75 protein-coding genes, 4 tRNA genes and 1 pseudogene are annotated in these 86,824 nt (G+C 66.0%); 39 read left to right on the forward strand and 41 right to left on the reverse strand.

Features of this window, described 5'->3' with window-relative positions:
* Positions 1 to 236 precede the first annotated feature (236 nt).
* Positions 237 to 752, forward strand: coding sequence for a sigma-70 family RNA polymerase sigma factor (locus ACEQZD_RS04910; protein ID WP_194855887.1), 516 nt, complete (start codon positions 237 to 239; stop codon positions 750 to 752).
* A gap of 10 nt (positions 753 to 762) precedes the next feature.
* Positions 763 to 1,584, forward strand: coding sequence for an anti-sigma factor (locus ACEQZD_RS04915; RefSeq protein WP_370184363.1), 822 nt, complete (start codon positions 763 to 765; stop codon positions 1,582 to 1,584).
* 189 nt (positions 1,585 to 1,773) lie between these two features.
* Here the strand turns inward: ACEQZD_RS04915 and thpR are convergent, their stop codons facing one another.
* On the reverse strand, positions 1,774 to 2,277 hold the full coding sequence (gene thpR / locus ACEQZD_RS04920; protein WP_142949858.1) for an RNA 2',3'-cyclic phosphodiesterase: 504 nt from the start codon (positions 2,275 to 2,277) through the stop codon (positions 1,774 to 1,776).
* 143 nt (positions 2,278 to 2,420) lie between these two features.
* Between thpR and ACEQZD_RS04925 the strand changes: the two genes are divergently transcribed.
* The 5 genes from ACEQZD_RS04925 to ACEQZD_RS04945 all read left to right on the forward strand — a co-directional run bounded on the left by ACEQZD_RS04925 (position 2,421) and on the right by ACEQZD_RS04945 (position 8,202).
* On the forward strand, positions 2,421 to 3,269 hold the full coding sequence (locus tag ACEQZD_RS04925; RefSeq protein ID WP_142949859.1) for a DMT family transporter: 849 nt from the start codon (positions 2,421 to 2,423) through the stop codon (positions 3,267 to 3,269).
* Between the two features lie 107 nt (positions 3,270 to 3,376).
* Positions 3,377 to 4,321 (forward strand): alpha/beta fold hydrolase, encoded by a 945-nt coding sequence (locus ACEQZD_RS04930; protein ID WP_142949860.1) that lies wholly within the window; start codon positions 3,377 to 3,379, stop codon positions 4,319 to 4,321.
* A gap of 82 nt (positions 4,322 to 4,403) precedes the next feature.
* Positions 4,404 to 5,066, forward strand: a complete 663-nt coding sequence (locus tag ACEQZD_RS04935; protein ID WP_142949861.1) for a methyltransferase — start codon at positions 4,404 to 4,406, stop codon at positions 5,064 to 5,066.
* Between the two features lie 63 nt (positions 5,067 to 5,129).
* A complete protein-coding gene (lon, locus tag ACEQZD_RS04940) occupies positions 5,130 to 7,508 on the forward strand; it encodes an endopeptidase La (RefSeq protein ID WP_142949862.1) in 2,379 nt (792 codons plus the stop codon).
* Positions 7,489 to 8,202, forward strand: coding sequence for an RluA family pseudouridine synthase (locus ACEQZD_RS04945; RefSeq protein WP_142949863.1), 714 nt, complete (start codon positions 7,489 to 7,491; stop codon positions 8,200 to 8,202). Before lon (ACEQZD_RS04940) ends, ACEQZD_RS04945 begins: the two co-directional genes overlap by 20 nt.
* Positions 8,203 to 8,214: 12 nt before the next feature.
* On the opposite strand, the gene ACEQZD_RS04950 is transcribed toward ACEQZD_RS04945, so the two are convergent.
* The gene (locus ACEQZD_RS04950) at positions 8,215 to 8,538 is read right to left on the reverse strand and encodes an SET domain-containing protein (RefSeq protein WP_142949864.1); all 324 of its coding nucleotides are present in this window, start codon (positions 8,536 to 8,538) and stop codon (positions 8,215 to 8,217) included.
* Positions 8,539 to 8,606: 68 nt separating this feature from the next.
* On the opposite strand from ACEQZD_RS04950, the gene ACEQZD_RS04955 reads away from it, so the two are divergent.
* Both ACEQZD_RS04955 and ACEQZD_RS04960 read left to right on the forward strand, forming a co-directional pair.
* Positions 8,607 to 10,010 (forward strand): haloalkane dehalogenase, encoded by a 1,404-nt coding sequence (locus tag ACEQZD_RS04955; protein ID WP_370184368.1) that lies wholly within the window; start codon positions 8,607 to 8,609, stop codon positions 10,008 to 10,010.
* A gap of 145 nt (positions 10,011 to 10,155) precedes the next feature.
* Entirely contained in the window at positions 10,156 to 10,938 is a 783-nt protein-coding gene (locus tag ACEQZD_RS04960) for a M48 family metallopeptidase (RefSeq protein WP_142949866.1), read from the forward strand.
* 63 nt (positions 10,939 to 11,001) lie between these two features.
* Here the strand turns inward: ACEQZD_RS04960 and nfuA are convergent, their stop codons facing one another.
* Positions 11,002 to 11,595, reverse strand: coding sequence for a Fe-S biogenesis protein NfuA (gene nfuA / locus ACEQZD_RS04965; protein ID WP_370184371.1), 594 nt, complete (start codon positions 11,593 to 11,595; stop codon positions 11,002 to 11,004).
* A 149-nt stretch (positions 11,596 to 11,744) separates the two neighbouring features.
* On the opposite strand from nfuA, the gene ACEQZD_RS04970 reads away from it, so the two are divergent.
* The 4 genes from ACEQZD_RS04970 to ACEQZD_RS04985 all read left to right on the forward strand — a co-directional run bounded on the left by ACEQZD_RS04970 (position 11,745) and on the right by ACEQZD_RS04985 (position 15,629).
* On the forward strand, positions 11,745 to 13,070 hold the full coding sequence (locus ACEQZD_RS04970) for an MATE family efflux transporter (protein ID WP_142949868.1): 1,326 nt from the start codon (positions 11,745 to 11,747) through the stop codon (positions 13,068 to 13,070).
* A 7-nt stretch (positions 13,071 to 13,077) separates the two neighbouring features.
* On the forward strand, positions 13,078 to 13,329 hold the full coding sequence (locus ACEQZD_RS04975; RefSeq protein WP_142949869.1) for a DUF2970 domain-containing protein: 252 nt from the start codon (positions 13,078 to 13,080) through the stop codon (positions 13,327 to 13,329).
* Between the two features lie 133 nt (positions 13,330 to 13,462).
* Positions 13,463 to 15,112, forward strand: coding sequence for a nitrite/sulfite reductase (locus ACEQZD_RS04980; protein ID WP_142949870.1), 1,650 nt, complete (start codon positions 13,463 to 13,465; stop codon positions 15,110 to 15,112).
* A complete protein-coding gene (locus ACEQZD_RS04985; RefSeq protein WP_142949871.1) occupies positions 15,105 to 15,629 on the forward strand; it encodes a DUF934 domain-containing protein in 525 nt (174 codons plus the stop codon). The genes ACEQZD_RS04980 and ACEQZD_RS04985 overlap by 8 nt, the downstream gene beginning before the upstream one ends.
* Positions 15,630 to 15,642: 13 nt before the next feature.
* Here the strand turns inward: ACEQZD_RS04985 and ACEQZD_RS04990 are convergent, their stop codons facing one another.
* From ACEQZD_RS04990 to ACEQZD_RS05015, 6 genes are read right to left on the reverse strand one after another with little or no spacing between them, the layout of a single operon-like run.
* Entirely contained in the window at positions 15,643 to 16,605 is a 963-nt protein-coding gene (locus ACEQZD_RS04990; RefSeq protein ID WP_142949872.1) for a zinc transporter ZntB, read from the reverse strand.
* 17 nt (positions 16,606 to 16,622) lie between these two features.
* On the reverse strand, positions 16,623 to 17,615 hold the full coding sequence (locus ACEQZD_RS04995) for a YhdH/YhfP family quinone oxidoreductase (RefSeq protein WP_142949873.1): 993 nt from the start codon (positions 17,613 to 17,615) through the stop codon (positions 16,623 to 16,625).
* Between the two features lie 41 nt (positions 17,616 to 17,656).
* Positions 17,657 to 18,709: a protease SohB gene (gene sohB / locus ACEQZD_RS05000; RefSeq protein ID WP_221929778.1), complete on the reverse strand. Its 1,053-nt coding sequence runs from the start codon at positions 18,707 to 18,709 to the stop codon at positions 17,657 to 17,659.
* 40 nt (positions 18,710 to 18,749) lie between these two features.
* A complete protein-coding gene (locus tag ACEQZD_RS05005; RefSeq protein ID WP_142949874.1) occupies positions 18,750 to 19,400 on the reverse strand; it encodes a hypothetical protein in 651 nt (216 codons plus the stop codon).
* 14 nt (positions 19,401 to 19,414) lie between these two features.
* Positions 19,415 to 20,254: an NAD(+) diphosphatase gene (gene nudC / locus ACEQZD_RS05010; RefSeq protein ID WP_370184375.1), complete on the reverse strand. Its 840-nt coding sequence runs from the start codon at positions 20,252 to 20,254 to the stop codon at positions 19,415 to 19,417.
* Complete coding sequence (locus tag ACEQZD_RS05015) at positions 20,247 to 21,929, reverse strand: hypothetical protein (RefSeq protein WP_142949876.1); 1,683 nt, start codon at positions 21,927 to 21,929, stop codon at positions 20,247 to 20,249. Before ACEQZD_RS05015 ends, nudC begins: the two co-directional genes overlap by 8 nt.
* A gap of 251 nt (positions 21,930 to 22,180) precedes the next feature.
* Here ACEQZD_RS05015 and nhaB point away from each other — a divergent pair, with 251 nt between their 5' ends.
* A complete protein-coding gene (gene nhaB / locus ACEQZD_RS05020; RefSeq protein WP_142949877.1) occupies positions 22,181 to 23,773 on the forward strand; it encodes a sodium/proton antiporter NhaB in 1,593 nt (530 codons plus the stop codon).
* A 25-nt stretch (positions 23,774 to 23,798) separates the two neighbouring features.
* Here nhaB and dnaQ read toward each other — a convergent pair whose 3' ends face one another.
* The 3 genes from dnaQ to ACEQZD_RS05035 are packed head-to-tail and all read right to left on the reverse strand — an operon-like array spanning position 23,799 to position 25,771.
* The gene (gene dnaQ, locus ACEQZD_RS05025) at positions 23,799 to 24,518 is read right to left on the reverse strand and encodes a DNA polymerase III subunit epsilon (protein ID WP_142949878.1); all 720 of its coding nucleotides are present in this window, start codon (positions 24,516 to 24,518) and stop codon (positions 23,799 to 23,801) included.
* Entirely contained in the window at positions 24,515 to 24,958 is a 444-nt protein-coding gene (gene rnhA, locus ACEQZD_RS05030; RefSeq protein ID WP_142949879.1) for a ribonuclease HI, read from the reverse strand. Before rnhA ends, dnaQ begins: the two co-directional genes overlap by 4 nt.
* A gap of 6 nt (positions 24,959 to 24,964) precedes the next feature.
* Positions 24,965 to 25,771, reverse strand: coding sequence for a class I SAM-dependent methyltransferase (locus tag ACEQZD_RS05035; protein WP_142949880.1), 807 nt, complete (start codon positions 25,769 to 25,771; stop codon positions 24,965 to 24,967).
* A 65-nt stretch (positions 25,772 to 25,836) separates the two neighbouring features.
* On the opposite strand from ACEQZD_RS05035, the gene gloB reads away from it, so the two are divergent.
* The 7 genes from gloB (at position 25,837) to ACEQZD_RS05070 (ending at position 34,864) form a co-directional block, all read left to right on the forward strand.
* On the forward strand, positions 25,837 to 26,610 hold the full coding sequence (gloB, locus tag ACEQZD_RS05040) for a hydroxyacylglutathione hydrolase (RefSeq protein ID WP_142949881.1): 774 nt from the start codon (positions 25,837 to 25,839) through the stop codon (positions 26,608 to 26,610).
* A gap of 157 nt (positions 26,611 to 26,767) precedes the next feature.
* Entirely contained in the window at positions 26,768 to 28,294 is a 1,527-nt protein-coding gene (locus ACEQZD_RS05045; protein WP_255442626.1) for a LysM peptidoglycan-binding domain-containing protein, read from the forward strand.
* 150 nt (positions 28,295 to 28,444) lie between these two features.
* Positions 28,445 to 30,241, forward strand: coding sequence for an extracellular solute-binding protein (locus ACEQZD_RS05050; RefSeq protein ID WP_255442628.1), 1,797 nt, complete (start codon positions 28,445 to 28,447; stop codon positions 30,239 to 30,241).
* Complete coding sequence (locus ACEQZD_RS05055; RefSeq protein WP_142949884.1) at positions 30,241 to 31,323, forward strand: microcin C ABC transporter permease YejB; 1,083 nt, start codon at positions 30,241 to 30,243, stop codon at positions 31,321 to 31,323. The genes ACEQZD_RS05050 and ACEQZD_RS05055 overlap by 1 nt, the downstream gene beginning before the upstream one ends.
* Positions 31,323 to 32,360: an ABC transporter permease gene (locus ACEQZD_RS05060; RefSeq protein ID WP_142949885.1), complete on the forward strand. Its 1,038-nt coding sequence runs from the start codon at positions 31,323 to 31,325 to the stop codon at positions 32,358 to 32,360. The genes ACEQZD_RS05055 and ACEQZD_RS05060 overlap by 1 nt, the downstream gene beginning before the upstream one ends.
* Positions 32,344 to 33,981: an ABC transporter ATP-binding protein gene (locus ACEQZD_RS05065; protein WP_370184379.1), complete on the forward strand. Its 1,638-nt coding sequence runs from the start codon at positions 32,344 to 32,346 to the stop codon at positions 33,979 to 33,981. The genes ACEQZD_RS05060 and ACEQZD_RS05065 overlap by 17 nt, the downstream gene beginning before the upstream one ends.
* 76 nt (positions 33,982 to 34,057) lie before the next feature.
* Positions 34,058 to 34,864: an enoyl-ACP reductase gene (locus ACEQZD_RS05070; protein WP_142949887.1), complete on the forward strand. Its 807-nt coding sequence runs from the start codon at positions 34,058 to 34,060 to the stop codon at positions 34,862 to 34,864.
* Between the two features lie 559 nt (positions 34,865 to 35,423).
* Here the strand turns inward: ACEQZD_RS05070 and ACEQZD_RS05075 are convergent.
* The 10 genes from ACEQZD_RS05075 to ACEQZD_RS05120 form a co-directional block, all read right to left on the reverse strand.
* Entirely contained in the window at positions 35,424 to 37,379 is a 1,956-nt protein-coding gene (locus tag ACEQZD_RS05075; protein WP_370184382.1) for a SurA N-terminal domain-containing protein, read from the reverse strand.
* 82 nt (positions 37,380 to 37,461) lie between these two features.
* Positions 37,462 to 37,538, reverse strand: a tRNA-Asp gene (locus ACEQZD_RS05080).
* A gap of 10 nt (positions 37,539 to 37,548) precedes the next feature.
* Positions 37,549 to 37,821, reverse strand: coding sequence for an HU family DNA-binding protein (locus ACEQZD_RS05085; RefSeq protein WP_142950004.1), 273 nt, complete (start codon positions 37,819 to 37,821; stop codon positions 37,549 to 37,551).
* Between the two features lie 219 nt (positions 37,822 to 38,040).
* On the reverse strand, positions 38,041 to 40,437 hold the full coding sequence (lon, locus tag ACEQZD_RS05090; protein ID WP_142950003.1) for an endopeptidase La: 2,397 nt from the start codon (positions 40,435 to 40,437) through the stop codon (positions 38,041 to 38,043).
* Positions 40,438 to 40,482: 45 nt separating this feature from the next.
* Positions 40,483 to 41,763, reverse strand: a complete 1,281-nt coding sequence (clpX, locus tag ACEQZD_RS05095; protein ID WP_142950002.1) for an ATP-dependent Clp protease ATP-binding subunit ClpX — start codon at positions 41,761 to 41,763, stop codon at positions 40,483 to 40,485.
* Between the two features lie 118 nt (positions 41,764 to 41,881).
* Positions 41,882 to 42,532, reverse strand: coding sequence for an ATP-dependent Clp endopeptidase proteolytic subunit ClpP (clpP, locus tag ACEQZD_RS05100; protein WP_083209708.1), 651 nt, complete (start codon positions 42,530 to 42,532; stop codon positions 41,882 to 41,884).
* Positions 42,533 to 42,846: 314 nt separating this feature from the next.
* A complete protein-coding gene (tig, locus tag ACEQZD_RS05105) occupies positions 42,847 to 44,157 on the reverse strand; it encodes a trigger factor (protein WP_370184383.1) in 1,311 nt (436 codons plus the stop codon).
* A gap of 151 nt (positions 44,158 to 44,308) precedes the next feature.
* Positions 44,309 to 44,384, reverse strand: a tRNA-His gene (locus ACEQZD_RS05110).
* A gap of 43 nt (positions 44,385 to 44,427) precedes the next feature.
* Positions 44,428 to 44,504, reverse strand: a tRNA-Arg gene (locus ACEQZD_RS05115).
* 27 nt (positions 44,505 to 44,531) lie between these two features.
* Positions 44,532 to 44,608: transfer RNA gene (locus ACEQZD_RS05120), tRNA-Pro, on the reverse strand.
* 189 nt (positions 44,609 to 44,797) lie between these two features.
* Between ACEQZD_RS05120 and folD the strand changes: the two genes are divergently transcribed.
* The gene (folD, locus tag ACEQZD_RS05125; RefSeq protein ID WP_370184384.1) at positions 44,798 to 45,646 is read left to right on the forward strand and encodes a bifunctional methylenetetrahydrofolate dehydrogenase/methenyltetrahydrofolate cyclohydrolase FolD; all 849 of its coding nucleotides are present in this window, start codon (positions 44,798 to 44,800) and stop codon (positions 45,644 to 45,646) included.
* Here folD and ACEQZD_RS05130 read toward each other — a convergent pair.
* From ACEQZD_RS05130 to ACEQZD_RS05145, 4 genes are read right to left on the reverse strand one after another with little or no spacing between them, the layout of a single operon-like run.
* Positions 45,643 to 46,533: an efflux RND transporter periplasmic adaptor subunit gene (locus ACEQZD_RS05130; RefSeq protein ID WP_370184386.1), complete on the reverse strand. Its 891-nt coding sequence runs from the start codon at positions 46,531 to 46,533 to the stop codon at positions 45,643 to 45,645. The genes folD and ACEQZD_RS05130 overlap by 4 nt on opposite strands.
* Entirely contained in the window at positions 46,533 to 46,745 is a 213-nt protein-coding gene (locus ACEQZD_RS05135; RefSeq protein WP_142949998.1) for a DUF1656 domain-containing protein, read from the reverse strand. The genes ACEQZD_RS05130 and ACEQZD_RS05135 overlap by 1 nt, the downstream gene beginning before the upstream one ends.
* Complete coding sequence (locus ACEQZD_RS05140; protein ID WP_370184388.1) at positions 46,735 to 48,843, reverse strand: FUSC family protein; 2,109 nt, start codon at positions 48,841 to 48,843, stop codon at positions 46,735 to 46,737. The genes ACEQZD_RS05135 and ACEQZD_RS05140 overlap by 11 nt, the downstream gene beginning before the upstream one ends.
* Before the next feature lie 6 nt (positions 48,844 to 48,849).
* A complete protein-coding gene (locus ACEQZD_RS05145) occupies positions 48,850 to 50,532 on the reverse strand; it encodes a glutamine--tRNA ligase/YqeY domain fusion protein (protein WP_370184391.1) in 1,683 nt (560 codons plus the stop codon).
* A gap of 85 nt (positions 50,533 to 50,617) precedes the next feature.
* Between ACEQZD_RS05145 and ACEQZD_RS05150 the strand changes: the two genes are divergently transcribed.
* From ACEQZD_RS05150 to ACEQZD_RS05160, 3 genes are read left to right on the forward strand one after another with little or no spacing between them, the layout of a single operon-like run.
* Positions 50,618 to 51,115, forward strand: a complete 498-nt coding sequence (locus tag ACEQZD_RS05150) for a peptidylprolyl isomerase (RefSeq protein WP_142949995.1) — start codon at positions 50,618 to 50,620, stop codon at positions 51,113 to 51,115.
* Positions 51,116 to 51,117: 2 nt separating this feature from the next.
* Positions 51,118 to 51,705 carry a peptidylprolyl isomerase gene (locus tag ACEQZD_RS05155; protein WP_370184392.1) on the forward strand — a complete coding sequence of 196 codons (588 nt, stop codon included), beginning with the start codon at positions 51,118 to 51,120 and terminating at the stop codon, positions 51,703 to 51,705.
* Between the two features lie 4 nt (positions 51,706 to 51,709).
* Positions 51,710 to 52,438 (forward strand): UDP-2,3-diacylglucosamine diphosphatase, encoded by a 729-nt coding sequence (locus tag ACEQZD_RS05160; RefSeq protein WP_370184394.1) that lies wholly within the window; start codon positions 51,710 to 51,712, stop codon positions 52,436 to 52,438.
* A 154-nt stretch (positions 52,439 to 52,592) separates the two neighbouring features.
* Here the strand turns inward: ACEQZD_RS05160 and ACEQZD_RS05165 are convergent, their stop codons facing one another.
* A complete protein-coding gene (locus tag ACEQZD_RS05165) occupies positions 52,593 to 53,207 on the reverse strand; it encodes a tRNA-(ms[2]io[6]A)-hydroxylase (protein ID WP_370184396.1) in 615 nt (204 codons plus the stop codon).
* A gap of 75 nt (positions 53,208 to 53,282) precedes the next feature.
* Between ACEQZD_RS05165 and ACEQZD_RS05170 the strand changes: the two genes are divergently transcribed.
* The 4 genes from ACEQZD_RS05170 (at position 53,283) to thpD (ending at position 59,247) form a co-directional block, all read left to right on the forward strand.
* Positions 53,283 to 54,185, forward strand: a complete 903-nt coding sequence (locus tag ACEQZD_RS05170) for a lysophospholipid acyltransferase family protein (protein ID WP_142949991.1) — start codon at positions 53,283 to 53,285, stop codon at positions 54,183 to 54,185.
* A 698-nt stretch (positions 54,186 to 54,883) separates the two neighbouring features.
* Positions 54,884 to 57,478, forward strand: a complete 2,595-nt coding sequence (gene acnB / locus ACEQZD_RS05175; RefSeq protein ID WP_142949990.1) for a bifunctional aconitate hydratase 2/2-methylisocitrate dehydratase — start codon at positions 54,884 to 54,886, stop codon at positions 57,476 to 57,478.
* A 163-nt stretch (positions 57,479 to 57,641) separates the two neighbouring features.
* Entirely contained in the window at positions 57,642 to 58,166 is a 525-nt protein-coding gene (locus tag ACEQZD_RS05180) for an isochorismatase family protein (protein ID WP_185956968.1), read from the forward strand.
* Between the two features lie 160 nt (positions 58,167 to 58,326).
* Positions 58,327 to 59,247, forward strand: coding sequence for an ectoine hydroxylase (thpD, locus tag ACEQZD_RS05185; protein WP_142949989.1), 921 nt, complete (start codon positions 58,327 to 58,329; stop codon positions 59,245 to 59,247).
* Here the strand turns inward: thpD and ACEQZD_RS05190 are convergent.
* Positions 59,244 to 60,188 (reverse strand): LysR family transcriptional regulator, encoded by a 945-nt coding sequence (locus tag ACEQZD_RS05190; RefSeq protein WP_142949988.1) that lies wholly within the window; start codon positions 60,186 to 60,188, stop codon positions 59,244 to 59,246. The genes thpD and ACEQZD_RS05190 overlap by 4 nt on opposite strands.
* A gap of 134 nt (positions 60,189 to 60,322) precedes the next feature.
* Here ACEQZD_RS05190 and ACEQZD_RS05195 point away from each other — a divergent pair, with 134 nt between their 5' ends.
* Positions 60,323 to 62,032 (forward strand): sulfatase-like hydrolase/transferase, encoded by a 1,710-nt coding sequence (locus ACEQZD_RS05195; RefSeq protein WP_370184399.1) that lies wholly within the window; start codon positions 60,323 to 60,325, stop codon positions 62,030 to 62,032.
* 84 nt (positions 62,033 to 62,116) lie between these two features.
* On the opposite strand, the gene ACEQZD_RS05200 is transcribed toward ACEQZD_RS05195, so the two are convergent.
* Genes ACEQZD_RS05200 through ACEQZD_RS05210 form a run of 3 tightly spaced genes read right to left on the reverse strand, consistent with a single transcriptional unit; the run spans position 62,117 to position 65,008 of the window.
* Positions 62,117 to 63,109, reverse strand: a complete 993-nt coding sequence (locus tag ACEQZD_RS05200; RefSeq protein WP_142949986.1) for a lysylphosphatidylglycerol synthase transmembrane domain-containing protein — start codon at positions 63,107 to 63,109, stop codon at positions 62,117 to 62,119.
* Positions 63,106 to 63,891 (reverse strand): DUF2334 domain-containing protein, encoded by a 786-nt coding sequence (locus ACEQZD_RS05205; protein WP_370184401.1) that lies wholly within the window; start codon positions 63,889 to 63,891, stop codon positions 63,106 to 63,108. The genes ACEQZD_RS05200 and ACEQZD_RS05205 overlap by 4 nt, the downstream gene beginning before the upstream one ends.
* Complete coding sequence (locus ACEQZD_RS05210; protein ID WP_370184403.1) at positions 63,875 to 65,008, reverse strand: glycosyltransferase family 4 protein; 1,134 nt, start codon at positions 65,006 to 65,008, stop codon at positions 63,875 to 63,877. The genes ACEQZD_RS05205 and ACEQZD_RS05210 overlap by 17 nt, the downstream gene beginning before the upstream one ends.
* Before the next feature lie 191 nt (positions 65,009 to 65,199).
* On the opposite strand from ACEQZD_RS05210, the gene ACEQZD_RS05215 reads away from it, so the two are divergent.
* Both ACEQZD_RS05215 and ACEQZD_RS05220 read left to right on the forward strand, forming a co-directional pair.
* The gene (locus ACEQZD_RS05215; RefSeq protein WP_370184406.1) at positions 65,200 to 66,114 is read left to right on the forward strand and encodes a DnaJ C-terminal domain-containing protein; all 915 of its coding nucleotides are present in this window, start codon (positions 65,200 to 65,202) and stop codon (positions 66,112 to 66,114) included.
* Positions 66,111 to 66,398 carry a chaperone modulator CbpM gene (locus tag ACEQZD_RS05220; protein WP_142949982.1) on the forward strand — a complete coding sequence of 96 codons (288 nt, stop codon included), beginning with the start codon at positions 66,111 to 66,113 and terminating at the stop codon, positions 66,396 to 66,398. Before ACEQZD_RS05215 ends, ACEQZD_RS05220 begins: the two co-directional genes overlap by 4 nt.
* 1 nt (position 66,399) lies before the next feature.
* Here ACEQZD_RS05220 and ACEQZD_RS05225 read toward each other — a convergent pair whose 3' ends face one another.
* The gene (locus ACEQZD_RS05225) at positions 66,400 to 67,155 is read right to left on the reverse strand and encodes a M90 family metallopeptidase (protein WP_194856308.1); all 756 of its coding nucleotides are present in this window, start codon (positions 67,153 to 67,155) and stop codon (positions 66,400 to 66,402) included.
* 122 nt (positions 67,156 to 67,277) lie between these two features.
* Here ACEQZD_RS05225 and ACEQZD_RS05230 point away from each other — a divergent pair, with 122 nt between their 5' ends.
* On the forward strand, positions 67,278 to 67,940 hold the full coding sequence (locus ACEQZD_RS05230) for a hypothetical protein (RefSeq protein WP_370184409.1): 663 nt from the start codon (positions 67,278 to 67,280) through the stop codon (positions 67,938 to 67,940).
* Between the two features lie 211 nt (positions 67,941 to 68,151).
* Here the strand turns inward: ACEQZD_RS05230 and ACEQZD_RS05235 are convergent, their stop codons facing one another.
* Positions 68,152 to 69,324, reverse strand: a complete 1,173-nt coding sequence (locus ACEQZD_RS05235; RefSeq protein ID WP_370184411.1) for a type III PLP-dependent enzyme — start codon at positions 69,322 to 69,324, stop codon at positions 68,152 to 68,154.
* 686 nt (positions 69,325 to 70,010) lie between these two features.
* On the opposite strand from ACEQZD_RS05235, the gene ACEQZD_RS05240 reads away from it, so the two are divergent.
* From ACEQZD_RS05240 to secD, 4 genes are all read left to right on the forward strand, one after another.
* Positions 70,011 to 70,478, forward strand: a complete 468-nt coding sequence (locus ACEQZD_RS05240; RefSeq protein WP_370184413.1) for a CopD family protein — start codon at positions 70,011 to 70,013, stop codon at positions 70,476 to 70,478.
* A gap of 2 nt (positions 70,479 to 70,480) precedes the next feature.
* Positions 70,481 to 71,431 (forward strand): DMT family transporter, encoded by a 951-nt coding sequence (locus ACEQZD_RS05245; RefSeq protein ID WP_323745401.1) that lies wholly within the window; start codon positions 70,481 to 70,483, stop codon positions 71,429 to 71,431.
* Between the two features lie 72 nt (positions 71,432 to 71,503).
* Positions 71,504 to 71,869: a hypothetical protein gene (locus ACEQZD_RS05250; RefSeq protein ID WP_370233280.1), complete on the forward strand. Its 366-nt coding sequence runs from the start codon at positions 71,504 to 71,506 to the stop codon at positions 71,867 to 71,869.
* A gap of 61 nt (positions 71,870 to 71,930) precedes the next feature.
* A complete protein-coding gene (gene secD / locus ACEQZD_RS05255) occupies positions 71,931 to 74,234 on the forward strand; it encodes a protein translocase subunit SecD (protein WP_370184418.1) in 2,304 nt (767 codons plus the stop codon).
* Here secD and ACEQZD_RS05260 read toward each other — a convergent pair.
* On the reverse strand, positions 74,225 to 74,488 hold the full coding sequence (locus ACEQZD_RS05260; RefSeq protein ID WP_194856894.1) for an acyl-CoA-binding protein: 264 nt from the start codon (positions 74,486 to 74,488) through the stop codon (positions 74,225 to 74,227). The genes secD and ACEQZD_RS05260 overlap by 10 nt on opposite strands.
* Before the next feature lie 142 nt (positions 74,489 to 74,630).
* Here ACEQZD_RS05260 and ACEQZD_RS05265 point away from each other — a divergent pair, with 142 nt between their 5' ends.
* Positions 74,631 to 75,857 (forward strand): GAF domain-containing protein, encoded by a 1,227-nt coding sequence (locus ACEQZD_RS05265; protein WP_370184420.1) that lies wholly within the window; start codon positions 74,631 to 74,633, stop codon positions 75,855 to 75,857.
* Positions 75,858 to 75,875: 18 nt separating this feature from the next.
* On the opposite strand, the gene ACEQZD_RS05270 is transcribed toward ACEQZD_RS05265, so the two are convergent.
* From ACEQZD_RS05270 to ppsA, 4 genes are all read right to left on the reverse strand, one after another.
* On the reverse strand, positions 75,876 to 76,508 hold the full coding sequence (locus tag ACEQZD_RS05270) for a 1-acyl-sn-glycerol-3-phosphate acyltransferase (protein ID WP_142949977.1): 633 nt from the start codon (positions 76,506 to 76,508) through the stop codon (positions 75,876 to 75,878).
* Positions 76,508 to 77,293 (reverse strand): thioesterase family protein, encoded by a 786-nt coding sequence (locus tag ACEQZD_RS05275; protein WP_194856891.1) that lies wholly within the window; start codon positions 77,291 to 77,293, stop codon positions 76,508 to 76,510. Before ACEQZD_RS05275 ends, ACEQZD_RS05270 begins: the two co-directional genes overlap by 1 nt.
* 66 nt (positions 77,294 to 77,359) lie before the next feature.
* Positions 77,360 to 79,795 carry an ATP-dependent helicase HrpB gene (gene hrpB, locus ACEQZD_RS05280; protein ID WP_370184423.1) on the reverse strand — a complete coding sequence of 812 codons (2,436 nt, stop codon included), beginning with the start codon at positions 79,793 to 79,795 and terminating at the stop codon, positions 77,360 to 77,362.
* A gap of 633 nt (positions 79,796 to 80,428) precedes the next feature.
* The gene (gene ppsA / locus ACEQZD_RS05285) at positions 80,429 to 82,801 is read right to left on the reverse strand and encodes a phosphoenolpyruvate synthase (RefSeq protein WP_142950129.1); all 2,373 of its coding nucleotides are present in this window, start codon (positions 82,799 to 82,801) and stop codon (positions 80,429 to 80,431) included.
* Between the two features lie 209 nt (positions 82,802 to 83,010).
* On the opposite strand from ppsA, the gene ACEQZD_RS05290 reads away from it, so the two are divergent.
* Positions 83,011 to 83,829, forward strand: a complete 819-nt coding sequence (locus ACEQZD_RS05290) for a pyruvate, water dikinase regulatory protein (RefSeq protein ID WP_142950130.1) — start codon at positions 83,011 to 83,013, stop codon at positions 83,827 to 83,829.
* 21 nt (positions 83,830 to 83,850) lie between these two features.
* Here ACEQZD_RS05290 and prpD read toward each other — a convergent pair whose 3' ends face one another.
* The 3 genes and pseudogenes from prpD to ACEQZD_RS05305 all read right to left on the reverse strand — a co-directional run.
* A complete protein-coding gene (gene prpD / locus ACEQZD_RS05295) occupies positions 83,851 to 85,335 on the reverse strand; it encodes a 2-methylcitrate dehydratase (RefSeq protein ID WP_335628875.1) in 1,485 nt (494 codons plus the stop codon).
* A gap of 16 nt (positions 85,336 to 85,351) precedes the next feature.
* Positions 85,352 to 86,530 (reverse strand): 2-methylaconitate cis-trans isomerase PrpF, encoded by a 1,179-nt coding sequence (gene prpF, locus ACEQZD_RS05300; RefSeq protein ID WP_335628876.1) that lies wholly within the window; start codon positions 86,528 to 86,530, stop codon positions 85,352 to 85,354.
* 22 nt (positions 86,531 to 86,552) lie between these two features.
* Positions 86,553 to 86,824, reverse strand: a pseudogene (locus tag ACEQZD_RS05305) (Fe/S-dependent 2-methylisocitrate dehydratase AcnD); the annotation flags it as partial.

An 86,824-nucleotide genomic window follows, 5' to 3' on the forward strand; every position in this document is an offset into this window, starting at 1 on the left:
GGCCGCGCCGCCGGCGACCAGAGACACCAGGCCGGTGGCCAGTAACAAGCCTTTGCGTACGTCCTCTACAGACATTCGATCCTCCTGTTTCGTACCGTTTCGAAAGTCAGCGGGCCTCGCCCGCTATCCCACCAACAGCCCGCGCTCCGGATTGGTTCCAAAAAAAATCCGGAACCAAACCGCCCTGTGTCTTGTTGGTACTGGTAACACCGCCGCTGACAGGGCCATTGAACAGGATGAGTTTCGAGCAGCAGATCTGCGACCAGATACCCCACCTGAGACGTTATGCCACGGCGCTGTGCGGCGATCCGGGCGCCGCCGACGACCTGGTCCAGGACTGCCTTGAGCGGGCGCTGCGCAAGCGCCACCTGTGGCGGCCGTCCGGCCGTCTGCGCTCCTGGCTGTTTCGAATGCTGTACCGGCTGTACATCAACCAGCGCACCTCGGCGCCGGTGCGCAAGGAGCAACCGCGCGCGGACGCCGGGCTGGATCAGACCGTGGCCGCCGACCAGGAGGATCACGTCGAGTGCCAGCAGGCACTGGAGGCGCTCGACCAGTTGCCCACCGAGCAACGCGCCGCCCTGCTGCTGGTGGCCCTTGAGAATCCGGGTTACCGTGAGGCGGCACGGATTCTCGGCGTCCGTGTCGGCACGCTGCGTTCACGCCTGTCACGGGCACGGGAAACGTTGCGCCAGGAACGGGACAGGCCCGCGGTCCGGCGACGGACAACGGCGTTGAAACGGGTCAAGTGAGGAGGGACCGATGATCTCGCTCGGCAATCGCAATGCGAAACATGCGGTCACCGATGAAGAGCTGAGCGCCTTCGCGGACGGCCAGCTGCCGCCGCACCGCGCCCGCCGGGTGGCCGCGGAAATCCGTGCCCACCCCCGGTTCGCCGACCGCATCTACGCCTACTGGCGCCGCGAAGCGGCCCTGTGGCGGGCGCTCGACCCGGTATTCCAGGAATCGGTCCCACAGATCGAGGCGCCCCGTGCCCGGCGCTGGCCCGCGGCGGCGGCGCTGATCGTGGCGGCGCTGCTGGTGACCGGCGGCGCCCTGCGCATGGCGGGCTCCGGCCCGGCGCCGGCGCGCTTCGCGGACATGGTGCTGCAAGCCTACATGCAGCCCGCCCGCGCCTCCGGCGAGGTGAGCGGGCCACGGCTGTTCAGCGGCCTGGGCCTGCAACCGCTCTCGCAGAAGCAGCTGCAGCTCGCCGGCCGGGAAATCACCGAGTATCGCTACCACGATGCCGGCTCCAACCGTCTGGCGCTGTATGAAATGGACCACCACACCGCCATCCAGGACGGCTGGTTTCATGTGATGTCCGATAAAAGCGTGCCGCTGGTGCGTTGGCAGCAAGGCGGCAAAAGCTATCTGCTGGTGGGCGATATGGAGCTTGCCGAGCTCACCCGGACCGCCATGGCCATGCAGCAGAAAATCAGCGGCCCGCGCGGCACTTCGGAACAAAGCGTGCCGGCCCCCACCGGCGCGCCCTCCTCCGCTCCCGCCAACGGCACCCCGGCGCCCCAGGACGCCGGCACCTCCCGGTCCAGCCGCCCGGCCGCGGCGGGTAATAATTTCTAGATGCGGCCTTGGTGGGAGCGGGCCCTGCCCGCGAAAGGCTGGCTTAAGCCAGCCGGCAGGATCCCAGAGACGCTGTTTGTGCCGCCGTTAGGCATGTCTCTGGCATCCTGCCGGGAGCTTCGCTCCCTTTCGCGGGCTGGGCCCGCTCGCACAAAAAGTGCTCCGTAGCGGCCGTGATCGCGAAGCCGGTTAATCCTTTAGTGGCCAGTTCTGGAGCACCCGGTAATAACCGTCCGGGGGACTCTCATAAAGCATGACGGAGTTTACCGGGAGGACCCAGGGCCCGGGCGTCGGCTCCGCCTGAAGCGGAGCGGCGGCGCGTGCCAGGGTTACGTGGGGCAGGAATTGCAGCGGTTCGGCTTCGATCCCGGCCTGGCTGAGTACACTCCAGACCTGTTGATGCAAATCCAGCAGCGCGACGTCCCGGCGCGCGTGGGCGGCCCAGATACGGCCGCCCGGTTCGGGAAACGCGTCCACGGTGCTCAAGGTCACGGTAAAGGCCGGGAACCGGGCTAGGGCGTTGTTCAGCGGCGGCAGCAACGGCTCCAGTTGCGATCGCGAGCGCTCGCCGAGAAACGCCAGGGTCAGATGCAGATTGGCCGCCGGCACCGGCCGCGCCGTCGGCGGGACCGGGTTGGCGGTGAGTGTCGCCGCCAGCGCCGGCGGCACCGGAATACCGATAAAACAACGCATGCGTCCTCCCTTCAAAAATGGCCAGGACGAGGCGCCGACGTTAGAATGCCGCCCCCACCCACGGCGTTGGACGCCCTCTATGATGACGCTCCCATGGCGATGATCAACGTTAGCCGCCGCCGCGCCTGTCGTGGTAGCCGGCGGTGAAGCCCGACCAGCCTTTTAAAGGCGCGCTTCTGCTGGTGCTGGGCGAAGGTCTGCTGGCGGTCATGGCGGCGATGATCAAGCATCTCGCCGACACTCTGCCGGTAGAAATGATCGTGTTCGGTCGTAATCTGATCGGCCTGGCGGTGCTGTTGCCGGTGCTGGTGGCCAGTGGCGGTATCCGCGATTTGCGCACCAGCCACCTGCGGCTGCACTTTATCCGCGGCTTCACCGGCGTCACCGCCATGTTCTGCTTCTTTTTCACCATCGCCCATATTCCGCTGGCGGAAGCGGTGCTGGTGAAGATGACGGTGCCCTTCTTTCTGCCGCTGGTGGCCTGGCTGTGGCTCAACGACCGTATCAGCGGGCATACCTGGGCGGCGATTGTACTCGGCTTTGTCGGCGTCGGCGTCATCCTGCGCGCCGATGAGGGCGTGGTGGATCCGGTGATGCTGGTGGCCCTGGCCGGCGCCGCGATCATGAGCGTGGCCAAGGTGAGCATCCGGCGCATGGCGGCCAGCGAACCCCCGCACCGGGTGGTGTTCTACTTCTCCCTGTTCGCCACCCTGCTGTCGGCGCTATTGCTGCTGCGCGTGCAGCAGATGCCCACCGGCACCGAAATGCTCTGGTTGCTGGCGATCGGCAGCGTGGCGATCGCCGGGCAGTTCGCCATGACCACCGCCTACCAGCTGGCCCGCCCCGGCCAGGTGGGCGTGTACAACTACTCCGCGGTGGTGTGGGCGGCGTTCCTGGGCTGGCTGTTCTGGGGCGAGACCCTGGTGCTGTCCACGGTGCTCGGCACCCTGTTGATCATCGGCGCCGGTATCTGGAATCTGAAGTCCCGATAGAGCGGGTTGCTACAAAATTTGACCTTCACGGTGGTGCCAAACGGAAACCGAGCAACTAAGCTGACTTTCCGTCTTGAACGGAACAATAACAACCCGGAGGAAACGGAATGGCCATCCGACTGTTAATGCTGGCGGCGACGCTGGTGCTGCTGGCCGGCTGCGAAAGCAGCCAGCGGTGGGTTTACCACCAGGGAATGGATTTTGAAAAATGGCGCGCCGGGCTCGAAGAGCACACCGTCTCCACCGACGACGGCCTGCGCTGGCGGGTGCTGCAATCCAGCGACGCCGACCAGGCCCCGGCGGTGCTGCTGATCCACGGCTTCGGCGCCGATTCGCGCAACTGGGTGCGCTTCGCCAACGAACTGGAAGGCGACTACCGTTTCGTGATTCCCGACCTGCCCGGCCACGGCAACACCGAGCCGCGCACCACCAACATGGATTACGGTATCAGTGAGCAGGCCGAGCGCCTGTTCCGCCTGCTCGACGCCCTGCAGGTGGAGCGCGCCCACGTGGCCGGCAACTCCATGGGCGGCGCCATCGCCATCGAGATGGCCCGGCGCCAGCCGGACCGGCTCCGCTCCCTGGGCCTGGTGGATGCCGCCGGCATCACCCTGCAGACACCGGAATTTCTCAATGTGCTGGAGCAGTCGGACAGCAACCCGCTGATTCCGCACAGCGCCGAGGATTTCCGCACCACCCTGGACTGGGCCAGCGAACGCTCCGTGGGCATTCCCGATTTCGCCATCACGCTGATGGGCGAGGAGAAAGCCGCCAACGCGGACGTGGCGGAAAAGGTGTGGCAGGACATCAATCTGGACCCGGCCATGCGCCTGCAGGGGCGCGGCGTGCTGCCGGAAATCAAAACCTCGACGCTGATTCTGTGGGGCCGCGAGGACGCCCTGCTGGGCGTCGACAATGTGGAGGTGTTCCAGCGCGAGCTGCCTAACAGCCGCGCGGTGATCCTCGAAGGCGTCGGCCATGTGCCGATGGCGGAAGCCCTGGAGGAGAGCGCCGAAGCGTTCCGCGCCTTCTGGCAGGACATCGACGGCTGAGCCGGAGGCGGCGCACCGGCCTTGAACCGCCGGCCGCGCCGCCGTAGTGTTTGCGCTTCCCCTTTCGGCGCCGGAAAACTCCATGCCCCTTGATACACCCCAGCCCCCGCGTATCAAACGCGGTGAAGCTCACACGGTTCACACCCGCGGCCTGACGTTGCTGCGCAGCGGCCACCGTGAAATCAGAAAGCTGAAACGCGCCAACCACGTGCCCACCATCCACGGCAATAAGGTGTGGAACTCCAGTTTTCTGATCATGGATCAACTGACACGGGAAAAAGGCCCGCTCCGGCTCACCGCCGACAGCCACCTGATGGACATCGGCTGTGGCTGGGGGCCGCTGGCGATTTTCGCCGCCAAGCGTTTCCGTTGCCGGGTCACCGCCGTGGACGCGGACGCCGACGTGTTCCCCTACCTGGATCTGCACGCCGCCATCAACCGTGTTCAGGTGGACACCCTGCGTTGCCGCTTCGAGCGCCTTACCAAGCAGCGCCTCGCCGACGTGGATATGATCACCGGCGCCGACATCTGTTTCTGGGATGAGCTCACGCCGGTGCTGTTCAATCTGATCCGGCGCGCCCTGGACCAGGACGTGAAGCGAATCATCATCGCCGACCCCGGGCGGTCGCCGTTCTATGATCTGGCCGAGCGCTGCCAGGCCCGTTTCAACGCCCGCGTGGTGGAGCGCCGCACGCAGACGCCGCGCGCGCTGAGCGCCGATCTTCTGATCGTCGACCGGGATTGAAAAGCGGCTCACTGGCGCCACCTTAGAGTCAGGTTGTTTTCAGCTTTGCAATGAGTCGAGCCCATGAGTCAGGAAGAACATCAAACCACGGTTGACGAAGGAACTCCGCAGGGCGCCCTGGCGCTGCCCGATCAGAATCTGCCGCAACGGGTGTATTTGATCCCGGTCCGGGACCGTCCGTTCATGCCCGGTCTGGTGCAGCCGCTGCTGCTGGACCAGGAGCAGTGGCGCGCCACCCTGGAGCGCGTCGGGCAGACCCCGCACCACGCGCTGGGCCTGATCTACATCGGCGACCGGGACCCGGACGACGTGAGCGTGGAGGATTTCCCCGAGTACGGCTGTCTGGTCAAGGTGCACGCGGTCAATCATGAAGACCAGCAGCTGCAGGTGGTGGCCCAGGGCCTGGCCCGTTTCCGGGTGCAGGGCTACCTGAGCCGCAAGCGCCCGTTCATGGCGGAAGTGACCTACCCCACTTCCCGCGATGAGCTGGACGACAGCCTGCGCGCCTACGGCATGGCGATCATCAACACCATCAAGGAACTGCTGCCCCTCAACCCCTTGTACAACGAAGGGCTCAAGCACTACCTGCAGAACTTTTCGCCCCGTGATCCCTCGCCGCTGACCGATTTCGCCGCCTCCCTGACCAGCGCCAGCGGCGACGAGTTGCAGGGCATTCTGGAAACCGTGTCCTTGAAAACACGCATGGAGCGCGTGCTGACACTGGTCAAGAAAGAAGTGGAAGTGGCGCGCCTGCAGAACCAGATTCGCGAGGAAGTGAACGAAAAGATCAGCAAGCACCAGCGCGAATTCTTCCTCAAGGAGCAGCTCAAGGTGATCCAGCGGGAGCTGGGCCTGGAGAAAGACGACCGCACCGCCGACGCCGACGAATTCCGCGAGCGGCTTGAGGCGTTGAACCCGCCCGAGGCGGTGACCCGGCGCTTCGAAGAGGAGCTGCGCAAGTTCAACGTGCTGGAATCCGGCTCGCCGGAATACGCGGTGACCCGCAATTATCTAGACTGGCTGACCAGCGTGCCCTGGGGCCAGTACTCCGAGGACAACCTCGACCTGGGCCACGCGCGCCGGACGCTGGAGGAGCACCACAGCGGCCTCAACGACGTGAAGGACCGCATTGTCGAGTTCCTGGCCGTGGGCGCCATGCGCGGCGAGGTGAAAGGCTCGATTCTGCTGCTGGTGGGGCCACCCGGCGTGGGCAAGACCAGCATCGGAAAGTCCATCGGTGAAGCCCTGGGGCGGGAGTTCTACCGTCTCAGCCTGGGCGGCATGCGCGACGAGGCGGAGATCAAAGGCCACCGCCGCACCTACATCGGCGCCATGCCGGGCAAGCTCACCCAGGCGCTCAAGGACGCCGGCACCAGCAACCCGGTGATCATGCTGGATGAGATCGACAAACTGGGCCAGTCCTTCCAGGGCGACCCGGCGTCGGCTCTGCTGGAAGTGCTGGACCCGGAACAGAACCAGGATTTCCTGGACCACTATCTGGACCAGCGGCTCGATCTCAGCCACTGCCTGTTCGTGTGCACCGCCAACACGCTGGATTCGATTCCCGGCCCGCTGCTGGACCGCATGGAAACCATCCGGCTGAGCGGCTACATCACCGAAGAGAAAGTGGAGATCGCCCGCGACCATCTGTGGCCGCGCGCCCTGGAGCGGGCCGGCGTGAAACCGTCGCAGCTGAAGATCAGCGACAGCGTGCTGCGCCAGATCGCCGACGGCTACGCCCGCGAGGCCGGCGTCCGCAACCTGGAAAAGCAGCTGAATAAAATCATCCGCAAGGCGGCGGTGCGTCTGCTCTCCGGCGAGAAGAAGATCAGCATCACCGGTAAGAATCTGGAGGATTTCCTCGGCCAGCCCTACTTCCAGAAAGAGAAAGCCCAGCGCGGCGTGGGCGTGGTCACCGGCCTGGCCTGGACCGCCATGGGCGGCGCCACCCTGTCGGTGGAAGCAAGCCGGGTGCACAGCCAACGGCGCGGCTTCAAGCAGACCGGCCAGCTCGGCGATGTGATGAAGGAATCCGCGGAGATCGCCTACAGCTATGTGGCCGGGCATCTCAAGACGTTCGGCGTGGACGAGGATTGGTTCGACGAGTCCTTCGTGCATCTGCACGTGCCCGAGGGCGCCACGCCCAAGGACGGCCCCAGCGCCGGCGTTACCATGGCCACCGCGCTGGTGTCCCTGGCCACCGGCAAGCGGCTGCCGCGCAAGCTGGCGATGACCGGCGAGCTGACGCTGACCGGCCAGGTTCTGGCGGTGGGCGGCATCCGCGAAAAGGTGATCGCCGCCCGGCGCGCCGGTATCCGCGAGCTGATTCTGCCCAAGGCCTGCGAACGGGATTACCAGGAGCTGCCCGACTACATCAAGGACGGCATGACGGTGCACTTCGCCCAGCGCTACCAGGATGTCCATGACGTGGTCTGGGGTTGAATCGGGCCGGCGGCGGCTGACCCGCGCGGAGCAGCCGCCGCGCTATCTGGTGCCCGAATGCCGGGAAGCGATCGGCGTGATCCACCGGGACGACGACATCCTGGTGATCAACAAGCCGGCGTTCCTGCTCAGCGTGCCCGGCCGCGCGCCGGAGAACAGCGACTGCGTCACCCGCCGTTTGAAGCAGGATTACCCGGATCTGCGTCTGGTGCACCGGCTCGACCTGGATACCTCCGGCCTGATGGTGCTGGCCCTGCACCGGCGGGCGCAAAGCAATCTCAGCCGCGCGTTTCAGAACCGTCAGGTGGAAAAGCAGTATCAGGCGGTGGTCGCCGGGCAGGTGGCCGAGGACAGCGGCGAGGTGGCGCTGCCGTTGATCGCCGACTGGCCCAACCGTCCGCTGCAAAAGGTGTGCTTCGACACCGGCAAGCCCGCCCTCACCCACTGGCGGGTGCTGGCCCGCTACCCGGACCGCGACGCCACCCGGCTGGCCCTGCGCCCGGTCACCGGCCGCACCCACCAGCTGCGCATTCATTGCTGCCAGATCGGCCATCCGATTCTCGGCTGCGACCTGTACGCGCCGTCGGAGATTCTCAATCGCAGCGACCGTTTATTACTGCACGCCGAACGTCTGGCGTTCAACCATCCGTGTACCGGTCTGTGGCGGGAGTTCTATTCCCCGGCGCCGTTCTAGTGTGAACCGGCGCTAGGCCCAGTCGTCGCCGTAGTCGTGCAGCAACTCCTGGCCGGCCTTGATGTTCTTCAGCGCCACCACGGTCAGGTCGTCGTAGTAAGCCACATTGGGTTTCTTGGCGTGGTTGATGAAACGCAGATCGCAAAGCACGCGGTAGCGTTCCTTGCCTTCGTCGTCGAGCCACAGCACGTAGGGGCCGTCGCCCTTGGCGGCTTGTGTCTTCAATACACCCAGCACCGTGTCGCGGGAAATCGGCGCCCGCGCGAACAGGCCGCGGCCGTGCACCGGGCTTTCCTTCACTTCCACCAGATCCTTGCGCACAAAGGGTTTATCCATACCGTTCACGCTTGCAGTAGTCATCGGGGCCGTGGCATCTTGCCAGAAAAGCCGCCCGGACGCATGGCATGGGATTCGCCGATTACCCCTTCACTTCGCGCTACCTGACCGTCGACGGTCACCGCCTTCACTACATCGACGAGGGCCGGGGCCCGACCCTGCTGTTCCTGCACGGCAACCCCACCAGCAGCTACCTGTGGCGCAACGTGATCAAGCCGCTGACCGCCCACTACCGTTGCGTGGCGCTGGACCTGATCGGTTTCGGCAAAAGCGACAAACCGGATCTCGACTACCGCTTTCTGACCCATTATCACTTCCTGCACGAATTCGTCGGCGCGCTCGAGCTCAGCGACATCACCCTGGTGCTGCACGACTGGGGCGGGCCGCTCGGCTTTCGTCTCGCCCAGCACCAGCCGGAGCGGGTCAGCGCACTCTGCTTCATGGAAACCTTCCCCTTCACCTTCGACTGGCACGAGTTTCCGCCGGCGGCGCGGCCGCTGTTCTTCGCGTTCCGGCAGCGGCGGCTGAGCTACTGGCTGCTGCAACGGCAGAACCTGTTCGTCGATGTGGTGCTGCGCTTCAGCACCCGGCGCCGGCTGCCGCGCAGTGTGCTGGCCGCCTACCGGGCGCCGTTTCCGGACGCGCGCAGCCGCTACCCGATCCGGGTGTTCCCCGGCGAGCTGCCGATCAACGACCGGCGCACCGAGACCTGGGCCGCCATCCAGGACATCGAGCAGCGCCTGGAGCGCATGCCGCAGCCCATGCTGCTGCTGCAGTTCCACCCCGGCGCGGTGCTCAGCCGCACCCGAGTGGCCTGGCTCAGCCAGCGCATCCCCCATCTGGACGTGGTCGATTGCGGTCGCGGCCTGCACTATGTGCAGGAAGACAACCCGGACGCCATCGCCAGCGCGCTGGCGGACTGGTGCCGCCAACGGACACCGTCGGCGGCCACCGGCGCGCCGGTGGTGGCGGTGGAGGACAAAACATTCAGCGGCACGCTGCACTGGGCCTTCGCCCGGGCCCGTCCGGCCGACCGCGACGAAGGCCTGGTGGCGGCCTGGTCCGACCGGGGCCTGGTGATGCTGAGCTTCGCCGACGACGCGGACGACGGACAACGCCAGGTGTCGGAACGCTTTCCCGCCTGCCGGCTGGAGCGCACCGACGACGCCCGCATCGCCGGCCTGTTCACGGCTTCCGGTCACACCCCGCTGCATTTGATCGGCACCGATTTCCAGCGCCGCGTGTGGCGCGCCCTGCTCGAGGTGCCCGCCGGCACCACCAGTGACTACGCCGCCCTCGCCGCCCGCGTGGGCAGCCAGGCGCGGGCGGTGGGCGGCGCCGTGGCCGCCAACCGGATCGCCGTGCTGGTGCCCTGCCACCGGGTGGTGCCGCGCGCCGGCGGCGCCGGCGCCTATCACTGGGGCCAGGACCGTAAACGGGCGCTGCTGGCCGCCGAAGGCGCGGCGCCATAACCGCGTGCCCGGGTCGGGAATCCTGATATTATTGGCTGGCGGCGCCCCTTACACGGGGTTACCCTGGGCCGCCCGGTGCCCCCGCATCAGTGGGCGAACGCCGTGAACGGATTTTCGAGCAGTTTTACTAAGGAGTAGCTCCAGCATGAAACGCTTGTCTCTGCCCGTGGTGGCGGCCCTGGTCCTCACCGCCTGCGCCACCTCCCCCCTGGGACGCCAGCAATTTCTGTTTTTGCCGGCCGCGGAAATGGATCAAATGGGCGCCACGGCCTACAACGAAATGAAAGAGCAGCAGCCCACGGTCACCGGCACCGCCGAATCCCGCTATGTGGAATGCGTGGCCGAAGCCATCGTCGCCGTGGTGGATTCCGACCAGCAGTGGGAAGTGACCGTATTCGAGGACGACAGCGCCAACGCCTTCGCCCTGCCCGGCGGCAAGATCGGCGTGCACACCGGCTTGCTGAAAGTGGCCGATAACCAGGACCAGCTCGCCGCCGTGATCGGCCACGAAGTGGGCCATGTGCTCGCCCAGCACTCCAACGAGCGCATGTCGATCCAGTACGCCACCCAGACCGGCACCCAGCTGGTGGCCGCCCTGGCCGGCGGCGACAGCGCCGAGAAGCAGACGCTGATGGGCCTGCTCGGTGTCGGCGCCCAGTACGGCGTGCAGTTGCCGTTCAGCCGCAAGCACGAAGCCGAGGCCGACGTGATCGGCCTGGATCTGATGGCGGAAGCGGGCTTCGACCCGCGCCAGAGCGTCAACCTGTGGCAGAACATGGCCGCCAACAGCGGCGGTTCACCGCCGGAGTTCCTGTCCACCCACCCCAGCAACCAGACCCGCATCGAGGGCCTGCAGGCGCGCATCCCCGAAGCCATGCCGCTGTACCAGCAGGCGCAGTCCGCCGGCCGCACGCCCAACTGCGGCTGACGCCGGTCTTACAGGCATAAAAAAAGGGCCCTTGAAGGGCCCTTTTTTTAGCCGCGCGAGCACTTACTGGTAGTAAGCGTTCTCGGTGACACTGGGGTCGGTCTTGTCGCGGATGACGGTGAGTTCCGGCAGCTGCTCCATGAGGGTGCGCTCGACGCCGTCCTTGAGGGTCACGTCGACCACCGAGCAGCCCTGGCAGCCGCCGCCGAATTCCAGCACCGCCACGTTGTCCTCGGTGAGCTCCAGCAGCTGCACGTTGCCGCCGTGGGCGGCCAGGTTCGGGTTGATCTCGGAATACAGCACATAGTTGATGCGCTCTTCCAGGGTGGCGTCCGCGCTGATGTCCGGCACCCGGGACTTGGGCGCCCGGAAGGTCAGCTGACCGCCCATGGAGTCTTTCTTGAAGTCGATCACCGCGTCTTCCAGGTAGCGCACGCTCTTGCCTTCCACGAAGGCGTGGAAGCCTTCGTATTGGTAGCGCTCGTCGCCCTCTTCCTGTTCGCCTTCGGGGCAGTAGGCCATGCAGCACTCCGCGTGGGGGGTGCCGGGGCGTTCCACGAAAATGCGTACGCCGATGTCTCCCTGGTCCTGCCGGGACAGCAGGTCGCGCAGGTACTCTTGAGCGGAATCTGTGATTCGGATCAGGGGTTCGGTCATGCCGATTCTCGGTTGCGAATTTCCTGACTATTTTAGTCAAGTATTCGCGCGTTGCAATGGCCGTGACGCAACTGGCGTGATCCGGCGCTGGGGTCGATTCCGGCTTTCTGCTAAGGTGCCCGCTTCCTCGACGTGGGGCAGTATCCAGCGTGCTTAACCTTTCCCGCAGCCGGCGCATTCTCGCCCTGGCGCTACCGATCATGGCCGCCATGGCCAGCCAGAGCCTGATGAACCTGGTGGACGCCGCCATGGTCGGCAGCCTGGGCGGCGAGGCGCTGGCCGGCGTGGGCCTGGGCGGCTACGCCAGTTTTATCGCCATCAGCATGGTGATCGGCCTGGGCGCCGGGGTCCAGGCCATGGTGGCGCGCCGCAAGGGTGAGCGCGACCGGGCCAACTACGCGGTGCCGCTGAACGCCGGCCTGGTGCTGGGGCTGGCGTTCGCGATTCCGATCTCAGTGATTTTCGCCCTGGCCAGCGCGCCGATGATGGCCTTTCTGGCGCCCACCTCCGGGGTCGCCGAGGTGGGCAGCGACTATTTCGACATGCGGCTGCTCAGTGTCTGGGCGGTGGCGATGAACTTCAGCTACCGGGGCTATTGGAACGGCATCAACCGCTCCGGCGTCTACATGCGCACCCTGGTGATCACCCATGTCGCCAACGTGATCTTCAGCTACGGCCTGATCTTCGGCGCCTGGGGCCTGCCGGCGCTGGGCGGCGCCGGCGCGGGCCTGGGCACCAGCCTGGCGCTTTACCTGGGCAGCGCGCTCTACCTGCTTCAGACCTGGCGAGCGGCCCGGGAACACGGCTTCCTGCGCGCCCGCCCCAGCCGCGCCACCCTGCGCAATATTCTGCGCATCAGCCTGCCCAACGGCGTGCAGCAGTTCTTTTTCGCCACCGGCCTGACCGTGCTGTTCTGGATTATCGGCCGGGTGGGCGCCGACGAGGTGGCGGTGGCGCACATCCTGATCACGCTGATCCTGTTCCTGATTCTGCCGGCCATCGGGCTGGGCCTGTCGGCGGCGTCGCTGGTGGGCCAGGCGCTGGGGCGGCGGGACGCCGACGACGCCTACCGCTGGGGCTGGGACGTGACCCGGCTGGCGGTGTCGCTGCTGTTCGTGCTGGCGCTGCCCATGTGGCTGGTGCCGGACCTGATTCTCGGCCTGTTCCTGAAACAGCCGGCGCTGGTGGAGCTGGGCCGCGCGCCGCTGATGATCACCGGCCTGGCGATCTGCCTGGACGGCGTGGCGATCATTTTCACCCAGGCGCTGCTGGGCGCCGGGGCGGCCCGCTCGGTGATGGTGGTGACCCTCGCCGTGCAGTGGTTTTTCTTTCTGCCGCTGGCCTATATCATCGGCCCCGTGCTGGGCTACGGGCTGCTCGGCATCTGGCTGGCCCAGGCGTTTCAGCGGCTGATTACATCTTTATTGCTGAGCGGCCTATGGATTAAGCGCGGCTGGGCCCATATAGAGCTATGAGGTGACCATGAGCGAGCAACACAAGCACGACCCGGATACCGACGACCGGCAGGACGACCACGAGCGCCCGGGCTTTTTCCAGGTGCTGCACAGCGTGCTGGCGGCGATTTTCGGCGTGCAGAGCAGCGGCAACCGCGAGCGCGACTTCAAGAAAGGCAGCGCCGGCGACTATATCGGCGTCTATGTGGTGATCGTGATCGCCATCGTGATCGCCATGTTCGTGGTGGTGAACATGGTCCTCAGCGCCGCTGGTTCATAGCCCCGGGAACTAGCGATATAGCAATATATTTCTTTTATGTATAAGCCCACTTTGCTACATTTCCCGCCAAATCATGGTGGTAAAGAGAAATATTCTTTACAAATCAACGAATTAAACACGGCGCAACGGCATCATGTACGTATATCAGGACTATGACCAACGGCTTCTGGAAGAGCGGGTAGCTCAGTACCGCGACCAGACCCGGCGCTATCTGGCCGGCCAGCTCAGCGAGGACGAGTTCCTGGTGCTGCGGCTGCAGAACGGCCTCTATATTCAGCGTTACGCGCCGATGTTGCGTATTTCGGTGCCCTACGGCCTGCTCTCCAGCGAACAGGTGCGCACCCTGGCCAAGGTGGTGCGCGAATACGATAAGGGCTTCTGCCACGTCAGCACCCGCCAGAACATCCAGCTGAACTGGCCGGAAGTGCAGGACGTGCCGGATATCCTGGCGGAACTGGCGAGCGTGCAGATGCACGCCATCCAGACCAGCGGTAACTGCATCCGCAACATCACCACCGACGAATACGCCGGCGTGAACCCCAAGGAAATCGAGGATCCGCGCCCCTGGTGCGAGATCATCCGTCAGTGGGCCACCTTCAACCCGGAATTCGCCTACCTGCCGCGCAAGTTCAAGATCGCGGTGAACGCGGTGCCGGACGCCGATCCGGCGTTGATCGGTGTGCACGACATCGGCGTTAAGGTGATCCACAACGACGCCGGCGAAACCGGTTTCCAGGTGTGGGCCGGCGGCGGCCTGGGCCGCACTCCGATGACCGGCCAGGTGATCGGCGAGTTCGTGCCCTGGCAGCATCTGCTCGCCTACCTGGAAGCGATCCTGCGGGTGTACAACAAGTACGGCAACCGCGACAACAAGTTCAAGGCGCGCATCAAGATTCTGGTCAAGGCACTGGGCGCGGAGAAGTACCGCGAGCTCACCGAAGCGGAATTCGCCGAGCTCAAGGACGGCCCGATGACGCTCACCGAAGAGGAAGTGGCGCGCATCCAGGGCTGCTTCACCGAGCCGGCCTACCGGGACGACGTGGACAACGGCGTGCTGGACAAGGCGCTGCAGGAAAACCGCGCCTTCAACCGTTGGTACCACACCAACACCCGCGCCCATAAGCGCGACGGCTACCGCAGCGTGACGCTGACGCTGAAGAAGACCGGCCGCATCCCCGGCGACGTGAGCGACGAGCAGCTGGAAGCGATCGCCGACCTGGCGGACCGTTACAGCTTCGGCGAACTGCGCAACACCCACCAGCAGAACATGGTGCTGTCCGACGTGGCCACCGATGACCTGTTCGAGCTGTGGGAAAAACTGGACGCGCTGGGCATGGCCACCCCCAATCTGGGCCTGCTCACCGACATCGTCGCCTGCCCCGGCGGCGACCTGTGCGCCCTGGCCAACGCCAAGTCGGTGCCGGTGGCGGAGGGCATCCAGCGCCGCTTCGACGACATGGACTATGTCCATGACCTGGGCCCGCTGGACATCAATATCTCCGGGTGCATGAACGCCTGCGGCCATCACCATATCGGCCACATCGGCATTCTCGGCGTGGACAAGAAGGGCAAGGAGTTCTACCAGATCACGCTCGGCGGTCGCGGCGACAAGCTGTCGCGCATCGGCGAGAAGATGGGCCCCTCCTTCGAGTCCTATGAAGTCACCGACGTGATCGAAAAGATCATCAATGTGTACGTGGACAAGCGGCTGGAAAACGAGCCGTTCATCGACACCTACGAGCGCATTGGTATGGAACCGTTCAAGGAACACGTCTATGGGTAAGATGATTCTCGACGGTGAAATCGTCGACAACGGCTGGCAGCGGTTCGAACCGGGCCAGCTGGAAGAAGACGGCCAGAGCCTGCCGGAGAACCAACCGGTGATCGTGCCCGTGGCCTACTGGCAGGCCCACCGCGACACCCTGCTGGAGCGCGAGGCGCCGGTGGGCGTGTGTCTCGAGCCGGGCGAGGAGCCCGCCGACCTGGCCGCCGACCTGCCCCACCTGCCGCTGGTGGCGATCCACTTCCCGGCCTTCAAGGACGGTCGCGGTTACTCCTACGCCCGCGAGCTGCGCACCCGCTACCGCTTCACCGGCGAGGTGCGCGCGGTGGGCGACGTGCTGCAGGACCAGCTGTTCTACATGCACCGCGTCGGCTTCAACGCCTTCGAAGTGCGTGCCGACCGGGACATCCATGAAGCGCTGGAAAACGGCCTGCGGCCGTTCTCGGTGACCTACCAGGGCGACGTGCACGACCCGCGCCCGATCTACCGCCGCCGTCAGGAACTCGAGCAGGCCTGATCCCCGGGCTTGTTCAGAACCAGCGCCGCCGGGCCATCCACACCAGGATGCCGGCGGCGATCACCACCAGGGACCCCGCGAACCACCAGAACGCCTCCGGGTTATCGACCCCGGGCAGCCCGCCCACATTGATCCCGAACAGACCGGTCAGAAAGCCCAGCGGCAGGAACAGCGCGCTGATAATGGCGAGCAGGTACATGCGGTCGTTGATCGCCTCGTTCTGCACCGAGAACACCTCTTCCTGCAGCAAGGTGGCGTGGTCCCGCGCCGCATCCAGATCTTCCAGGAGACGCTGCAGGCGCTCGCCGGCCTCGCGGATGATCTCGGCGTCATCGCGGTCGATACGGGCGTCGTTCTGCAGGCGCGCGATGGCCTCGCGCTGGGGCGCCAGATAGCGGCGCAGGGTCACCGCCCGGCGGCGCAGGCTGCTGATCTCGTGGGTGAGCGCCTTGTCCGGCCGGGTCTCCAGCAGATCGGCGCAGTCGCCGACCTGATCCTCGATGCGCTCGATGACGTCTTCCATGCGCCAGATGAGACCGTCCACCAGCCGCTTCACCAGGTCCGACGGGGTGCGGGCGCCCTCGCCCTGCTCCAGTTCCGTGACGATTTCCGACAGCGTCAGCAGCTGGCGTTTCTGGGTGCTGATGATCAGGCCGTTACGGATCCACAACCGCACCGCGATCATGTCTTCCGGGCGCGCGCCCGGCGCCAGATTGACGCCGCGCAGGTAGATCAGCAGGCCGCCGCCCACATCCGCCGCCCGTGGCCGGGTATCGGTGGCGAACAGCGCTTCGAGCACGGAAACGGGCACATCCGGCCGGTTTTGCAGCCACTCATAGGCCTCATCGACGGTGTAATCGAGATGGATCCAGAGCGGCCCGCCCTGGCTCGGCAGCGGCGCCGACAATGAAATGGGCGTGGCACCGCCGGCGCCGTTCAACTGCAGCGCCAGCTTGACCCAGGGAGCGTTGGCCATGATTCAGGGTGCCCGTCTCAGGGGTTGATCTTAACCACCACCCGGCCGCGCAGCTTGCCGGCCAGAATCTCGGTGAAGCAGTCCGGCAGTTGCTCGCGGGTGACTTCGCGGCTCTCCAGCTTGTCCAGCGCCGGGCGCCAGTCGCTGGCCAGCAATTGCCACATCTGCTGCTTCACTTCGCAGGGCAGCTCGACGCTGTCCACGCCGAGCAGATTGACGCCGCGCAGGATAAACGGGAACACGGTGGCGTTTTCCAGCTTGGGCGAGGCGGTCAGGCCGCAGCAGGCCGCGCTGCCGCCGTACTGCAGGCTTTTCAGCGCGTTGACCAGAATATCGCCGCCCACGCAATCGACCACCCCGGCCCAGCGCGGCTTGAGCACCGGCTTCTCGATGCCTTCCAGCAAGGCGTCACGGCCGATGATGTCGGCGGCGCCGAGATCACGCAGCCAGTCGTGGGCGTCCTGTTTGCCGGTGGCGGCCACCACCTTGAAGCCCAGATTGGAGAGGATCGACACCGCCACGCTGCCGACGCCGCCGGTGGCGCCGGTGACCAGCACCTCGCCCTGCTCCGGCTGCAGACCGGTGTCGATCAGCGCTTCCACGCAGAGCGCGGCGGTGAGGCCGGCGGTGCCCAGCACCATGGCGTCACGGGCGGACAGCCCGGCGGGCAGCGGCGCCAGCCATTCGGCGGGCACGCGGATGTAATCGCCGTAGCCGCCGGAGGTGTTCATGCCCAGGTCGTAACCGGTGCAGATCACCGCGTCGCCGACGCTGAAGGGGCCGTCGCCGGCCTCCTCCACCACGCCGGCGGCGTCGATGCCGGGGGTGTGCGGGAAGGAGCGGGTGACGCCCTTGTTGCCGCTGGCGGACAGCGCGTCCTTATAGTTCAGGGACGACCAGGCGACGCGTACCAGCACATCGCCTTCGGGCAGATCTTCCAGGTTCTTGTCCCCTACCCGGCTCTGGTAGCCGTCGTCGGTTTTCTCGGTGATCAGTGCCTTGAAAGTCATTGCCTCGCTCCGTTGAAAGCCCACCGGTGTCGCCACCGGGGTTAGTGAAACTGACGCTGGCTGCCCCGGTGCCAGAACCGGTCGATCAGACGCACCCCGGCGTTCTCCACGGACACGCCCAGACGCTCGGCCAGCTTGCGCTTGTATTCCCAGTTCAATTCGTACAGATCCAGGTGTTCCTTGCGGCCCTGCAGGTATTCATCGCTGGTCATGATGTCGTCCACCAGGCCCAGCTCCTTGGCGCGGGTGCCGAACCAGTGCTCGCCGGTGGCCACCGCGTCCATGTCCAGGGTGCGGCGGTGTTCGCGCACGAACCCCTTGAACAGCTGGTGGGTCTCTTCCAGCTCCTGCTGGAATTTTTCCCGGCCCTTGTCGGTGTTCTCGCCGAGCATGGTCAGGGTGCGCTTGTATTCGCCGGCGGTCATCAACTCCACGTCGATGTCGTTCTTCTTCAGCAGCCGGTGGAAATTGGGCACCTGGGCGACCACACCGATGGAGCCGATCACCGCGAACGGCGCCGCCAGAATACGGTCGGCGATGCACGCCATCATGTAGCCGCCGCTGGCCGCCACCTGGTCCACCGCCACCGTCAGTTTCACGCCACGGCCGCGCAGGCGCTTGAGCTGGGAGGCCGCCAGGCCGTAGCTGTGCACCAGACCGCCGGGGCTCTCCAGGCGCAGCAGCACTTCGTCGTCGCCGGTGGCCACTTCCAGCACCGCGGTGATCTCGCGGCGCAGCCGCGCCACGTCGCTGGCCTGAATGTCGCCGTTGAAATCGAGCACGAACATGCGCGGCTTGCTCTTCGCTTCGGCGCCGGCCTTTTTGCGCTGCTTGTTGCGGGCCTTCTCTTCCTTGCGCTTTTTCTTGTGCTCGGCCTTGCGCTCCGCCTCGGGCAGCACCTGGTCGACGATGCTTTCGCGCAGGTCGTCGAACTCTTCGTTGAGGTGCTTGACGCGCAGTTCGCCGTCGCGGCTGGTGCGGTGCCGGTTACGGGCCGCCGCCGAAACGATGCCGCCGATCACAACCAAAATCGCCACCACGAGGGTGACGACCTGGGCCAGAAACATGCCATATTGGTAAAGAAAATCGATCACCTTGTACGCTCACCTGTTCAGGGGCCGTCATGGCTCCAGGTTATTGCCAGCCCGCCACGGCCTGCTGAGCGCTGCCGTTAAGCGGTCGCCCGATCAAGCCCCCGGAGGGCGGCACGGTTACTTCGAAAATAGCCCCGTCCGCCATCGGCAGATAGGCCGCGCTACCATAGCGCGCATCCACCAGAAAACTCCACCCCTCCCTGGCCTGGCGCCAGATATCCATGCCCAGGGGGTCGCGGCTGAGGCTGTACAGGGTGCGTTCCTTGGAGCGCTCGTCCTCAAGGGCGAAGTAACGGCCCTGAATGCGGTCCAGCTGGTAACCGGGCTTCAGGCCCAGCAGGGAAAACGGCGTCTTCCATTTGACGATCCGCGCGTCCAGTTGCCACTGGTCGCCGTTCAGGCGGAAGTCCTCGGTGCTGCCGTCATTGCGGGTCACCGTGGCGATGTAGCTCTGCTCGCCGATGGCGCGGAAGCTCACCGTGGCCACCGGCGTTTCTTCGGTGAGCTCGTGGAAGCTGTACAGGTTCAGGGCCACCAGCACCAGGTAGACCGCCAGGCCCACCACCGCCAGGCCCAGGCTGCCCTTGATCCACTGCCACAGCCACTTCTGGCGCAGCAGGATCCAGGCGCCCACCAGAATCAGGACCAGGCTCACGGCCATGATCAGAAACGGAGCAACGCTGAAACTCATCGGGGTGTCTCCCTTCAGGAACCGGTGGCCGCCTGACAGGCGCCGCGCCAGTGATCGATCAGAGTCCGGGCGATGCTGCCCGGCGGTGGGATGTGCGGCAATTCAGTGTGGTGGAACCAGCGGGCGTCGGTGATCTCGTCATCGTCGATACGGATCTCGCCGCCGGCGAAGGCGGCGTGGAAGCCCAGCATCAGGGAGTGCGGGAACGGCCAGGACTGGCTGGAGAAATAACGCAGGTCCTTCACCCGGACGCCGGTCTCTTCCATGATTTCCCGGTGCACCGCCTGCTCGGCGGTTTCACCGGCCTCCATGAAGCCGGCCAGGCAGGAATAGAAGCCTTCCGGGAAACGGGCGGAGTGCCCCAGCAGAGCGTATTCACCGTCGGTGACCAGCGCGATGATGCACGGGGTGATGCGCGGGTACTGGCGGTAATCGCAGGCGCTGCACAGCATCGCCAGCTCGGTGGGATGGGGCCGGGTCTCGGCGCCGCAGCGGCTGCAGAAGCGATGGTTCTGGCGCCAGCTGATCACCTGCAGGGCGCGCGCCGCCATGGTGAACTGGGTCTCGTCCAGGTGCCCCATCAGTTCCCGCAGGGGCATCGGGTAAAGCGGCCGGTCCGCCAGCTCATGGTCCGCCTGGCGGCACACATAGCAGGGTTCGCCGTGCAGCAGGCCGATAAAGCGGTAATCCGGGTGGCCGCGCAGCAGAAACGACGGTGTGCGGGGAAGGCCCGGCGCCGGCGCCTGGTCGGTGTCCACGCACAGCTGCTGGTCGTGGATCACGAACAGCCAGGCCTCGTCGGCGTCGTGGGGCTCCGGCGCGGACAGGTCCATGGGAAAAAAGTCATTATCCATTCGTGCCTCGCTCCGCCAGCGGGTAGCCCAGCTCCGCCATCGCCTGCTCGGACACGTCCAGCACGCCCTCGCCGATCGGCTTCTGCTCTTCCATGCTTTCCAGATAGTAGTCGACCCCGGTGAGGGCGTCGGCCAGGGTCTCCATGGCCGGCTGGCCGGGCGGTTCGTCACCGCCGATCAGACGGGTTTCGATGTGGGTGCGGCAGGCGCGGATCACCGCGCATGCCCGCTCCAGCTCCAGGAACATCAGGCCGCCGGAGACACTGGCGAAGGTGCCGGGCAGATTGGTCAGGTGCATGGGGTCCCAGTTGTTCTCCATGTAGCTGGCCAGCGACCGTTTGGCAAGCGCCAGCCCGGCCCGGCACTCACCCACCACGGTCATGCGGGCGTCGTCGAGCTGGTAGAGGGAAATACGTGTGTTGGTGGCGTCCCGGCGCACATCGTCGGAGGGCGCCAGGCTGCGTTCCAGGCTGGCCACGGTGTTCTCGGCGGCCAGCAGGTCGTCCACCAGGGCGTGGAAATCCGGGCTGTCCGCGTCCACGTCCGAGGGCCAGTCGGCCACCTTGTCGGCGCGCTCGCGCAGCAGGTTGGCTTCGTGCTCCTTGCTGACCATTTCCAGGGTGCTGGCGATCCGGCGCAGACCGCCGGCGACGCCGGCGTAGTCGGTGTCCGCCACGCCCTGGGAGGCCAGATCCAGGGTTTCCTTCACCTGGTTGATTTCGTCCTTGAGCGCGCCCGCCACCGAGCGGATCACCGAACCCCGGGCGCCGGCCATCAACGCCAGCTCGCTCTGCAGCACGGTGTCGCTGACGCCGCGCTCCAGCCCGAACACGCCGCGCACCTCGGCGGCGGCGGTGCCGGTCCCGGAGCCGAGACTGGCCAGGTACAGGCTTTCCTTGATCAGCAGCAGCGGCGCTTCCTGGGCCAGGGCCCGCTCGCCGTCGTAGACCAGCTTCTTCAGTTGCCGGTCGTACTGCGCCAGCAGCGCCTTGCGCGCCGGCGTGATCACCATGCGGTCTTCGGCCAGGGATTCGGTGGCGGCCCGCGCCACCCACCAGAAGCGGCTGTTGGCGCAGCGGCCGCAGAGATTGTCGACCCGGGCCAGGGCCCGCGCCATCAGCCGCAGGTGCGCGTCGCGGTTATCGCCGCGCAGCAGCCCCAGCAGGCCGACCTGGTACATATGACGCAGGCGCCGCCCCTGTGACAGCAGCGCGGCGGGGTCGCCCTCCTCCGGCTCCGGGCTGCGCGCCCGCGACAGGTCGACGCTGAAGAAATGGCTTTCCTGGATCAGCGGCTTGCCGCCGGCGCGGCGCAGTTCGTTGATGCCGCCGATCAGCATTTCGGGCAGGGTGCGGTCCTTGAGCTGGACGTACTCGAAATAGCGACCCAGCAGTACGATGGCGTTGCCCAGGGCCTGCACCAGCGCCCGGCCGCCATGGCGCTTGAGGCCTTCCACGGCCAGTTCCATTTCCTCGCTCATCAGGGTGGCCGCCGACAGCTCCAGCATCTGCGAGATGCCGCGCAATTGGTGAAAGGCTTCACCGCAACGATCCAGCGAGGTTCCCTCGTCCCGCTCCTCGGCGAACGCCTCAAGGCTGGCTTCCGCCTCGCTCAACGTGGCGTCGATGGACTCCTTGAGAAACGTCAGGGAGGTGGTGTTGGTGATGGCGACCATGAACTCTCCGGAAACCCCTGCTGATTATTAAAAGCGTTTTGAACTTTCTCACGGCGTTCAACAATGCGTCAACTTTCAAACGTAAGCAACTGATTTGGCGGCATATTGTTAACGGGCACACAGGCCGGCGCCGGTTTCCGCCGTGGCGTGAAGACGTTCATCCCCCGGCTCGCCGACTGTACCCCGGCATCGGAAGTGCTTATGATTGCGCCGCCCATCCGTTCTCCTTACATTTAGCAGGAAGTAGTGCCATGTACGCCCAGTTCGGCCGCGCCTTCGGTCAGAATTTCCTGGGGCAAGCCCCCGCCTGGTACAAGTACACCATCGTGGTGTTTTTGCTGATCAACCCGCTGGTCGCCTGGACCCTGGGCGAAGCAACGGCAGGCTGGCTGTTGCTGGCGGAGTTTATCTTCACCCTGGCCATGGCGCTAAAGTGCTACCCGCTGCAGCCGGGCGGCCTGCTGGCGATCGAAGCCCTGCTGATCGGCCTCACCTCGCCGGATACGGTCCTGCATAAAGTCGAAGGCAACCTGGAAGTGCTGCTGCTGTTGATTTTCATGGTGGCGGGCATCTTCTTCCTGAAGGACCTTCTTCTATATACCTTTACCCGCATTCTGCTGGGCGTGAAATCGAAGATCCGCCTGAGCCTGCTGTTCGCCCTGGCGGCGGCCTTCCTGTCCGCGTTCCTGGACGCGCTGACCGTGACCGCGGTGGTGATCGCGGTGTGCACCGGCTTCTTCGGCATCTACCACAAGGTGGCGTCGGGCAAGACCTTCCAGCAAAAGCACGACCACGGCGACGACACCACGGTGGAGGATCTGCACCGGGAAGACCTGCGCCGTTTCCGCGCCTTCCTGCGCAGCCTGCTGATGCACGCCGCCGTGGGCACCGCCCTGGGCGGCGTCTGCACCCTGGTGGGCGAGCCCCAGAACCTGCTGATCGCCACCAAGGCGCAGTGGGAGTTCGGCGAGTTCTTCCTGCGCATGGCGCCGGTGAGCCTGCCGGTGCTGGCCATGGGCCTGCTCACCTGCCTGTTTCTGGAATGGAGCGGCAGCTTCGGCTACGGCGAGGAGATTCCCGAGAAGGTCGAGGGGATCATGCGCCAGTACGCCCGCGAGCAGGACGACCGCCGCACCACCCGGGACAAGGTCAATCTGGTGGTGCAGGGCTTCATCGCGCTGTGGCTGGTGGTGGGGCTCGCCACCCACGCCGCGTCCGTGGGTCTGGTGGGTCTGAGCGTGATTATTCTCGCCACCGCGTTCTGCGGCATCATCGAGGAGCACCGCCTGGGCCAGGCGTTCGAGGAGGCGCTGCCGTTCGCCGCCCTGCTCACCGTGTTCTTCGCGGTGGTGGCGGTGATCGCCGACCAGCAGCTGTTCACCCCGGTGATCGACTATGTGCTGAGCCTCGACCGCGGCGTCCAGGGCTCCGCCTTCTATATGGCCAACGGCGTGCTGTCGGCGGTGTCGGACAACGTGTTCGTGGCCTCGGTGTACGTGGACGAGGTGGCCAAGGCGCTGGTCAACGGGGAAATCGACCGGGACACCTTCGATCTGCTGGCGGTGGCGATCAACACCGGCACCAATATTCCTTCGGTGGCCACCCCCAACGGGCAGGCGGCGTTCCTGTTCCTGCTCACCTCCGCCCTGGCGCCGCTGGTGCGGCTGTCCTACGGCCGCATGGTGATCATGGCCCTGCCCTACACCATCGTCATGACGCTGACCGGTCTGATCATGACCGCCACGCTTCTCGAGCCCGCCACCGAGTATATGTACGAGCACGGCTGGATCACCCACCACGAGCCCAGCGATCTGAAAATGGACGCCGAGCCTTCCGCCCACTAAGGGCGCGGCTCGCCGCCGGCGGCGGTTACTGCTCCAGTTCCTGCCACAGGGTCATCTGACCCCGGCTCTCGGCCATCGCTTCCAGCTTCTTGCGGTGGCGCTCCAGGTCCGTGTCCGAGGCCCGCACCACCGCCAGACGCGGCCGGTCCGCCGTCAGGCGGCGAATCGCTTCGGCCTGCTCGCTGCCCTGCTCGCCGGCGTCCGCGCCGCCCAGGGACAGCTTGGTCTGGCCGCCGGTCATCGCCAGGTAGACGTCGGCGAGAATCTCCGCGTCCAGCAGCGCGCCGTGCAGCTCCCGGTGGGCGTTCTCCACATCGTAACGGCGGCATAGCGCGTCCAGGCTGTTCTTCTGGCCCGGGTGCAGATCCCGGGCCATTTTCAGGGTATCCAGAATCCGGCAGCGTTCGGCGACGGCGCCCCATTTGCCGCCCAGGCGCCGCAATTCGTGGTCGAGGAACCCGACGTCGAACGGCGCGTTGTGAATCACCAGCTCGGCGCCGTCCACGAAGGTCATGAACTCTTCGGCGATCTGCTCGAAGGTGGGCTTGTCGGCGAGGAACTCCCGGGTAATGCCGTGCACCTCCAGGGCGCCCTCATCGATATCCCGCTCCGGGTTGATGTACAGGTGCAGGTTGTTGCCGGTGAGCCGCCGGTTGCGCAGCTCCACGCAGCCGATTTCGATGATCCGGTGCCCGGACAGCGGGTCCAGGCCGGTGGTCTCGGTATCCAGAACGATCTGTCTCATGCGCCGATCTCCGCTTCGTCGATACCCCGGTTGGCGAGCCGGTCGGCGCGCTCATTCTCGCTGTGGCCGCTGTGGCCGCGCACCCAGTGCCATTTGACCCGGTGCCGTTCGGCGGCGGTCTCCAGGCGCTGCCAGAGGTCCTTGTTGACCACCGGCTTCTTGGCGGCGGTTTGCCAGTTGCGCTTTTTCCAGTTGGCCAGCCACTCGGTAATGCCCTTGCGGACATACTGGGAGTCGGTGGTCAGATTGACCTCGCAGGGGTCCTTGAGCGCTTCCAGGGCCTGGATCGCGGCCATCAGCTCCATGCGGTTGTTGGTGGTATGGGGCTCGCCGCCGAACAGTTCCTTTTCCTTGTCGCCGTAACGCAAGATCGCGCCCCATCCCCCGGGGCCCGGGTTACCACGGCAGGCGCCGTCGGTAAAAATATCCACCTGCTTCAAAAGCCGTTACTCCGTATTTCGTTGTTGTCGCCAGCGCGCCACCGGCACCGATACCACCGTGGGGCCCTGCTGGCGGCTGAAGCCGGCGGTCGCCGGCAAGGGACGCATCATGGCGGCGCGTTTGCGGGCCACCAGCAGATACACGCCGCCGTTGCGCCACCAGAAGCGCCGCCCCAGCCAGTCCAGCCAGCGCAAACGGGCGCGGCCCCGGTCGCCGACGGGCAGATTGTAGAACCCGCTGGCCACGCCCTCCACTTCAAAACCCAGCACGTTCAGCCAGTCGCTGACCCGGTAAGGACGGAAATAGCGGCCGTTCCAGCCGGGCCGCTGGCCGCCGCGCCGGAACCAGCGCGCCAGCCCCATAATGCTCAGGGGGTGGAAGCCGACCACCGCGAGCACGCCGCCCGGGGCCACGCAGCGGGCCGCCTCGCGCAGCACCTGATGGGGGGCGTCGTGGAATTCCAGACAATGGTGCAGCAGCACCACGTCGACGCTGTTCTTGGCGATCGGCAGCGACTGCGGGCAGGCTTCCAGGGCCACCCGGCTGGTGGCCTGGCGCCCGCCTTCCACCGGCATCGGTGTCACCGAACAGCGCCACGGCAGACGAATGTCGCGCAGCATGTCCTGGCAACGGCCGCCGCTGACTTCCACCGCGCGCTGGCCCACCAGCCGGGGGGTCCATTCGGCGACGATGGCGCGTTCCGCCTCCAGCACCGCCTGGCCGGCCTGGGTGTCCTGCCACTCATTGAACCGTTCCAGCATGTCCGCCGGCTGGCGGCGGAACGGTGATCTCGACAGCGGGGGTAACTGCATCGCTGACATTTCTCCCTTGGAACTGTAGGGTTACATCCAAGCATTCAAGCGAAGGGTAACACGTCATGCTGCAAGCCCCTACGGCCATCCCGGCCTTCAATGACAACTACATTTGGGCGATTCGCGACGGCGATCAATGCGTGATCGTGGACCCGGGCGACGCCGCCCCGGTGGAGGCCTGGCTGAGCGACCAGGGCCTGACCCTGAGCGCGCTGCTGATTACCCATCACCACCCGGATCACGTGGGCGGGGTTTCCGCCCTGTGCCGGGATCGGGATATTCCGGTGTACGGCCCGGCCCGGGAAACCATTCCGGAAATGGACCACCCGCTGGGCGACGGCGACCGCGTTCGTCTGGCCACGCCGGACCTGGAACTGGACGTAATGGAAGTGCCCGGCCACACCCTGGGGCACATTGCTTTCTACGCCCCCCGCCAGGGCTGGCTGTTCTGCGGCGACACCCTGTTCGCCGGCGGCTGCGGGCGGCTGTTCGAAGGCACCCCGGAGCAGATGCACCACTCCCTGACGCGGCTGGCCGGCCTGCCCGAGGACACCCAGGTGTTCTGCGCCCATGAGTACACCCTGGCCAACCTGCGCTTCGCGGCGACCGTATCCCCCGAGGACCCGGCGGTAAGCGACCGGCTCGCCCGGGTCAGCGCCCTGCGCGAGCAGGACCGCATCACGGTGCCCTCCACCATCGGCGAGGAGAAGCGCACCAACCCGTTTCTGCGCGCGGCGGACCCGCAACTGCGCCAGGCCTGCGAAGCCCGTTTCGGGGAAGCGCCGGAAACCAACGTGGACAGTTTCGCGGCCCTGCGCCGCTGGAAGGACTCCGCCTGAAGCGCGGTCCGGCGGCGATTTCTCCTTGCCGGGATCGCCGCCCCTGCCTAGAATCAACTTAAAATTCGAATCGTATATTATTGTTATGAATAAACTTCTTGGTTGTGCAGCCCTGGGGCTCGCGCTGATGGTAGGCGCTTGTGCCACGAAACCCGAGGTGGACGACCTGCCTCCCATGCCGCCGGCGGAGCCCTCCGTCAAAGACCCGGGGCTCGCCAACGGCATGCCGGAACCGGAACCGGTTGAGCCCGCCGCCGACCAGGAAGAAAGCACGCAGCAGGATCTGTGGGCGCGGATTCGCGACGGCTATGCGCTGGACCTGCATCAGGACCGGGAGCGCGTGCGCCTGCAGCGCAAGTGGTACGCCCGGCACCCGAGCTATTTCACCCGCGTCACGGAGCGCGCCGAGCGCTATCTGCACTTTATCGTCGAGGAAGCGGAGCGCCGCGACATGCCGCTGGAGCTGGTGATGCTGCCGGTGGTGGAAAGCGCCTTCGACCCGTTCGCCTACTCCCACGGCCGCGCCGCCGGCCCCTGGCAGTTCATTCCGTCCACCGGCAAGTATTTCGGGCTCGACCAGACCTGGTGGTACGACGGCCGGCGCGACATCACCCTGTCCACCCGCGCCGCCCTGGACTACCTGCAGCAGCTTTCCGAGCGCTTCGACGGCGACTGGCTGCTGGCCCTGGCGTCCTACAACGCCGGCGGCGGCACCGTCTCCCGAGCCCGGCGCCGCAACGAGGAAGCCGGCCGCCCCACCGATTTCTGGCACCTGGACCTGCCCCGCGAAACCACCGCCTATGTGCCCAAGCTGCTGGCGGTGGCGGAGATCGTCCGCGACCCGCGGCGCTACGGCGTCACCCTGCACCCGATGGCCGACCAGCCCTACTTCGAGGAGGTGGACGTGGGCGGCCAGATCGACCTGGCCCAGGCCGCCAGCCTGGCGGAGATCTCCACCGAAGAGCTCTACCTGCTGAATCCGGCGTTCAACCGCTGGGCGACCGCCCCGGAAGGCCCGCACACCCTGCTGGTGCCGGTGGGCAGCGCCGACGCCTTCCGCGAGCGGGTGGCGGACCTGCCGCAGGAAGAACGCATGCGCTGGCACCGCTACACCATTCGCAGCGGCGATTCGCTGAGCCGCATCGCCCGCGCCCACCGCACCACCCCGGCGGTGCTCCGCGACATCAACGATTTGTCCGGCAACACCATCATCGCCGGCCGCACCCTGTTGATTCCGGAACCCTCCCAGGATCAGTACAAACTGAGCGCCGACCAGCGGCTGGCGGACAACCAGGGCCGGCAGCGCGGCAAGCGCCAGCGCGTGGATCACCGGGTCGCGGCCGGGGACACGCTGTGGCAGATCGCGCGGGAGAACGACGTCAGCGTGCAGGCGCTGGCGAAATGGAACAATATGGCCCCCGGCGACCCGCTGCGCGTGGGCCAGACCCTGGCGGTGTGGCGCGAGGACGGCCCGGCGGCCACGGTGCGCGCCGAGGAGCGCGAGGAAATGATTCGCAAGGTGCGCTACTCCGTGCGTCGCGGGGATTCACTGCACGCTATCGCCAACCGCTTTAACGTGTCGGTGAATCAGATTCGCGACTGGAATGACCGCCTGGAGAAAAGCCGCTATCTGCAACCCGGCGACAATCTGACGCTGTATGTGGATGTGCGCAACGCGCCTTAAGCGGATCAGGCGCGACGGCCCGCTTCGCCGGTGAACCCGGCCGGCGAGCGCGGGTCACAGTAAGCAGTGCCATTTGGCGATCCCCATCGCCTGGGCTATGGTGACGCCAAAGACCCCACCAAGGAGTCCACAATAACGATGAAAGGCGCGATGCGTTGCTTAGTGTGCTGTTTGTTCTTTGTTGCCGCCCTGTTTAGCGGCCCGGCGCTGGCGGAGACCCAGCGCTCCCACGCCATCACCATGCACGGCGACCCCAAATACCCCGCCGGCTTCAAGCACTTCGACTATGTCCGGCCGGACGCCCCCAAGGGCGGCAGCCTGAGCCTGCACGTGGTGGGCGGCTTCGATAATTTTCAGCCGTGGCTGCCCAAGGGCCAGGCGGCGGCCGGCTCCCAGGGGCTGGTGTTCGACACCCTGACGGTGCGCAGCAAGGACGAACCCTTCACCGAATACGGGTTGCTGGCCGAATCCATGGAATGGCCCGAGGACCGCAGCTGGGTCACCTTCACCCTGCGCGAGCAGGCCCGCTTCGCCGACGGGCATCCGGTGCGCGCCGAGGACGTGGTGTGGAGCTTCAAGCAGCTGCGCGACAAAGGCGCGCCCTTCTACGCCTACTATTACGGTGACGTGGAAAAGGTCGAGGCGCTGTCCGAGCGCGAGGTGAAATTCAGCTTCAAGGCCGGCGACAACCGCGAGCTGGTGATGATCGTCGGCCAGCTGCCGGTGATGCCCAAGCATTACTGGGACGACAAACCCTTCGACGACGCCAATCTGGTGCCGCCGCCCGGTTCCGGACCCTATAAGGTGGACAGCTTCAAGGCCGGCAAGCGGGTCGTCTACCAGCGCCGCGACGACTACTGGGCCAAGGACCTGCCGGTGAACCGGGGGCACCATAATTTCGGCCGCATCATCTACGAATACTATCTGGACCAGACCGTGGCGCTGGAAGCGTTCAAGCGCGGCGACTACGACTGGCGCTCGGAAAACAATTCCAAGTACTGGGCCACCGCCTACACCGGCGAGGCGTTCCGCGACGGCGAGATCATCACCGAAGAGGTGACCCACCAGAACCCGGCCGGCATGCAGGGCTTTATTTTCAATACCCGCCGCCCGCTGTTCCAGGACCCGGTGCTGCGCGAGGCGATGACCTACGCCTTTGATTTTGAGTGGTCCAACAAGAATCTGTTCTACGGTCAGTACAAGCGGACCCGCAGCTACTTCCAGAATTCCGAGCTGGCCGCCACCGGCCTGCCCGACGAGAAAGAGCTGGCACTGCTGAAACCGCTGCGCGAAGACCTGCCGCCGCGGGTGTTCACCGAGGCCTACCAGCCGCCGGTGTCGGACGGCTCCGGCCGCCCCCGTGACAATCTGCGCCAGGCCCAGGCCCTGCTCAAGGACGCCGGCTACCAGGTCAAGGACGGCAAGCTGCACACCCCGGACGGCGAGCCGGTGAGCTTTGAATTCCTGCTCTACCAGCCGGCCTTCGAGCGCATCGTGCTGCCCTACGCGCGCAACCTGAAGACCCTGGGTATCGACGCGGACGTGGTGCGCGTGGACCAGTCGCAGTACGTGCAGCGGGTGCGTAATTTCAATTTCGACATGATGGTCGGCGGCTGGGGCCAGTCGCCCTCCCCCGGCAACGAGCAGCGCGGCTACTGGGGCTCCGCCGCCGCCGAGCGAGAAAGCAGCCAGAACTACGCCGGCGTCAGCAATCCGGCCATCGATGAGCTGGTCAGCAAGGTGATCGCCGCCAACACCCGGGAGCAGCTGGTCACCCGCACCCGCGCCCTGGACCGGGCGCTGCAGTGGGGCTTCTACGTGGTGCCCAACTGGTATCTGGATTACCACCGCTTCGCCTATCAGTCACGGCTCGCCCATCCGCCGCTGCCGCCCTATGTGGGCTTCGACGGCGCCACCGAACTCTGGTGGGATAAAAGCGCGCAATAATGCTGATCTATATTCTCAAGCGGCTGCTGCTGATCGTGCCCACCCTGCTGGGCATTCTGCTGCTTAACTTCGTGATCGTGCAGGCGGCCCCCGGCGGCCCGGTGGAGAAAGCCATCGCCCAGCTGCAGGGCATCGGCGGAGGCGGCGCCGGCGGCGGTTTCGCCGGCACCACCCAGGATCTGGTCAACAGCGGCGGCGGCGACTACCGGGGCTCACGGGGGATGCCGCCGGAGCTGCTCGAGCGTATCGAAAAGCTCTACGGCTTCGACAAGCCGGCGCCGGAACGTTTCTGGCTGATGATCAAACGCTATCTGACCTTCGACTTCGGCGAATCCTACTACCGCGACAAGGACGTCAGCACCCTGATCGCCGAACGCCTGCCGGTGTCCATCTCCCTGGGGCTGTGGAGCACGCTGATCACTTATCTGGTGGCGGTGCCGCTGGGCATCAAAAAGGCGGTGCGCGACGGCAGCCGCTTCGACGTGTGGAGCAGCACCGCGATCATCGTCGGCTATGCGATCCCCAGCTTTCTGATCGCCATTCTGCTGGTGGTGCTGTTCGCCGGCGGCTCCTACTGGGAGTGGTTTCCGCTGCGCGGGCTGACTTCGGACAATTTCGATCAACTGCCCTGGTGGCGCCAGGCGCTGGATTACCTGCACCACATCACGCTGCCCACCCTGGCCATCGTGATCGGCAACTTCGCCACCCTGACCATGCTCACCAAGAACTCCTTTCTTGACGAGATCAGCAAGCAATACGTGCAGACCGCCCGCGCCAAGGGATTGGATGAGAACGGCGTGCTCTACGGCCATGTGTTCCGTAACGCCATGCTGATCATCATCGCCGGCTTCCCGGCCGCCTTCGTCGGCATGTTCTTCACCGGCGTGCTGCTGATCGAGTACATCTTCTCGCTGGACGGGCTGGGCCTGCTCGGCTTCGAATCGGTGATCAACCGGGATTACCCGGTGGTGTTCGGCACCCTGTTCATCTTCACGCTGATCGGCATGCTGCTGAAGCTGATTTCGGACCTGACCTATATGTGGGTGGACCCGCGTATCGACTTTGAGCGGAGGGCACGCTGATGGGCAGCGGCAATCCGATCTGGCGGCGCCAGTGGCGCGCCTTCCGTCGCAACCGCCGTGGCTTCTGGTCGCTGGGCCTGTTCCTGGTGCTGTTCGTGGTCAGCCTGGGGGCGGAATTCGTCGCCAACGACAGGCCGATCATGGTGCAGTACCAGGGCGACCTCTATTTCCCGGTGTTCAAGACCTACCCGGAAACCACCTTCGGCGGCCTGTTCGAAACCGAAGCCAACTACCGCGACCCCTATGTGGCGGAGCTGATCGAGGACGACGGCTGGATGCTGTGGCCGCCGATCCGCTACAGCCACGACACCATCAACTACGAGCTCACCGTGCCGGCGCCGGCGCCCCCCTCGGCGGAAAACTGGCTGGGCACCGACGACCAGGGCCGGGACGTGCTGGCCCGCCTGATTTACGGCTTCCGCCTGTCGGTGCTGTTCGGCCTGATCCTGACCGTCACGTCCAGCCTGATCGGCATCGTGGTGGGCGCGGTGCAGGGTTACTACGGCGGCTGGCTGGACCTGGGCGGCCAGCGCTTCGTGGAAATCTGGTCGAGCATGCCGATTCTCTACCTGATCATCGTGATCTCCAGTTTCGTGGTGCCCGGATTCTGGGTCCTGCTGGCGATCATGCTGCTGTTCTCGTGGATGACCCTGGTGGATCTGGTGCGCGCCGAATTCCTGCGCTGCCGCAACCTGGAGTACGTGCGCGCCGCCCAGGCCATGGGGGTGCGCACCCCGGTGATTCTGTTCCGGCACATGCTGCCCAACGCCATGGTGGCCACCCTCACCTACCTGCCGTTCGTGCTCAACGCGTCGGTGATCCTGCTCACCTCGCTGGACTTCATCGGCTTCGGCCTGCCGCCGGGCTCGCCGTCGCTGGGGGAGCTGCTGGGTCAGGGCAAGGCCAACCTGCACGCCCCCTGGCTGGGCTTGAGCGCCTTCGTCACCCTGGCGGTGATGCTCTCGCTGCTGGTGTTCGCCGGCGAGGCGGTACGCGACGCTTTCGATCCGAGGAAATACAATGACGCCGCTGCCTAGACATCTGCTGCGCCTGGACGACCTGAGCGTCTGGTTCGACGACCCGGCCCGGCCGGCGGTGGACCGGGTGAGCCTGAGCGTGGACGCCGGGCGCACCCTGGCCCTGGTGGGCGAATCCGGTTCCGGCAAGTCGCTCACCGCCATGTCGGTGCTGGATCTGCTGCCGGGCGGCGCCGGGCGCCGTGCCGCCGCCATCGAGCTGGACGGCGACAACATCCTGGACTGGCCCGCCGATCGCCGCCGGGCGCTGCGCGGCGGCCGTATCGGCACCATCTTTCAGGAGCCGCTCACCGCGCTCAACCCACTGCACCGCGTGGAGCGGCAGATCGGCGAGGCGATGCGCATTCATCAGGGCCTGGGGCGCGCCGCCATCCGGCAGCGTTGCCTGAATCTGCTGGAACAGGTGGAGCTGCCCGCCACCGAGGACATGCTGCAGCGCTACCCGCATCAGCTCAGCGGCGGCCAGCGTCAGCGGGTGATGATCGCCATGGCGTTGGCCAACGACCCGGCCCTGCTGATCGCCGACGAGCCCACCACCGCCCTGGACGTGACCATCCAGGAAACCATCCTGGACCTGCTGCGGCGCCTGCAGCGCGAGCGCAATCTGGGCATTCTGCTGATCAGCCACGACCTGGGCCTGGTGGCCCGCTACGCCGACGACGTGGCGGTGATGCACCAGGGGCGCATCGTCGAAACCGGCGCCACCGCGCGGGTGCTGGAGCAGCCGGAACACGATTACACCCGCCACCTGCTGGCGGCGGAGCCCGCCGGCCACCCGGAGCCGCTGACCGACGAGGCCCCGGAGCTGCTCAACGCCCAGGGCCTGTCGGTGCACTTCAAAGGCCCGCGCCGGGGCTGGTTCGGCCGCGCCGCGCCGCTGGCGGCGGTGGACGACCTGTCTCTGACCCTGCGCCGGGGCGAAACCCTGGGCGTGGTGGGCGAATCCGGCTCCGGCAAATCGACCCTGGCGCTGGCCCGGCTGCGGCTGATCCCCGCCGCCGGCACGGTGAGGCTGCTGGATCAGCCGCTGGACCGCCTCAGCGGCGCCGCCCTGCGCCCCTGGCGCCGCCATATGCAGGTGGTGTTCCAGGACCCGTTCGGCAGCCTTAACCCGCGCCTCAGCGTGGGCCGCGCCGTGGACGAGGGCCTGCGCGTGCACCACAAAGACCTGAACGCCGCCCAGCGGGCGGAGCGCACCCACGCCCTGCTCGAGGAAGTGGGCCTGCCGGCGGACGCCGCCGAGCGCTATCCGCACGAATTCTCCGGCGGCCAGCGCCAGCGCATCGCCATCGCCCGGGCGCTGATCGTGGAGCCGGATTTGTTGATCCTCGACGAGCCCACCTCGGCGCTCGACCGCAGCGTGCAGGCCCAGGTGCTGGAGCTGCTGAAAACCCTGCAGCGCCGCCACGGCCTCAGCTACCTGTTCATCAGCCACGACCTCAAGGTGGTGCGCGCGATCAGCCACCGGCTGCTGGTCATGCGCCACGGCCAGGTGGTGGAGCACGGCGACACCGAGCGGGTGTTCCGTGAGCCCCAGCAGGCCTACACACGGCGCCTGATCGACGCCGCCTACAACCGCACCGTCAACGCCGGCGGCGAGAAACAAGCGGTTGCACATTGAATTCCGGGGCGTCTTTCACCCCCTTGCCATTTCCCTATACTAGGGCCACACCGAACCGTCGAATCGAGGACATATCATGGGTTTTCTCGCAGGTAAGCGATTTCTGATTGTCGGCGTCGCCAGTGACCGGTCGATCGCCACCGGTATCGCCGAAGCCATGCACCGCGAAGGTGCCGAGCTGGCCTTTACCTACCAGAACGACAAACTGAAAAGCCGGGTGCTGAAAGCCGCCGAGCGCTACGGCAGCAACGAGGCGCTGTGCTTTCCCTGCGACGTGGCCTCCGATGAGCAGATCCAGCAGGTATTCGAAGGGCTCGGCAAGCAGTGGGACGGCCTCGACGGCGTGGTCCACGCGGTGGGCTTCGCCCCGGGCAACGAGCTGGACGGCAACTTCGCCGACGTGGCCACCCGCGAAGGTTTCCGCATCGCCCACGAGATTTCCTCCTACAGCTTCGTGGCCCTGGCCCAGGCGGCCCGCCCGCTGATGAAGGGCCGCAACGGCGCCCTGCTCACCCTCACCTACCACGCCTCCCGGCAAACCGTGCCCAACTACAACGTGATGGGCCTGGCCAAGGCCAGCCTGGAGGCGTCGGTGCGCTATCTGGCGTCCAGCCTGGGCCCGGAAGGCACCCGCGTGAACGGCATTTCCGCCGGCCCGATTCGCACCCTGGCCGCGTCCGGGATCAAGAAATTCCGCAGCATGCTGGACTACAACGCCGCCAAGGCGCCGCTGCGCCGCAACGTGACCATCGAGGAGGTGGGCAACACCGCCGCCTTCCTGTGCTCGGACCTGGCCTCCGGCATCAGTTCCGAGATCACCTACGTGGACGGCGGCGCCGCCACGGTCTCCATGCCGTTCGAGGAGCCCGGCGAAGAGAGCTGATTTCCCCTCGCCAAGCCCCACCGAAAAGCCCGCCGAAATGGCGGGTTTTTTCGTTCAGCGGGAGGGGGTCTGGTAGGAGCGGGCCAAGCCCGCGAAAGGCAAGCGGAGCTTGCCGGCAGGATTCCAGAGACCTTTCTCTCCAGAAAGCCCACCCGATCCCGGCGCTCCTTGGAAATTTCCAAGCTTGCCCTCCCTGGAGGGTCCAGTGGTGTTATGACCCGTGGCGGTGCCGCTGCCAAGTGAGCGGGGCAATGGTGAGGCCGGGAGGGAGCTGTTTGGCCAGGGCTGGCCAAACTAACAGCGGCCAGGGATGGCTTGAGCGGGCCCGGAAGGCCTCACCATTGCCCCGCGTCTCCGATACGGAGCACCGGACATCGGAGAACCCAGGTCTCTGGTATCCTGCCGGCCGGCTTTGCCGGCCTTTCGCTTGCAAGCAAGCTCCCACAAGGCCCGCTCCCGCAATTCGGGCATCTTCAAGGGTGCGAACCTTTCTGGTCGCGCCACGCACCCATAAAAAAACCCGCCGGGGTGGCGGGTTTTTCGCTGGCCGGCGAGCCACTTAGAGCGGCGGGGCCGCCGGCTGGGGCTGGGGCTGCGGCTGTTCGCGGGGCTGGCTGAGGCGATCCGGATGCAGTTCCACGTCCAGGCTGTCGCGCAGGAACGCCATCACCTGGCGGAAGCCGCGCTCGCCTTCCACGCGCGCCAGCTCCTGCAGAGCCTGGCGCTGCTGCTCCGGCTCCAGGGCGTCCACGGAACCGTCTTCCACGGCGGTCAGCTGGAACGCCACCAGATCACCGTTGCGCAGGCTGGTGAAGCGGATCGGGCTGCTTTCGCCTTCGGCGGGCCGGGGCGTGGCGAACACGGCATCCACCACTTCCATGGCCGGCTCGGAGGCGCCGCGCTGCAGATCCGCTTCTTCCTGCACCTCGGCGTCGAGTTGCTCGGCCACGGCCGCCAGATCGGCGCCCTGCTCCACCGCTGCGCGGGCCTCTTCGGCCAGCGCCTCGGCGCGGGCGCGGGCCTTGCGCAGGCGCAGCTGGGCGCGGATGTCCTCGCTCACTTCCGCCAGCGGCAGCGGCTCGGCGTCCTTCACCTCTTCCAGGCGCAGGGCCAGGAAGCGGCCCGGGGCCACTTCCAGCAGGTCGCTGTTGCGGCCCTGCTCGCGCACGCTTTCGCTGTTGAGCGCTTCGCGGACGCGGGCGTTGTTGAGCGCCGTGGGCAGTTCCTGCATGGAGACCCAGTCGGTGGTCTGCAGTTCCAGGCCCAGCTGCTCGGCGGGCACCTGCAGGTCGCTGTGCTCGTAGACCAGCTCTTCGAGGGTCACCAGATCCTCGGCGAGCAGGGAATCGGACTGGGCGCTCTGCAGATCGGTGACGATCTCGTCGCGCATATCCTCCAGCGGCGGCATTTCGGCGCGCTCTTCCTCGATCACCTTGAGCAGGTGTACGCCGGCGTCGGAAATTACCGGTTCGGAGACGTCGCCCACGTCCATGTCGGCTAGCGCCTCGTCCAGGGAGTCCGGCAGGGAACCCTGACCGACCCGGCCCAGGTTACCGCCGCTGCGTGCGGTGGCGGCGTCGTCGGAATATTCCCGCGCCACCTCGGCGAAGCTGCTGCCCTGCTCCAGCGCCTGGCGCGCGTCGCGGGCCCGCTCCACGGCGGCGTTTTCGTCACGCTCGTCGTTGACGCTGATCAGCACGTGGGCCACTTCCCGGCGGGTGGCGGCGCTGTCACGCATCTGCTTGCGTGCTTCGTATTCGGCGCGGATCTGCTCGTCGGAGATCTCCACGCGATCCCGGTAGCGCTCCGGGGTCAACTCGATATAGCGCACGCGCAGCTGTTCGGGGCGCATGAACTCGGACGTGTTCTGGTCGTAGAAATCCGACACTTCCTGATCGGAAACCTGGGTATCGCCACGCAGGCTGTCCACGCTGAGGCGCACATAGCGAATGTCGCGGCGCTGTTCACCCAGGCGGCGTTGCTCGGCGAGCTCACCTTCCAGGGCGAAATCGGTGGCCGCGAACGCGTTGCGGTACTGCTGGCTGATGCGCTCCTGGCGCAGCGATTCCAGATAGCCCTGCGGGGTCATGCCCTGGGCGCGCACCATGCGCTCGAACTGGGTTTCCGAAAAGCGACCGTTCTCGTAGAACATGTCGTTATTGCGGATCAACACGGCCGCCTGGGCGTCGCTGAACGCCATGTCCGCGTTGCGCGCGGCGGCGATCATCAATTGCTCGTTCACGATTCCCTGCAGCACCATCTCAGGGCGAATAAACGAATCGAGCATTGATTCATTAATATCCGGGCTCTGCTGGCGCAGCATCTGACGCAGTTGCTGAGTGCGCGAACTGACGTACCCGCGGCTGATTTTGTTGCCTTCCACTTCGGCAACAGCGCTGTCACTACCCCCTCCGGTGAAATACCCGTAAAACCCGGAAATGATAAAGGGAAGAATGATCGCGGCGAGCAGAACCTTGCCCACGGGCCCGCGGACAAATCGTCTGAACTCCTGCATGGTTTACTCCAAGGAATCTCTAATCTTTTTATAGGGTACCGGAAAGCAAAAAAGCGCACCCAAGACGGATACGCTTATGCGCTGGCGGAGCGGACGGGACTCGAACCCGCGACCCCCGGCGTGACAGGCCGGTATTCTAACCAGCTGAACTACCGCTCCTGAAGCCAGATCAGTTCACGGCGTCTTTCAACGCCTTGCCCGCCTTGAAGCCCGGTACGTTGGCAGCGGCGATCTTGATGGTTTCGCCGGTCTGCGGATTGCGACCTTCGCGCGCAGCGCGCTGCTTCACGGAAAAAGTACCGAAGCCCACCAGAGAAACGCTGTCGCCTTTCTTCAGAGCGCCGGTCACGGCATCCAGAGTGGCGTCCAGCGCGCGGCCCGCATCGGCCTTGGAGATATCGGAAGCCGCGGCGATGGCGTCAATCAGTTCGGATTTATTCACAAAATTCCCCTTTTCTATTTCCCGGTTTTATGGTCGAGGCGCGATGCACTCTCCGTATGACGAAGCCGCCTTTATACCAATGGGCCTAGGGGGCGTCAAGGAAGGATAAGTGCAGTCACACCAGCTTGGATAAAAGTAAAAAACCTTTTTGATCAATCATTTAAAGACGAACAACAAAGTCACGGAAGAGCTCTTGAGACGGCCCGCCACCCATTTGGTTCAATGGGTGCTGGGCCGTTCCGAACCTTTCTGCGCTTTTTCTTCGGCCAGAGCGAGGTCTTCTTCCACTTCCGCCTCGCTCAGCGGCGTGGGAGTGTGCGTTAACGCCAACTCCAACACCTGGTCGATCCATTTTACCGGCCGGATATCCAGAGCCTCTTTGATCTTGTCCGGAATTTCCTTGAGGTCCCGCTCATTTTCCTGCGGAATCAGCACGGTTTTAATGCCGCCGCGATGGGCGGCGAGCAGTTTTTCCTTGAGACCACCGATGGCCAGCACCTGGCCGCGCAGGGTGATCTCACCGGTCATCGCCACGTCGGCGCGCACCGGAATGCCGGTCAGTACCGATACCATCGCGGTGCACATGCCGATGCCGGCACTGGGGCCGTCCTTCGGCGTGGCGCCCTCGGGCACGTGGATATGGACGTCATTGCGTTCCAGTTGCCGGCGGCGGATACCCAGGTTGCCGGAGCGGCTTTTCACCACCGTCCAGGCCGCCTGGATGGACTCCTGCATCACATCACCGAGCGAGCCGGTGGTGGTGACACGACCCTTGCCGGGGGTGGACACGCCTTCGATGGTGAGCAGTTCACCGCCCACCGAAGTCCACGCCAGGCCGGTGACCTGACCGATCTGATCCTTCTCTTCGGCGCGCCCGTAATCGTACTTGCGCACACCCAGATAATGATCAATGTTTTCCGGCGTCAGGGTAATGGTGCGGTTCTCTTTTTCCAGCAGATTTTCCTTCACCACCTTACGGCAGATCTTGCTGATTTCCCGCTCCAGGCCACGCACCCCGGATTCCCGGGTGTAATGACGCACGATGAACTGCAGCGCCTTTTCATCCAGCACCAGTTCGTTCTCGCGCAGACCGTTGGACTTGATCTGCTTGGGAATCAGGTACTGGGAGGCGATGTTGATCTTCTCGTCCTCGGTGTAACCGGGCAGACGAATCACTTCCATGCGGTCCAGCAACGGCGCCGGAATATTCATGGAATTGGAGGTGCAGATAAACAGGGTTTCGGACAGGTTGTAGTCCACTTCCAGGTAGTGATCGCTGAAGGTGTGGTTCTGTTCCGGATCCAGCACTTCCAGCAACGCCGACGCCGGGTCGCCACGCATGTCCATGCCCATCTTGTCGACTTCGTCGAGCAGGAACAGCGGGTTGCGCACGCCCACCTTGGACAGCTTCTGGATCACCTTGCCCGGCAGCGAGCCGATGTAGGTGCGCCGGTGGCCGCGAATCTCCGCCTCATCACGCACGCCGCCCAGGGCCATGCGCACGAACTTGCGGTTGGTGGCGCGCGCCACCGACTGCCCCAGGGAGGTTTTGCCCACCCCGGGCGGGCCCACCAGACACAGTACCGGACCCTTCACCTTGCCGACCCGGCTTTGCACAGCGAGAAATTCCAGAATGCGCTCTTTCACTTCTTCCAGGCCATAGTGATCCTGGTCGAGAATTTCCTTGGCGTGGGCCAGATCGTGACGCACCCGGCTGCGCTTCTTCCACGGCACCGAGGTCATCCAGTCCAGGTAACTGCGCACCACCGTCGCCTCGGCGGACATCGGCGACATCATGCGCAGCTTGTTCAATTCGTTCTTGGACTTTTCCTTGGCGTCCTTGGGCATGCCGGAGTTGTCGATCTTTTTTTCCAGATCCTCCAGCTCGTTGCCGCTGTCGTCCAGGTCGCCGAGTTCTTTCTGAATCGCCTTCATCTGCTCATTCAGATAGTACTCGCGCTGGCTCTTCTCCATCTGTTTCTTGACCCGGCCACGGATGCGCTTTTCCACTTTCAGCACATCCATGTCGGATTCCATCAGCGCCACCAGATGCTCGACACGCTCGCGCACGTCGACCATTTCCAGGACGTCCTGCTTCTCTTCAAGCTTGAGCTGGAGGTGGGCGGAGATGGTGTCGGCCAGGCGGCTGACCTCGTCGATGGAGGACACCGAATTCATGATCTCCGGCGCCACCTTCTTGGACAGCTTGACGTATTCCTCGAACTTGGCGAGCAACGAGCGGGACAAGGCGTCCTGCTCGCTTTCCGACGGCATCTGATTGTCCAGTTCGCGGACATCGGCGACGCCGCCCTCCTCGCCGAAGCGGGCCTTGCTGATGTGGCCGCGGGCGCCGCCCTCGACCAGCACTTTGACGGTGCCGTCGGGGAGCTTGAGCATCTGCAGGATGGTGGACACGGTGCCCACCCGGTAAATATCGCTTTCCGCGGGATCGTCATCGGACGCGTTGCGCTGCGCCACCAGCATGATCTGCTTGTCGCTGGCCATGGCGGCTTCCAGGGCCGCAATGGACTTCTCCCGGCCGACGAACAGCGGGATCACCATATGCGGGTAGACCACCACGTCACGCAGTGGCAGCAACGGAATATCTTTCAGCACGTATCGCCCCTTTGTTGGTTTACGACCATCAACCGGTCGCGCGGATCAATCCGGCGCGACCCTGGACGTTTGCTCGCTGTTCTCGTAAATCAGAAGCGGTTCGGACTCACCGTCGATGGTGGCACTGTCGATCACCACCTTGGCGACGCCATCCAGCGACGGCACCTGATACATGGTATCCAGCAGCACCGCCTCGAGGATCGAACGCAGGCCCCGGGCGCCGGATTTGCGCTCCATGGCCTTGCGCGCCACCGCTCGCAGGGCGTCGTCGCGGAAGTCGAGTTCCACGCCTTCCATCTCGAACAGGCGGACGTACTGTTTGGTCAGTGCGTTGCGCGGTTCGGTAAGAATCTGTACCAGCGCCTCCTCGGAGAGCTCCTCCAGGGTGGCGATCACCGGCAAGCGGCCGATGAATTCGGGAATCAGGCCGTACTTGACCAGATCCTCCGGCTCCACGCCGGCCAGGGTTTCGCCCATGGACAGCACGGTTTCCTTGCTCTTCACCTCGGCGGAGAAGCCGATGCCGCCCTTGTCGGAACGGTCGCGGATCACCTTGTCCAGACCGGCGAAGGCGCCGCCGCAGATGAACAGGATGTTGGAGGTGTCGACCTGCAGGAACTCCTGCTGCGGATGCTTGCGGCCGCCCTGGGGCGGCACCGAGGCCACGGTGCCCTCGATCAGCTTGAGCAGCGCCTGCTGCACACCCTCGCCGCTCACGTCGCGGGTGATCGACGGGTTGTCCGACTTGCGGGAAATCTTGTCGATTTCGTCGATGTAGACGATGCCGCGCTGGGCCTTGTCCACGTCGTAGTCACACTTCTGCAACAGCTTCTGGATTATGTTTTCCACGTCCTCGCCCACATAGCCCGCTTCGGTGAGCGTGGTGGCGTCGGCGATCGTGAACGGCACGTTGAGCAGGCGCGCCAGCGTTTCCGCGAGCAGCGTTTTACCACTGCCGGTGGGACCGATAAGCAAGATATTGCTCTTGCCCAGTTCCACTTCCTCGCGGCTGCGGCCCTGGCTGCCCAGGCGCTTGTAGTGGTTGTACACGGCCACGGAAAGCACCCGCTTGGCGCGCTCCTGACCGATCACGTAATCATCCAGCGTGGTCTTGATTTCCTGGGGCTTGGGCAGACGCTCGTCGCCGCTGTCACCGGTCTCTTCCTGGACCTCTTCGCGGATGATGTCGTTACAGAGATCCACACACTCGTCGCAGATAAAGACCGACGGGCCCGCGATCAGTTTGCGAACTTCGTGCTGGCTCTTGCCGCAGAACGAGCAGTACAGCAGTTTGCCGTCGTCGCCCTTTCCGGTGTTATCGGTCATCGAATCGCCTCTGAACCTGGTAGTCACTTTGAAGATGCAGGGAGAGCGCGGCTTTTTCAAGCCCGCTCAGGCCCCGGCGACCGCCATTCGGCCGCTTTCATACGCCGTTCCGGCGGGCTCAGCGGCGGCTGAGCACCTCGTCCACCAGACCGTATTCCTTGGCCTGGGTGGCGTCCATGAAGTTATCGCGATCGGTGTCGCGCTCCACCACTTCCAGCGGCTGGCCGGTGTGGTGGGAGAGCATGCGGTTGAGATCCTCTTTGATCTTGAGGATTTCGCGGGCATGGATCTCGATGTCGGAAGCCTGACCCTGGAAGCCGCCCAGCGGCTGGTGGATCATCACCCGGGCGTTGGGCAGCGCGTAGCGCTTGCCCTTCTCGCCGGCGGCGAGCAGGAAGGCGCCCATGCTGGCCGCCTGGCCGATGCACATGGTGGACACCGCGGGCTTCACGAACTGCATGGTGTCGTAGATCGACATGCCGGCGGTCACCGAACCGCCCGGGCTGTTGATGTACAGGTTGATGTCCTTGTCCGGGTTTTCCGACTCCAGGAACAACATCTGGGCGACGATCAGGTTGGCCATGTAGTCCTCAACCTGGCCGACCATGAAAATAACCCGCTCTTTCAGCAGACGGGAATAAATGTCGAAGGAACGCTCGCCCCGTGAGGTCTGCTCGATCACCACGGGCACCAGACCCACGTTGGTCGGGTCCTGCATCAAAGTCTTCATCTCCGGCGTTACGGAGGTGATCCGGCTCAGGTCTATCATCTAGCGCTTCCTATATCTGCGTGTCCCGCTCCGGCGTGTCCGCAACCTGCTGTTCCGGCGCCGCGGCCTGTGAACGGGTATTGGGGCGAACCGGCCCTGTTACAAGGTGTTCGCCCGATAGCGGTCACCTGATAGTAAGGTGGCCCCCGTGGGGCGTCTATAAAGGCGGGGCAATATGGCGTTCAACTGCGCAAAAGTTGCACAAAAGCGGCCTTTTAGAACAAAAAAAACCTCCGAAATACCGTTTTCCGGTACGTCGGAGGTCTTCCGCCCGGACCCTGTCGGCGGGTCCGGGGCAACGCCTGGCGTTGTGATCAGCCCTGCTGGTCGCGCGGCTTGACCGCGTCCTGGTAGGACATGCTCTTCTCTTCCACCTTGGCGGATTCCAGTACGAAGTCCACCACCTGGTCTTCCAGCACCGCGCCTTCGATCTGCTGCAGTTGCTGCGGGTTGCTGTACACCCAGTTAACCAGTTCCTCGGGCTGCTCGTACTGAGAGGCGATCTCTTCCACCCGCGCCTTGACGCGATCCGCGTCCGGCTTGATCTCGTGCTTCTCGAGGATCGCGCGCACCACCAGGCCGAGCCGCGCGGAGCGCTGCGCCTGCTCGCGGAACAGCTCTTCGGGCAGCATCGACGCGTCGAACTGCTGGCCGCCACCGAACTGCTGCATCATCTGCTGACGCATGCGGTCGATTTCCTGCTTCACCAGCGCTTCCGGCAGATCGAAGTCGTGGGCCTGGGCGAGACCGTCCATCACCTGTTCCTTCACCTTGCCGGACACCGCGTTCTTCAGCTCGCGCTCCATGTTCTTGCGCACTTCCGCCTTGAACTGCTCCAGGTCGCCGTCTTCGACGCCGAACGCCTTCATGAACTCGGCGTCCACTTCCGGCAGCTGCTTGGCTTCGACGCTGTTCACCTTGATCTGGAACACCACCGCCTGGCCTTTCAGCTCCTCGGACTGGTAGTCCTCCGGGAAGGTCACCTCGATGTCCTTCTCTTCACCGGGCTTCATCCCGACGATGCCGTCCTCGAAACCGGGGATCATCTGGCCGGAGCCCAGCTCCAGGTTCTGGCCTTCGGCGCTGCCGCCTTCAAAGGCTTCACCGTCCTTCAGGCCCTTGAAGTCGATGTTGACGCGGTCGCCGGTCTGCGCGGCGCGCTCCACGGCTTCGTACTCGGAGCGCTGCTCGCGCAGCGTCTCGATCATCTTCTCCACGTCGGCGTCGCTGATCTCGGCCACCGGCTTTTCCACTTCCACGCTGTCCAGCGGCGCCAGTTCCACGTCCGGGTACACCTCGAAGGTGGCGACGAACTCCAGATCCTGGCCGGCCTCGTTCTTGGTGGCCTCGAAACCGGGCATGCCGGCCGGCTGCAGGGATTCCTGCTCCACCGCCTCAATAAAGGATTCGCGCATCACGTCGGCGAGGACCTCGTTACGCACCGCATCACCGAAGCGACGTTTCACTTCCCGCATCGGCACCTTGCCCGGGCGGAAGCCGTTCAGGCGGACGCTTTTCTGGGCCTCGCGCAGCTTGGTGTCGACCGCCGAATCCACTTTTTCCGCGGGTACGCCCACGGTCAAACGCCGTTCCAGACCTGATGTCGTTTCTACGGAAACCTGCATAACATCCTCTTTATAAAGACTTTTTGGTCCACGGCCGACCGTGCCGGCCCGGACCGCATACTTTGAAGGGCGGCAATTATAGTCAATGCCCGCCGCCATGAACACCGATACGAAAAAAGCCCCCGGGGATTACCCCCGGAGGCTTCAATGTTGGGGTGGCTGATGGGATTTGAACCCACGACCACCGGAGTCACAATCCGGGGCTCTACCAACTGAGCTACAGCCACCAGCAAAACTGGTTTGGTACTTTGTGTGCCTGTCGGCGCGCTTTGGCGCGCCTGGCAGGGCTCGAACCTGCAACCTACGGCTTAGAAGGCCGTTGCTCTATCCAATTGAGCTACAGGCGCTGAACCGGTAAAACGTCTTCGCTTGACTGGTCGGGGTGGAGGGATTCGAACCCCCGACATCCTGCTCCCAAAGCAGGCGCGCTACCAGGCTGCGCTACACCCCGCCGAGCAGGTCGAGCGAGGCGGCATAATACTCGCCGCCCCCGGGAGCGTCAACGCCGCGCGCCCGGCGCCGGAACCGTTCGCTGGATTATTCGCCAGCCGCGCCGCGAACCGGTCCGCGCGCCCCTTTGCCCCACCGCGGCCGGCGTGCGAAAATCCGCGCCTCCCGATTCCCGACCAAGAGACACTCAATGAGCGCGCAGATTCTGGATGGCAAGGCACTGGCCCAGCATTTCGAAGAGGAAATGCGCCGTCGCGTGGACGCTCTCAAGGCGAAAGCCGACGGACGCACCCCCATTCTCGCCACGCTGCTGGTGGGCGCCGACCCGGCTTCCGCCACCTACGTAAAGATGAAGGGCAACGCCTGCCGCCGGGTGGGCATGGACTCCCGGGCCATCGAACTGCCCGAGGACACCACCACCGAGCAGTTGCTCGCGCAGATCGACGAGCTCAACAACAACCCGGACGTGCACGGCATTCTGCTGCAGCACCCGGTGCCGGAGCAGATCGACGAGCGCCGCTGCTTCGACGCCATCAGCCTGGAGAAGGACGTGGACGGCGTCACCTGCCTGGGCTTCGGCCGCATGGCCATGGGCGAGCCGGCCTACGGCTGCGCCACCCCCAAGGGCATCATGCGCATCCTGGAGCACTACCAGATCCCGCTGGAGGGCAAGCACGCCGTGGTGGTGGGCCGCAGCGCCATTCTCGGCAAACCCATGGCGCTGATGCTGCTGGGCGCCAACGCCACCGTCACCATCTGCCACAGCCGCACCCAAAACCTGCCGGAGCTGGTCAAGCAGGCGGACATCGTGGTGGGCGCCGTGGGCCGCCCGGAGTTCATCAAGGCAGACTGGATCAAGGACGGCGCCGTGGTGGTGGACGCCGGCTTCCACCCGGAAAAATGCGGCGACATCGAACTGGCGCCGCTGGCCGACCGGGTGGCCGCCTACACGCCGGTGCCCGGCGGCGTCGGGCCGATGACCATCAACACCCTGATCTTCCAGACCCTGGAAGCGGGCGAAAAGGCGTTCGGCGTCTAATCGCGGTCCAGTATCCTGACGCTGGCGGTCATGCCCGCCGCCAGCGTCAGCGACTCGGGCACCGCCCGCAGCTCGATCTGCACCGGAATCCGCTGGGCCAGCCGTACCCATTCAAAGGTCGGCGCCACCTCCGCCAGACCCTGATCGCCACCGGCCACCGCGTTAGCGTTGCCGATACCCCGGGCGATGCCGGCGACCCGCCCTTCCAGCGGCCGATCCACGCCCAGCAAGCGCACCCGCGCCGGGTCGCCCACCCGGATCCGGTGCACCTGGGTTTCCCGAAAATACGCCTCCACCCAGAACGAATCGCCGTCCACCAGGGTCAGCACCGGCTCGCCGGCGCGGGCGTAATCGCCGGCGTGGGCCAGCAGATGGGTCACATGGCCGTCGGCGGGCGCGCTCACCCGGGTGCGGGCCAGGTCCAGCTCGGCTTTTTGCAGCGCCGCCTGGGCGGCCTGCAGATCGGCCCGCGCCACGTCCGCCAGGCTGGTGGCCTCCTCGCGCTCCTCGGCGGACACCGCCCGCCCCAGGCGGTCGCGGCGGGCGGCTTCGTCGCTGCGCAGTTTCGACTCCAGCCGGCGGTGCTCCAGTTCGGCCCGGGCCTGGTGCAGGGCCAGCCGGTAGCGTTCCGGATCCACCACGAACAGCGGGTCGCCCTGCGCCACCCGGGCGTTGTTGCTCACGTTCAGCCCGGTAATCGGCCCGGACACATCCGGCGCCACCTGAATCACCGCCGCGCGCACCCGGGCGTCGCGGGTCCACAGGGTGTGCATGTACTGATGCCAGAAAAACCACACCGCCAGGGCCGCGCCGGCCACCAGCACCAGGGTGATTAAAAACGGGCGCCAGCGGCGGCGCCGGCCGTCGTCCGCGCGGGATTCAGCCATCACACTCTCCCTATAAGCATCAGCAGGCCCAGCGCCAGGGCCAGACTCATCACCAGCACACACAGGCCCGCCAGGGCCGGATGCCAGACAAACCGGTAGCCGTCGTAGCGGCTGATCAGCCCGTTCACGGGCCAGAATATCAGCAACCCCAGCACCACCACCGGAATCAGCGGCGGCAGCAGCACACCGGCCAGATTGATCTCATGCAGCACCGTTCGCCTCCAGTCCCCGCCAGGGGCCGTCGCCGGACCCGCTCAGGAAAAAGCCCGCGTTGCCACGGATAATATTGATCTGCATGCGCAGGCGCACCACCGCCCGTACCAGCCGGCGGCGCTCGCCGTCGCTGGCGGCGCTGTCGTAGGCGCGCTGGCACTGGCCGGCCACGGTGTCGGCGCGGGCCGCCAGGGCCAGCCAGCGGTCCTGGTCGCCGTCCCGCAGGGCGCGCTGGGTGTCGCGGATCAGGCGGGTCAGCGCCAGCCGCACCGAGGCCGGCACGCCGCGCCGACACAGCGCGTCCATATAAAGCAGCCCGAGCCCCAGGGTCACCGCCGCCAGCGCGCCCTGCAGCAGCTCGCCGTCGCGGGGGTGGTCCGGATCGAGCCTGGGCAGCGTACGGCTGATGCGGTCATAGAGCTGGCTTTCCATTTCATGGCGGGGGCGCCGCCGCCGGATCGGCCAGCGCCCCAGGGTCCGGCACAGATCCCGGCACAGCCGGCGCCGGGCCCGGGCGGCGTCGTCGCCGGGCCACAGCAACAGGAACGCGAGCACCGCGAAGCCCATGCCCAGCCCCAGACCGATCATATTGTTGAACAGCGGCGCGGCGGAAAAGTCCTGCACAGGGCGCAGGTCCAGCAACAGCGGGAAGAAGATGGTCAGCGCGGTGCCGGTGGCCACCGTGGCCGGCCGCGCCATCGCCAGCCCGGCCAGCAGATACAGCGGCGCCAGCCACAGCACCAGGGCCGGAAAGCCGTCGCTGGCGGGCAACAGCACCAGCCGGTAGAGCGTGGCCAGCACGGTGGCCAGCAAGGCGCCCTTGATAAAGCCTTTCACCGCCGCCAGCGGGTCGTCGCGGGTGGAAAACAGCGCGCAGATCACCCCCACCTGGATCGCCATGGCCGCCCCCTGGGGCGCCGCGCTCCAGAACCACAGCACCACCGTGGCGCCCAGCGCCAGCGCCGCCCGGGCGCCGTTGCGCCAGGCCTGCCCGTAATCCAGATGCAGCCGCGAGGTGCCGGCGCGCCAGCGCACCGGCGTGGCCTGATCGGTGAGCATGGCGTAGAGCGCCACGCTGGAGCGCAGCCGGTCGCACAATTCGGCGCTGTGCTCCAGCACCAGTTGCAGCGCGTAGAAGCGTTGCTCGTCATGGCTGAGCAGTTCGCCGCGCAGCGAGCGGGCCAGTTCCCGGGCGCGCTGGTAGAGCGCCGACAGGGTCTCCCGCAGGGCCGCCGGGGACGCCTCCGGATCCAGGCGCGCGATGTCGGCGAGCAGCCGCGCCACCTGGTCCTGGTGGTGGCGCTCCGCGTAGCGGTTCACATAGGTGTTCAGCGGCCCCACCGAGGAGATCAGCGCCAGCATCTCGTGGCCCAGCCGGCGGCAAAGACCGGCGTGGCGGCGCAGCCGGGCGGAATCGAACAGGGCGTGCTCGCGCTGGGCCTCCAGCGCCATACCGCTGGTGATCAGCGCCTGGCGGCGCCGCTGCAGCGCCGGCGCGTCGAGCCGGCCGCCGGCGCTGTCCGCCACCAGGCGGATCAGTCCCACCAGCTGTTCGCGGCTCTGTTGTAGGTAGCTGCGCCCGGCGGACCGGGGCCACACCAGCACGCTCATCAGGCCCACGCAGAGAATGCCCAGGCCGATCTCGGTGACCCGCGCCACCGCCATGGTGAACGCCTGGTCCGGCTGCAGCACCGCCGGCACGCCCACGATCAGGGCGCTGTAACCGGCCAGCACGAAGGCGTAGGAGCGGAAGTTACGCAGCAGGCTGGCGCACAGGGTGCAAAGCCCCAGCCACACCGCCAGGGCGACGAAAAACAGGGTATGCAACTGGGCCAGGGTGGCCACCAGCACCACCGCCATGGCGGCGCCGGCCAGGGTGCCGAGCAGCCGGTAGACGCCCTTGGCCAGCACCATGCCGCCCAGCGGCTGGGCGACGATATAGACCGTCATCAAGGCCCATTTGGGCTCGTCCAGGCCCAGGGCCAAAGCAATATAGAGCGCCAGCATGCCGGCGCTGAAGGTACGCAGGGTGAATTGCCACTCCCGCCGCCCGGCCTCGCGCAGGAACGCGGGGAGCCTGACGGCGGCGAAGACCATCCTGGCTCAGGCCTCGCGGGGCCAGGACTCGCGCAGACCCACCGTGCGGTTGAACACCAGCCGGCCGTCAACGCTGTCCCGGTCGACGCAGAAGTAGCCTTCGCGCTCGAACTGAAAGCGGCTTTCCGGCCCGGCGTCGCGCAGGCCCGGCTCGACCACGCAGCCTTGCAGCACGCGCAGCGACTCCGGGTTGATGTTGTCCAGGAAGCTCTCGTCCTCGGCCACTTTCGACGGGTTGGCGGTCTGGAACAGGCGGTCGTACAGGCGCACCTCGCAGGGCAGGCCCCGATCGGCGCTGACCCAGTGGATGACGCCGCGCATCTTGCCCTGCCCTTCCGCCGGCTCCGGGTTCTTGCCCAGGGTGTCCGGGTCGTAGCTGCAGCGCACTTCGACGATCTCGCCGTCGGCGTCGCGGACGATGTCCTCCGCCTGGATCACGTAGCCGTAGCGCAGCCGCACCCGGTCGCCGAGCACCAGCCGCTTGTACTTTTTGTTGGCCTCCTCGCGGAAGTCCTCCCGGTCGATGTACACCTCGCGGGTGAGCGGCATGCGGCGGGTGCCCATGTCTTCGTTCTGCGGGTGCAAGGGCGCGTCCAGCCACTCTTCCCGGTCTTCCGGCCAGTTCTCGATCACCAGCTTGAGCGGGTTGAGCACGCAGAAGGCGCGCGGCGCGTTGTGGTTAAGATCATCGCGCACCGAGGCTTCCAGGATGCTCATGTCGATCACCGAGTCGGCGCGGCTGACGCCCAGGTTCTCGCAGAAATGGCGGATCGCGGCGGGCGTGTAGCCGCGCCGGCGCAGGCCGCTCAGGGTGGGCAGGCGCGGATCGTCCCAGCCGTCCACATGGCCTTCGTCCACCAGCAGCTTGAGGCGGCGTTTGCTGGTCACGGTGAAATTCAGATTGAGGCGGGCGAACTCGTACTGGCGCGGCTCATCAGGGAGGTCCACGTTCTCCACCAGCCAGTCGTACAGCGGCCGGTGATCCTCGAACTCCAGGGTGCAGAGACTGTGGGTGATGCCTTCCAGCGCGTCCGAGAGCGGATGGGTGAAATCGTACATCGGGTAGATCACCCACTTGTCACCGGTCTGGTGATGCGCCTTTTTGCGTATCCGATAGAGCACCGGGTCGCGCATGTTCAGGTTGGGGCTCTGCATGTCGATGCGGGCGCGCAGCACCGCGGCGCCCTCGTCGAACTTGTTGTCGCGCATGTCGGCGAACAGCGCCAGGTTCTCTTCCACGGAGCGGTCCCGGTGCGGGCTGTTACGCCCCGGGGTGGTGAAGTTACCGCGCATCTCCGCGATCCGCTCCGGCGACTGGGTGTCCACATAGGCCAGGCCCTTGCGGATCAGGGCCACCGCCAGATCGTAAAGCTGGTCGAAATAGTCGCTGGCGAAGCGCACCGGGCCGGCCCACTGGAAGCCGAGCCATTCCACGTCCTTCTTGATGGAGTGGATGTACTCGTCCTCTTCCTTTTCCGGGTTGGTGTCGTCAAAGCGCAGATGACAGGCGCCGCCGTAGGATTCGGCGATGCCGAAATTCAGGCAAATCGACTTGGCGTGACCGATATGCAGGTAGCCGTTCGGCTCCGGCGGGAACCGGGTCACCACCCGGCCATTGTTTTTTCCTTCGGCCAGGTCACGATCGATGATCTGTCTGATAAAGTTACTGGGCGCTTTTGCTTCACTCATTGAGCCGCCTGCGGCTGAAATACGGGGTTGGCTAGTGTAAAGTGCGCCCCCCTAAAGTCAAAGACTCCCAGGACCCGGAGACCCCATGAAAGTGCTGTTGACCACCACCTATGGAAAGATCGTTCTGCAACTGGACACGGTGCGCGCCCCCGCCACCACCGAGAACTTCGTGCAATACGTCAGGGACGGGCATTATGACGGCACCATTTTTCACCGGGTGATCAGTAACTTCATGATCCAGGGTGGTGGTTTCACCCCGGACATGGAGCAGAAACCGACCCGCCCCCCGATCGAGAACGAAGCCGGCAACGGCCTCTCCAACGAGACCGGCACCGTGGCCATGGCCCGCACCTCGGACCCGCACTCCGCCAGTGCCCAGTTCTTCGTCAACGTGGCCGATAACCACTTCCTGGACCAGGCCCGCTCCCCGGACGGCTGGGGCTACGCGGTGTTCGGCAAGGTGGTGGAAGGCATGGAAACCGTGGAGCGCATCAAGGGCGTGCCCACCGGCAACAAGGGTTTCCACCAGGACGTGCCCCGTGAAGACGTGATGATCGAATCCGCCCAAGTGCTGGAGGAGTAAGGATGCGCTGGCTGCTTCCCCTGCTGGCGCTGTTGCCGGCGCTGGCGCTGGCCGAAGGGCCGCGCGTGACCCTGAACACCTCCCAGGGCGAGATCGTCATCGAGCTCAACCAGGAACAGGCGCCGGCCACCACCGCCAACTTCCTCGAGTACGTGGACGCCGGCTTTTATGACGGCACCGTGTTCCACCGGGTGATCCGCGGCTTCATGATCCAGGGCGGCTGTTTCACCCTGGACGGCGAACGGAACGGTCTACAACAGAAAAAGACCCGCGCCCCGATCCGCAACGAGGCGGACAACGGCCTGGAAAACCGGCGCGGCACCATCGCCATGGCCCGCACCGGCAACCCGCACTCCGCCACCGCCCAGTTCTTTATTAACCTGGTCGACAACCGCAACCTCAACCACAGCGGCAAAACCCCGCGCGGCTGGGGCTATACGGTGTTCGGCGAAGTGGTCGAGGGCATGGACACCGTGGACCGGATCGCCGGCGTCGCCACCGGCAGCCAGCGCCTGAACGGACAGCCCGCCCGGGACGTGCCCAAGGAACCGGTGGTGATCGAAAACGCCCGCCGTGCTGACAACCCCTAAGCCTATGACTTACAGCCTGCTTATTTCCGATCTGCATCTGGATCCGGCCCGCCCGGAACACCTGGCCGCGCTGGAAACCCTGCTCGACAACCACGCCGGCAAGGCCGACCGCCTCTATGTGTTGGGGGATCTGTTCGAAGCCTGGATCGGCGACGACGATGACAGCCCCTTCAACCGCCAGGCGATCGACGCCTTCCGACGCTTTTCCGACGCCGGGTCCGAACTGTTCTTCATGCACGGCAACCGGGACTTTCTGCTCGGCGACAAGTTCGCCGACGACTGCGGCGGCGTGCTGCTGGACGAAGGCACCGTGGCCGACCTGTACGGCACCCGCGCCCTGCTGATGCACGGCGACAGCCTGTGCACCGAAGACCACGCCTACCAGCAATTCCGCGCCATGGCCCGCGACCCCCAATGGCAGCAAGGCATGCTCACCAAACCCCTGGAAGAACGCCGCGCCCTCGCCCAGGGCATGCGCATGCAGAGCCAGGGCAACAACGCCAACAAGCCGGAAAACATCATGGACGTGACCCCGGCGGAAGTGGTGCGCGTCATGGAAGACGCCGGCGTCCGCCACCTGATCCACGGCCACACCCACCGCCCCGCCGTCCACGACGTGGCCCTCAAAGACGGCACAGGCACCCGCTGGGTGCTCGGCGATTGGGGGGCGCTCGGCTGGTGGATCGTGGCGGACAGCGATGGGCTCCGCCTCGAAAACTGGGAAATCAGTTAATAGTTAACAGTGAACAGTGAATAGCGAAACAAGGGCGTTTGCGGAAATGCAGGCACTTCGTTGCGATTTAGCAATAAGCGCGGGTGGCCACATTGACGATTCCACCAAGCCGTCCCCGCGCAACTGTTAACTATTCACTGTTAACTGTTAACTGTTAACTGTTAACTGCTTCCGGTGTTCCGGAGTGAAACCGGAATTCGCTGTCCGGTGACTCGATCAACGCCCTCTCCTTTTCCTTGAAGAACGCGATCCGCTCGTCGATGGGTGCCTCAGCGTAGCGCCGGGCGAGGTTCAGGTAGTCCTCGAAGTGGCGGGATTCGCTTTTCAGCAGGTAGCGGTAGTAGCGGCCCAGTTCGGCGTCGACGTGGGGCGCGAGCGCGGCGAAGCGTTCGCAGGAGCGGGCTTCGATCAGGGCGCCGACGATCAGGGTGTCCACCAGGCGCTGCGGTTCCGAGGTGCGGACCTCGGCGCGCAGGGCGCCGGCGTAGCGGGACGGCGATAAGTGGTCGTAGCGGATGCCGCGCTCGCGCATCAGGCCGACCACCTGTTCGAAGTGCAGCAGTTCTTCCCGGGCCAGCTGGCTGAGATTGTCGAGCAGTTCCGGGCGGTCCACGTAGCGGAACATCAGGTTGAGCGCGGTGGAGGCCGCTTTCTTCTCGCAGTGCGCGTGGTCGATCAGCAGCAGCGTCTCGTTGTCCAGCGCCCAGCCGATCCACGCTTGCGGCGTCCGGCAGGGTAAAAACTCGAGCAGCGGGGCAATGTCGGTCATGGGCACCTCGAAAATCGGGCGGCCATTATAGGCGACGGCTGGCGTTATACCCACACCCCCGTATAATCGCCGGCCATGGGTCGTCGAACCAATCCTTATATCCAAACGCTGAAAGGCCGCGCCGCCGTGGGCGCCCTGCGCCTGCTCGGCCTGCTGCCGTTCCGGCTGAACCGGGCGCTGGCCACCGCGCTGGGCGGCCTGCTGGCACGGCTGTCCACCGAAGCCCGTGAAGTGACGCGGATCAACCTGTCTCTGTGCCTGCCCGACCATCCGGACCGGGAAGCCCTGGTGCGCGAATCCCTGGTGGAGAGCGTCAAGAACACCTTCGAAATCGCCCGCTTCTGGAGCAAACCGGAAGACGGCCTGCGACGGGTGGTGTCCGAACAGGGCGATGGGCCGCTGCGCGAGGCGGTGGCCAACAAGGAACCGATCCTGATCCTGGCGCCGCACCTGGGCTGCTGGGAGGTGCTCAACTTCTGGCTGGCCCGCGAATTCGGCCTGCACGCCATGTTCGCGCCCTCCGGCCTGCCGGAACTGGACGCGCTGGTGAAGCAGGGCCGGGAACACTTCGGCACCACCATGTACCCGGCCACCGCCCGCGGCGTCGCCGGCCTGGTGCGCGCCATGCGCAAGGGCGCGCTCACCGCGATCCTGCCGGACCAGGTGGCGGACCGGCGCAGCGGCCGCTTCGCGCCCTTCTTCGGCCAGCCCGCCTACACCGGCACGCTGAGCTGCAAGCTGGTCAAGCAGACCAACGCCCGGGTGTTCATGGCCTGGGCGCGCCGGCTGCCCGGCGACGAAGGCTTCGAGATCCGCGTGCGGCCCGCCGACCCGGACATCCACGACGAGGATCTGGACCACGCCCTGAAAGCGATGAACCGCTCCATCGAAGCGCTGATCCTCGAGGACCCGAGCCAGTACCTCTGGAGCTACAAACGCTTTCGCCGCCAACCGCCCGGCGGCACCCTGCCCTATTAAAGGCGCATCTCGCTTTAGCCGAAACGGTCTCTCCAGCCGGGACGGGGGTTATAGATGGCGCTGAACCTGTCGATGAAGCTCGGATTGTGGGAGCTTGCCTTGCAAGCGAAAGGCCGGCAAAGCCGGCCGGCAGGATTCCAGAGACATTTCAAACGGCAGCACCAACAAGGTCTCTGGGATCCTGCCGGGTGGCTAAAGCCACCCTTTCGCGGGCATGGCCCGCTCCCACAATCCTCCAGGGACGGATTCACGGCGGGTCCTGGGCACCGAGACCGAACCTCCCGAAGGTGCCAGCTGCGCAGCAAAGCTCTGAAGAAAGGTTGGGCGTCAGCGATAACCCGGGGCATTGGAATCTACCCAGTGAGCGAGTCTGTGTTCTGCCCTTCCGGGACCCTGGAGAACAGGACGTTCGACAGGGAGCGTACAGGGACGTATCCACAGCGTTCCCGGAAGGGCAGAACACAGACTCGCGATCCGGCTGGAGAGACCGTTCCCGCTAAAGCGCTATGAACCTTGTTAAAGCCCGCGGTCTGCCGCCTTCGTTATTACGAACATTCATGTCATGAATGGCTCTGAGGCCTGTTTGATTTAACAGTGGATACCGTTTCCGCTATACTCCGCGCGCATTTCCACCCCCAGACATACCCCAAACAACTGATTTCCAAAAGAAATCAGTCAGACGAAACGAGGGATTCGCTGTGCTAGAAGCCTATCGCAAACACGTAGAAGAGCGCGCCGCCCAGGGCGTTCCGCCCAAGCCGCTGGACGAAGTGCAGACCGCCGAACTGGTGGAACTGCTGAAGAACCCGCCCGCTGGCGAAGAAGAATTCATTCAGGACCTGTTCGTGAACCGGGTCCCGCCGGGCGTGGACCAGGCCGCCTACGTGAAGGCCGCCTTCCTCACCGCCATCGTGAAAGGCGAAGCCAGCTCCCCTCTGATCGACCGCAAGCGTGCCACCGAACTGCTCGGCACCATGCAGGGCGGTTACAACGTGGCGCCGCTGATCGAGCTGCTCGACGATGAAGAGCTGGCCGACGTGGCCGCCCAGGAACTCAAGCACACCCTGCTGGTGTTCGATGCCTTCCACGACGTGGAAGACAAAATGAAAGCCGGCAACGCCAAGGCCAAGGAAGTGATCGAATCCTGGGCCGAGGGCGAGTGGTTCACCAACCGCAAGGACCTCTCCGAGAAGTTCACCGTGACCGTGTTCAAGGTGCCCGGCGAGACCAACACCGACGACCTGTCCCCGGCCCAGGACGCTTGGAGCCGCCCGGACATTCCGCTGCACGGCAACGCCATGCTGAAGAACGCCCGCGAAGGCATCGTGCCCGAGAAAGACGGCGAGATCGGCCCGCTTAAGCAGATGGAAGAGCTCAAGGCCAAAGGCCATCCGGTGGCCTACGTGGGCGACGTGGTCGGCACCGGCTCCAGCCGTAAGTCCGCCACCAACTCCGTGCTCTGGCACTTCGGCGAAGACATCCCCTACGTGCCCAACAAGCGCGCCGGCGGCGTCTGCATCGGCGGCAAGATCGCACCGATCTTCTTCAACACCATGGAAGACTCCGGCGCCCTGCCCTTCGAGTGCGACGTGGAAAAAATGAACACCGGTGATGTGATCGACATCTACCCGTTCGAAGGCCGCGTGGAAAAAGACGGCGAAGTGATCGCCGAGTTCGAGCTGCGCTCCCAGGTGCTGCTGGACGAAGTCCGCGCCGGCGGCCGCATCAACCTGATCATCGGCCGTGGCCTGACCACCAAGGCGCGCACCGCCCTGGGCCTGGAAGAGTCCACCCTGTTCCGCAAGCCGGAGCAGCCGGGCGATTCCAACGCCGGTTTCACCCTGGCGCAGAAAATGGTCGGCAAGGCCTGCGGCCTGGAAGGCGTTCGCCCGGGCATGTACTGCGAGCCGAAGATGACCACCGTCGGCTCCCAGGACACCACCGGCCCGATGACCCGCGACGAGCTGAAAGACCTGGCCTGCCTGGGCTTCCAGGCCGACCTGGTGATGCAGTCGTTCTGCCACACCGCCGCGTACCCCAAGCCGGTGGACGTGGAAACCCAGCACACCCTGCCCGACTTCATCATGAACCGTGGCGGCGTGTCCCTGCGCCCGGGTGACGGCATCATCCACTCCTGGCTGAACCGCATGCTGCTGCCCGACACCGTGGGCACCGGCGGTGACTCCCACACCCGCTTCCCGATGGGCATCTCCTTCCCGGCGGGCTCCGGCCTGGTGGCGTTCGCCGCCGCCACCGGCGTGATGCCGCTGGACATGCCGGAATCCGTGTTGGTGCGCTTCAAGGGCAAGCGCCAGCCCGGCGTCACCCTGCGTGACCTGGTGCACGCCATCCCGATGCAGGCGATCAAGGACGGTCACCTGACCGTCGCCAAGGCCGGCAAGAAGAACGTCTTCTCCGGCCGCGTGCTGGAGATCGAAGGCCTCGACGATCTGACCGTGGAGCAGGCGTTCGAACTGTCCGACGCCTCCGCCGAGCGCTCCGCCGCCGGCTGCACCATCACCCTGTCCGAGGACAGCGTCAGCGAGTACCTGAAGTCCAACATCACCCTGCTCAAATGGATGATCGGCAACGGCTACGGCGACGCCCGTACCCTGGAGCGCCGCATTCAGGGCATGGAAGAGTGGCTCGCCAACCCCAGCCTGATGCGCGCCGACGCGGACGCCGAGTACCACACCGTGATCGAGATCGACATGGATCAGATCAAGGAACCGGTACTGTGCTGCCCGAACGACCCGGACGATGCCAAGACCCTGTCCGAAGTGGCCGGCGCCAACATCGACGAGGTGTTCATCGGCTCCTGCATGACCAACATCGGTCACTTCCGCGCCGCCGGCAAGCTGCTGGAGAAAGTGGAAGGCCTGACCACCCGTCTGTGGGTGGCACCGCCCACCAAGATGGACCAGCACCAGCTCACCGAAGAGGGTTACTACAACATCTTCGGCCGCGCCGGTGCGCGCACTGAAATGCCGGGCTGCTCCCTGTGCATGGGGAACCAGGCCCGGGTGGCGGCGAAGTCCACGGTGGTGTCCACCTCCACCCGGAACTTCCCCAACCGCCTCGGCCAGGGCGCGGACGTCTACCTGGCGTCGGCGGAACTGGCGGCCATCGCCGCGGTGATCGGCCGGCTGCCCACCGCCGAGGAGTACATGGAGTACGCCGGCACCATCGACGCCATGTCCGGTGAGATCTACCGCTACCTGAACTTCGACCGCATGGACGAATATCAGAACGTGGCGGATACCGTTAAGATTCCGGTGGCTCAAGCGAGCTGATCCGGTGCCGGCGCCCTCGGGCGCACGGAACTGAAAAAGCCCCGCTTCGGCGGGGCTTTTTTTTGGAGCGCGCCTTGTGAAAGCGGGTCTCTGGTATCCTGCCGGGTGTCTAGAGCCACCCTTTCGCGGGCGGGGCCCGCTCCCACAAGCGGAGACCACCATAATGATGGATGCGAAGAACGCCTCCCTGGTGATGATCGATTATCAGCCACGGCTGCTGCCGGCGATCCGCCACGGTCAGAAGCTGGTGGCGCGGTCGGTGACGCTGGGTCGTATCGCCGCGCTGCTCGGCGTACCCGTGATCGGCACCGAGCAGAGCCCGGACAAACTGGGCGAGAACGTGCCGTCGATCCGACGACTTTGCGCCGAAACCGTCGCCAAGCATCGGTTCGACGCCAGCGAGGCGCTACGCGCCACGGCGCTGGCCGAGCGCCGCCAGGTGGTGCTGTGCGGCTGCGAGGCGCACGTGTGCGTGCTGCAGACCGCGCTTGGCCTGCAAGCGCTGGGCTTCCAGGTGTTCGTGGTGGAAGACGCGGTCGGCGCCCGCCGTCAGGGCGACAGGAGCGCGGCGCTGGCGCGCCTGAGCCAGGCCGGCGTCACCCTGGTGACCCTGGAGATGGCCGCGTTCGAATGGCTCGGCGACGCGGATCACCCGCGCTTCCGGGAGGTCCAGGCCCTGATCAAATAGCCTTCACCTGATTTTTACATCCTCGCTGTAAAGAAACATTGAATGCGGATGACGGCGGACGCCGGGGGTCGAGACAATGCCGCCGATGCCCGCCGCGCCCCGGCCGAGCCGGTCACGTCGTGGCAGTACCTTCGAAAATGGATTCTCGCAGGAGCACAACATGACCAGTGAAGATCTTTTCCCGACGCGGCATGAACAGCATCATGACCGCTTCCCCCGACTGGACCCGGTGGTCCATGCCCGCAATCAGGCGCGCTGGGACGGCCCCCTGGACGAAGTGGCCCTGTCGCATTACGAGCGCGACGGCTTTCTCTGGTTCGAGGGGTTCTTTTCCCAGGAGCGGATGCGCCCGTTCTTCGATGAACTCAAGGAAATGGCCAAGGACAGCGAGCTGATGAAATCCGACCAGTCGATCACGGACCCGGATTCCGGCGATCTGCGCTCGGTGTTTCAGATGCACGAGATTTCCCGCCGGTTCGATGAACTGACCCGGGATCCGCGCATCCTCGGCATGGTGCGTCAGCTGTTGGGTGGCGACGTCTACATTCATCAGTCGCGCATCAACGACAAGTTCGGTTTCCAGGGCAGCGGTTTCAACTGGCATTCCGACTTTGAAACCTGGCACTCCGAGGACGGCATGCCGCGCATGCGGGCCATCAGCGCCTCGATCATGCTCACCGACAACAACGAATTCAACGGGCCGCTGATGCTGATCCCCGGCTCGCACCATTACTTCGTGCCTTGCCAGGGGGTCACGCCCAAGGACAACTGGAAGGACTCGCTGAAAAGCCAGCGCCTGGGCGTGCCCAGCCAGGAGAACCTGGCCGAGCTGGTCGAACAGGGTGGTATCCAGGCGCCCAAGGGGCCGCCGGGTTCATTGCTGTTGTTCGAGTGCAACACCCTGCACGCGTCCAACAAGAACCTGTCGCCCTGGCCGCGCTCCAACCTGTTCTTCGTCTACAACAGCGTGGACAACACCCTGGAAGACCCCTACTGCGGCCATCAGCCGCGCCCGGATTTTCTCGCCAACCGAGACAACACCGAGGCGCTCGCCATGCACGACCACCTGGAACCGCTCTAACCCGGTTGCCGCAGCGCGCCCCGCCTGAGCAGCCGCCACACTTCGCTGGCGGCCTGCGACAGCGGATGCGAGCGCAACCGGTACGCGCACGCCGACACCGTCACCCCCGCATCCAGCGGCAACGGCTTGAGGCGGCCTGCTCGCAGGTCGTCCTCAAGCAGGCTGCGCGGTGCCACCGTCACCGCCCGCCCCTCCCGGCACAACGCCAGACAAGAGCTAATGGTGGCCATCTGAAACTCGGCGCCGCGACGGGCCAGCAACAACTCACGGAACCAGGGCGCGATCTGACGGCGGTACTCCGGGGGCACCCGGGGCAGCGCCAGGGGCCGGCCCCTCATGAACGCGACGGCGGCGTCGCCGTCCTCAAGGGCGGCCGCCGCCTTACCCACCAGCCAGGAGGCCGGCGCCACCACTTGCAAAGGCAGCTCCACCAGCGGCAGCTCCTCCACGTCGTCCCGGTCCGGCAACGCCGAGCCTTTGCGCCCGTCGTACACCAGAAAATCGTAGCGGTAGGCGTACAACCCTTCGCACAGTGATTGGAAGTGATCGCTGTGCATCTCCAGCCGCACGCCGGCGTCCATGGTGGCCCGGGACCGTTGCAGCGGCCCGGCCAGACGCTGGGCCAGCAGGTCCGGCACGAACGGCCCGCAGCCGATGCGCACCAGCCCGCTGCGGCCGTCGTGGAACGCCTCCACCAGGCGGTCCAGGCCGGCAGCCTCATCGAGAATCCGGTTTACCTGGCGGTGCAGGGTCCGCGCCAGCTCGGTGGGACGCAACGAACGGGTATGGCGCTCGAAAAGCGGTGCCCCGGCGCTCTGCTCCAGCCGTTGCAGGCTGCGGGTCAGCGCCGGCTGCGACAGGCCCAGGGCGCGCGCCGCCGCCGACAGGCTGCCGTGCTCGTACACCGCCCGGAAGCGGGTCAATTCCTGCAGTTGCCACACGGCGGGCTCCTCGGGTCGGTGGGGATTATTAACTCAGTAAGCATAGACTCATGCAACACAGTAATGAATCCCCGGCGCATACTTCCCGCCATGACCGGCCAACAACAAAAACCGCCTACCACCGGAGAGCCCCGATGACCGAAATGACCCGGCGCACCGTGCTGAAAAACCTGGCCCTGGGCGGCGCCGCCCTGGCCACCGCGCCTTCATTGAACGCCAGGATCAACCTGCGCAAGCAGGGCCGGCCGAATGTGCTGCTGCTGGTGTCCGACCAGGAACGCTCCTGGATGGACCTGCCCGGCAGCCTGGATCTGCCGGCCCATGACAAGCTGCTGAATCGCGGCACCGGCTTCAACCAGTACTATGTGAATACCTCGCCCTGCTCGCCCTCGCGCTCGGTGATGTACAGCGGCCAGCACACCATGCGCACCGGCATGACCGCCAATCTGCACGCGCCGCCGTTTCCCAGCTTCAATCAGGCATTGCCGACCCTCGGCCACCTGTTCCAGGAGCTGGGCTACCACACCGCCTACAAGGGCAAATGGCATCTGTCGGATATCGAGGACGGCCCGGGGCTGATGTACGGCAGCTACCCCAGCCGGGGCAAGGCGCTGGAGCCCTACGGCTTCAGCGACTACAACCTGACCGGCGACGTGCACGGCTCGGTGTGGCAGGGCTACATCGCCGACCGCATGGTGGCCGGCGAAGCCAGCCAGTGGCTGGTGCGCGACAGCCAGAAGCTGGACAAGCCCTGGCTGCTGGCGGTGAACTTCGTGAACCCGCACGACATCATGTTCTTCTCCTCCGGCGAGAAGCAGGAGCAGTCACGGGCCAATCCGCGTTTCATGGCGCCGCTGCGGCCGCCGCCGAACGATCCGATCTACAGGAAAGACTGGTCGCACCTGCCGCTGCCCGCCTCCTTCGCCAAGGAAACGCTGCGCGACAAGCCCTGGTGCCACCGCTCCTACGCCCAGGTGATCGACAGCATCTACGGCCACATGGACAAGAACGACGAAGCCGCCTGGCTGGCCAACCAGAGTTACTATTTCAACTGCATCCGCGATGTGTCACGGCAGGTGGACCATGTCCTGCAGGCCCTGGAGGACAGCGGCCAGCTCGACAACACCATCATCGTCTACACCGCCGACCACGGCGAAATGGCCGGCGCCCACGGCCTGCGGCAAAAAGGCCCGGTGACCTACAAGGAAAACAGCCGGGTGCCGCTGATCGTCAGCCACCCGGACGTGAGCGGCGGCCGCACCGTGGACAACCTGGGCTCGGCGCTGGACCTGGTGCCGACCCTGGTGGGCCTGGCCACCGAGGGTAAAACCACCACCGAAACCCCCGGCGTGGACCTGAGCCCGGCGCTCAGCGGGCAGACCACGCAGCGCGACCGGGACGGCATCCTGTTCGCCTACGGCGTGCTGCTCTACACCGACCCGGAAGCCACCCAGCGGCTGGCCCGGGAAGGCGACGAGATCACGCCGGTGAAACTGATGGGCGATTTCCTCAAGCAGCTGCGGCTGGGCCCGGAGCTGGGCAACCGCGGCCTGCACCGGGGTGTCTTTGACGGCCGCTACAAGTTCACCCGCTACTTCAGCCCGGACAGCCATCACCTGCCCCGGGACTGGGACACCCTGCTCGCCCACAACGACCTGGAGCTCTACGACACCCACCAGGACCCGGACGAACTGGTCAACCTGGCGGCGCGCCCGGAGAGCCCGGAGGCGGCGAAAGAGCGCCTGCTGGCCCTCAACGACCGGACCAACCAGCTGATCGAGCAGGAAATCGGCGACGACCACGGCGGCGAATACCCCGGGCCTGAATTCCTCTACCGCCTGTAATTTTTTTGCTTTGCCCTTGGGGGGCAATCCGCCCCGGCCCGGCCTCGCCGGTGTCCGGGGCACCTTATTCACGGCCGGTGCCGGCTATTTTCCGTCCAGCAACGGCTGCCCGGTGCGGGCCGCCAACCACAGCATCACCGCGCCACCGGCGAGCAGATACCAGTAGAAGGTGAAAAACCGCCACACCACGATGGTGGTGGCGGTGGTCACCGACGTCAGCCAGGGGTTCAACAGCGCCGCGCCGGCCACCTCGGCGCCGCCGGCCCCACCCGGCAGCAGGGTCAAATGGCCGGCCCCCATCGCCACCATCTGCACGAAGAAGCCGTACACCCAATCCAGATGCTCGCCCAGCGCCAGCACCGCGACGTAGATCACCGAATAGCGCAGCAGCCAGTGGCAGAGGCAGAGGGAAAACATCAGCAACAGGCGGCGGCGCGGCACCGCCAGGGTTTCTTCCAGGCCGCGCCGGAAACGCAGCACCGCCCGCGCCAGACGCAGACGCCGGCGCCGGCGCAGCCCCAGCCAGGCGAGAAAGTCCCCGGACCCGATCAGCACCCGGCGCTGGAAACGGGCCAAAAGCCCGACCCCGGCCAGGGCGGCCAGCATCAGCGCGAACGGCACCGCCACCTGCCACCAGGCGGCCAGATCCAGATAGCGGGCCAGCCCGTACAGGGCCACGGTGGGCAACAGGGCCGCGAACACCAGCAAGTCGGTGAGCTGATCCACCGCCAGGACCGCCGTGGCCTGCGCCGGTGCCACACCGTGCCGGCGCAGCAGCGCGGCCAGGGTGAAAGGCGCGCCGCTGCCGCCGGGCGTGGCGTTCAGGGTGAACTCGGTGGCCATCACCGTGGCCACGGCGGCGCCGTGGCCCAGGCCCGGCGCCCGGCCATTGAGCATCAGCCGCAGCCGCCAGGCGTTGAGGTTCCAGCACACCGCGATCATCGCCACCAGCAGCGCCAGCCAGCCCACCGGCACGGTTACCAGCCGTGCCAGCACCTGCTGGCCGCCCAGCACAAACGGCACCGCCGCGCCGACCAGCAATGCCACCGCGAACAACCAGCGCCAATGCCGCGTCATAGCGATTCGGATCCGCTCGCCGGCAGGCGCTCATTCTCCATCAGCCACTGGGCCTTGCTGACACAACGGCGCTGTTCGCTGAGTGCATCGATGGTGCGCCGCCAGAAAGCGCGGCTTTCCGGGTGACGTAGGTCCACCGGATGCAACGCCAGCCGGATCACCGGACGGTGCTGGAAGCGGCGCAGCCGCGCCTGGTTCAAGCGCTCGAACCAGCGCCGGCGCCAGGACGAACGGGACGACATCACCACCGTGGGCAGCGGCAGCCGCTCGCCGTCGGCCAGGCGGTACAGGGCGCCGGCGTCGGTGCGGTAGTCGAAACCGGCGGCACGGATCGCGCGGCGGCTGGCTTCATTGCTCAGCCAGCCCGGCGGCACGAAGCCGCTGACCCGCCAATCCTGGCGGCGGCAAAGCGCCAGACCGTCGCGTATGCGGGCGTAGGCGGCGGCCTCGTTGAGGGCGGAGAATTCCCCTTCATGGGTCAGTATCCGGCGGCGGACCCATTCCCGCGGGCCCTTGGGGGTGGGGCCGTCGTCGCTGTGCGACCAGCCGTGCAGCACCAGCTCGTCACCGGCGGCCTGGCGCTCGGCCATGGCCCGGCAAAACGCCGGTGAACGCTCGGCGGGATCATGGCGGTGGAAATCCGGCACCACCAGCAGGGTGCTGACCAGCGACGCCGGGCGTTGCAACTCGCGCAGAAACGACTGGTACAGCGGCCAGCTGTGCGGGGCCACATCGTGCAGCGATAATATAAAGGCCCGTTGGGTATCAGGAATGCGATTCATGGGTGGATGCTAATACCGGCTGCTCGTGATCGCCAAGGACGCGCCGGTAGTGACCGACCAGGCTCTCCGCCACCGCATCCCAACTGTGCCGCGTTTCCACATGGGCACGGGCGCGCCGTCCCAGGGCCGCGGGATCGTCATGTTCAAACAGGTCGCGCACACCGGCGGCCATGGCGGCGCCGTCGTTGGGGCGCACATGGCGCCCACAGTCACCGGGCACCACTTCCGGCAAGGCGCCGGCGTCCACGCACACCACCGGCAGGCCGCTGGCCATGCCTTCCAGCGCGACCAGGCCGAAGGTCTCCTGATCGCCGGCGTGCACAAGCGCGTCGGCGGCCGCCATCCAGCCGGCCACTTCCGGGGTCTGGCAAAACTCATGGATCACCGACACATTGGACGGCGCGTCCGGTTGCAGGCCGGTACCGATCAGCAGCAGATGGTAGTCGGGCCCCAGCCTGCGCATCGCTTCGAGCAATACCGGAATATTCTTCTCCTGGGTGCCGCGTCCGGCGAACACCAGCAGGTGCTGGTCCTCGGAGAGGCCCAGCGCGCGGCGGGCGTTGGGCTTGGCGCGCTGTGGCTGGAAGGCTTCCAGGTCCACGCCCAGCGGCTGCACCTCGACCTCACCGATACCGCAGCGGTGCAACTGCTCCGCCATCACGCGGCTGGGGCTGAGGACCATATCAAAGCCTTCGTAGAGGCGTTTTATATAGGCCCGGGTGCCCGGATCGAGAAAGCGGCCGACGCGATGATGAACCAGAGTGAACAGATCGGAGTGGTAGAAACCCACCGACGGCACGTCCAGCAATCTGGCCGCCCGCTGGGCCGCCCAGGCGGGCGTGTACGGGTCGCCGGCTTCGATCACGTCCGGCTGCAGGCCGGCGATGATGCTGCTCCACAAACCCAGACGCAACGGGAAACGAAAGCCCGGCGCCAACGGCAGGGGCATCGCCGGCAGGGACACGAAGTCGCCGTCGAAGAACACGCGCGAGCCGGGCATCACCACTTTGTGGCTGGTGCCCCCACGTCGCAGCAACGCCTGGCGCTTGCCGTCAATGTAGGTACGCACGCCACCGCTGGCCTGGGTGTAAAAAAGCGTGGTATCAAGAATTCTCAAGCGGTTCTCCCTTTCCCACTTGGTGCGGTGCCGCCGTTACCGACGACCCTGATCATCGTCAATAGCGGGTGAATAAGCCTAAGATAGCATTGGCAACGGAAAGCTCACCGCCGACCTTGGTAAAGGCTTGTAAAAGCGCGGCCCGCCGCCATTAAGCGGTCATAAAGGCCGCCAACGGGAGCACGGCAGCAATGGAATTCAAGGACTATTACAAGATTCTCGGCGTACCACCGGAAGCGGACGATAAAGAGATCAAAGCCGCCTACCGGAAGCTGGCGCGCAAGTATCATCCGGACGTCAATGCCGACGCCGACGCGGAAAGTAAATTCAAGGAAGTAGCGGAAGCCTACAAGGTGCTCAAGGACGCCGAAAAGCGCGCCGAGTACGATCAGCTGCGCCAGTTCCGTGACGCCCGCGGCGGCTTCCAGCCACCGCCGGGCTGGCAGAGTGCCGGCGCCGCGTCCGGTGGCGGCGGGGAAGCGGATTTCTCCGACTTTTTTGAATCCCTGTTCGGTGGCGGATTCTCCCGACGCGGCGGTCCGCGCCCCGGCCGTGATCTGGAAATGGATCTGCCGTTGTTCCTTGAAGACACGGTGGCGGATACCCGTAAACCGATTAGCGTCCACGGTCGCACCCTCAATGTCACGATTCCCGCCGGCACCGCGGACAACGAGCGCATTCGTCTGAAAGGCAAAGGGGAACCGGGTAGCGACGGCGCGCCCTCCGGCGACCTCTACCTGCGCGTGCGGCTGGTGCCCCACCCGGTATTCGATGTGGAGGGCCACGACCTGCTCGTCACCGTGCCGGTGGCGCCCTGGGAAGCGGCCCTGGGCGCCAAACTGCAGGTGCCCACGCTCAGCGGACGCATCAGCCTGACCCTGCCGGCGGGCAGCCAGACCGGCCGCCGCCTGCGGGTCAAGGGCAAGGGTCTCGCCGGCAAGAAGACGCCGGGCGATCTTTACGCGATTATCAAAATCGTCATGCCCGAGCGGATCTCCGATCGGGACCGTGAACTGTGGCGGGCGCTGGCCGAGCAGTCCGATTTTGACCCACGGGCGAACTGGGCCGGCGACGGCCGGCGCCATGACAAGGAGCCCCGAAAATGAACACGCTGACCCTCACCGAAGTGTGCCGCCGGGTGTCCTTGCCGGAGCACGCGGTCATTGAAATCGTTGAAGTGGGTATCGTCACCCCGGTGGCCGGTTCAGCGCACACCTGGCGTTTCGACGATCAAACCCTGGTGGTGCTGAGCCGCGCCGCGCGCCTGCACGAAGACCTGGCGCTGGACTGGCACGGCGTGGCCCTGGCCCTGGAACTGCTTGAGGAAATCGACACCCTGCGCCGCGAGAACGAACAATTGCGACAACGGTTAAACCGCTTTCTGGACTGACTCAGGCGGCCGGATCCTGCCGGTAAAACAGACTCAGCTGCTCGTACAGCGCCGGCAGCACCTGGCGCAGATGCGCGGGGGATTCAAAAAAACTTTCCGTGGCCACGGCAAAAAACTCGCCGGGGTCTTCCAGCGCATAGGGGTCGATAAAGGGCTCACCGCCCTGCTCCGCCCGCTCCAAAGCCTGCCAGGCCTCGGTGAAGACATCGTGCCAGCGCTGCGGATCCATGCCGGCGTGCAGCGGCGGCGCGCCGTTGGGCCCCTCGCGGCGCATATCCAGCTTATGGGCCAGCTCGTGCAGCACCACGTTGTAGCCGTCCTCGCCGCCGGATTCGAGCACATCGCCCCAGGACAGAATCACCGGCCCCTGCAGCCAGGCTTCTCCAGCCAGTTCCCGCCCGGCGTCGTGCACGATACCGAACTCGTCCATTTCGTTGTCCGGGGTGACGAAGGTGTCCTCGTAAACGATCAACGTGTACCAGCCGTCGTACCAGTCCAGGCCCAGCCCGAACACCGGCACCACCGCCATGGTGGCGATCAGAAGCTGCATGTCGTCGGTGACGGTGAACTCGCCGCCGGCGGCGAACTCCTTGCGCACCAGAAAACGGCGGGTGAGATCGAACAACCGCTCCCGGTCGGCGCCCTGATACCGGGCCGCCACCGGCCAGCCGGCAATGGCGTTTTCCCATTGCGCCCGCGTCACCGGCAAACGCGCCAGCTTGCGATCTTCCAACCAGTCTCGAACCCGTCCGAACATGGCCTTCCCAGCGTAGAGGAGAGAGCGCAAAGCTTGCCGCTTTTGCCAACCGGACGCAAAGCGGTTTAGATAAGCACTGCAAAAAACCAAGCCACCGTAGAAAGACCATGGAAGGAGCCCCCATGACCCACCGCTACCGCCTGATCGCCGTGCTCGCCCTGCTGCTGCTCGGCCCCGCGGCCCACGCCCAGGCCACGCGCGAAGCGGCGTCCGCGCTGCGCAGCGGCGCCGACCAGGCGCGCTACTGGCAATGGGGCTGGAGCGCCTTCTACGGCGGCAGCAGCGCCTATTCCCTGGTGCACGCCCGCGACACCGACGACCCGGAGGAGCGCTACGACGATTACATCAACGCCACCAAGGCGGCCCTGGGGCTGGCCGGCACCCTGCTGTTCGCCCCTTCCCACGGCGATGCCTACCGGGAATATCAGGCCCTGGGCGACAAGGACACACCGGAAGCGCGCGCCGCCACGCGCATCCTGATCGCCGGGCTGGCCGAGGAGGAAGCCCGCCAGCGGGCCTGGCAAAGCCGGCTGGGCGGTTTGATCGTCAACGGCCTGGCCGGGCTCGCCATCGGCGTGGAAGACAACCGCCCCGGCGACGGCTGGGTGAACTTCGCCACCGGCATGCTGACCACCGAGCTCAACGTGCGCACCCGGCCGGACACCGCCACCCACTTTCTGGAACGGGAGCCGGACTTCCGTCTGAAGGCCAACGGTGCCACTCTGCCCATTTATGTGGACTGGGCGGTGGGTCCGGTGTTCGCGGGCTTGGAGATCAGGTTCTGAGGGTGGGAATAACCGGCGCTACGAAGCGCTCATTGTGGGAGCTTGCCTTGCAAGCGAAAGGCCGGCTTTGCCGGCCGGCAGGATACCAGAGGCCTTTAAAAGCGGGGCTTTAACAGCCTCTCTGGAATCCTGCCGGTGGCTATAAGCCACCCTTTCGCGGGCAGGGCCCGCTCCTACAATCCCCGCCTCGTAGCGCCCTTTGGCGGCGTATTCAGATGTAGTAGGCCTGCAACGGCGGGAAGCCGTTGAACTCCACGGCGCTGTAGCTGGTGGTGTAGGCGCCGGTGGAGAACCAGTACAGCCGGTCGCCGATGGCCAGGTTGAGCGGCAGGCCGTACTTGTAGTTTTCGTACATGATGTCGGCGCTGTCGCAGGTCGGCCCGGCGATCACCACCTCTTCCATTTCCCCTTTCTTTTCCGTGTAGATCGGGTACTTGATGGCTTCGTCCAGGGTTTCGATCAGGCCGGAGAATTTGCCCACGTCGGTGAACACCCAGCGCTGCAAGGCGGTGCGGGATTTACGGGAAATCAGCACCACTTCGCTGACCAGCACGCCGGCGTTGGCGATCAGGGACCGGCCCGGCTCGAGAATGATTTCCGGCAGCTGCTCGCCGAAGTCCTCTTTCAGGAAACGGATGATTTCCGACGCGTAGGTTTCCAGGTCGTTGGTCTTGGCGATGTAGTTGGCCGGGAAGCCGCCGCCCAGGTTGATCATCTTCAGCTCGATGCCCACTTCATCGCGCAGGCGCTCGAACATGATCTTGACCTTGCCGATGGCCGCGTCCCAGGCGCCGATATCGCGCTGCTGGGAGCCCACATGGAAGGACACGCCGTAGGGTTCCAGGCCCAGGTCCCGGGCCAGAATCATCAAATCCAGCGCCATGTCGGTCTGGCAGCCGAACTTGCGCGACAGCGGCCAGTCGGCGGTGTGGGTGCCTTCGGTGAGGATGCGCACATACACCCGGGAACCCGGCGCCGCCTTGGCAATGTTGCGCAGGTCCGCTTCCGAGTCGGTGGCGAACATGCGCACGCCCTTCTCGTAGAAAGCGCGGATGTCGCGGGCCTTCTTGATGGTGTTGCCGAAAATGCAGCGCTCCGCCGACACCCCCAGGCCCATCACTTTTTCCAGCTCGTAGATCGAGGCGATATCGAAATTAGCGCCCCGGTCACGCAACAGGCTGATCAGCTCAGCGGCCGGGTTCGCCTTTACCGCGTAGTGCACCTTGGCGAACGGAAACTGCTCGATCAGCTGATCGTAGTGTTTGCCCACGGTTTCCGTATCGATCACCACGAAGGGGGTCTCCTTGGTGTCCGCCAGGTCCTTGATGCGGCGGAACACCACCGGATCGTAATAGTCTTCCACGCGAATGGCGTCGATGGTCATGGGGGTCCTCTTCCCGGTACTCAGCAACCACCCGGGCCGACACGGCACCGGGACCGTTGCGAAAGCAACGGGCGCCCAAGGTAGCAAGTCGCTCACCCTTTGGGGAGATACCCGGCCGCCTTTTTTTGTGGGGACGGGCCCTGCCCGCGAAAGGGAGCGAAGCTCCCGGCAGGATGCCAGAGACGTTTGTTGTTCCGGTGTTCGGTGCTCCGTATCGGAGACGCGGTGCAATGGTGGTGCCTTCCGGGATCGCTCAAGCCGTCCATGGCCGCTCTCATTTGGCCATCCATGGCCAAATAGGTCCCTCCTGGCACCACCATTGCCCCGCTCACTTGGCAGCGGAACCGCCACGGGTCAACTCCACCCTTTAAGAGAAAGCGCCAGGACCTTTCAATTTTCCAAGGAGCGCCGGGATCGGGTGTGCCCGGCCAGGACCGTCGTTGGCCAGGGCTGGCCAAAGTCGAGCCTACATGGATGTACTCGTGGCGTGTCCTGGACGGGCCCACCCGATCCCGGTGCGGGCTCTCTGGAGAGAAAGGTCTCTGGGATCCTGCCGGCCGGTTACACCGGCCTTTCGCGGGCAGGGCCCGCTCCCACAAGGCCTCACCATTGCACCGCGTCTCCGATACGCAGCACCGCTCTGCTACACTATGCGCCCCCGAATCCCCCCGACCACGGAGCCCTTCATGGTTATCGCTATGGCCCTTCCTCTCGCCCTGCATTTGCTCGCCGCCGTCGTCTGGGTGGGCGGCATGTTCTACGCTTACCTGGCCATGCGCCCGGCGGTGGTGCAGGTGATCGACCCGGCCCGGCGCCCGGCGCTGTGGGCGGCCACCCTGGAGCGGTTCTTCCGCTGGGTGTGGGCGGCGGTGGTGCTGTTGCTGGCCACCGGCTTCGGCATGGTGTTCGGCGTCTACAAGGGCATGGCCAACGTGGAGTGGCACATCCACGCCATGATCGGCCTGGGCATTCTGATGATGCTGCTGTTCGCCCACGTCTACTTCGCGCCGTTCCGCCGCCTCAAGCAGGCCGTGACCGATAACGACACCAGCGAGGGCGCGCGTCGCGTTGGTCAGATCCGCAAGCTGGTGGGCATCAATCTGATTCTCGGCCTGATCGTAGTGGTGATCGCCTCCGGCGGGCGGTACCTCTAACCGTGAGCGCGCAGAACGGTGGCGGATCCGGCAAGGCCGACCTGCTGCTGGTGGCGGTGACGCTGCTGGCCGGCGTCAGCTGGATTTTCTCCAAGGAGGCGGTGCTGTTGATGCCGCCGCTGTTGTTCATGGCGCTGCGGTTTCTGCTCGCCGGCCTGGTGCTGGCGCTGGTGGGCTGGCGGCAACTGCTGCGCCTGAGCGCCGATCAGTACCAGCGCAGTGCCAGGGTCGGGCTGGTGTTCGGCCTGGCGATGAGCTTCTGGATCATGGGCCTGCACTTCGGCACCCATGTGGGCGAAGGCGCCTTCCTGACCAGTCTGGGCGTGGTGCTGGTGCCGGTGATGGCGCGGCTGGTGTTCAAGGAAAAGCCGCCGGCCAGCACCTGGGTGGCGCTGCCGGTGGCCGCCGCCGGGCTGGCGCTGCTGTCCCTGCGCGGCGGCCTGCACGCGGAACCCGGGCAGCTGTTCTTCGTCGCCGCGGCCTGCATTTTCGCGCTCTATTTCACCCTCAACACCCGCGCCGCCAACAGCGCCACCATCACCGGCGCCGCCGGCCAGGTGACCACCCGCGACCGGGTGCCGGCGCTGGCGCTGACCACGGTGGTGCTGTTCACGGTGAGTCTGGTGACCGGCACCGGCTCGCTGATTCTGGAAGACTGGCCCGCCGCGTTCGGCGCCTTCACCCCGGTGATGGCCGGCTGGGTGATCGCCAGCGCCACGGTGGGCACCGCCGCGCGCTTCTTCGTGCAGACCTACGCCCAGAGCCTGTCGGTGCACAGCCACGGCGTGGTGATCATGGTGCTGGAGCCGATGTGGACGGCGCTGTTCGCGGCGCTGTGGTTCGGCGAGACCATGACCGCGGTGCAGGTGGGCGGCTGCTTTCTGATCTTCCTGTCCCTGGTGGTCAACCGCTGGGCCAGCGTGCGCCGCGTGCTCAAGCAGTGGCTGACGTAGGCCGCGCGGTGGCGCTTGCGCGCCGGCCGGCACCGGCCTAGCATCATGACGTTTCCCACAGCGACCACGCCCATGACCGCTCCACGCCCGCCCTTCCGCCGCGCCTTCCCGTTCTGGGCGCTGCTGCTATGGCTGGCGGTGGGCCTGTCGGTGTGGCCGGCCCAGGCACTCACCGCGCCGGCGCCCTCTTCGCCGGCACTGGTGGACGACGGCGGCCTGTTCGGGCAGGCCCTGCCCCGCGACGCCGGCGGCCAGTGGCAGCGCCGTGACAGCGGCGACGATCCGGGCTGGGATTGGGAACCGACCCAGGCCCCGCTTGCCACCCTGGCGCTGACGCCTCCAGGCACCTCCGGCCCGCCCCGGGCGGTGGCCGTGCCGGCGCCGGCGCCGCGCTTTCCCCGTTACCACAACAGCGCCCCACGGGCGCCCCCTCTCTAACCGGTTATCGGCCTGAGCCCGCCCGCTTCGGGCGGTTTACAACCGTTTAGAGACACCCGCTATGAACCGATTCTGGATCCGGGCCGTGACCTACGGCCTGGTGATCGTGCTGGGCCTGGGCGCCGCCCTGCCCAGCCTGTTGCCACCGGCCTGGCTGAGCGCCCTGCCGGCGGCCTATCAGTCGCACAGCCTGACCCTGGGGCTCGACCTGCAGGGCGGCTCGCACCTGCTGCTGAAAGTGGACACCGATGATCTGACGCGCGGCAAAAGCGGCCGTGAAAAAGCCGAAATCCGCGACGACGCGGTGGCGCGCAGCCTGGAGGTAGTGCGCCGCCGCTTGAACGAAACCGGCGTGGTGGAGCCGCTGATCGTGCGCCAGGGGGATGACGGTATCGTCGTGCAACTGCCCGGCGTCACCGACCCGGAGCGCATCAAAACGCTGCTGGGACGCACCGCCAAACTCAGCTTCCACCTGCTCGCCGAACCGGGCACCCCGGCCCGCCGGCTGCCGGCCAGCGAGGGCGACCGTGTTTACCCGCTTAAACCGCTGCCGTTGCTGGACGGCGGCAACCTGGAGGACGCCCGGCTCGGCTTCGAGCCGCGCACCGGACAGCCGGTAGTGAATTTCCAGCTGGACGACGAGGGCGCCCGAAAATTCGCCGAGATCACCACCCACCATGTGGGCGACCCGTTCGCCGTGGTGCTGGACGGCAAGGTGATCACCGCGCCGGTGATCCGCTCGCCGATCACCGCCGGGCGCGGCCAGATCAGCGGCGGCTTCGACGCCCGCGAGGCCGGCGACCTGGCCCTGCTGCTGCGCGCCGGCGCTTTGCCGGCGCCGCTCGAAGTGGTCGAGCAACGCACCGTGGGGCCGGATCTGGGCGGCGACCAGATTCGCATGGGGGTGGCCACCGGCCTGATCGGCGCCGCCCTGGTGCTGGCGTTCATGGTGCTCGCCTACCGGCGCTGGGGGCTGATCGCCAACACCGCCCTGGTGATCAACCTGGGGCTGGTGATCGGCCTGCTGGCGTCGCTGGGCGCCACCCTGACGCTGCCGGGCATCGCCGGGCTGATTCTCAGCGTCGGCATGGCCGTGGACGCCAACATCCTGATCAACGAACGCATCCGTGAAGAGGCCCGTCGCGGCCGCAGCGGCCAGGGGGCGTTGCGCGCCGGCTTCCAGCGCGCCTACGCCACCATTCTGGATTCCAACATCACCACCCTGATCGCCGTGGGCCTGCTGTTCCAGTTCGGTGCCGGCCCGGTGCGCGGCTTCGCCGTGACCATGGCGGTGGGCCTGGTGGTGTCGCTGTTCACCTCGATCTCGGTGACCCGCCTGCTGATGGAGTGGCGGCTGCGCGGCCGGACCCGGGGCACGCTCACGCTGCCCGGCCCGGACTGGCTGGGCGCGGAACGCCGGCGCCGGCCGATCCGCTTCATGGCGGTGCGCGGCCGGGGCATCGTCCTGTCCCTGGTGTTGTCGGTGGCGTCCCTGGGCGCCCTCGCCTGGCCGGGGCTCAACACCGGCATCGACTTCCAGGGCGGCGTGGCCATGGAGGTGCACACGCCGGCCACCATCGACACCCTGCGCGGCGGGCTGGCCGCCTCGGGTTTGGAAGGCAGCCTGCAGCGCTTCGGTGACGACGGCCAGTATCTGCTGCGCCTGCCCGCCGGCGCCTACAGCGACGCCCGCATCGAGGCCGCCAAGGCGGCGCTCAGCGCGGTGTCGCCGGAGGTCAGCTACCCGCGCCTGGACGTGGTCGGCCCCAGCGTCAGCGGCGGCTTTGTGGAGACCAGTATTCTCGCGGTGCTGCTGGCCGGCGCCGGCATGCTGGTGTATCTGCGTCTGCGCTTCGCGCCGCACTTCGCCTGGGCGGCCTTGATCACCCTGGGGCTGGACCTGAGCAAGACGCTGGGCTTTCTGGTGCTCACCGGCCTGGAGTTCAATCTCACCACGGTGGCGGCGCTGCTGACACTGATCGGCTATTCGGTGAATGACAAGGTGGTGGTGTTCGACCGCATGCGCGAGAACCGGGCGCTGGACCCGGAGCGGCCGCTGGAAGACATCATCGACCTGAGCCTGACCCAGACCCTGCGGCGCACGCTGTTTACGTCGCTGACCACCTTCCTGGCGATCCTGCCCATGGGGCTGGCCGGTGGCCCGGCGGTGACCAGCTTCGCGCTGCCGGTGCTGTTCGGGATCGTGGTGGGGACCAGTTCGTCCATGTTTATCGCCGCGCCGATGGCGATGTTTTTAGAGCGGTGGTTCTCTGCAGAGGGGCCGGCTGCCGATGAACCCGCCTCGCTGCAAGACGGGAGCGGGCCTGCCCGCTCCCCCAGCGGGTCCCAAAGCAGTTATTTGTGACTTTTAAGGAGGGCTTCGACCTTGTCGATATACTTCTGCATGGCGTCGTCGGCGCTCATGCCTTTGAGCTTGGCCCAGGCGTCGTACTTGGCCCGGCCCACCATATCCAGCATGCCGGGGCGCTTGCCGGACACGTCGCCGGCGCTGCCCTGCTTGTAGTGGGCGTAGAGGAACAGAAGGTCGTCGTTATCCGGCTTTTTGGACAGCGTTTTAACGTCCTTCTGGGCCTGTTCAAACTGGGCTTTATCGGCCATTATTCTCACCTGTTAGTTGGCTATTGATTCTTAGGGAGCCGCTCAAGGGCTCCACGGGCCGCGATCCGTCGGGGGGCGACGCGGCCCGGCTGTTTTACTTTGAACAACAGCGCGGGACAGCGCAACAATAAAGGGGACCCCGATGACGAGTTCCACCACTTCCAAGTCCGCGCCACAGTTGGACGCCCGCCAGGAGCGGGATCTCAAGCAGGCGGTCCAGACCCTGTGGGTACGCTTCCCGGGTTCCCTGGAAGACCGTTACCGCGACTACGCCGAGCGCCGCGCGGCCAAGCTGATCCAGCGCTCGCTGTATATTCTGATCGTCCTGTTCCTGATCGTATCGGTGCCGGTGTCGTTGCTGTCGGACGAGCACAACCGGGATCTGTGGATGGCCTACGGCGTCTACCCGATCGCGATTTCCCTGGCGCTGCTGTTCGTGGCGGTGAAGGTGGACGCGCTGGCGGACTGGGTGACCACCCTGATCGGGCTGGCGTTGATGACCTCCCTGGCCGGCACGCTGCTGGGGGCGCTGCATCTGGCCGGCACCTTCCTCGGCCAGGTGGCCGCCTTCGAAACCATCTATGTGCTGATCATCGGCTTTTCGATTCTGCGCCTGCCGCCCACGCGCACGCTGTTCTGGTGCCTGGGCTCGCTGGTGGTGGCCCTGGCCGTGGCGCTGCTGCAACGCTGGGACGTGGACCCGGTACCGCTGATGCTGTTCTACGGCTTTCCGCTGGTGGTGTGCGCGCTTAACGGCTACATGCTGGACGCCAGCGCGCGCGGCTCCTATGCCAACAATCTGCTGCTCGGCCGCGAGTCGGCGCGGCTGCGCCAGTGGCGCGACAACGCCGACCGGGAAGCGCTGCGGCAACGCACGCTGAACGAGTTCATGGCGCACATCGCCGGCAACCCCCGGGTGGAAGTGCTGATGGATCAGGCTCTGACCTTCATGCTGGAGCGCACCGAGGCGATCGCCGGCGCCGCCTACCGGCTGGACGATGACCGCTTGCGCCAGGAAGCGGCGCGCGGCCTCAACCAGCAGGCCCGGGAGCGCGACAACGTGCCCGTGGACGGCCTGCTCGGCGGCGCGCTGGAGCGCGGCCCCGGCGTCACCGTGCGGCACAATGTGCCGGCCGGCTACCTGGATCTGGAGATCGCCCACGGCGCGGTGCGGCCCGGCGAGCTGCTGTTTCTGCCGATCTGGCAGGGCGACCAGGCGCTGGGCGTGATCGAGCTGGCGGCGCTGGAACCGTTCGACGACCACACCCGCACGCTACTGGAATCGCTGGCGTCACCGCTGGCCTACGCGCTGATGGCCGCGGTCGGCCGTGAGGAGTATATCCGCCGCCACCGGCAGGAAGCCGGCTAGACGATCTTTGTCGGCCGGTTACTGGCGCAGCCGGCGCAGCGGCCCGGACAACCGCTCCGGATGGGCCGGCTGAACGTCGTCGAGCATGGCGTAGATGGCGTCCATGTCCGCCTGCTGATCGCCGCTCGGCCAGAACGCATCGAGGATACGGGCCTGCTTGCGCCGGTAGCAGAAGGTCACCACGATGATCGGCAATTCCAGGTCCACGGCGATCCGGTGAAAGCCGGTTTTCCACTGCTCCGCCCCGGTGCGGGTGCCCTCCGGCGTGATCCCCAGCCAGAACGGCTGGCCGCCGGTCATCAGGTTCTTGGTGTCTTCCACCAGACCCCGTGAGCGGGCGCGGTCCACCGGGATCCCGCCCAGCGCCCGCAGCAGCCAGCCCGCCGGCCCCCGGAACAGGGTGTGCTTGGCCATGAACCGAATATCCAGCCGCAGCCCCTGGATCGCGCTGACGCCCACCAGACCGTCGTAATTGGAGGTGTGCGGCGCGGCGATCATCACCGCCCGGGGCACGTTCGGCAGCTCGCCCACCACCTTCCAGCCGATCAGGCGCAACACCGCGCGGCCCAGCGCCGCCACCAGCCAGTGGCCACGGCGCGGCACCGACGCGCCGATGGCGTCCGGGGTCAGCGGCCGCAGATCGGTACTCATTAGCCGAACACCACCACGGTCTGGCGGCTCAGCGCCACCGGCCGGCCGCGATCATCCCACACGGTGGCCTGGCACTGGCCATAGCCGTCGGCGAACGAGTCGGTGATCACCTGGTACTGCCAGAAGTCCACCGGCTCCAGCTCACGGGGGTCCTCCAGCAATTCCATGGTCCAGGTCAGCGAGCTGGCCGGGGCCGGCTTGCTGAGCATCGGCAGCACACCGGCGGGCCAGGTGTCCACCAGGCACGCCAGGGTGGCCGCGTCCTGGGTCTGGCCGGGCTCGTCAAAACGCATATAGCCGTGGAAATCCGGCTCCTTGGCGCCGGAGAAGATCATATTGCCGCCGGCAATGCGCATGTCGAAAAAGCGCAGAAAGGTGGGCGACCGGCCCTCCATGTAGGGCAACTTGAAGCAGTCCTGCGGCGCCTTCCAGCGCGGCGCTTCCGGGCCCGGCACGCGGATGCTGGACTCGCGGCCGTGGCCCAGGCTGCCCAGCAGGGTGGCCACCACCTGACCCTCCTGGCGGGCCATCACCTGCACCTGGGTGACCGATTTGCCGGCGCGCAGCGTGGTCGCTTCCAGGTCCACCGGCCCCGGCACCATGGGCGCCACGAACGAGATGGTGAAGCTGCGCAACGGCGGCGCGTCGGCGCCCAGATGGGCGTCCATATGACGAATCAGAATGGCGCCCACCAGGCCACCGAACGTGGCTCTGCCCTGCCCCCAGCCCTCGGGAACCGTCATCCGGTTCCCGGCGGCGGCATCAATAATGGAATCAAATTTCATAATGCGCTCCCACCGAAAGCGGCTATTGATAGCAGAGCCGGGCGCCCAAGGAAAGGACCGAAACGCTCAGCCGCCTCCGCGCGCCTTGGTCCGTCCCGTGGCCGGCGCCGCCAGCGGGTCTTCCGGCCAGGGGTGTTTCGGGTAGCGGCCACGCAGCTCCTTGCGCACCTGCCCGTAGCCGTTGCGCCAGAAGCCGGCCAGATCGGCGGTGATCGCCGCCGGTCGGCCCGCCGGCGTCAGCAGTTCGGCGGTCAGCGGCAGGCGCCCCTCGGCCAGCGCCGGCAGGCTCTCCATGCCGAAGCACTCCTGCAGTTTCACCGCCAGACGGGGCCCGCCCTCGGCCTCGTAGTTGATGGTCACCGCCCGCCCGGACGCCACGGTGGCCCGCTCCGGCAACCGCCGTGTCAGCTCGCCGGCCTGGCCCGGCCCCAGCCGCAGTTTGAGGGCGTCGAGCAGCGGCAGGTTTTTCAGATCCCGCAGGGCGCGGCGGCCGGCCAGAAACGGCAGCAGCCAGGTTTCCAGCTCGGCCAGCAGGGTGTCGTCGTCCATGGCCGGCCAGTGTTCCGGCTCAAGCCGGTGCAGCCAGGCCGCCCGCGCCCGCCACTGACGGGTGGCCTCGGTCCAGGGCAGCACCCGCAGGCCCTGCTGGCGTACACCGTCCAGCAGCCCCTGCTCCACCTGCGCCGGCGAGGGCGACGCCAGCGGCTGGCTCTCCACGGTAATGGCGCCCACTCCGGAGCGGCGCTCCGCCCTGACCTTCTGCAATTTATCGTCCCAGGCCACCTGGTCCCGCCACTCGGCGTGCCGGGCCAGCAGCGCCGGCACCTCCGGCGGCCCCAGTGCCCAGGCCAGCCGGATCACGGCATCGCGGGGCCGGCCGTCGGTGTCCAGCACCACCAGCCATTCCCGCCCGGCCAGGGGCGAGCCCGGCGGCAGCCGGGCACCGCTGCCGTCGGCCAGCAGGTAACGGTCTTCCTCACCGTCCCGGCGCCGTGCGATCCGATCGGGGAAGGTGTCGGCGAGCAGCGGGCCCAGCGCGCCGTCCGGCGCCGAACCGTCCTTACGGTCGCCGTTCAGCCGGGACAACGCCCGCTGAAGCAGCGGCCAGTCGCCGGGGCGCGCGGTGAAACGGCGCAGCCGCTCGGCCAAGTCCACCTGGCGGTCCAGGCCCGGCATCCGCTCGCTGAGCAGCACCGCCACCCGGGCGGCGCTGGCGGCCAGGCCCGCGTCGCGGCCGCGCACCACCAGCGCGGCCAGTTCCGGCGCCAGCGGCAAATCATTAAGGCGCCGCCCCAGGTCGGTGATCGCGTCCTGCCCGTCCAGGGCGCCCAGCGCGCGCAGCCGCTGCACCGCCGCCCGCCACGGCCCCGCCGGCGGCGGGTCCAGCCAGAATAATTGATCGGGGTCGCGGCACCCCCAGCGCGCCAGATCCAGCACCAGGCTTTCCAGCCCGGTCTGGTGGATCTCCGGCTCGATATGCCGGGCCAGCACCTCTTCCCGCGCCCACAGCCGCACGCAGCGGCCCGGGCCCAGCCGGCCGGCGCGGCCGGCGCGCTGGTCGGCGTTGGCCTGGCTGATACGGCGCGTCACCAGACGGCTGCGGTGGCGGCGCGGGTCATAGCTGGGGCGCCGCTCCAGACCGCTGTCCACCACCACGGTGACGCCTTCGATGGTGACACTGGTCTCCGCCACATTGGTGGCCAGCACCACCCTCGGCCCGGACGGCGCTTCCAGCACCGCCGCCTGGGCGTCGCCGGCCAGGCGCCCGTGCAGCACCTGCACCGGCATCGACACCGACAACCGCTCGCGCAGCCGCTCGATCTCGCCCACCCCGGGCAGGAACACCAGCACCGTGCCCTCCCCGGCCAGAGCCTCCACCTGGCGGGCGCAGTGATCCCAGACATCCTGATCGCGGCCCGGCGGCGCATGGCTCACCTCCACCGGGAACACCCGCCCCTCACTGCGCACCGTGGGCAGGGCCAACCCTTCGGCCAGCGGGCCCACGTCCAGCGTCGCCGACATCACCAGCAAACGCAGGTCCTCGCGCAGCGCCTGACGGACCTCCTGCACCAGGGCCAGACCCAGGTCCGCCTGCAGGGAACGCTCGTGGAATTCATCGAACAGAACCGCCGCGTAGCCCTCCAGCGCCGGGTCGTTACTCAGCATGCGGGTGAGCACGCCCTCGGTGACCACCTCGCTGCGCGTCGACGCGCTCACCCGGGTGTCCAGCCGGGTGCGGTAGCCCACGGTGTGCCCCACCGGTTCACCGAGCTGCCGCGCCATGAACCCGGCCACCGCCCGGGCCGCCACCCGGCGCGGCTCCAGCACCAGAATCCGGTCGTCGCCGCGCCAGGGCGCGTCCAGCAGCGCCAGCGGCACGCGGGTGGACTTACCGGCGCCGGGCGGCGCCTCCAGCACGGCGCCGCCCTGCTCTTCCAGACAACGGCACAGCTCCGGCAGCACGGCGTCCACCGGCAGAGCAAAATATCGGGGGTCAGTCATGGCGACATCTTATCGGAAATGGGTGTCGTTCTCTCCAGAAAGCCCGCCCCGGGATCGGGTGGGCCCATCCAGGACACGCCACGAGTACGTCCATGTAGGCTCGGCCGCGGCGGCGGACCGCTTTGGCCATCCCTGGCCAAACACGGTCCTGGATGGGCCCACCCGATCCCGGGGCTCCTTGGGGGATTCACCGCCAAGGGGGCTAAGAAATGAGGATTGTGGGAGCGGGCCTTGCCCGCGAACGGGAGTGAAGCTCCCGGCAGGATGCCAGAGAGACTTCTAACAACAGCACAAACAGCGCCTCTGGAATCCTGCCGGGTGGCTAAAGCCACCCTTTCGCTTGCAAGGCAAGCTCCCACAAAACTCACGCTTCGTAGAATGTTCCGGTGCCAGCGATGACCCGGAGTGTCAGAAGCTATCCCCGGAGCGGGTCTGTGTTATTGCCCTTCCGGGACCCTGGAGGACAGGACGTCCGACAGGGAGCGTACAGGGACGTATTCACAGCGTTCCCGGAAGGGCATAACACAGACCCGCGACCCCGGCTGGAGAGACCCCGCCCAGCCAAAACGCGATGAACCATAAAAAAGCCCGGCGCGAGGCCGGGCTTTTCGGGGGTGGATACCGGGTCGGGGGTCAGTCGACCAGGTTTTCCGCCAGGTAGAACCAGGTGCCCATCACCGAATCCGGGTTCAGGGACACGGAGGAGATCCCCTGGTCCATCAACCAGCGCGCCAGATCCGGGTGATCGGACGGCCCCTGGCCGCAAATGCCCACGTACTTGCCCTGGGCATTGCAGGCGTCGATGGCCATCTTCAACAGCGCCTTCACCGCCGGGTCGCGCTCGTCGAACAGGTGGCTGACGATGCCGGAGTCCCGGTCCAGGCCCAGGGTCAGCTGGGTCAGGTCGTTGGAGCCGATGGAGAAGCCGTCGAAGTACTGCAGGAACTCGTCGGCGAGCAGCGCGTTGGTGGGCAGCTCGCACATCATGATCACCCGCAGGCCTTCGTCGCCGCGCTTGAGCCCGTTCTTGGCGAGCAGATCGATCACCTGCTCGGCCTCGCCCGGGGTGCGCACGAACGGCACCATCACTTCCACGTTGGTGAAGCCCATCTGCTCACGGACTTTCTTGATCGCGCGGCACTCCAGTTCGAAGCAGTCGCGGAAGTTTTCGCTGATGTAGCGGCTGGCGCCCCGGAAGCCGAGCATCGGGTTTTCTTCGTCCGGCTCGTAGAGGCTGCCGCCGATAAGGTTGGCGTATTCGTTGGACTTGAAGTCGGACAGGCGCACGATCACCTTTTCCGGATGGAAGGCGGCGGCCAGCGTGGCGATGCCTTCCACCAGTTTCTCGACGTAGAAGTCCACCGGATCGTCGTAGCCGGCGATGCGCTTGTCGGCGGCCTGTTTCACGTCGCGCGGCAGGCTGCCGTAGTTCAACAGCGCCTTGGGGTGCACGCCGATCATCCGGTTGATGATGAACTCGAGACGGGCCAGACCCACGCCCTGGTTGGGCAGCGTGGCGAAATCGAAGGCGCGGTCCGGGTTACCCACGTTCATCATGATCTTGAACGGCAGCTTGGGCATGGACTCGATGGAGTTGCGCTGGATGTCGAAGTCCAGCTTGCCTTCGTAGATGTTGCCGGTGTCGCCCTCGGCGCAGGACACGGTCACTTCCTGGCCGTCCTTGAGCAGGTCGGTGGCGTCGCCGCAGCCGACGATGGCCGGCACGCCCAGTTCACGGGCGATGATCGCCGCGTGGCAGGTGCGCCCGCCGCGGTTGGTGACAATCGCGGAGGCACGCTTCATGACCGGTTCCCAGTCCGGGTCGGTCATGTCGGTGACCAGCACGTCGCCGGGCTGCACGCGGTCCATTTCCTTGATGTTGGAGACGATACGCACCGGGCCGGCGCCGATGCGCTGACCGATGGCGCGGCCTTCCACCAGCACCTTGCCGGTCTGCTTGAGCAGGTAGCGCTCCATCACGGAGGCGTCGGAACGGCTCTTCACGGTCTCCGGACGGGCCTGGACGATGTAGAGCTTGCCGTCGTCGCCGTCCAGCGCCCATTCGATATCCATGGGCATGCCGTAGTGCTTTTCGATCTCGATGGCCTGGCGGGACAGATCCTCCACCTGGGCATCGGTGAGGCAGAAACGCAGCCGGTCGGCGCTGTCCACGTCCACGGTCTGCACCGATTTGCCGGCGCTGGCTTCGCTGCCGTAGACCATTTTCTGCATTTTGCTGCCCAGGTTGCGGCGCAGAATGCAGGGGCGCTTGTTCAGCAGCGTCTTTTTATGGACATAAAACTCGTCCGGGTTCACGGCGCCCTGCACCACCATTTCGCCCAGGCCGTAGGAGGCGGTGATGAACACCACGTCGCGGAAGCCGGATTCGGTGTCCAGGGTGAACATGACCCCGGCGGCGCCGGTCTCGGAGCGCACCATTTGCTGCACGCCGGCGGACAGGGCCACCAGTTTGTGGTCGAAGCCCTGGTGCACCCGGTAGCTGATGGCGCGGTCGTTGAACAGGGAGGCGAACACTTCCTTCACCGCCACCATCACATGGTCGAGGCCGCGAATGTTGAGGAAGGTTTCCTGCTGACCGGCGAAGGAGGCGTCCGGCAGGTCTTCGGCGGTGGCGGAAGAGCGCACCGCCACCGGCAGTTCGCCGTCGCCGCCGCCCATCTTCTCATAGGCGTCGCGAATCGCCGCTTCCAGCTCCGGCTGGAAGGGGGCGTCCACCACCCATTTACGGATCTTCTCACCGGTTTCCGCCAGAGCCACCACGTCTTCCACGTCCAGCGCCCCGAGCGCCTCGTTGATCTTGGTGGTCAGATCGTTGTGCTCGAGGAAGTCGCGGAAGGCTTCCGCGGTGGTCGCAAAACCGCCCGGGACGGACACGCCGGCCGCCGCCAGGTTGCTGATCATCTCGCCAAGGGAGGCGTTCTTGCCACCGACGCGCTCGACATCGCCCTTGCCCAGATCCTGAAACCAGACTACGTATTCCGCCAAGGTCGTCTCCTTAAGTATTGCTGGCCTGGGGAGCCTCCGACCCACTCTTGGCGCGCTCTGGCTTTACGCTTCAGGTCGCCGGGGGGTGTTTCGAGGCTCTCTTAACTTTACCGGAATGAATGGAGGCGCCATTCTACCCAAAACATCAGCGCTTTGCCCGCCCGGATTGGGCAATCTGTTACGACTTTTGTGGAAGGAGCATCGAGCCCATGGCCAGAACCGCCTTTTTTATCTCCGACGGCACCGGCATCACCGCCGAGACCCTCGGTCACAGTCTGCTGAGCCAGTTCGGCGGCATCAAATTCGACCAGGTGACGATCCCCTATGTGGCCTCGGATGACCTGACCCGGGAAGCGGTGGCCCGAATTGACCGGACGGCGCAGACCGACGGCGCCAAACCCATCGTCTTTTCCACCCTGGTCAACGACGACCACCGCGCCATCCTGCACACCTGCAAGGGCAAGGTGCTGGATCTGTTCACCGCCTTCCAGAAGCCGCTGGAAGACGAGCTCGGCGTCACCGCCAACCACAAGGTCGGGCAGAGCCACGCGATCCGCGATCAGCAGGCGTACCGCATCCGCATCAACGCGGTGCACTTCGCGCTGGACAACGACGACGGCGCGCGCACCCGCTATTACGACCAGGCGGATCTGATTCTGGTGGGGGTGTCACGCTCCGGCAAGACGCCGACCTGCCTCTATCTGGCGCTGCAGTTCGGCCTGTTCGCGGCCAACTATCCGCTCACCGAGGACGATTTCGACGATCTGCGCTTGCCCGATGCGCTGGCCCCGCACAAACACAAGCTGTTCGGCCTGACCATCAACGCCGACCGGCTCAGCGCCATTCGCAGCGAGCGCAAGGCGGGCAGCCGCTACGCGTCACCGCGCCAGTGCGATATGGAAGTGCGCGCCCTGCAGGCGCTCTACAACAAGTTCAATATTCCCCACCTGGACGCTACCGAGCTGTCCATCGAGGAAATCAGCACCCGCATCCTCGCCACCACCGGCCTGCAGCGCCGGCTGCAATAACCGGCGCCGCCGGCGGCCGGTTCAGATCACGAACCGGTCCATGAACTCGTTGACCGGCGTGTCGTTGAGCCGCGCCGGGTCCAGACACAGGTCCATGATCTCCGCCACCCGGGCCGACGGGAAACGGGTCGCCAGGTTGCGTTTGAACTTCTGCTCCAGCACCGGAATGCCCTCTTCCCGGCGCCGGCGGTGGCCGATGGGGTACTCCACCGCGACCTGGTCGGTGCTTGAGCCGTCCTTGAAGAACACCTGGATGGCGTTGGCGATGGAGCGCTTTTCCGGGTCGTGATAGTCCTTGGAATAGCGCTCGTCCTCGACGATCTCCATCTTGTCGCGCAGCTCGTCGATCCGCGGGTGCGCCTCGTGGAACTCGTCCTCGTAGTGCTCCGCCACCAGGTTGCCGAAGATCAGCGGCACCGCCGTCATGTACTGGATACAGTGGTCCCGGTCCGCCGGGTTGGCGAGCGGCCCCTGCTTGGAAATGATGCGGATCGCCGAATCGTGGGTGGTGATCACGATGCGGTCGATCTCATCGAGGCGGTCCTTCACCTGCGGGTGCAGGGTGACCGCCGCTTCGCAGGCGGTCTGGCTGTGGAACTCCGCCGGGAAGCTGATCTTGAACAGGATGTTCTCCATCACGTAACTGCCGTAGTCACGCTGGAATTTGAACTTGCGGTCTTCCTCGGGCTTGAGCTTCTGGTCCTTGTTGGTCTTGGAAAACAGGACGTCGTAGAAGCCCCACTGGGGCGCGGACAGCGCGCCGGGGATGCCCATCTCGCCGCGCAGGGCGATGTCCGCCAGGCGCACCGCCCGGCTGGTGGCGTCGCCGGCGGCCCAGGATTTGCGCGAGCCGGCGTTGGGAGCGTGCCGGTAGGTGCGCAGCGCCTGGCCGTCCACCCAGGCGTGGGAGACCGCCGACAGCAGCTGCTCCCGGTTGGCCCCCATCATCCGCGCCACCACCGCGGTGGAGGCCACCTTGACCAGCAGCACATGGTCCAGGCCCACCCGGTTAAAGGAGTTTTCCAGCGCCAGCACGCCCTGGATCTCGTGGGCCATGATCATGGCCTCGAGCACATCCTTGATGGTCAGCGGCGCCTTGCCGTTGGCGAGGTTTTTCTGTGACAGGTAGTCGGCCACCGCCAGAATGCCGCCGAGATTGTCCGAGGGGTGGCCCCACTCCGCCGCCAGCCAGGTGTCGTTGTAATCCAGCCAGCGCACGATGCAGCCGATATCCCAGGCCGCCTTCACCGGGTCGAGCCGGTGCGGCGTGCCCGGCACCCGGGCGCCGTGGGGCACCTGGGTGCCCTCCACCAGCGGCCCCAGATGTTTGCTGCACTCCGGGAAACGCAGTGCCAGCAAACCGCAGCCCAGGGTGTCGATCAGGCAGTTGCGGGCGGTGTCCCAGGCCTCCTCGGAATCGATCCGATAGTCGAGGACATAGTCCACGATGGCCTGGATTTCCGGATCGTAATCCGGGCGCAGGTTCTGGTCGACGTTGCTGCTCATGGGGCCTCCTTTCTGTCTAGAATGCGTCTCCGGGTACGCGCACCCAGCCTTCCATCAAGACGCGGGCGCTGCGGCTCATGCTGGCCTTGGTGACCACCCATTCGCCGTCCTGCTGGTGGGCTTCGCCGCCCACGCGCAGGGTGCCGGACGGGTGCCCGAAACGCACCGCGTCCCGTTCGCCGCCGCCGGCGGCCAGGTTCACCAGGGTGCCGGGAATCGCCGCGGCGGTGCCGATGGCCACCGCCGCCGTGCCCATCATGGCGTGGTGCAGCTTGCCCATGGACAGCGCCCGCACCAGCAGGTCCACGTCGCCGGCGGCCACTTTTTTACCGCTGGACGCCACATAGTCGCGCGGGCCGGCCACGAACGCCACCTTGGGCGTGTGTTGCCGCTGCTCCGCCTCTTCCAGGGACTGGATCAGCCCCATGCGCAGGGCGCCGTGGGCACGCAGGGTTTCGAACATGGCCAGGGCGCGGGCGTCCTCGTTGATGTCGCCCTGCAGCTCGGCGCCGGTGTAGCCCACGTCCTCGGCATTGACGAATACGGTGGGGATACCGGCGTTGATCATGGTCGCCTTGATGGTGCCGATACCGGGCACGTCCAGGTCGTCCACCGGGTTGCCGGTGGGGAACATGGCGCCGTCGCCGTCCGCCGGGTCCATGAAATCGATCACCACTTCCGCCGCCGGGAAGGTCACCCCGTCCAGCTCGAAGTCGCCGGTTTCCTGAACCCGGCCGTCGGTGATCGGCACATGGGCGACGATGGTCTTTTCGATATTGGCCTGCCAGATACGCACCACCGCCACCCCGTTATCGGGGATGCGGTCGGCGGCCACCAGGCCGTTGCTGATGGCGAAGGCGCCCACCGCCGCGGTCAGGTTGCCGCAGTTGCCGCTCCAGTCGATGAACGGCTTGTCGATGGAGACCTGGCCGAACAGGTAGTCCACGTCGTGGTCCGGGCCGTCGCTTTTCGACAGGATCACCGTCTTGCTGGTGCTGGACGTGGCGCCGCCCATGCCGTCGGTGTGCTTGCCGTAGGGGTCGGGGCTGCCGATCACCCGCAGCAGCAGCGCGTCCCGGGCGGGCCCGGGGACGCGTGCCGCTTCCGGCAGATCGTTAAGGCTGAAGAACACGCCCTTGCTGGTGCCGCCACGCATGTAGGTGGCGGGGATTTTGATCTGGGCTGCGTGAGCCATGGTACGGATCCTCGCGATTGCGTTAGCTGGCGGCCTGCATGAAGTCCTTGGCGAAGCGCTGCAGGATGCCGCCGGCGGAATACACCGAGACTTCCTCGGCGGTATCCAGGCGGCAGATCACAGGGATGCGCTCCACGTCGCCGTTGGCGCGGTGCATCACCAGGGTGAGCTCGGCGCGCGGCGACGGCTCGCCTTCCACGTCGAACACCTCGGTGCCGTCGATGCCCAGGGTGTGGCGAGTGGTGCCCTCCTGGAACTGCAGCGGCATCACGCCCATGCCGATCAGGTTGGTGC

Origin of the sequence: Alloalcanivorax sp. (genome assembly GCF_964221125.1) — a bacterium.
Classification (GTDB): Bacteria; Pseudomonadota; Gammaproteobacteria; order Pseudomonadales; family Alcanivoracaceae; genus Alloalcanivorax; species Alloalcanivorax venustensis.

Coding starts and splice junctions, on each gene's coding strand:
- ACEQZD_RS04910 (WP_194855887.1), top strand. CDS start 237: ATGAGTTTCGAGCAGCAGATCTGCGACCAGATACCCCACCTGAGACGT.
- ACEQZD_RS04915 (WP_370184363.1), top strand. CDS start 763: ATGATCTCGCTCGGCAATCGCAATGCGAAACATGCGGTCACCGATGAA.
- thpR (WP_142949858.1), bottom strand. CDS start 2,277: ATGCGTTGTTTTATCGGTATTCCGGTGCCGCCGGCGCTGGCGGCGACA.
- ACEQZD_RS04930 (WP_142949860.1), top strand. CDS start 3,377: ATGGCCATCCGACTGTTAATGCTGGCGGCGACGCTGGTGCTGCTGGCC.
- ACEQZD_RS04935 (WP_142949861.1), top strand. CDS start 4,404: ATGCCCCTTGATACACCCCAGCCCCCGCGTATCAAACGCGGTGAAGCT.
- lon (WP_142949862.1), top strand. CDS start 5,130: ATGAGTCAGGAAGAACATCAAACCACGGTTGACGAAGGAACTCCGCAG.
- ACEQZD_RS04945 (WP_142949863.1), top strand. CDS start 7,489: ATGACGTGGTCTGGGGTTGAATCGGGCCGGCGGCGGCTGACCCGCGCG.
- ACEQZD_RS04950 (WP_142949864.1), bottom strand. CDS start 8,538: ATGGATAAACCCTTTGTGCGCAAGGATCTGGTGGAAGTGAAGGAAAGC.
- ACEQZD_RS04955 (WP_370184368.1), top strand. CDS start 8,607: ATGGGATTCGCCGATTACCCCTTCACTTCGCGCTACCTGACCGTCGAC.
- ACEQZD_RS04960 (WP_142949866.1), top strand. CDS start 10,156: ATGAAACGCTTGTCTCTGCCCGTGGTGGCGGCCCTGGTCCTCACCGCC.
- nfuA (WP_370184371.1), bottom strand. CDS start 11,595: ATGACCGAACCCCTGATCCGAATCACAGATTCCGCTCAAGAGTACCTG.
- ACEQZD_RS04975 (WP_142949869.1), top strand. CDS start 13,078: ATGAGCGAGCAACACAAGCACGACCCGGATACCGACGACCGGCAGGAC.
- ACEQZD_RS04980 (WP_142949870.1), top strand. CDS start 13,463: ATGTACGTATATCAGGACTATGACCAACGGCTTCTGGAAGAGCGGGTA.
- ACEQZD_RS04985 (WP_142949871.1), top strand. CDS start 15,105: ATGGGTAAGATGATTCTCGACGGTGAAATCGTCGACAACGGCTGGCAG.
- ACEQZD_RS04990 (WP_142949872.1), bottom strand. CDS start 16,605: ATGGCCAACGCTCCCTGGGTCAAGCTGGCGCTGCAGTTGAACGGCGCC.
- ACEQZD_RS04995 (WP_142949873.1), bottom strand. CDS start 17,615: ATGACTTTCAAGGCACTGATCACCGAGAAAACCGACGACGGCTACCAG.
- ACEQZD_RS05005 (WP_142949874.1), bottom strand. CDS start 19,400: ATGAGTTTCAGCGTTGCTCCGTTTCTGATCATGGCCGTGAGCCTGGTC.
- nudC (WP_370184375.1), bottom strand. CDS start 20,254: ATGGATAATGACTTTTTTCCCATGGACCTGTCCGCGCCGGAGCCCCAC.
- ACEQZD_RS05015 (WP_142949876.1), bottom strand. CDS start 21,929: ATGGTCGCCATCACCAACACCACCTCCCTGACGTTTCTCAAGGAGTCC.
- nhaB (WP_142949877.1), top strand. CDS start 22,181: ATGTACGCCCAGTTCGGCCGCGCCTTCGGTCAGAATTTCCTGGGGCAA.
- dnaQ (WP_142949878.1), bottom strand. CDS start 24,518: ATGAGACAGATCGTTCTGGATACCGAGACCACCGGCCTGGACCCGCTG.
- ACEQZD_RS05035 (WP_142949880.1), bottom strand. CDS start 25,771: ATGCAGTTACCCCCGCTGTCGAGATCACCGTTCCGCCGCCAGCCGGCG.
- gloB (WP_142949881.1), top strand. CDS start 25,837: ATGCTGCAAGCCCCTACGGCCATCCCGGCCTTCAATGACAACTACATT.
- ACEQZD_RS05050 (WP_255442628.1), top strand. CDS start 28,445: ATGCGTTGCTTAGTGTGCTGTTTGTTCTTTGTTGCCGCCCTGTTTAGC.
- ACEQZD_RS05055 (WP_142949884.1), top strand. CDS start 30,241: ATGCTGATCTATATTCTCAAGCGGCTGCTGCTGATCGTGCCCACCCTG.
- ACEQZD_RS05060 (WP_142949885.1), top strand. CDS start 31,323: ATGGGCAGCGGCAATCCGATCTGGCGGCGCCAGTGGCGCGCCTTCCGT.
- ACEQZD_RS05065 (WP_370184379.1), top strand. CDS start 32,344: ATGACGCCGCTGCCTAGACATCTGCTGCGCCTGGACGACCTGAGCGTC.
- ACEQZD_RS05070 (WP_142949887.1), top strand. CDS start 34,058: ATGGGTTTTCTCGCAGGTAAGCGATTTCTGATTGTCGGCGTCGCCAGT.
- ACEQZD_RS05075 (WP_370184382.1), bottom strand. CDS start 37,379: ATGCAGGAGTTCAGACGATTTGTCCGCGGGCCCGTGGGCAAGGTTCTG.
- clpX (WP_142950002.1), bottom strand. CDS start 41,763: ATGACCGATAACACCGGAAAGGGCGACGACGGCAAACTGCTGTACTGC.
- clpP (WP_083209708.1), bottom strand. CDS start 42,532: ATGATAGACCTGAGCCGGATCACCTCCGTAACGCCGGAGATGAAGACT.
- tig (WP_370184383.1), bottom strand. CDS start 44,157: ATGCAGGTTTCCGTAGAAACGACATCAGGTCTGGAACGGCGTTTGACC.
- folD (WP_370184384.1), top strand. CDS start 44,798: ATGAGCGCGCAGATTCTGGATGGCAAGGCACTGGCCCAGCATTTCGAA.
- ACEQZD_RS05130 (WP_370184386.1), bottom strand. CDS start 46,533: ATGGCTGAATCCCGCGCGGACGACGGCCGGCGCCGCCGCTGGCGCCCG.
- ACEQZD_RS05140 (WP_370184388.1), bottom strand. CDS start 48,843: ATGGTCTTCGCCGCCGTCAGGCTCCCCGCGTTCCTGCGCGAGGCCGGG.
- ACEQZD_RS05145 (WP_370184391.1), bottom strand. CDS start 50,532: ATGAGTGAAGCAAAAGCGCCCAGTAACTTTATCAGACAGATCATCGAT.
- ACEQZD_RS05150 (WP_142949995.1), top strand. CDS start 50,618: ATGAAAGTGCTGTTGACCACCACCTATGGAAAGATCGTTCTGCAACTG.
- ACEQZD_RS05155 (WP_370184392.1), top strand. CDS start 51,118: ATGCGCTGGCTGCTTCCCCTGCTGGCGCTGTTGCCGGCGCTGGCGCTG.
- ACEQZD_RS05160 (WP_370184394.1), top strand. CDS start 51,710: ATGACTTACAGCCTGCTTATTTCCGATCTGCATCTGGATCCGGCCCGC.
- ACEQZD_RS05165 (WP_370184396.1), bottom strand. CDS start 53,207: ATGACCGACATTGCCCCGCTGCTCGAGTTTTTACCCTGCCGGACGCCG.
- ACEQZD_RS05170 (WP_142949991.1), top strand. CDS start 53,283: ATGGGTCGTCGAACCAATCCTTATATCCAAACGCTGAAAGGCCGCGCC.
- ACEQZD_RS05180 (WP_185956968.1), top strand. CDS start 57,642: ATGATGGATGCGAAGAACGCCTCCCTGGTGATGATCGATTATCAGCCA.
- thpD (WP_142949989.1), top strand. CDS start 58,327: ATGACCAGTGAAGATCTTTTCCCGACGCGGCATGAACAGCATCATGAC.
- ACEQZD_RS05195 (WP_370184399.1), top strand. CDS start 60,323: ATGACCGAAATGACCCGGCGCACCGTGCTGAAAAACCTGGCCCTGGGC.
- ACEQZD_RS05200 (WP_142949986.1), bottom strand. CDS start 63,109: ATGACGCGGCATTGGCGCTGGTTGTTCGCGGTGGCATTGCTGGTCGGC.
- ACEQZD_RS05205 (WP_370184401.1), bottom strand. CDS start 63,891: ATGAATCGCATTCCTGATACCCAACGGGCCTTTATATTATCGCTGCAC.
- ACEQZD_RS05215 (WP_370184406.1), top strand. CDS start 65,200: ATGGAATTCAAGGACTATTACAAGATTCTCGGCGTACCACCGGAAGCG.
- ACEQZD_RS05220 (WP_142949982.1), top strand. CDS start 66,111: ATGAACACGCTGACCCTCACCGAAGTGTGCCGCCGGGTGTCCTTGCCG.
- ACEQZD_RS05225 (WP_194856308.1), bottom strand. CDS start 67,155: ATGTTCGGACGGGTTCGAGACTGGTTGGAAGATCGCAAGCTGGCGCGT.
- ACEQZD_RS05230 (WP_370184409.1), top strand. CDS start 67,278: ATGACCCACCGCTACCGCCTGATCGCCGTGCTCGCCCTGCTGCTGCTC.
- ACEQZD_RS05235 (WP_370184411.1), bottom strand. CDS start 69,324: ATGACCATCGACGCCATTCGCGTGGAAGACTATTACGATCCGGTGGTG.
- ACEQZD_RS05240 (WP_370184413.1), top strand. CDS start 70,011: ATGGTTATCGCTATGGCCCTTCCTCTCGCCCTGCATTTGCTCGCCGCC.
- ACEQZD_RS05250 (WP_370233280.1), top strand. CDS start 71,504: ATGACCGCTCCACGCCCGCCCTTCCGCCGCGCCTTCCCGTTCTGGGCG.
- secD (WP_370184418.1), top strand. CDS start 71,931: ATGAACCGATTCTGGATCCGGGCCGTGACCTACGGCCTGGTGATCGTG.
- ACEQZD_RS05260 (WP_194856894.1), bottom strand. CDS start 74,488: ATGGCCGATAAAGCCCAGTTTGAACAGGCCCAGAAGGACGTTAAAACG.
- ACEQZD_RS05265 (WP_370184420.1), top strand. CDS start 74,631: ATGACGAGTTCCACCACTTCCAAGTCCGCGCCACAGTTGGACGCCCGC.
- ACEQZD_RS05270 (WP_142949977.1), bottom strand. CDS start 76,508: ATGAGTACCGATCTGCGGCCGCTGACCCCGGACGCCATCGGCGCGTCG.
- ACEQZD_RS05275 (WP_194856891.1), bottom strand. CDS start 77,293: ATGAAATTTGATTCCATTATTGATGCCGCCGCCGGGAACCGGATGACG.
- hrpB (WP_370184423.1), bottom strand. CDS start 79,795: ATGACTGACCCCCGATATTTTGCTCTGCCGGTGGACGCCGTGCTGCCG.
- ACEQZD_RS05290 (WP_142950130.1), top strand. CDS start 83,011: ATGGCCAGAACCGCCTTTTTTATCTCCGACGGCACCGGCATCACCGCC.
- prpD (WP_335628875.1), bottom strand. CDS start 85,335: ATGAGCAGCAACGTCGACCAGAACCTGCGCCCGGATTACGATCCGGAA.
- prpF (WP_335628876.1), bottom strand. CDS start 86,530: ATGGCTCACGCAGCCCAGATCAAAATCCCCGCCACCTACATGCGTGGC.